The sequence below is a fragment of the Streptomyces sp. KMM 9044 genome (genome assembly GCF_024701375.2).
Classification (GTDB): domain Bacteria; phylum Actinomycetota; class Actinomycetes; order Streptomycetales; family Streptomycetaceae; genus Streptomyces.
In genome coordinates, this window is sequence record NZ_CP113910.1 from 3,333,315 (window position 1) to 3,448,657 (window position 115,343).

Sequence of the window (115,343 nt, forward strand, 5' to 3'; positions counted from 1 at the left end):
ATCCAGTAGTCGGGGAAGTCGCCGTTGCTGATGACGGCGCGGAGGGTGAGGACGGCTTCGGCGCCGGGGACGGTCCACCTGCTGCCGGTGATGTCGAGTCTGTCGGCGACCAGATGGCGGGCTGCTCCTTCGACGGCGCCGCTGGCGATCGGCCAGCCGGCGGCCAGGGCCTGGTCGTAGTGGACGAAGTCGGCGTTGTTGTCCAGGTATCGGCAGGCTTTGTCCGCGGCGGCGCGCTGGTCGTCGCTGAGGTGGTGGCGGTCGGCTTCGGCGCGGATGTCGTGGGCGGCGCCGGGGGCGTCGCCGGCCAGGATCCGGGCGGCCTTGCTGCCGACCCAGTCCTCGGTGGCGGGATCGGTGGCGGTGTGGAAACAGCGAGCGGCTGCCCACAGCTTCTCGATCACGTGGACGATGTCGAGGACGATGTGGATCGTGACATTGCGGCGGGCGGCCTCGGCCTGGATCAGCTCCCGCTGGTGGGTGGCGCCGTCGATCAGTACGACCCAGGTCCGCCTGTGCTCGGGGTCGCGGGCTTCGGCCTGGTCGAACGCGGCGGCGATGACGGTTTCGGCGTCCTCGCGGACGGAGGCGGTGAGCCATTTCGCCCGCGCGGTGGGTCCTTTGCGGACGGTGCGGTGGCCGGTGCGGCCGCCGGGCGGGGCGATGACGTCGTGCGGGCGGCGGACGGCAGGCTCGGCGTCGTGGACGACGGCGAGGGTGGCCATCCTTTTGCGGCAGGACTTCTCCCCGGCCGCGAGCCGGGTGCGGAAGGTGCGCCGGGCCCTGGCGGCGGCCTTCGCGGTGGCCTCGCGCAGGTGGCCCGGGCGCATCACGATTCCCTTCTGGTCGACACTGAGCACCAGCAGCGTCCCGGCCGGGGCCGGCGCGGGGGTGCGGGCCGTATAGAACGCGGCGACGTCCACGGCCGCGGCCCGCACCAGATCCTCCACCTGGCGTTTGCCCACCACCCGGCCCCCGCAGCCGCGGTCGATCGCTTCCAGCGCGGTGTCGTAGGAACTACGGACCGCTTCGAGGACCGCGAGGCGGCGCAGTCCCAGACTGTGCCGGCCGTGGGGCAGGCCCAGCATGGCGTCGGCGGGGTAGAGGTTGGTCATGCCCGCGCCGCGCAGGGCGCACCGGGTCACGGTCACCGGCCCCAGCACGGTGGCCAGTTGCCGCCGGTGGCCCTTCTCCAGCCGGCTCCGGCCGCCGGCGAGCGCAGCCCGCTCCCGCGGACCGAGGGCGGACAGGTGGTCCTCTTCGTGGCGGGCCCGCCACTGGAGATGGGCCTGCAGGAGCAGTCGCCCCAGCTCCCGGGAGCCCGCTTCGACGTCGGCCTCCACCTGTTCATGCGTCGCGGTGAGTGCTTCAGGGCCGGAGAGGCGGGTGGTCAGCAAAGTGAGGGAAGAAAACACGCGGGCAAAGGGGTCAGCCGCCGCGGCCGTTTCATACGCTGCGTTCATCGGGCTCTCGTCCTCGGACAGTGGCGAATTCGGTTGGCACCATCGACGCTAGGGACGAGAGCCCGGCCCCACACCGGCGCGACGCCGCCCGTCGGCCGCGGCTTCCCGCTCCGGCGCACCCGCTCCCGCCCTCCGCGCGCCGCCCCACGCGAACAGGCCCGGCTCGTCCTCGGCCAGCCAGCCCCGCTCCACCAGCCGTTTCAGCTTCGAACGGAACCCCTCCACCTTGTTCTTGTCCGTCGACAACCCCAGCGCGGCGCACAGATGATGCGCCCGCATCGGATGCACCGCGTCCTGCAACACCTCGACGACGTCCCGGTACGAGCGCGGCAGCACATCCGCCTCAAGCCCCGGCTCCCACTGCGGCACCAGCCGCACCCCGACCGGCGATCCCGCCCCGCTCCCCTCCACCGGCACTTCCCCCGCGGCCTCGTCCACGGACACCCTCACCGCCCCGTCGCCGGACAGGATCTCCGTCATCGTCTCCCGGGTGATCTCCAGCCGGGACAGCCTCTCCTCCCGGTCAGCAACTCGCCTGGTCAACTCTGCGATCTGGGAGCGCAGTTCGGCGATTTCCTCCCGCGCGGCAGCCTCCCGCCGATCGAGCTCCTCCAGCCACGACACCATCGCCGCCTCCAAGACCACGTCTCAGGACACGACGATCCGCCATCCGCGCACGAACGGCAACGGCGCACGGCATCACCAGCTCACTGAAGAAGAGCCGCACCCATTTCCGGATCGGACACTCCCGCCGCCACCTCGGCGACGGACCAGCGTGTGACGCAGTGAATGCGTCCCACGCTGTCCGGCACGGCCGCGAGCGCTGCCTGGAAGGTTTCCTGCTTGATGAAGGGGGCCACCAGGAGAACTTCGCGAGTCGCGCCGAGGAGGAGCTGCTCAACCTGTCGCCAGACGTGATCTCGGGTCACTCATCGTCCTCGTCGTCGGCCTCGTCCGCGCCGAGGAAGTCGCTGGCGATGCGGCCCCAGTCCTGGCGCATCTTCTTGGCTCGCTCCCGAGGCTTGTCCGGAAGCTCGTCCTCAAACCTGGCCCAAGACATGAGCAGGAGCTTGAAGGCTCCAGCCGCGCCCCGCAGCCGCTCTGCGAGTTCTTCTTTGGTGGCGCCGTCGATGTCGCCGTCGAGCACGGCGATGAGGTCGGCATAGACCGGGTGGTCCTGGTTGAGGGTGACCTGCAGCAGGTTGGGAATGTAGTCGATGTTGAAGAAGGCCGGCGAGTCGGGGTTGCGGCTTGTCAGCAGACGGACGTGCTTGCCCTGTTGGATCGACTCCTCAATGATCCGCTGCGCGTCAGCAGGCGTGTACTTATGAGTCTCCACGAGGTTTTCGAGCTGAATCTCCTTGCTCTCTTCCTCGGTGACCTGCTCGGCGAGCGTGTCGGTGAAGCTGGGTTTCGTCTCCACACGGCGCCGCTTGACCGCCTCCTCGGCCTTAGTTTCCACGTCCTCGTGCCGCTTCCGGTTGGCGCGCGTGCCCCTGGTCTGGTCAGCAAGGTCGGAGCGCAGCTTGCCGAGCAGCTTCTCACGGATGTGATAGACGATCTCGATGAGTGGGAGCCGCCGATCCCCCTCCTCGCGGAGCTGCTCCCGAAACTCGTCCCAGGTAAGGCCAGCGGCCTCTTCCCGCCAGTTGAAGTGGGCAAGGTCAGAGAAGATCGTCGCGGCTTGCTTGTTGTTGGTGACCCCGAAGACTTCGTCCAACGCGGGTGGGAAATCGATCTCTACGCCCCACCAGCGTTCCACAGGGTCATAGGAGTTCGTCCAGCCCGTGTCGAGGTCGAGTTCGCGGTTGGCACGGATCAGCGAGATACCGAGGTTCTTGGCGGCGTGCTTGCCCCACGGAGCTTCACCGGGGTTGAGACTCGGAGATACGGCTTTGGGCCACTCCTCGCCTCCGATGTCCGGACGTCGCGCTGCATCGACAGCGATCGAGGAGCGGACGAAGACGGGGTACTCGTTGCCGTCGGCTCCATGGACCATGAACCGCTCGACGCCGATCTCGCCGACGTTGCCGGCACCGAATGGGCGGAACATCGGCTTGGTGTCGAACGGGGCCGGCGTCGCGCTGGGGGCCATCAGGTAGAGCGGATCGTTGGGGCGTGCATCACGAACGCCGGGCAAGGGAGCCCACCCGCGAGCAGGTACCAGCTTGATCCGCGTTCCCTCGGCGATCAGCCGACGGTAGATACGTCCGATCAAGCTCTCGGTATTGGCCAGAGTCGCCTCCGCGCCACGCCACTGGACCCGTTCCAACTGTGTCCACTGCACCAAGGTGCCACTGGTTCCGAGCCCTTCGGCCAGCGCTTGCCATTCGTCCGGGACGCCGTCGAGCTTCGGCTCGGGGACCTCTTCGAGCCCGCCGCGCACCTCCGTCAGATCAAGGTACGTGTGCAGTGCATTGTCGGGTCCGTTGGTCCAGGACCAGACGTCGACGCGGTCACACTGGGAGATGCTGGAGTTGGGCAGGCCGACTCCGAAGCGTCCTATCCCCTTCCGCTGTTGCCGCGTTCCCGCACCGAAGCGGAGGGATTGCCGGAGCGTCTCGGGGTCCATGCCACTACCGTTGTCGAGTACGGCGATCTTCTCGACTCGATGGCGCGAGCGCTGCGACGGACGGTCAGTCGACTCAACAACGAACAGCTCGACGATGTCGGCCCCGGCTTCAATGCCGTTGTCGATCAGTTCGGCGATGGCGTGTGCCGTCGACTTGTATCCACTGTCCTGCAAGGCTTTGACCGTCAGGTCGGAGGTGACGATCGAGTACTTGGATGTCATCGAGCCTTCCATACGTCTTCCCAGTTGGTGAATGCCTCTGCCACGTCTCCGAAGCCCGGGAGCGCGGGGTCGACGACGGTCACGACGTCGCATGTGGAGGTGCCGCCGGCCTTGGGCCCGCGGATCACGCGGCCCACCATCTGGCTGTACAGCACGAGTGAGCGAGTAGGGCGGGCAATCACGGCGGCGCTCGCCGCGGGGGCATCGAAGCCAGTGGTGAGCACGCCGTAATTCGAGAGGACCATCGGTCGGGTTCCAGGGCCCTTGAAGCGGTTGATCACTCGATCGCGATGACGCGTTGAGGATTCACCGGTGACCTGCTCGGCATCGATTCCGAACATGCTCAGGATGGCGACGATCAGGCGGCTGTGCTCGATCGAGGCGGCGAACAGAAGGATGCGCCTGTGCTGCTCGCTGAGATCGAGCACGGTTCGGACGACCTGAAGGTTCCACTGCACGTTGTCGGCAAGACCTGCGATCAGTTCATCGGGGATGTCAAAGGACGCAGCGAGAGCCTGCTTGTCCCGTGCGCTGAGCTTCATCCCGGAGTCAGCCGCAACCGTGCGAAAGTCTGGGCGGGCGAGGTACCCCTGCTCGATGAGAGCGGTGACGGGGTTGTCGTACCCGTCGATCTCCAGCATCACCTTCTGGCGTGCGAAGAAGTCCGCGAGCTTCTCGTCCTCCGAGATGTCAGCCCACGTCCTTCCCGGCGTGGCGGTCAGCCCCAAGAGGCTCGAATCGCTACGGAGCGTGAGGGCTTCGACCACCCGGCGGTAAGTGGGCGCGATGGCCTGATGAGCCTCGTCGAAGACTGTGAGCGTCGTGCGGAGCGCAAGTTGGTCGAGAAGGCCCGGCGTACTCTTTGCCGCGGCACCCGCCTTCTCCAGTCCGAGTACGACAATCCCGTCGGTGATGTCATCAAGATCGGTGGGAGCGTCCCCCCACATCCGGGCTACGGTGACCTCCCGATTACCGAGAGAGGCCCATGCGCGCTCGAACTCGAGCGCGGCCTGTTCGAGGAGCTCGCGGCCCCGGGCCAGCCACACGACCAGAGTGGGCTCATGCTGCCGAAGGTGGTCACAGATCAGGTCCATGCCGGTGCGCGTCTTGCCGACCCCGGTCGGCAGGTGCAATACCGTGCGACGTTCACTGGAGTAGAGCAGACGCCGCACTTTGCCGGCCGCACGCCGCTGATGCGGGAAGAGGCCATAGCTCGGTTCGGACGGTCTCCGTGAGGACACGGGAGCCTCGGGCGCTCGATCAACGACGAGCCCAAGGAAGCCAAGGAATGCTCGGCGCTCTTCAAGCGTCCAAGGCAGAGCAGACAGGAATACCGCCGGCGACGAAGACGTGTCCCAGCCAAGGCGTTCTGCCAGTTCCGCCTTCTTGCCCTCGGGAAGTAGCTCCAGCAGCTGCGCGCGCTCCTCGGGATCGCCGATCAACTGCTCCGGAGAGACGGCCGAGGCTGCGACCTTCCGGATGGCATCCTCAACGGACCCCTCCCGCAGCAATGCGAGGAGTTCGCAGGCGTGCTCGCCAAGCAGGCGCCGTATGTAGGTCAGGGGGGCCGCATCAAGGACGGCCTGAAACGCGATGCCCGGGGACCCGATCACAGGACCCCCCAGTTCGTCTGCGTCGCATCTACTTGCCGCGCCCCTACCGCGTGCAACCCCATCCCCCTACCAGATCGTTTACCCCTCATCCGCCACACCCCATTCAGTGGGGGTTCAGCGCGTGATCAACCCTAGTCCTGACCACTGACAGCCGAAGCCGGCTCGGCGCAATCCACGTGGATTGGCAGTCGAAGCTGCCGGGCGGACCGAGGCCGTGTGACTCAACTCCCCGGCCTCTCATGGCTTTTACCGGTGGTCACGAAGCAGCCATGATGCGAACATATGTTCAATCAGCGATGGTCGCATGCGCTCACCAAACGCGCGAAAACCGCGCCTGCGTCTCACCCGCATCCACCGGCAGCTAGGATCTCCGTTGACAACTGGTGGAAGCTGCCGCACCGCCGCGAGCAGCCACCAGTTGCACAGACGGATCACAGAGAAGCGGGGTGGATAGTGACAGAACGGACGCTTAGTTCAGGTCTGGCCTATCTCGATTACAACGCCACGGCACCCATGCGACCCGAAGCGCGAGAGGCCGCGCTCGCCTCGATGCAGACGGTGGGTAATGCGTCAAGCACGCACCGTTCCGGCCGTGACGCCGCGCAACGGGTAGACGAGGCTCGCCGCCAAGTCGCTGATCTGTTGAACTGCTCCCCTGGCGAGATCATCTTCACCTCTGGAGCCACCGAAGCCAACAACCTCGCGCTGCGAGCTGCCCACAGCGTCGGCGGGACTGTGATTACGAGCACAGTCGAGCACCCCGCAGTGCTGGAAACCGCCAAGAACCTTACGGCAACCGCGCCCGACGCGCTCAGACTGCTGGCGGTGGATGCGGACGGCCTGGTGGATCTAGACGGCCTCCATGTCGCCCTGTCTGCGGGTGACGTGGCGATCGTCTCCCTGATGGCCGCGAACAACGAGACGGGCGTCCTGACCGACCTCGCACCGCTTGCGGAAGCGGCACATGCGGCGGGGGCCCTTTTCCACACCGACGCCACGCAAATGGTTGGCCGACTGCCGATCGACCTCGCCGAGGTCGACGTGGATTTACTGTCTCTGTCAGCTCACAAATTCGGCGGCCCGCAAGGAGTGGGGGCCCTCTTTGTCCGCCGTGGCATCTCGCTCCCGTACCACCCGCTGATCTTCGGCGGAGGGCAAGAACGCGGCTGGCGAGCCGGGACACTCAACGTCGCTGGCATCACGGGGGCGGGAGCAGCAGCGGCAGCAGCACACCGCGGCCTGACGGAAGAGATCGCACGGGTCACACACCTCCGTGACTTGCTGGAGAGTGCTCTCGTTGAGCAGCTCGGCGACTGCCGGATCAACGGTGCGCTCGACTACCGGCTACCTGGTGTTACCAGCATCACATTCCACGGCGCCCTTGCCGACGCCGTCCTCACCGCGATGCCAGATGTCGCTGCCTCCGAAGGAAGTGCGTGCTCATCCGGTGCACCGAGCCCGAGCCACGTGCTCCTGGCCATGGGGCGTAGCCGGGAAGAGGCAGACTCCACTGTCCGGTTCTCTCTTGGGTACGCGTCAACACGCGCCGATGTCGATCAGGCAATCGCCTCCACGATCCGCGCAGTCCGGCAGGTGCGCGCCACCTTGGCGATCCCGATCTGACCCGAAGCATTCAGTCCTGACGCCCACCAAAATCTGAACGTACACGGAGATTCCTCGCATGTCAGACAGTCGGCTCGCCGAAGCCGCCCATTCCTCCTTCGCGCGCCACGAGACCTTCGCGCCGCGCTTCGGGTGGCTCCACAAGGCGTACATGCAGGTGCAAAGCAACCCCGAGGCATTCCTCGCGGATGATGCCCCCGTGCAGCTCGGCGTTGGCAAAAACATGGTCTACGCCATGCGCTACTGGTCCCGTGCCTTCAAGCTCACCCGGGAGCACTACGGCGACGACACCAACTCCAGGGCCATGCTGTCCTACCCAACCTGGGAGGCGCGGTGGCTGCTTGACGAGGATGGAGCCGACCCCTACCTGGAAGAGCTCGGCAGCCTGTGGCTTCTTCACTGGTGGCTTCTGTCTTCCCGGCCGGGGGCGAAGAGTTGGGCACCTTCGTGGTATGTCGCGTTCCACCTAGCTCCCTTCTCCCGGTTCACGCTGGCGGACCTGACCCAGGTCATCGTGCGGCATGTCAACCTCTCCTTCCCTGAAGGCCCGGTGGAAGCCTCCATCGCCAAGGACGTCGACTGCATCACCAAGATGTACGTCCCTGCTCAGCGACTGAGGGGCGGGGCGCCGGGGGCATTCGAGGATCTTCTCTCCTGCCCGTTCCGTGAGCTCGGGCTGATGGAGCAGGTGGGCCAACGTGGCAGCAGCGAATGGGAATTCACGAGCGGTTCCCGCCCCTCCCTGCCGGCCCGCATCATCGCCTACGCATGCCTGGACTACGCAGCCCGCACGACGCGCAATGCAGGCTCGATCTCCTTGGCGCGCTTGGCAAACGAGCCCGGCGCTCCTGGACGAGCCTTCCGCATCCGCGAGGCCGACATCGCGGCGGCCCTGGGGAAGGTGGCCGCTAGCCACCAGGAACTGCAGCTCGTAGAGGCAGTGGGCCAACGGAGCCTGACGTTCACCTCTAACCCATTCGATCTTGCCTGGGACGTGCTGGACGAGCAGTACGACAACGTCCGCGACAGGCCAAATTTCCCCACCCGTGAGGACTGGGCTCGCAGATACCCCAAGCTCGCCGAGGCTGAAAAGCGCGAGCTCAAGCAGCTGGACATCATCGACCCGCAGCTCGCCCTGACCGAGGAGACCGTGTGACCACCGCAACCCCCACGCGGCCTGGCTCTGTTCAGAAGGCCCCCGCCGCTCCGCAGTTCCCGTACGGCATCAGCCTCGTTGGCTCCCAGATGCGCTCCACCAACCTGGAGCGCGACGTCGAGGACGGGCTGCACACCCCCTACGTCGGAGCGCGGGCCGTCGATGTCGTCGATCGCGTCACCAACGCGCTCGGTGACCTTCGCCGCCCCCGATCGTGGTCGTTCACTGGACCCTACGGATCCGGTAAGTCCACCTTGGCAAACTTCATCGAGGCCCTCCTGGGTCCTGACAGTGCCCGCCGTACCGAGGCTGAGTCGGTGCTCGGTGCGACCAGCATCGGCCTCGTTCAGCGACTCACGGCCAGTCGCGGGGAACTCGCCCCTACGGGCTTCCTTGGTGCCGTTGCCACCGCGCGTCGTGAACCTCTAGTCGCCACCCTTTCCCGGGCCCTTCACACCGCGGCACGGCGCCGCTGGAAGACCCGCACGCCCAAGGCAGTCACAGCTGCCCTCGCCGCTTGCGCGGATCCCGCCACCGCCACGTCACAGGACATCCTGGACGCTGTGGTCGCCCTCTGCGAACAGCAGCCACTCCTGCTGATCATCGACGAGTTCGGCAAGACGCTGGAGCACCTCTCCGGAAACAGCGATCTGACCAGCGCCAAAGACGACCTGTTCCTGCTGCAGGAACTGGCTGAGAAGAGCGCCGGCCCCCAGGGACTCCCGCTGTTCATGATGACGCTGCAGCACATGTCGTTCATGGACTACGCCGCCCATTCCAGCCAGCTCCAGACTCGCGAGTGGGCCAAAATCCAGGGCCGGTTCGAGGACATCACCTTCACGCCGCATCTCGGCGACGCGGTCCAGCTGATGCGCCGCCGGCTCGACCGGTCCGGTGTATCCGATGCCGGGCGCACGCTCATCCGGGCGCAGGCCGCAGCTGCAGAAGCTGCATGGCTCGACCACGGACTCAACGCCTTCGTCGACCTCAAGGCACAAGACTTCGAGGACCTCTATCCCCTGCACCCGCTGACCGCCGTCGCGGCCCCCCTGCTCGCTGCCCAGATCGGCCAGCACGACCGCAGCCTGTCGGGTTTCCTGAACAGCGACGAACCCGACACGGTGCGCCGCGCTCTGGAGCAGTTCTCAAGTCGCGAGCCCAGCCGGGCTGACACCATTCAGCTCCCGCAGCTGTACGACTTCTTCCTCAACTCCGGCCGTACCTCGCTGCTGGCCTCCAGCAACGCCAGCCGCTGGATCGAGATCGAATCGCGCATCAACGAAGCCGCCGGCATGTCCCCCGCGGACCAGAAGCTTCTGCGCACCGTTGGCATGCTCAACCTCATCGACGCCGACGGCGCTCTGCGTGCCACTGCGGCGATGATCTATTTCGCCCTGCACGAGCCCACCGAGAGCGCAGACCCCAAGGCATTCGCAGCCCTGGAGAAGCAGCTGCAGAACTTGGTGACACGAGGGTTCCTCGTTCATCGACAATTCAGCGGCGAGTACCGGGTGTGGCGAGGCACGGACTTCGACATCGACGGCCGTGTCAAGGAGATCATCAACCACCTCGACACGCCCTCGGTCATCAAGAGACTGGGCGACTATCTCCCGCTTGCCGTCGCCGCTGGCCGCCACAACCAGGTCACAGGCATGCTGCGGGCGTTCTTCGTCCGCGTCTCCAGCCCTGAGACGAAGAACATCCAAGGTCCGGACGAGCTCAACGACCAGGCCGACGGTCTGCTTCTCTTCCACCTGGGCAAAGTCAGCAACCGACCGGTGGTGAACTCCACGCTTCCCGTGATCCTAGGAGTCACGGAAGAGCCGGAGATCATCCTGAACGCCGCGAGCTACCTAGTCGCGCTGCAAGAACTGCTGCTGGACTCATCGTTGGACCCCGTCGCTACACGCGAGGTCAAGGGACGCGCGGCAGCCGCTCAACGCGAGCTGACAGAACTGCTTGATGCAGCGTTCTTCCCGCTGTCCGCGAGCGCCACCTGGCGGCTGTGGCGCACCGGCATGCCGGCCGACTCCTCTGAGGGCGAGACGATTCGAGGTCGAAGCCTCAGCGGTCTCGTGTCGTTTGCCTGCGACCAGGTGTTCTCCGCCGCCCCACACATCCGCAACGAGATGCTCGGCCGACACGAGCTCACGAGCCAGGGCGCAAAGTCTCGCCGCGAGCTGCTGACCGCAATGCTCCTCAAGTCTGGAGAACGGCACCTCGGGATCGAGAAGTACCCCGCCGAGCGGGCCATGTACAGCGGTGCGCTGGAGTACATGGGCCTGCACAGGGAAAACCGCAGTGCACCCGACGACGCGTCGACCTCCTTCCTCCCTTACGGGTTCTCGCGGCCCAGCGAAGCGCACCCTCACACCCTCCCTGTCTGGAATGCCCTGGAGACCGCGCTCACAGAGGCGCACCAGCGCACCGGGCTCGATGAGATCATCCGTGTCGTCATGGTGCCGCCTTACGGGGTCAAGGCAGGCGTAGTGCCCCTGCTCGTCGTCACGGCACTCATCGTGCGCAGCGAGGATGTGGCGCTCTTCGAAGACGGCTCTTACCTGCCACGGCTGACGCCGGACATCGTTGAGCGCATGGTCAAGGCTCCCCAGCGATTCGCCGTGAAATCCACCCCTCTCGGGGACGGCCTGCGCCAGAGCGTCGTGAAGAGCTTGTCTGTTGCCCTCAAGGTCGAATCGCCTCGTTCCCAAGCCCTGCGCAACCCGGCCCTGCTCGCGGTCACCAGGGCCTTGCTGGAAAGGGTGATGGTGCTTACCCCGTACGCCAGGCGTACTCGGCGCATCAGCGCGGATGCAGTCGCCGTGCGTTCAGCACTGCTCGTGGCGCAGGACCCCGACGACCTGCTGTTCAATGCGCTGCCCAGGGCTCTCGGCATGGACCCGATCACCACAGAGGCACGCCGGGCCACCCCGGGGAACAAGGGCTATGCGGACCGGCTCGCGGCTGCAGTCGACGAGATCTCTGGTGCCGAACAAGCGCTGCGAGCAGAAGTTATTGAGACCATCAGCAGGGAATTCCGCCTGCCGGCTTCGCTGCCAGCGCTACGGCGTGCACTCGCCACCCGCTTGGAGGGCTTCGCCGACGTCTCCCTGAGCCTGGAGCTCAAGGGATTCGTTGCCATCGCCCTCAACTCAGGGTTGGCTGACGAGGACTGGCTCGACCCGGTGATTGTACGGCTGTCGAACTCCGCTCTCGGCGACTGGTCCGACACAGACGCGGCCATCTTCCCCCGCCGGGTGAAGGAGATGGCCGCGGCCCTCGACCGAGTGAGCCACCTGTACCAAAGCCCGACGGATGGCGACAGAGGCGAGGCGCTCGAAGCGCGGCTCCTCACCCTGACCGACAAGGACGGCGCCGAACAGCGGACGCTGATCTACGTTCCGGAGCAATCCCGGCAGGAGGCCGAGGACCTCGCTGTCAGTGTCCTGGAGCAAGCTGAGAAGATGCTCGGCCCCGACGGCGCCCGCATCCTGCTCGCGGCCCTCGCCCAGCGCGTCACCGAGCCCGCGACAACGACTGCAGCAGAAAGGACTGAGTGACCATGCCTGACGGTACAAACCCCAAGAAGGTCCGCCACGTCCTAGGCATTTCCGGGGGCAAGGACTCCTCGGCCCTCGCGATCCACATGCGCGACCGGGTTCCGGAGATGGAGTACTTCTTCTGTGACACGGGAGCAGAGCTCCCGGAGACCTACGAGTACCTCAACCGCCTCGAAGCAGCCCTCGGCAAGCCCATCGTGCGGCTTAACGCCGATCGCGACTTCGATCACTGGATGGAGGTGTACCAGGGCACCCTGCCGAGTCCGCAGATGCGCTGGTGCACCAAGAATCTGAAGATCAAGCCGCTGGAGGAGTGGGTCGGCGACGACGAGGTGATCTCCTACGTCGCCATCCGCGCGGATGAGAACCGGCTCGGCTACGTCAGTACCAAGCCCAACATCGAGGCCGTGTTCCCCTTCCGCGAGGACGGCATCGACAAGGATGGCGTCATGCGCATCCTCGACGAGGCTGGCATCGGGCTGCCCGGCTACTACGAGTGGCGCACCCGCTCGGGCTGCTACTTCTGCTTCTTCCAGCGCAAGCACGAGTGGGTCGGCCTCAAGGACCGGCACCCAGAGCTGTACGACAAGGCCGTCGCCTACGAAGACAAGGTCCGGTATCGGCACACGGCGATGCAGGGCCGTGACTACACCTGGTCACAGGGGGAGTCTCTCCCCGAGTTGATAGCGCGCCGCGAGGAGATCCAGGCGAAGCACGAGGCCGCCATGGAGCGAGCGGCCAAGCGAGTCAAGCCGAACCGGCCGCTTCTGGATGTCCTGTCAGACGCTCTCGACAGCGACGACGACGAGGCGGGCTGCTCGGTCTGCCACCTCTGAGCAAGTTCCGCAAGGGCCCTGGGTGGTGACTAACCATCACCAACCAGGGCCTTTTCGTCTAATCTCACCGGCTGTCAGTGGGGCGTGCAAGGATGGTCACCCTCGTATCTACCGTCACTGCAGTGGAGGCTGGCTGAGGCATGGCGACCGCTCACAACCTCGGTCACTCCGTGATCCGACATCGGCTCGAGCCCAGCCCGGCCGTTGAGATCAAACTCGGCATCGTCCCCATGCTCGACAAGCCGGCCCACAAGGTCCTCGAGGACGACCTGAACGTCCACGCTTCGCCATGGGAGCGGCTTTTAGCCGTTGAGAACCTCGCAGACTCCCTGCCCCAGGAAGCCGGGCTCTACATGTTCGTCTGGCGGCCCACCTTCAAACTCGCCATGGCGGACAACTCGCCAAGCAGCTTTCACCAGATCCTGTACATCGGCCAGGCCGGCGGAGCCGGACAGCAGGGGAACACACTTCGCAACAGGTACCGGGAGTACAAGAAGTACCTCAACGGCAACCCTGAGGCGCTGTGGGCCACCCAGCCTCCCGACACACGGCGCGGTCGCCTCACGCACTACCTCACGCTGAGGCCCTTGGAGTACTGGTTCACAACCATCGCCGATCGGTCTCAGATAGAGAATCTGGAAACCCGGCTGATTGACCTCTACAACCCGCCGGCCAACGTACAGAAGCGCCCCAAGCTGCACGCCCGGGTAGTCGGCCCCCGCAAGCCGGCGCTCCGAAGCTAGTCGCCATCCCGAAATCGAGGTACCGCCATGGCATCAAAAACGTTCGTTCCCGCCTTCGAGGCAAAGGTGGGCAATTGGACCTACTACTCTTGCCTCATGAGCTATGCCCAAGTGACACGCGAGATCAGCTTCGCTCACGAACTTGGCGGAAACCGTGATCTGGGCACGATGATTCAACGAGGCGTGGGAAATCGCACCGAGGACATTACCGAATACCTCCTGACCAACGAGAATCGATTCCTTGGCGCGCTGATCGTGGCGGTGTGGGGCGGGCACCCTGACTACCTCCCTCTGACCATGGACGAGGATGCGGCGAACCAGGCTGTACTGGAGGGTATCGATCGGAATTTCGGGGTCCTCACCTTTGACGGAACGCACCAGTTCTTCGCTCTCGATGGCCAACACCGACTCAAAGCCATCAAAGACGCGGTCAAGCGAGACCCTGAACTTGGCAGCGAAGACATCACCGTCATTGTCGTCCCTCATTTCAATACTCCCGAGGGGCGCCAGCGGACGAGGCGACTGTTCACCAACATCAACCGAAATGCCAAGACGACCAGTGCGGGCGAGAATATCGCGCTCGACGAGGATGACAGCTTTGCCATCTTGACCCGCCGGCTGCTCGATGAAGATTCCTTCCTCAGCCAGACCAACGTGGTCATCGTGTTCACCAAGGTTGGCAAGGACGACGGTGAACTCAGACTCGCTTCACGCCAGGTGTCGGCTACGAGCCCCGCATGGACCAGCATCCCAGTCCTGTACGACATCGTGAAGGAGATTGGATTCGACCTTCCTTGCGCCGCCGGAAGGTCGGCTCAGCGTGCAGCAGACGAAATCCTGGACCAGAGCTACGAGATCCTGGCCACACGTATGCAGGAACTTCTCGACGCGTGCGGAAACCTGCGGCGCCGCTACACGGATGCTGTAGCGCCAAAGGATGTACGAGCTCCAAAGGGCCGCGATGGGGCAGGACACCCCTTCATGCGTCCGATCGTCCAGGTGCAGGTGGCAAGGGCAGTACGTCACTTCCTGGAGCAAGAAACGCTGGAGTGGCCCGAGCTGATGAAGCGGCTTGCAGACCTCGACTGGCGCATGTCAGCGGCTCCGTTCTCATCCTGTTGGATTGAGACCCCCGATGGCCCTAAGCAGGGAAAAATGGCCACGGCGAAGGAGAACGGGCAGCTTCTGTACGACTTGCTGCTCGTTCACATGGCGCCTAGGTCAAAGGCCCAGATCACGCGGGCCGTTCGCTCTTACTCCGACCTGATGAAGACGAAGTACCCGGTCCCAGTGGACGAATTGCTTGAAGCCCTCCCTGCAGAGGACGTCTGACCCGAGGATCTGCCGGACCTATCTGGGCCCTGGACCGTCGCCATCGGTGCGCGGGAGAAGAGACTTCCGGTCTCACTGCTCCCAAGATCGGGGTCCTCACATGCCGGGAATAGCCCCCTCCACATTTGGATTGCGACTGGTGAGTCAGCACGAATGTGGAGGAGGGAGGCAGGTGAGCAACCTGAAGGTGTTCAGGGTGAGAGGCGGGCAGGCGACGGAGGTGCCGGGGGCGGCCGTGGGGGTGGAGGTCGAGCTGCAGCGGCTGATCGAGGCCAACATGGAGGCGATGCTCGGCATCCGCTTCCTGGCTACCGAGTACCGCACCGGCCATCACGGCGGCCGAATCGACTCCCTCGGGCTGGACGAGAACGGCACGCCGGTCGTCGTCGAATACAAGCGGAACCGCGACCAGAACGCCATCAGCCAGGGGCTTTCATACCTGTGGTGGCTCCACGATCACCATCACGAGTTCGAGAGCCTGGTCCGGGAGCAGCTCGGAGACCAGGCTGCCGGGGCGATCGACTGGAGCGCTCCTCGGATCGTCTGCGTCGCCGGGGCGTTCACGCGCCACGACACGGTGGCGGTGGAGATGATCGGCCACCGGATCGACCTCGTGACGTACCGGGTCTTCGAGGACGTACTCACGCTGCAGCTCATCGCGTCGGCCGGCGGAACGCGCACCTCACCGCAGGGTGGAACGTCGGGATCGGTCCGCGTCGCGTCGGCGGCGCCGAAGTCGGTCCAGCAGTACCTGGACGAGGCGCCCAAGGAGCTGAAGGAGCTGTACGCGGACCTCGACGAGCTGCTGCTGGCACACCGGGACGTACTCAAGGAGCCCCAGCTCCACTACATCGCCTACCGGCGGATCAACAACGTCGCCACGGTGCGCCTGCAGCCGCGCAACCGGCGGCTCGTGGTCAACCTGAAGCTCGACCCGGACACGGTGAAGCTGTACGACGGATTCTCCCGGGACATGCGCGGCGTAGGAGTCCTTGGAATCCGCGGCGGCGTCGAAGTCCGGATCGGCTCGCGCGAGGACCTCGCGCGAGCCACCGATCTCATCCAGCGGAGCATCGACGCTGGGTGACTCCTCCGGCACATGGGAAGGGCGGTTGTTCCACCTGAGTGGTGGAACAACCGCCCTTCTGTGCGTTCTGCGCCCCCTATCTCGGGTTCTCACTCTCACTCCTCGGGCCCTGCGAGTTCGAAGTCGTCCTGGTTCAGCGCGCCTCGCAGCCGCTGCTCGGCGATGTCCGCGTAGTGCTCGGAGAGCTCGACGCCGATGAACTTGCGGCCCTCGCGCAGGGCGGCGACGCCGGTCGTTCCGGAGCCAGTGAAGGGGTCGAGGACGGTTCCGCCCGGCGGGCAGATCCTCACCAGCTCCTGCATCACCTCCACGGGCTTCTGCGTGATGTGCACGCGGTCCTTCCGGGGCTGGCTCGCGGTGTAGAGGCCGGGCAGGTAGACGGGGTTCCGGTCAGGGTCGACCGGGCCCTTGGTGCCCCAGACGATGTATTCGCAGGACTGCTTGAGCCGGCCCTTCTGCGGTCGGGAGACCGGCTTGTGCCACGAGGCGATGCCGCGCCAGGTCCAGCCGGCGGCCTGGAGCGCGTCGGTGGTGGTGGGCAGTTGCCTCCAGTCGGTGAAGACGAGCGCGGCGCCCGACTCGGCGGTGGCCCGGTAGGACTCGGTGAGCAGGAGGGTGAGCCAGAAGTCGTACGAGCGCTGGTCGCGGTTCTCGCCGGGAAAGTTGGCGAGGTCGTGCTCGGCGTCGCCCGAGGTGTACTTCGCGCGGGCACTGCGGCCGGTTCGTTCACCGCTGGTTCGGCCACCGCTGTTGTAGGGCGGGTCCGTGATCACGGCATCGACGCTGTTGTCGGGGATGCCGGCGAGGGCGGTCAGCGCATCGCCTCGATGCAGGGTGTACGACATTGTGCGGTTCTCTCTTTCCGCGGGGACGGTCGTGCGGGATTCTGCGTTCCCGGAATACCGCGCACGTCGGCTTGATTCGCTCCCGGAAGCCACAGAAGCAGCCGCCTGAGGAGAGCGATGGGCTGGAGAGTAACCACCTTTCCCGGCCGCACCTAATGACGCTCTGCCGCCACATCACGGGCCCCGACTGTCAGACGAGGCATCGTTTGGCGCGGCCGGAATTCGTCTCTACAGTCTCGCCGTGTTCGACGGACGGGGCTCAGCTCCCGCCCTGTTGAGCTGTGCTGATGCGTGTCGCCTCGTCCAAGCGGCGACCCGGAGGCACTCACGAAACGGCCTGGTATTTCGGCGAGGGGGTTTCTCCGTGTGGCGTGTGAGATTAAGAGCGCGGCTGGCTGCCGCTCTCCAGTGACGGTTCCCAGGAGTCGGGATTTAGCCGCTCCCGACCCTTGGAATCGCTATCCCCTGATCTCAGGTGTTGTGAATTTCCGACCGGTGCGGTGCCGGTGACCTTTTCGACGAGAACGCTGGTGCCGCGCTGCCTACGAGTAAGGAGCTGCTGATGCAGCATGCCCAGGCACGTCCTTCCCCAACGTCCGACTCCTGCGACCTCCGCTCGGCGGACGGCCCGCGGCCGTGAAGGCGGGCGCGGCAATAGTCGGGTCCGTGGCTCTTGGCCCACTGCTGCTGATCGCCCCGCTCGCGATGGCTCTGGCCGGCGCGAGCAGTGCCCAGGCCGCCTGTGCGAGCGGCGATGCACAGGCTGTGGATACCGCGGCGGTCGCCAAGCAGGTGGAGTCGATCCTCAAAGGCGGCGGCAAGGCCACGGTGTCGGTCCCGGGGCTGGACGATCCCGCAGAGCAGATCCCGAACGCCAAGACGATCCAGGCCACCGGCGTCGCCATGAAGGTGCCGGCGCGAGGACAGGTCGTGGCCCTCGCCACGGCCCTGCAGGAGTCAGGGCTGCGGAATCTGGACTACGGCGACCGGGATTCGCTCGGCCTCTTCCAGCAGCGCCCAAGCCAGGGCTGGGGAACGGCCCAGCAGGTCCGCGATCCGGTGCACGCCTCGACGAGGTTCTACGAGGCTCTACTCAAGGTCCCAGGCTGGCAGTCCATGACCGTCACGCAGGCGGCACAGGCGGTCCAGAGGAGCGGCTTTCCTGACGCCTACGCCAAGTGGGAGCCGCTGGGCACGGCTCTACAGAAGGCCATCGCCACGTCGCTGTCGGAGGGGTCGAGTTCCGACGGAGGCGACGAGGGCGAGCAGACGGATGCGGCTCCCGGCGAGTGCGGCACCGGCGAGGACGGGGCCAAATTCGGCCCGATCCCCGCAGGCTCCGTCCCCAAGGACTACAAGATCCCGGCCGATGCGCCCAAGTCGATCCGCACCGCCATCCGCTGGGGTCTCGGTCAGCTCGGCACTCCGTATCAGTGGGGTGGCGCGTGTACCGATCCGCGCGGCCAGGACCCGCTGGGCCGCTGCGACTGCTCATCCCTGATGCAGATGTCGTACAAGGCCGGGGGCGTCTCGATCTCCCGGACCACGTACACGCAGGTCAAGGAGGGCAAGGCGGTCAGCGTCGACGCCCTCAAGCCGGGCGATCTCCTCCTCACTCGCGGCACGGCCCAAGTCCCGGAACACGTAGGGATGTTCATCGGTGACGGCCTGATCCTGCATGCGCCGCGCACTGGTGACGTGGTCAAGATCTCGACCCTCGCCGACTGGCGGCCGGACGTGCTCGCCGCCCGCCGGATCGTCTGACCGGCCCCTCTCCCCCTCTCACTCCTCCCCTTCCGGGCCTTCGCGCGCCCATGTTCGTACTGGAGTTCCAATGAAGCTCATTCAGCACGCCCAGATGCTGGCGTACAACCCTGGCGTCACACCGAGCGAGGGCGGCCTGCCTGGCCTCGATGTCCTCAAGAAGGTCATGGGCAGCATCAACCTCTTCGGCATCATCGCCACGGTCGGCGCCCTCGCCATCTCCGCCATCGTCTGGGCCTGGGGCCACCACAGCGGAGGCCACCAGGCCGAGGCCAACGGCAAGAAGGGCACGGTCGTCGCCGCCGGCTGCGCCCTCCTGCTCGGCGCGGCCAACGGCGTCGTCGCGTTCTTCTCGGCGATGGGGACGCAGGTTCACTGATGCCGAAGAATCGTTTCCCTTCCGCCAGGGGGCGCAGGTACGGAGCCCCGTCCTCGGTTCTGCGCCGCGCCTCGATCGGCGGCATCGTCCTCGCTGTCCTGCTGGCCGTCGCCGGTCTGGCCGCGTACGTCACCCGTGCGGAGAGCCCGGCCGCGCCGAAGGCCACCCCCGCGCCGGCGTCCTCTTCGACGTCGCCCTCCCCTGCCGCCACCACGCACGCCGGGGTGGCGGTGGGCGCGCCGCCCAGGACGACGGATCCGATCGAGTTCGCCAAGGGCGCCACCAAGGTCCTGTGGACGTACGACACCCGGTCGTTCTCACAGACCGAGCACCTGGCCGGTCTGAAGCAGTGGATGACCAGCGAGAAGAAGTACGCGGACTGGAAGTCGGTCTCGGACCAGGTGCCCAGCCCGGTGTTGTGGTCGCGGATGCACGACAACGGGCAGCACGCCGGTGCCACGGTCGGCGAGGGCCACTTCCCGCAGGCGTTCAAGACCGCCCTGGCCCAGGACCCCGGCGCGATCACCTAGACGAGTAAGTCCGAAGTCTCGTTGAGCGCAAAGGGTGAGGGTCCCGTTGGTCGATGTGTGACGAACGACCTCGAGACCCTCATCACCGCACTGTACGTGAAGATCGACGACGAGTTGGGAGGGCCGCGTTGGCTGGGCAGGCCGCCGTTGCTGACCGACTCCGAGCTGGTGTGCGCCGCGGTCGCCCAGGCGATGCTCGGATTCACCTCCGAAGCCCACTGGCTGCGCTACGCCCGCAAGCACCTGGCCGGGATGTTTCCGTACCTGCCCCAGCAGTCCGGCTACAACAAACGCCTGCGCGCGGCGCTCGGCCTGGTCAAGCGGGTCGTCCGGATGCTCGCGAAGGCGTCCGACTTCTGGCTGGACGACTGCTGGATCGTGGACTCCACCCCGGTGCCGTGCGGCATGTCGCGGCCCACCGTGAAACGCTCCGACCTGGCCGGATGGGCCGGATACGGCTACTGCGCCAGCCACTCGCGGTTCTTCTGGGGGCTGCGGCTGTACCTCGTGTGCACCCCGGCCGGGATGCCGATCCTGTGGGCCCTGGCGGACCCCAAGATCGGCGAACGCGAGGTGCTGGCCGCGATGCTGGAGGTCGAAGCAGGCGTCGTCGCCGAGCACGACGGCATCCTGCTCATCTCCGACAAGGGCTTCGCCGACCGAGCTTTCGAGCAGTTGCTGGCCGACCACGGCATCACCTTGCTGCGGCCCTCCCGCAAGCGCGAGAAGGCCCGGTACGGCGAGCCGATGCTGAAGAAGGTCCGCCAGCTGATCGAGTCGGTCAACGACACCCTCAAAGGCCAGCTCGACCTGGAGGGCCACGGAGGGCGCAGCTGCGCGGGCGTCGCGGTCCGCGTCGCCCAGCGCATTCTGGCCATGGCCGCCGCGATCTGGCTGAACAACCTGACCGGCGCACCGATCACTCGATCGTTGATCGCCTACGACCACTGAAGACATACGACTTACTCGTCTAGGCGTACGTCTACGCCGTCACAGTCACCGGCAAGCAGTCCATCGCCTGGAAGGGCTCCGGTGCCGGAGCCGAGTCCCGCTCGACGACCCTCGCCGTCCAGTGCCGACCGGACCGCGGCTGCGCCCTCGTCGGCGTCCTGCCGAACGTCGCGCCGTGATCGCCCTCAACCTGTGTAAGGAGGTGCCCTCATGGGGGCTTGCGACCTTCCTCTGATGAGTACGGTCTGCGACACCGTCGGCGGTGTGGTCGGCGCGACCGGCGAAGCCGTCACGGACGGCATCGGTGCCTGGATCGCCAAGTCGATGGGCGAGATGGCCCAGGCCGCAGCTGCCCTGGCCTCGAAGGCCGTCGACAAGACCACCGCCATCGATCTCAACGCCGAGTGGTTCAGGAGCAACTACGAGCTGATCCTGCCCATCGGCCTCATCCTCACCGTCGGCACGTTCTGCCTCCAGCTCACCCGCGCCGCCTGGCGCCGGGACGAACGCGCCCTCGCTCAGGCGGTGTACGGAACAGTGACCGGCGTCCTGTTCGCGTTCGCCGCGATCGCCTGCACCACCGTCGCGATCACTGTGGTCGACGCGCTCAGCGCCGGCCTGTTCAAGGCGGCCAACAGCTCCGTGGACGACGCGGTACGCCGCATCATCAAGGTCAACGAGTTGGGGGCGATGTACGGCCTGGGCTGGGGCGTCCCCACCATCGTCGCGCTCGGCTGCGCGGTGGGCGCCTTCCTCTACTGGGCAGTGATGGTCGCCCGCAAGGTCGGCATCCTGGTCCTGGTCACCCTAGCCGTGTTCGCCGGGGCCGGCGGCGGCTGGGAGGTCGCGCGACGCTGGCGGCGCGGCTGGATCGAGGCGACCAGCACCCTGATCGTCTCCAAGCTCCTGATGACGATCGTGTTCCTGCTGGGTGTCTCCGCCATGGGCAAGACGGACGCGAGCGACGGGCTGAGCGCCCTGTCGGACGCGATCGCGGGCATCATCGTGATGGTCCTGGTGCTGCTGTGCCCCTACGCCACGTACAAGTTCGTGCATTGGGCGGCCGACGGCGGCGGCCACGACGATCTGCACCGCACCGGTGTCGCCGGCATGGCGGTCGCCGCGGGTGCGGCGAAGACCGCGGGGCAGCTCGCGGTCCAGGCCGGCACGGGAATGCGGGCTCCGCAGGGGCCGGCGAAGGTGCCAGGCCAGGGCTCCGGTGGCGTCGCCTCCGGGATCGATCCGACGGGCGGATCCGGTGGTGAGGCCAAACCGAAGCAGACCCACTTCCGCTTCGGTGAGGATCCGAGTGCGACCGGCGACAAGGGCCGGGCGCTGATCCGCCGTCCTCCCACGGACGGCGACCGCGGAGTCCCGCTCATCCAGCGCCCCGGTGGGGGCCAGGCAGCTGACTCGGCGCCAGCGGTCTCCGGACCTACGCCACAGGGCGCCTCGGTCGCAGCGCCGCAGGTCACGCACCTGGACCCGCCAGCACCGCGGCGCAGCGGTCCTCCTCCGCAGGGTGGCGCCACCCCGCAGCGGTGGATCTATCCCGGGCCAGCGGACCGCTCGGGCTCGTAGCCCGGAGCTGACGGGGTGGGCCGAGGCCCGCCCGGCCCACCCCGTCTTCCTCTTCTTCTTTCTCCTCATGTTCCAAGGACGGCTTCGCCATGCTCTCTGACGCTGCTCACCCCGACGGTCCGGCCACCGTCAAGTTCCCTCACCGCTCGCGGCGGGGCGTGCTGCTCGGCCTGTCGGCCCCTCAGCTGATCGTCGTCGCGGTCTGCGGTCTGCTCCTGCTCGGGGTGCTGCTCACCTCCGGTGTGACCGGAGCGCTCCAGCTCGTACCGCTGTGGGCCGTCGTCCTCGCGGCGGTCTTCACCCGCCACCGCGGTCGGGCGCTCGCCGACTGGGCGCCGATCGCGATCCGATACGCGCTCCGGCGCTTCCGGGGGCAGCTGGTCTGGCTCGCCCGGCCGTCCACCCGGCCACGGCGAGAGGGTCTGCTCCACCTGCCCGGCACGGCCGCGTCCCTGTGGGTGGTGTCCTCGCCGGACGGCTGCCTCGGCGCGGTGCACGATCCGCACCACGGCACCCTCACGGCCGTGGTGAAGGTCTCCTCCCGCGCCTTCGCCCTGCTCGACCCGGCCGCGCAGGCAGGCAACGTCTCCGGCTGGGGCCGCACGCTGGCCGCGCTCTCGCGCAGCGGGCACATCGCCCGCGTCCAGGTGCTGGAGCGCACGGTCCCCGACTCCGGCGACGCGCTCAACCGCTACTGGCAGGAGCACGGCAACGTCCAGACCCCGCTCGCCGGTCCGATCTACGGCGACCTGCTGGCCGCCGCAGGCCCCGCCGCCGCCCCGCACGAGGCGTACGTCGCCCTCGCCCTCGACCTCAAGGCCGCCCGCCGCCTGATCAACCAGGCCGGCGGCGGACTCACCGGAGCCTTCGCCGTACTGGCCCAGCTCGCCTCCACCTTCGACCAGTCCGCCCGTACCTCCGGGCTCACACCGAATGGCTGGCTGCCCGCGCGCGAGATCGCCGCCGTGATCCGTACGGCGTACGACCCCAAGGCGTCGGCCGCCCTCGACCGGTGGTCCGACTCGGGCCGTCCGCAGGCCGACCCCGCTGCCGCCGGGCCGGTCGTCCTGGTCGAGAAGGCCGACCGTATCCAGACCGACTCGGCCCACCACGCCACGTTCTGGATCGAGAACTGGCCGCGCATCGAAACCAGCCCCGGGTTCCTCCACCAGCTCCTGTTCACCACCGGCGTGCGCCGCACCCTCTCGCTGACATACGAGCCCAAGGGACTGGACGCCGCTCTGAAGGACGTACAGCGTAAGAAGGCCACCGTGATCGCAGACGCCGCCGAGCGGGCACGCAAGGGCCAAGTCGACTCCGAGGAAGACTCGGTCGAGTACGCCGACATCAAGCAGCGCGAGCGCCAGCTCATCGCCGGACACGCCGACGTCGCCCTCACCGGCCTGCTCACCGTGAGCGCGGACACCCGCGAGGAGCTCAACGCCGCCTGCGCCGCCGTCGAGACCGCGGCCGTCGCCGCCCTCGTCGACCTGCGCCTGCTGACCTGGCAGCAGGCCGAAGCCTTCACCAACGCCGCCCTGCCGCTCGCCCGCCCGTAGCCCGGCCCCGCACCACCGACCGCGCTCTACCGAAGGGCACCCCCATGCCGACCGAGCCACTGCCCGAACTGGCTCCGGACTTCGTCCCGTTCGCGACCGCCGCACTCGACTTCCACCGGGCCATCAACATGCCCGTCGCCCCAGTCGCCGCCGGCCGCACCGAACTGGACTCCCTGCACGCCCACCTGGTCGCCCTGTACGGGCTGCTGGACGCACACACCGCGCGGACCTCTCCCGTCGCCTCCGTCGAAGGCGACCACCTGAGGGCCTGCCGCATCCGGCTGTGGCAGGCAGCCGAGCACCTCCACGCCGCCTACCACGCGGCGCCGCAGCCGGTCACCGGCCGCCTCCCGACGCGGGAGGCGTGCCGGGCCCGTCTGCCCGAGGGCACCCCTGACCTCACCGTGTGCCAGCGCCACCTGGCCGCCGCCGCCCGGGTCCGCCGTGACCACACGCCGGCCGACCTGCGCGACCCCTTCACCGGCCTCACCCGCCACTGACCACCGGAGCACCACCGCCATGCCCACCCGGACCACCCGCGCCAGCGCCAGCCCGCTGTTCGTCCCCCGCAAGACCGACCGCCGTACGGCCCGCGCCGCCCGCGACCAGTTCGCCGCCGCCCGCGACAAGGCCCGCCACGCCGCCCGGCCCGAAGCGCGCCGCGCCGAGACCGGTATCGATCCCGAGCTGCGCGCCACCTACCCGGCCGCCGGCCGCCCCGGTCCCGCCTCCGCACGCGGCGGCCGTCTCAAACTCCCCGCCCACCGGATGACCACTGCCACAGCGTCCGGCGCCTACCCCTTCCTCGCCGAGGGCGGCCTGGGCGCCCAGGGCATCTACGTCGGCCGCGACGTGCACGCCGAAGCCGCCTTCACCTACGACCCGTTCGCGCTCTACGGGCGGCTCGATGGCTTCACGAATCCGAACATCCTGCTCGCCGGTGTCATCGGCATGGGCAAGTCCGCCCTGGCCAAGTCCCTCGCCGTACGCGCCGTGGCCTTCGGCTACCGCATCTACGTGCCCTGCGACCCCAAGGGCGAATGGACCGTGGTCGCGCAGGCCCTGGGCGGGCAGACCATCGCACTGGGCCCCGGCCTTCCCGGCCGGCTGAATCCGCTGGACGCTCCCGCCCAGCCATACGGCGTCAGCCAGGAAGACTGGGCGGGCGAGGTCCGCAAGCGGCGCCTGCTTCTCCTCGGCTCGCTCGCGAAGACGGTCCTGCGGCGCGACCTGCACCCCATGGAGCACACCGCCCTGGACGTGGCACTCGACCACGCCGTCGCACGCGCCGAAGCAGCCGGGACCACCCCGCTGCTCGGTGACGTGGCGTACGTACTCGGATCGCCCGAGCGGCTCGGCATCGCGCTCGGTGACCTGTCCGGACGCCTCGGGCGGGCGGCCGAGGACCTGGCCCACGCGCTTCGACGCCTCGTGCACGGCGACCTGGCCGGCATGTTCGACGCGCCGAGCACCGTCGCTTTCGATCCGGCCGCGCCGATGCTCTCCATCGACCTGTCCCGCCTCGGAGGCACCGGCGACGACACCGCACTCGTCCTCGCGATGACCTGTGCCTCCGCGTGGATGGAGTCCGCGCTCGCCGACCCCACCGGTGGACGGCGCTGGGTGATCTACGACGAGGCATGGCGTGTGATGCGGCACGTCGCCCTGCTGGAACGCATGCAGAGCCAGTGGAAGCTCAGCCGGGGCCTCGGCATCGCCAACATGATGGTCATCCACCGCCTCAGCGATCTGCTCACCGCGGGCGACGCCGGCTCCCGGGGGCGTGCCCTCGCCGAGGGGCTGCTCACCGACTGCTCCACCCGGATCATCTACCGCCAGGAAGCCGACCAACTCGGCTCCGCCGCAGCCCTGCTGGGACTCACCGGCGTGGAGACCCAGGCCGTCTCCGCCCTCACCAAGGGGCGCGGCCTGTGGAAGGTCGCGGGCCGGTCGTTCATCACTCAACATCTGCTCCACCTGCACGAACGCGAGCTGTTCGACACGGACGCCCGGATGCATACCTGAGCCGTCCGCTCCCGTTCACGCCCCGGGGGAGCCGGCCCGCGCCGCCCCGGCTCCCCCTCGCCCGTCGTCACATCACGCCCTCCGCACAGGAAGTCGCCCCGCCATGCACCTGAAGCGCACGATCCGTCGCGGCCTGCGCCGCCTCGTCCAGCTCTACGCCGACGCCGCCCGCGCCCACACCGCACACGGCCATGCCTCCGTAACCCCCACAGCCCGTGCGATCCCGTGGACGCGACACGGCGAGGGGCCGACCGGCGCCCTGACGCGCACGACGAGGGCGAGACCCGCCATGGCTGAGCTGGCATGGATCACGCTGGGCAAGCACCCGCAGCTCGGCCTCACCGCCGCCACCCTCCACGACGACTTCGGCTCCGCGAACCGGCTGCTGCTCGATGCCGGATTCTCCACCGGGCATCCCGACTTCGCCTATGTCCTCGGCGACAGCCGTCCGGACGAGGTCCGGGCGACGCTTCAGCAGCTCTACAGCGCTGTGGCCAGCCACTACGTCGCCATCGACGACGCCTCGCTCGACGGCCCCATGCCCATCAGCCTGGCGCCGCCACGTGGTTCAGAGCCCGCGCACCCGCCGACCCCGTCACCGCGCCAGCCGGACTTGCGGGCCGATCTCGCGGAGTTCGCCGAGGAACTGTCGGGCCGGCTCCCCGGCTCCTGGACTGCCGCCGTCCACGAGCACGCGGGGGAGGAAGGCCAGCTCCCGCTCAGCGAACGAGTCTGGGATTACGGCCACGTGAGCTGGGCCCTCTCCGAATTCACCCCACATCGAAGCGCCGTGCTCACCAGTGACTCAGGGATCGAGATCCTGGTCACCGACCGCCCCCTGCGCAAGCACGAATTCCTCATCGCCGTGTTCGAGCCACGAGGCAGCGGGTTCGACACGACCACCAAGACACCCAACGGCATCGTCGTGAGCAACGACCCGGTGCGAGCAGCCTCCCGAGTGACAACCCGCCTGCTGCCCCGGTACCAGGAGGCCGTCCGCGAGACCCAGCTCAGCCAAGTCGCCAAGTCGGTGGCTGCCGGCCAGCGCGTTCTGGCCGGATGGGACGCGGTCTCGGACAGCCTGTGCGACGCCGATCACTGGCCGCTCGACGAGCGGTACGGTCTGCGCCAGCAGGTGCGGGACGCGGAGATGTGGGCGCAGTTCGCACCATTCCTCGAGCACGGTCAGGCGCTGGTCGCGCACGCCGAGGAAACACTTCCTCTCCTTGACCCCGCAGAGCGTGTGGCCGGGCGCTGGGCGTACCGGCTCAGTGCCTTGCGCGAGGCACTGGACGGCGGCGCCCGGGTGCAGGCCGAGTTCCAGGTGGTCGCCGAGGCGCTCCTGCCCGACCATCCTCGCTCGAAGGCGGTGTTCGCGGACGCCGTGGCCATGCGCAACGCCGAGGGCTGGCACTACTCCCTGACCTGGATGGACAACGCCGGCGTCCTCGTCGACATCGCGCGCGCCGACAAGGCGCCGCCCGCGCCACCGACCCGATCGCTCCGTGCGCAGCAGGTCCGGTCGACACGCGCCGAGGCTGCCCGTTCCTGGTCACCATACGCCGCTCGCCAGATCACCGCGGCGATCGAGAAGAACGCCGGTCCGCCGGCTATCCGCTTCTTCAACTCCAGCAGGCCGCCACGCTCACGCTGACTAGCGCGAATCCACGGCCACACCAAAATCCGCCTTTGGGTGTGGCTCTGTCTGAGTGAGATCCCGAGTCAGGCTTGAAGTGCGTATATGTGCTGGTCGGGTAAGGGATGGAGTCGTTCGTGCTCCTTCCGCGTGTGGAAGATCCAGTAGTCGGGGAAGTCGCCGTTGCTGATGACGGCGCGGAGGGTGAGGACGGCTTCGGCGCCGGGGACGGTCCACCTGCTGCCGGTGATGTCGAGTCTGTCGGCGACCAGATGGCGGGCTGCTCCTTCGACGGCGCCGCTGGCGATCGGCCAGCCGGCGGCCAGGGCCTGGTCGTAGTGGACGAAGTCGGCGTTGTTGTCCAGGTATCGGCAGGCTTTGTCCGCGGCGGCGCGCTGGTCGTCGCTGAGGTGGTGGCGGTCGGCTTCGGCGCGGATGTCGTGGGCGGCGCCGGGGGCGTCGCCGGCCAGGATCCGGGCGGCCTTGCTGCCGACCCAGTCCTCGGTGGCGGGATCGGTGGCGGTGTGGAAACAGCGAGCGGCTGCCCACAGCTTCTCGATCACGTGGACGATGTCGAGGACGATGTGGATCGTGACATTGCGGCGGGCGGCCTCGGCCTGGATCAGCTCCCGCTGGTGGGTGGCGCCGTCGATCAGTACGACCCAGGTCCGCCTGTGCTCGGGGTCGCGGGCTTCGGCCTGGTCGAACGCGGCGGCGATGACGGTTTCGGCGTCCTCGCGGACGGAGGCGGTGAGCCATTTCGCCCGCGCGGTGGGTCCTTTGCGGACGGTGCGGTGGCCGGTGCGGCCGCCGGGCGGGGCGATGACGTCGTGCGGGCGGCGGACGGCAGGCTCGGCGTCGTGGACGACGGCGAGGGTGGCCATCCTTTTGCGGCAGGACTTCTCCCCGGCCGCGAGCCGGGTGCGGAAGGTGCGCCGGGCCCTGGCGGCGGCCTTCGCGGTGGCCTCGCGCAGGTGGCCCGGGCGCATCACGATTCCCTTCTGGTCGACACTGAGCACCAGCAGCGTCCCGGCCGGGGCCGGCGCGGGGGTGCGGGCCGTATAGAACGCGGCGACGTCCACGGCCGCGGCCCGCACCAGATCCTCCACCTGGCGTTTGCCCACCACCCGGCCCCCGCAGCCGCGGTCGATCGCTTCCAGCGCGGTGTCGTAGGAACTACGGACCGCTTCGAGGACCGCGAGGCGGCGCAGTCCCAGACTGTGCCGGCCGTGGGGCAGGCCCAGCATGGCGTCGGCGGGGTAGAGGTTGGTCATGCCCGCGCCGCGCAGGGCGCACCGGGTCACGGTCACCGGCCCCAGCACGGTGGCCAGTTGCCGCCGGTGGCCCTTCTCCAGCCGGCTCCGGCCGCCGGCGAGCGCAGCCCGCTCCCGCGGACCGAGGGCGGACAGGTGGTCCTCTTCGTGGCGGGCCCGCCACTGGAGATGGGCCTGCAGGAGCAGTCGCCCCAGCTCCCGGGAGCCCGCTTCGACGTCGGCCTCCACCTGTTCATGCGTCGCGGTGAGTGCTTCAGGGCCGGAGAGGCGGGTGGTCAGCAAAGTGAGGGAAGAAAACACGCGGGCAAAGGGGTCAGCCGCCGCGGCCGTTTCATACGCTGCGTTCATCGGGCTCTCGTCCTCGGACAGTGGCGAATTCGGTTGGCACCATCGACGCTAGGTCCTGTCTGGGATTCGGATCATGAGTGCGGTGTGATGCTGCGGATCCAGAGCATCGCGCCGCAGAGATGGAGTCCGGCTTCGTAGCTCTGCGGGGTTTTGTCATAGCGGGTGGCGATGCCACGCCAGTTGCGGAGCCGGTTGATACAGCGCTCCACGGTGTTGCGGTCCTTGTACAGCTCGGCGTCGTGGGAGATGGGTCGGCCGCCGGCGCTGCCGCGCTTCTTGCGGTTCGCGGCTTGGTCGGCCTTCTCCGGAATGACCGCCTTGATCCCGCGTATGCGTAGGTAGCGGCGGTTCTTCCGGGAGGAGTACGCCTTGTCCCCGGCCACGGCGTCCGGCCGGGTCCGGGGGCGTCCGACGGGGCCGCGGACCTTAATCCGCTTGAGGACCGCGGTGAACTGCGGGCTGTCACCCGCCTGTCCAGGGGTGAGGACGAACACCAGCGGCCGGCACCGGCGATCGGCCGCAACATGGATCTTGCTGGTCAGCCCGCCTCGGGAACGTCCCAGTTCAGCGGCTTTCAACCGGGCCCGGCGCCGTCTGCGGATCCGTCGTCGCTCGGTACGTGCCTCGTCTTCGCCTTGGGCATCACCTTGTCCGTCCTGCGGCTGTTGCCCCTCCTTGCCGCCCCTTTTCCGCTTCGGCGGCGGCCTCAAGGGCCGCCGGCTGCTCGGGATCGAGGACCATCCCGGCGGCATGGTGGTGAGCGCGGGAGGTTGCCGAGTCCACGCTGACCAGACCCATGTCAACCTGGTCACGGGCGGCAGCCTCGGCGATCATCGCTTCCATCACCTGCTGGAAGATGCCCCGCTTCGCCCAGATCCGGAAGCGGTCGTACGCACTCTGCCAGGGCCCAAACTCGGTCGGCAGATCACGCCAGGGAGCCCCGGTGCGGAACCGCCACATCGCCGCGTTGAAGTACTTTCGCAGATCAGGGATGGGCCCGACCGCGGCATACGGGAGATGGGGTTCAACCAGGGACCACTGCTCATCGGTGAGATCGCCTCGCGCCATGACTCATGACCTATCAAGACCGAGCCTCCGCGCGCAGGCGATCCACCTAACTCATGATCTGAATCTCAGACAGGACCTAGGGACGAGAGCCCGGCCCCACACCGGCGCGACGCCGCCCGTCGGCCGCGGCTTCCCGCTCCGGCGCACCCGCTCCCGCCCTCCGCGCGCCGCCCCACGCGAACAGGCCCGGCTCGTCCTCGGCCAGCCAGCCCCGCTCCACCAGCCGTTTCAGCTTCGAACGGAACCCCTCCACCTTGTTCTTGTCCGTCGACAACCCCAGCGCGGCGCACAGATGATGCGCCCGCATCGGATGCACCGCGTCCTGCAACACCTCGACGACGTCCCGGTACGAGCGCGGCAGCACATCCGCCTCAAGCCCCGGCTCCCACTGCGGCACCAGCCGCACCCCGACCGGCGATCCCGCCCCGCTCCCCTCCACCGGCACTTCCCCCGCGGCCTCGTCCACGGACACCCTCACCGCCCCGTCGCCGGACAGGATCTCCGTCATCGTCTCCCGGGTGATCTCCAGCCGGGACAGCCTCTCCTCCCGGTCAGCAACTCGCCTGGTCAACTCTGCGATCTGGGAGCGCAGTTCGGCGATTTCCTCCCGCGCGGCAGCCTCCCGCCGATCGAGCTCCTCCAGCCACGACACCATCGCCGCCTCCAAGACCACGTCTCAGGACACGACGATCCGCCGTCCGCGCACGAACGGCAACGGCGCACGGCATCACCAGCTCACTGAAGAAGAGCCGCACCCATCCCCAACTACAACCCGGCCGAGCACGTCGAGCTGGAACCCGGCACCAAGCCGAAGGCCCTCGTGTGGACCGATGAGCGCGTCGCCCGCTGGCGGGCCACCGGCGAGAAGCCCAGCCCCGTGATGGTCTGGACGCCGGAGCAGACCGGCACGTTCCTCGACCACGTCTTCGGGGACCGCCTGGAGGGTATGTGGCGAATGATCGCCTTCCGTGGCCTACGCCGAGGGGAGGGGTGCGGACCTCGCTGGGTCGACTACTCGAAGAAGAGCCGGTCGCTGGAGATCGCCACCCAGCTCGTCCAGGACGGCTGGCAGGTCCTCGAAGGGCTGCCCAAGACCAACAGCGGTATCCGCTCCGTCGCGTTGGACGACGAGACGGTCGAACTCATCGAGCTTCGCCGGATCGCTCAGGAGGAGGAGAAGCGCAAATGGGGTGACGCCTGGAAGGACACCGGCCGCATCTTCACCGAAGAGGACGGCTCCCTGCTCCACCCTGGCAGGATCTCCGACCTGTTCGACCGCCTGGTAGCCGAGGCCGATCTGCCGCCCATCCGACTCCACGACCTGCGTCACGGTGCCGCGACGCTCATGCTCGCCGCCGGCGTCGACATCAAGGTCGTCTCGGAGACCCTCGGGCACAGCGATTCCCGCATCACCCGGGACATCTACCAGTCTGTCCTCGACGACCTCGCCCACGCCGCAGCGGCGGCGGTCGTCAAGCTCGTGCCCCGCGCCCCGCGTGCGGTTCGCTCGGCGATCGAACAGCACGCAGCTCGGCCTACGGCTCCCATCAAGGCCACGAGCGGGTGCACCTGCTCGTGCACGTGCGGCGCCGCCGACCGTCAGACGCTCACGGCGTAGCGCGCACGCCACCCCTCCGACCGCTCCGGCCGGGCTCAGCCACAGCGCGGTTGAGCCCGGCCTTCGTCTGCGTCCGGGGTGTGCGTTCCGCGCTCAGTTGGTTCCGGCGTTGTACAGGTGGTCACCGAAGAACCCGATGGCGACCGTCCCGCTTCTGTCGGTGTCATCGAGATAGTGCAGTCGCGGCGCCGGAGGAGCGCCGTCGCGGATGCGGATGTGTTCCAGCATCACAGCCTTCCCCGAGGGGTCGATGTACTCAGGGACGCGGAGGGTTCGTTGGGCCTTGCCTCGCGGGCTGCTGCTGGCGGTCTGCCCCTCGCTGACGACCACCTTGCCCTCCGCCAACAGAGGGAACGGCTGGCTCGCGCAGTACGCCTTGAGATTGGCCAGCTCAGGGCCGGCCTTGCCGCCGCGTGCCCGCGCGAGGTCCTTGGTCTCGGCGTACGCCTGCATGGTGGCCAGCGTGGCGGCCAGACGGTTCCGCCAGTGCGGAGCCTTCTGGTGATGCTCCAGCTTCTTTCTCCCGTCCAGGTCCGCCGTAATGACGAGCGACGAGCAGTGCCACTGAGCTTGTTCAAGCACGCCACGGAGAGTGGGGGCGTACAGACGCGCTCTCAACGCCTCCGCCTCCCCTGGGGGTTGCTCGTCGTTCTGGCGGGTCTGCAGCCGGGCAATAGCGGCGTCACGGGCGCGCAGTGCCGCGTCCCGTTCCTTCGTCGCGGTGTCGAGCAACTCGGCGAACGTGTCTCGGTCCTTCTCCGTTGCCTCAAGCTGCGCCTGAACTTCGGACACCTCAGGCGGCGGCGGAAGGCTCGCTGATGCTCGTACCAGATCGGGGATCATGGAGTTGAGCTTCGCCTCAAGGTCCGGCCCTTCGTCGAGCAGCTTGGTGCAGGCCCGCAATTGGGCCTCGACCTCGCGGCGCCGGTCTCGCTCCATCTCAGCAAGCCGCTTGTACTTGGCTGCTTCCTTCTTGTAGAGCTCGACGAGCTGCTTGCCCTGCTTGCCCGATTCGTCGATCGCTTTCAATAGACGATCCAACTCGGCGCGAGCTCCTTCAGAGCGGGCCTTGTCTGCCGCAGGGCCGAACGGACTGATGGACATCGACCTGACGCCCCCCTCATCTCATAAGTGAAGACGAGGATAGGGGTGGTGCGAGCCGGCGCTATCCCTCTACCTGGTGGCCAAGACCGCGGGCCAGCGCGGCATGCTGACGCATGACCGGCAGGGTGCCGACGTCGACCTTCCCCTGGTCGTGGTCCTCTCCGCAGGGGCAGATGCTCCAGCCGTCGTCCTCGATGCGGTCGGCCACGGCGTCCACCAGTTCGGCCAGCTCGTCGAGCACCCCCACCGCGACGTCGGCGGCTCCCTCGTCGTGCTCCTTCACCAAGGCGGCGCCGATCTCGGTGGCGAGGTCCAGAAGGTGGGCCGCCGCTGACCCGTCGTCGTTGATGCTGGCGTACTTGCCGGCCTGCGATGCGGCCATGACCAGGTGGCCCAGCGCCTCGACGGAGACGCTGACCGTACGGTCGTCGATCCGCACCGGCCGCAACGCGTGCGGGCCGACAGACGCTCCCCGGTTGTCTTCGGTCGCCGCCTTCATGATGATCTCGGCGACGGCTTCGGGGGTCACCAGGTGGACGGCTTCCTCGTGGTCCACGCCGACCCGCTCAGCCATGACCTCAACGAGGTGGTCCGCGACGCCCCGCACCGATGTCGCCTCTACCTCGACCCCATGGGTCAGCAGCACGGCGCTCGACTGCGTTACGAGCGTCTTGAACGCGAGGGTGTCCTTTGGGTCTGCCACAGGGACCAGCGTAGAAGCAGCGGTTGGAGCGTTTCCACAAAACCGGCGTGATCTCCGAGGAGCCGCGCCGATCCGATCAGCAGCGCCGCCGCGCTGCCCGCCGCGCACCCCTCCGCACACGCGCTGCGCTCATGCGCTCCCCTCGCGCACCCCTTGGATTCGGTGGCACGAAGCGAGGAGGAGTAACGACCTCTGCGGCACACCGAAAAAAGCAAAAGCCCCAGGTCACGGCGAGTGAGTCCTGGGGCTTCTACAGAGCCGCCTTCGGGATTCGAACCCGAGACCTACGCATTACGAGTGCGTTGCTCTGGCCATCTGAGCTAAGGCGGCGTGCTGCTGGCACGATGGTGCGATCAGCGACGACGGTAAGTCTACACAGTTTCGGATGGTGCTCCGTACCTGCCCCGGAGGCGGGCCGACAGGCCTGCCTCCGGGGTGGGTGTACCGGCTATGAGCAGCGCTTTCCGTCCACGGGCGGGGTGCCGTCGACGAGGTAGGTGTTGATCGCGGAGTCGATGCAGTCGCTGCCCCGGCCGTAGGCGGTGTGGCCGTCGCCCTCGTACGTGAGGAGGCGGGCCGAGGTGAGCTGGTCGGCCATGGCCTCCGCCCAGCGGTAGGGGGTCGCGGGGTCGCGCGTGGTACCGACGACGACGATCGGGGCCGCACCCCTGGCCTCGATGCGCTGGGGCTCGCCTGTGGCGCCGACCGGCCAGTACGTGCAGTTCAGGGCGGCCCAGGCGAAGCTCTCGCCGAAGACCGGGGAAGCCTTCTCGAAGTCCGGGAGCGCATCGCGCACCTGTTGCGGGGAGTCGAAGGCGGCCGGGAGGTCCAGGCAGTTCACAGCGGCGTTGGCGAACATCAGGTTGGCGTACTCGCCGTCGGCGTCGCGTTCGTAGTAGCTGTCGGCCAGGGCGAGGAGTCCGGCGCCGTCGTTCTCCTTCGTCGCCGCCGTCAGGGCCTTGCGCAGGAGCGGCCAGGCACCCTCGTCGTACATCGCGGCGATCACGCCGATGGTGGCCAGCGACTCGGTGAGCTCACGGCCGTCGGCGTCACCGGTGGGGAGAGGCTGGGCGTCGGTCTTGCCGAAGAACTCCTTCAGGTGTGCGCCGGCCTCTTCGGGGCTGGTGCCACGGCCTCCGAGCGGGCAGGCGCTCTGCCGTACGCAGTCCTTCGCGAAGGCCGTGAACGCTGTGTCGAAGCCCGCCGTCTGCTCGATGTTGAGCTGCCGCGCCGGCAGGGACGGATCCAGGGCGCCGTCCAGCACCAAACGGCCCGTCCGGTCCGGGAAGAGCCCCGCGTACGTCGCCCCGAGGAAGGTCCCGTAGGAGGCGCCGACGAAGTTCAGCCTCTCGTCGCCCAGTGCCGCCCGCACGATGTCCATGTCCCGGGCCGCTTCGACGGTGGACACGTGGCGCAGCAGCTTCGGCGCGTCCACCGCGCAGCCCTCGGCGAACTTCCGGTACGCGGCGACCAGCGCGTCCGTCTCCCTCTCGTCGTCCGGTGTGAGGTCCGTCCGCGTGTGCGCGTCCATCTCGGGACCGTCCAGGCATTCGACGGGCTCGCTGCGGGCCACACCGCGCGGGTCCACGGCCACCATGTCGTAGCGGGCGCGCACCTCCTCCGGGTAGCCGACGCCTGCGTACGCCTGAAGGTAGCCGATCGCCGAGCCGCCCGGTCCGCCCGGGTTGACCAGCAGGGATCCCAGCCGCTCCCCCGGACCCGTGGCCTTCTTGCGGGACACGGCGAGGCGAATGTCGCCGGCGGACGGCTCGGCGTAGTCGAGCGGCGCCTCCAGTGTGGCGCACTGGAAGCCGGGCGCTCCGCAGTCACGCCAGGCCGGCTTCTGCTCGTAGTACGGCGTGAGTGCCTCGGGCGTGGAGCGGGGCAGGGCGGCCAGCACCGCGGTCGCCTTCGCCGCCGAGCTCGCGGAACTCATGGTGCTCGTCGTGCTCCCGGAGGAGCAGCCGGAGACCAGGAGCGCGGCGGCGGCGAACATCGTGGCTCCGGTACGGGTCCTGTGGAGGGTGCGCCATGTGTGCATACACCGAGCGTAACTCTGCGCGACAGTGCGGGTGCCCTGTGTGCATGTCGCGCCTCGTGCGAGTTGCGGGTTCCGGTCTGGTGATCAGCCTGCTCTGAGGGCCATCGTCATCGCCTCCACCGCCAGGAGCGGGGCCACGTTGCGGTCGAGGGCGCCGCGGCAGGCGCCGACGGCCTCGATGCGGCGGAGTGTGGACTCGGGCGAGCTGCCCCGGGCCATGCGCTCCAGGATGTCCTCGACGTCCGTGTTGGCGAGGGCGACGCGGGAACCGAGCTGCAGGGCGAGGACGTCGCGGTAGAAGCTGGTGAGGTCGGTCAGGGCCACGTCGAGGCTGTCCCGCTGGGTACGCGTTCTGCGGCGCTTCTGCATGTCCTCCAGATCCTTGACCACACCCGCGGTGCCGCGCGGCAGCCGGCCGCCCTGCGTCGCGCCGAGTGCCGCCTTCAGCTCGTCGGTCTCCTTGGTGTCCGTCCGCTCGGCCAGCTGCTTGGCGTCCTCGGCGGCGGCGTCCACGAGTTCCTGGGCCGCCTTGAGCGCGCCACCGATGTCCTCGACACGCAGCGGCAGCTTCAGTACGGCGGCGCGGCGCTCCCGGGCCGCCGGGTCGGTCGCCAGCCGGCGGGCCCGGTCGACGTGTCCCTGGGTGGCGCGGGCCACGGCCGCGGCGACGTCCGGCTCGATGCCCTCGCGTCGTACGAGCAGGTCGGCGACGGCGTCCACGGAGGGCGTGGTCAGGTTGAGGTGGCGGCAGCGGGAGCGGATCGTCGGCAGGACATCCTCGACGGAGGGGGCGCAGAGCAGCCAGACCGTGCGGGACGCGGGCTCCTCGACGGCTTTGAGGACGGCGTTGGCGGAGCTCTCGTTCAGCCGCTCGGCGTCCTCGACGAGGATCACCTGCCAGCGGCCGTTCGCCGGTGCGGTGAACGACTTGCGGACGGTGTCCCGCATGTCCGACACCCGGATCACCGCACCGACGGCGGCGATGGTGCTCACGTCGGCGTGGGTGCCGACCAGGGCGGTGTGGCAGCCGTCACAGAATCCGCAGCCGGGGGAGCCGCCGAGCGCGCGGTCGGGGCTCACGCACTGCAGCGCGGCGGCGAAGGCGCGCGCCGCCTGGTTGCGCCCCGCGCCGGGCGGGCCGGTGAACAGCCACGCGTGCGTCATCCTCGACGCCTCCGGTGATGGGGCGTCGGCCGCCGCGGCCGTGACGAGGGCGTCGGCGTCCCGCGCAGCGGCGGCGAGCTGGCCGCTCACCCGCTGCTGCCCGACGAGGTCGTCCCACACGGTCATGGGTCACTCCGCCCTTCCGTCACGTCCACCATTACGCACTGAATCCATCGGCCGGGTTCAGTGACCGAATCCATTGTGGGGGTGACCACCGACGGTCCCGGACCAGCGCCGGGCCGGCCCGGGGGGAACAGCGCTGGGCGGGGCCGTCGTTCCGCCCCGCCCAGTCCGCATCGGCACGCCCCGGTGGACCACCGCTCGTGTCAGCGGCGCCGTCCCCAACCCTCGTCCTTGCCCCGGCCGCCCTCGTCGGGTCCGCCGTACTCGCCCGGTTCGCCGCGCTCGTCGTCGCGCTCGTCGTCGCGCTCGTCGTCGCGCGAGCCCAGCAGTTCGTCCGCCAGGGTCGGCAGGTCGTCCAGCGGAGTCTCCTCGGCCCAGTCCGAGCGCTGCCTGCGCCGGTCCGGCATGTTCTCGAGGCCGACCTGGGGCAGCTCGCGCGTGCTGGTCACCTCGTCGTCCTGGGTGATCGCGGGGAGCGCCGCCGTCTCCTCCGTGGCGCTCGGCGGCGGCACGGCCGGCAGTACCTCGGTCTCGTCGTCGGCCGCCTTCGGCGGAACCGGCACCTGCGGCAGCTCGGTCGTCACCTCGGCCTCGGACGGCTGGGAGGACCTGGCCCAGCCGGGCTGTCCCCCGCTCTCGCCCCGCGCGGCGTCACGCCGGTCCTTGCGGAACCGGTCCGAGGACTCACCGGAACCCGGCCCGTCCTCTCCGGCTCCGGCCGTGTCGCCCGGCACCCTGGGCAGCACCGCCGTCTCGTCCGCCGACGCGGACCCGCGGGACGCATCCGACCCGCTCGGCGCGTCCGACCCGCTCGGCGCGTCCGACCCGCTCGGCGCGTCCGGCGTGATCGGCGCGATCCTCCAGGAAGGGCCCGTCGCCGCCGCGGCCGCGGCCTGTTCCGCGAGGAGCCGGGCCTCCTCGGCCCGCCGCAGTGCCTCCTCGGCCTTGCGCTGCTTCTCCAGGCGCAGCGCCTCGGCCTCGGCGCGCAGCCGCGCCTCCTCCTCGGCCTCCTTGCGGCGGCGCTCCTCCTCCGCCTTGCGGCGGGTCTCCGCCTCCGCGCGTGCCTTCTCCTCGGCGAGGAGCCGCTGCCGCTCCTCCTCCGCCCGGCGGGCGGCCTCCTCGGCGCGCAGCCGCGCCTCCTCCGCCTGCCGTTCGGCCTCGCGCCGCTGCGCCTCCTCCAGCTCGCGCCGCTTGCGCTCCTCCTCCTCGGCACGCAGCCTGGCCAGCTGCTCCTCGCGCTCGCGCTCCAGGCGCTCCTCCTCCGCCTTGCGCGCCGCTTCCTCCTCCGCCTTGCGGCGGGCCTCCTCCTCGGCCTTGCGCCGCGCTTCCTCCAAGGCCTCGATCTCGGCCTCGGACAGCGGCAGCACCTGGTCGAGCCGGTGCCGGATGACCGTACCGACCGCGTCCGGCTCCTGGCCGGCGTCGACGACCAGGTACCGGCCGGGGTCGGCCGCGGCCAGTGTGAGGAAACCGGCCCGCACGCGCGCGTGGAACTCGGCGGGCTCCGACTCCAGCCGGTCCGGTGCCTCGGTGAACCGCTCGCGCGCGGTCTCCGGCGCCACGTCGAGCAGCACGGTGAGGTGGGGTACAAGGCCGTCGGTCGCCCAGCGGTTGATGCGGGCGATCTCGGTCGGCGACAGGTCGCGCCCGGCGCCCTGGTAGGCGACCGAGGAGTCGATGTACCGGTCGGAGATGACGACCGCGCCGCGCTCCAGGGCGGGCCGCACGACCGTGTCGATGTGCTCGGCGCGGTCCGCCGCGTACAGCAGGGCCTCCGCGCGGTGGGACAGTCCGGCACTGGAGACGTCCAGCAGGATCGACCGCAGCCGCTTGCCGACCGGCGTCGCCCCCGGCTCACGCGTGAGCACTACTTCGTGGCCCTTGCCCCGGATCCACTCGGCGAGCACTTCGGCCTGGGTGGATTTCCCGGCCCCGTCGCCACCCTCCAGGGCGACGAAGAATCCGGTGCCCGCAGGCGCGGGCCCGGGATCGTCGCCGCCGAGCAGCGCGTCCCGCAGGTCGTGGCGCAGCGGCACCCCGGAACGGTCGTCGACCTTGGCCAGCACGAGTGCGGCCACCGGCAGCAGCAGCGCGCCCACCAGCATCAGCGTGAACGCGGCACCGCCGTGCGCGAAGACGAACCGGCCGCTCTCCAGCCGGTGCGGTCCGATGCCCGCGGCCACCAGCGGGGCGGTCACCGCGCCGAGTGCCACGAAGAGGCGGACGACCGCGTGCAGGTGCTCCGTCGTACGGGCCCGCCGCTGCTCCTCGGTCTCCTGGCCGAGCAGGGTGTGCCCGGTGTTGGCCGCCGTGCCCGCGCCGACACCGGCCAGCACGGCGATCAGCAGCACGCTGGTGACGTCCGGCACGAGTCCGGCGGCGAGCAGCGCGACGCCGGTGAAGGCGAGCGCCAGCGCGAGCAGCCGGCGCCGCGACAGGGACGGCAGCAGGGCCGGCGCCGTCCGTATGCCGACGACGACACCGCCGGTCAGCGCGGCCACCAGCAGGCCGTACAGCACGGGCCCGCCACCCAGGTCCTTGGCGTGCAGCACGAACACGGCGACGGCGGCCGACACCGCGGCGGCCACGGACGCGGACGCGAGTACCAGCAGCGGCATGGCGCCGGTGCGGCCCTTGTCCGAACCGGCACCGGAACCGGTGCCGCTCTTGGGGCGGCGCAGTCCCTCCAGCGGCGACCGCGCGCGGGGGGTGCGCGTGCCGGGCAGCTCGAGGAACGTCACCATGGACAGCGACGCGGCGAACAGTCCGGCCGCGACGTACGAGGCGAGCGCCGCCTGGTGCTGCCCGAACCAGGCGATGCCCGTGCCCAGCAGGTTGTTGAGGAGTCCCGCGACGACGAGGACGAGGGCCGCAGCGGGCACCGCCACGAAGCCCGTACGCAGCGACAGGCGGCGCAGTGCGTCCATGTGGTCCGGCAGCGGCCGCACCGTCGCGCCCTCCAGGGGCGGGGCGGGCAGCAGCGCGGGCGCCGCGCTCTCGCGGCACACCGTCCAGAACCGCTCGGCGACCGACGTCACGAAGGTGGTGACGAGGAGCAGGGCGAGCGCGTCGTCGGGCGTCCAGTCGATCCACAGCGGCGCGACGATGAGCAGGGCCGCCCGCAGTCCGTCCGCGCCGACCATGGTCCAGCGACGGTCCAGCGGGCCGCCCGGCGAGGTGAGCGACGTGAGCGGGCCGAGGAGGACGGCGCCGAACAACAGCGTCGCGAGGATCCGCACCACGAAAACGGTCGCCACTGCGAACGCGGCGCCCCGGTGGCCGCCGCCGAACGAACCTCCGACGACCGCAGCCTGGAGGGCGAGGAGCACCAGCACGAGGAGGGCGAGGATGTCCCCGACACCGCCCACGAACTGCGCACTCCAGAGGCGTTTCTGCTGTGGGCTGCGCAGCAGGGCCCGGACGGCGCGCTCGCGGGAGTCCGCGACCAGGGCGTCGTCGGGGGCCGTTTGAGGGTCCGTTGGCGGCTCGGCTCGCGTCATGCGTTCAGCCTATCGGCCCGCACCGACACCCCGGACTCCCGCCCTGACATGCGCACGTCCCGGCATCGAAGTGTTGCCGGGACGTTCGCGTTCCGAACCTCCGGCGAAGATCCACACCTGGGAACGGGCCGTCCCCGAAGACTCCTCACTCCTCGGCGGCGGCACCGCTCGAGGCGGCCGTCGCCTTCTTCGCCGCGGCCGTGGTCTTCTTCGCCGCGGTCTTCTTGGCGGCCGCCGTCTTCTTCGCCGGAGCCTTCTTGGCCGCCGCCGACTTGGCCGGGGCCTTCTTGGCCGGGGCCTTCTTGGCCGGGGCCTTCTTGGCCGTCTTCTTCGCCGTCTTCTTGGCGGGCCCCTTGGCACGCTTCTCGGCGAGCAGCTCGAACCCGCGCTCCTGGGTGATCGTCTCGACACTGTCGCCGGAGCGCAGGGTCGCGTTGGTCTCGCCGTCGGTGACGTACGGGCCGAAGCGGCCGTCCTTGACGACGACCGGCTTCTCGCTGACGGGATCGGTGCCCAGCTCCTTCAGCGGCGGCTTGGCCGCGGCCCGCCCACGCTGCTTGGGCTGGGCGTAGATCGCCAGCGCCTCCTCCAGCGTGATCGTGAAGAGCTGATCCTCGGACTGCAGCGACCGTGAGTCGGTGCCCTTCTTCAGATACGGCCCGTACCGGCCGTTCTGTGCGGTGATCTCCACGCCCTCCGCGTCGGCGCCCACCACGCGCGGCAGCGACATCAGCTTCAGCGCGTCCTCGAGCGTCACCGTGTCCAGGGACATCGACTTGAAGAGGGAGGCCGTGCGCGGCTTGACCGCGTTCTTGCCGGTCTTCGGGGTGCCCTCGGGGAGGACCTCCGTGACGTACGGGCCGTAACGGCCGTCCTTGGCGACGATCGGGTGACCCGTCGACGGGTCGGTGCCCAGCTCGAAGTCACCGCTCGGCTTGGCGAGCAGTTCCTCGGCGTACTCCACCGTCAGCTCGTCGGGCGCCAGGTCCTCGGGGACATCGGCGCGCTGGTGGTTCTCGGAGTCCTTCTCGCCGCGCTCGATGTACGGGCCGTAACGGCCGACCCGCAGCACTATGCCGTCGCCCACCGGGAAAGACGACACCTCGCGTGCGTCGATCGCGCCCAGGTCGGTCACCAGCTCCTTGAGACCGCCGAGGTGGTCCCCGTCGCCGTTGCCCGCCTCGGCCGCGCCGCTGCTGCTGCCGCCCGCGGGGAAGTCGCTGTCGGGGGCGCTCTCGCCGAAGTAGAACCGCTTGAGCCACGGCACGGACCGCGCCTCGCCGCGCGCGATGCGGTCGAGGTCGTCCTCCATGCGCGCGGTGAAGTCGTAGTCGACGAGTCGGCCGAAGTGCTTCTCCAGCAGGTTGACGACGGCGAAGGAGAGGAAGGACGGCACCAGGGCCGTGCCCTTCTTGAACACGTAGCCGCGGTCGAGGATCGTGCCGATGATCGACGCGTACGTCGACGGGCGGCCGATCTCCCGCTCCTCCAGTTCCTTGACCAGCGACGCCTCGGTGTAGCGGGCCGGGGGCTTGGTGGCGTGGCCGTCGGCCGTGATCTCCTCGGCGCTGAGGGGGTCGCCCTCGGTGACCTGCGGCAGCCGGCGCTCGCGGTCGTCGAGTTCGGCGTTCGGGTCGTCCGCGCCCTCGACGTAGGCCTTCAGGAAGCCGTGGAAGGTGATGGTCTTGCCGGACGCGGTGAACTCGACGTCGCGTCCGTCGACCGCCGCGCCACCGATCTTCACGGTGACGGAGTTGCCGGTGGCGTCCTTCATCTGGGAGGCGACGGTCCGCTTCCAGATCAGCTCGTAGAGCCGGAACTGGTCGCCGGTCAGGCCGGTCTCGGCAGGGGTGCGGAAGCGGTCGCCGGAGGGGCGGATCGCCTCGTGCGCCTCCTGCGCGTTCTTCACCTTGCCGGCGTAGGTGCGCGGCTGCGGCGGCAGGTAGTCGGCACCGTACAGCTGTGTGACCTGGGCGCGGGCGGCGGAGACCGCCGTCCCGCTCAGCGTCGTCGAGTCCGTACGCATGTAGGTGATGTAGCCGTTCTCGTACAGCTTCTGCGCGACCTGCATGGTGGACTTCGCACCGAAGCCGAGCTTGCGGCTCGCCTCCTGCTGCAGCGTCGTCGTACGGAACGGGGCGTACGGCGAGCGGCGGTACGGCTTGGACTCGACGGACCGCACGGAGAACCGGGTGTTCTCCAGGGCGGCGGCCAGGGCGCGGGCGTTCGCCTCGTCGAGCTGGAGGGTGTTCGCGCTCTTCAGCTGCCCCAGGGAGTCGAAGTCGCGACCCTGCGCGACGCGCCTGCCGTCGACGGACTGCAGACGGGCGACGAGCGTCGACGGGTCCGACGGGTCCCCGGCGCGGCCGGTCGCGAAGGTGCCGGTCAGGTCCCAGTACTCGGCGGAACGGAACGCGATGCGCTCACGCTCCCGCTCGACCACGAGCCGGGTGGCGACGGACTGGACACGGCCGGCGGACAGCCGGGGCATGACCTTCTTCCACAGGACCGGCGAGACCTCGTAGCCGTAGAGGCGGTCGAGGATGCGGCGGGTCTCCTGGGCGTCGACCAGCTTCTGGTTGAGCTGGCGCGGGTTGGCCACGGCCGCGCGGATCGCTTCCTTGGTGATCTCGTGGAAGACCATCCGCTTGACCGGGATCTTCGGCTTGAGCACTTCCTGCAGGTGCCAGGCGATGGCCTCGCCCTCGCGGTCCTCATCGGTGGCGAGGAAGAGTTCGTCGGATTCCTTCAGCAGGTCCTTGAGCTTCTTGACCTGGGCCCGCTTGTCGGCGTTGACCACATAGATCGGCTGGAAGTCATGGTCGACGTCCACACCGAGACGGCGGACCTCACCGGTGTACTTCTCGGGCACCTCCGCGGCGCCGTTGGGAAGGTCGCGGATATGCCCGACGCTCGCCTCGACGATATAGCCAGGGCCGAGATAGCCCTTGATCGTCTTCGCCTTGGCAGGCGACTCGACGATGACGAGTCGGCGGCCGCCCTTCGCGGTCTCGCTGGTCGGGGACAACTTCGCTCTTCTCTCCGGTCGACGCTGGGGCCTCTCCGGGCTCTCGTCCCGGGGTCGGGTCTGCATTCACGGCTCGTGACGCTGCGGAGTGTGACGGTACATCCCGCCCCCGTGTCAAACGGGAAAAGCCCGCAACGGCCACTCGAACGGTAACCCGACTTTCACCGTTCCTGCCGCCCGGACTGCCCAGACCCTGTCCGCCCCTATGCGGAGCGCGCCCTCTCGATTACCGGAACCCCCTGTTCGTCCACGCTCCTCGGCCGGACCTCAGAAGCGGGTGAGGCACCACACCCCGACGAGGAGGGAGGTCAGCGAGACGAGACTCGCGACGGTGACCGAGGCGACCGGGCTCACGCCCTGGGCCACGGGGCGGCGCCGGCGGACGCTGATCGCGATCCAGGCCAGCAGCCCGCCCCCGAACAGGCAGAACACCATCCCCGCGAAGATCGCCGGTCCGCTTTCCATGTCCCCCGAGCCCTTCTTCCCGGCCGCTGGCGCCGGCCCAGGGGTGAGGCTGGCACGCGCGAGCGGCGGGAAGGCGAACCGGAAGTGAACGCGGGGGCGGCGGCAGGTGTGACGGCGGCAGGTCTCGGTGAGGGTGTCCGAAACAACTCGGAAGTTGGCGGACCCACCACCCTCCCGAGCCTCTCCTCCCTCCCGGCTCCACGTCCGCTCTCCCGGGTCCCGGATCCGCCTCACGACCTCCCGATCCGCCCCCACCGTCATCAGGACCGGAGGTCCCGCACCGTCACCTCACCGGCTCCAGGAAGCCCTGCTCGACCAGCAGCCGGATCTGGGCGGGGGTGCGGTCGCGCAGCACGACCGGGTCCTCGCCGAGGAGCTGGGCGATGGCGTCGAGGATGCGGCCCGCGCTCATCGTGCCGTCGCTCACACCCGCGAAGCCTGCGCCGATGGTGTCCACCCGGGTGGCCCGGCGCATGCCGCGGTTCTGGCGCAGCACCACGTGCTCCGGGTCCTCCGCGCCGGGCAGCCCGACCTGCTCCTGCACCACCTCGGCGGCCAGTTTGAAGCGTGCTGCGAGCAGCGCCGCGTCGTCGTGCGTGCGGAGGTGGTCGAGCCGCTCGAAGTGGGCCCGCACCGTGTCCCCGAGCGGCTGCTCGACCGGATGCGGCCATTCCTCCGCCGTGACCGACGGCAGGTCGGCACCCGACTTGCGCAGCGTGATCCAGCCGAGGCCGACCGCCCTCACGCCGCGCGCCTCGAACTCGTCCAGCCAGGCGTCGTACCGCGCCCGGTACTCGGCCGTGTCACCGCGGTGGTCGCCGGCGTCCCGCAGCCACAGCTCGGTGTACTGACTGACGTCCTGCACCTCGCGCTGCACGATCCAGGCGTCGCACCCACGAGGCACCCACGACCTGAGCCTGTCCTGCCAGTCCTCCCCTTCGACGTGCTGCCAGTTGGCGAGGAACTGCGCGAACCCTCCGTCCCCGAGCCGTTCTCCCGCTTCCTGAACGAGCGTGCGGCACAGATCGTCCCCGCCCATACCGCCGTCGCGGTAGGTGAGCCGCGCGCCCGGCGAGATCACGAAGGGCGGGTTGGACACGATCAGGTCGTACTTCTCGTCCGCGCGGACCGGTGCGAACAGCGACCCTTCGCGCAGGTCGGTGGCCGGGGCCCCGGAGAGGGCCAGGGTGAGCGCGGTGATGTGCAGCGCGCGCGGGTTGACGTCGGTGGCCGTCACGCGCGTGGCGTGCCGGGTGGCGTGCAGTGCCTGGATGCCGGAGCCGGTACCGAGGTCGAGCGCGGAGGCCACGGGCGTGCGGACGGTGATGCCGGCCAGGGTCGTGGACGCCCCGCCGACGCCGAGGACGACGCCCGCGTGCGCACTGCCGATGCCGCCCGCGCCGCCGACCGCGCACCCGAGGTCGGACACGATGAACCAGTCCTCGTCCGCGGGCCCTCCGTACGGCCGTACGTCCACGGTCGCGGTGACGTCGCCCGCGCCGGCGCGGGCCAGCCACCCGTCCTCCAGGCAGGCGTCGACGGGCAGCACCTCCGCCGCGCGCGCGTGCGGAACGGGTTGCTGCAACAGGAACAGACGTACGAGCGTCTCCAGCGGGGTGTCTCCGCGCGTGGCCCGGAAGGCGGGCACGGTCTCGCTGCGGGCCAGCGCCGCGTACGCGGGGGCGCCGAGCAGTTCGAGCAGTCCGTCGGCGGTGAAGGAGGCCCCGAGCAGCGCGTCCCGGAGGCGGGCGGCGGTGTCGGGACGGTCGGACGAGGGCAGGGGTGACAGGCCGGTGTTACTCACACCCTCCATTGTGGCCGCCGCCCTCACCCCGCGCGTTCCGTGACCGCGACGACCGCCGCGGCGGTGGCCGCCGTGGTCACGAAGTGAGGGCGGCTGTGCGCCGGCGTGCGGTCAGCCCGTCGTGGACTGCGCCGAACCGGTGGCCGTCTTGCAGCTGGGCTGCCGGGCCATCGCCTCGCCGACCTCGCCCTCCTCCAGCGTCTTGAGGGCGTCGTTGCCGCTCTTGCTGAGCTTGTCCAGCTCGGCGGCGATGTCCTTCAGACCGTCGGCGAACTTCGCCTGGTCGTCGGTGTCGAGCCCGTCGACCTGCTTCTTCAGGGAGGCGTACGAGGTGGAGATGCTGTTGAGTTCCTTGACCGCGTCCGTCTGCTTCTTCTCGCCGTTCTCGACGTCCGGCGCCCCCGCCTTGGTCACGGCCGCGCCGATCGCCTTGTAGGCGTCGGACATGTCCTGGAAGGCTTTCGAGTCGGTCTTCCGGACCTCTTCCGGGGTGCTGTTGTCCGAGGTCTCCTTCTGGATCGCGGCGTTGGCGGCCTGGATCTTCTTCGCCTGCGGCTGTACCGCGCCGCAGACCTGGTCCGCCCAGGAGTCCAGCTTCTCGTTGTCGTCGTCGCCGCATCCCGTCAGCGTCAGTACCAGTACCGCACCGCTGGACAGCGCGGCCGCGAGCTTCTTGTTCACCGGATCGGCCCCTTCCATGACTCTCGGCCCCGGAACATACACGCCAGATGCGCGACATCTCCTCGAGAAGTGTCCGACAAGAACACCATTGAAGCCATTTACACCAGCGAGAGAAGGCTCACGACGAGAGGCGCGCAGCACACCGCACGGGCGGGCGGCGCGTCGTCAGAACGCGCCACCCGCCCGCACCTTGAACTGGGGCTCGGTGGCGTGCCTAGGAAACCACCGCCGGGTCGGCCGTCTTGGATCCCGGCTCGGCATCGTCTTCGTCTTCGTCTTCGTCTTCGTCACCCATGGCGATCCCGCGCCGTTTGGACACGTACACCGAGCCGACGATCACGGCCAGGGCGAGGACCGCGATCAGCACCCGTACGCCGACGTTCTTGTCCGCGCCGTAGGAGAACTGGATGACCGCGGGCGCGATGAGCAGCGCGACCAGGTTCATCACCTTCAGCAGCGGGTTGATGGCCGGTCCCGCGGTGTCCTTGAAGGGGTCGCCGACGGTGTCGCCGATGACGGTCGCCTCGTGGGCCTCGCTGCCCTTGCCGCCGTGATGGCCGTCCTCGACGAGTTTCTTCGCGTTGTCCCACGCTCCACCGGAGTTGGCGAGGAACACCGCCATGAGGGTGCCCGAGCCGATCGCGCCCGCGAGGAAGGCACCGAGCGCCCCGACACCGAGCGTGAACCCGATGAAGACGGGCGCCATCACAGCGAGCAGACCGGGCGTGGCAAGTTCGCGCAGGGCGTCCTTGGTGCAGATGTCGACGACCTTTCCGTACTCCGGTTTCTCGCTGTAGTCCATGATCCCGGGTTTCTCGCGGAACTGCCGCCGCACCTCGAAGACCACCGAACCCGCCGACCGCGACACCGCGTTGATCGCCAGTCCCGAGAAGAGGAAGACGACCGCCGCGCCCGCGATGAGCCCGACGAGGTTGTTGGGCTGCGAGATGTCCATCATCAGGCTCATCGGGGCGCCCTCCCCGCTGAGCCGTTCGCCCACGTCCCGTGCGCCGGTGGTGATGGCGTCGCGGTAGGAGCCGAACAGCGCCGCCGCCGCGAGAACCGCCGTGGCGATGGCGATGCCCTTGGTGATGGCCTTGGTGGTGTTGCCGACGGCGTCCAGGTCGGTGAGCACCTGGGCTCCGGCGCCCTCGACGTCGCCGGACATCTCTGCGATGCCCTGCGCGTTGTCGGAGACCGGCCCGAAGGTGTCCATCGCGACGATCACGCCGACCGTGGTGAGCAGGCCGGTACCCGCGAGCGCCACCGCGAACAGCGCCAGCATGATCGACGTACCGCCGAGCAGGAACGCCCCGTACACGCCGAGGCCGATCAGCAAAGCGGTGTAGACGGCCGATTCGAGCCCGAGGGAGATACCGGCGAGGACGACGGTGGCCGGGCCGGTGAGCGAGGTCTTCCCGATGTCCTTGACGGGGCGCCGGGTGGTCTCGGTGAAGTAGCCGGTGAGCTGCTGGATGAGGGCGGCGAGGACGATGCCGATGGCGACCGCGACGAGCGCGAGGATCCGCGGGTCGCCGTCCTTGCCCTGGACCGCCGCGTCGGTGACACCGTCGAGTTCGGCGTACGACGACGGCAGATAGACGAACACGGCGATCGCGACCAGGACGAGTGAGATCACCGCGGAGACGAAGAACCCGCGGTTGATCGCGCTCATACCGCTGCGGTCGGCGCGTCTGGGGGCCACCGCGAAGATACCGATCATCGCGGTGAGGACGCCGATCGCCGGCACGAGCAGCGGGAAGGCCAGTCCGGCGTCGCCGAAGGCGGCCGAGCCCAGGATCAGCGCGGCCACCAGCGTCACGGCGTACGACTCGAACAGGTCGGCCGCCATGCCCGCGCAGTCGCCGACGTTGTCACCCACGTTGTCGGCGATGGTCGCGGCATTGCGCGGATCGTCCTCCGGGATACCCTTCTCGACCTTGCCGACCAGGTCGGCCCCGACGTCGGCGGCCTTGGTGAAGATGCCGCCGCCGACCCGCATGAACATCGCGATGAGCGCGGCCCCGAGTCCGAAGCCCTCGAGCACCTTCGGCGCGTCGGCCGCGTACACGAGCACCACGCAGGCGGCACCCAGCAGGCCGAGCCCGACGGTGAACATGCCGACCACACCACCCGTACGAAAAGCGATCCTCATCGCTTTGTGCGAGACCGCGGTGAGATCCTTTTCCGGCTCGCCCGGAGCCGGTGTCGCCTCGCGGGCCGCCGCGGCGACTCGCACATTGGCGCGGACGGCGAGCCACATGCCGATATACCCGGTGGCCGCCGAGAACGCCGCTCCGATCAAGAAGAAACCCGATCGTCCGGCACGCTGGTTCCAGTCGTCCGCGGGCAGCAGCAGGAGCAGGAAGAACACGACTACGGCGAATACGCCGAGCGTGCGAAGCTGGCGGGCCAGATAGGCGTTCGCGCCTTCCTGGACCGCCGCGGCGATCTCCTTCATTTTGTCGGTGCCTTCGCCGGCCGCGAGCACCTGGCGCACCAGGACCCCCGCCACGGCCAGCGCTGCCAGTGCTACGAGCCCGATGACCACCACGAGCACACGGTTGCCGTCGGTCAGCACGGCAGCTGCGAGGGAGAGAGGTTGGCCCGGCTGATGTGAGAGCGAAAGCTCCGCCATTCGTCCTCCTTGACGCTTGGGCTGAGCTCAAGATGTGGACGGGATTGTAGATACCCGGGACCTGATCAAAACAGAGTGCGTTGAATGTGAACGGCCGTACATGTTCTTCACGCAATGATCGCCGGACAGCCCGGGAACCACAATCCGTCATGCCACTGAGGCATTCACCTGATCATTCACCTGATCAGGTGAATGATCAGGTGAATGATCCTTTCGGTGATCACACAAAAGCCTCTTCGATCACCTGGCTGATCGTGCATAAGTTCAAGCGGTGAACGACGCTGCGGACAGCCCGCCCAGGACCGCTCGTACGGTCCTGGGCACACAGGAGCGTGCACCCGAGAGGGGACCGCCCGGAGGAGACGGGGGGGCGGGACGGCCGGCACCAGAGGCCACTGTAGGCACGGGTGATCACACCCGCACGTGCCGAAGGGCCCCACGGATGGGGCCCTTCGGCACGAGTGAGTCGGATACGTCCGATCAGAGGGGTCAGACGGGGAAGGTGGCCGGCGGCGTGGTGGACCACCTCATGCGGATCGATCCGCCGTGCTCCCCGGCACTGACCTCGACATCGTCGACGAGTCCGCTGATGACCGCGAGGCCCATCTCGTCCTCCTCGATCTCGGCCTCGGTGCCCCCGGGCCCGTCGCCGGGCGCGCGCCCGCCGGGAACCGCGTGGGGCGCCTCGTCACCGACCTCGATGGAGAACTGCTTCTCCTCCTCGATCAGCAGCACCTTCACAGGGGCCGAGATACCGCCGTTCTGATGCAGTCCGACGGCACGCGTGCACGCCTCACCGACGGCCAGGCGGACCTCGTCGAGGACGGCCTCGTCCACTCCGGCCCTGCGCGCCACCGCTGCCGCCACCAGACGGGCGGTCCTGACATGCTCGGGCAGCGCGCTGAAGCGGAGCTCAACGGTGGCCATGCATCCCCCTCGCGATACTTCGGGCGTGCTGTGGGGAGGGACCGGGCCGCCGAAGCACCCGATCCTCCTCGTACTTCACTGCTGCTCCCGGGCGCGGACGCCCGGGACCGGTGATCAGTCGGTGGCCGCCACCGCTTCCTCGACCGAGGTGTGGATCGGGAACACCTTGGTGAGGCCGGTGATACGGAAGATCTTGAGAATGCGCTCCTGGTTGCAGACCAGGCGCAGCGAGCCCTCGTGGGCACGCACACGCTTCAGGCCGCCGACCAGCACGCCGAGTCCGGTTGAATCCAGGAAGTCCACACCCTCCATGTCGACGACAAGGTGGAAACTGCCGTCATTCACCAGCTCGACCAGCTGCTCGCGCAACTTGGGCGCGGTATATACGTCGATTTCGCCACCGACCCTGACGATCGTGCGATCGCCCATGGTCTCGGTCGACAGGGACAGGTCCACGGATCCTCCAGCACCTAGCTTTCGAGCGGTCGCCCTTGGGGCATCTCGGCTCAGCCCCCGGGACGGTTCGCCAGCCGCGATGGCATTCAATCACTTACCGGCAGGCATGCACGACGCCTTGGCCCCATTGTCCGTCATGCCGGTGACAGACTCGGTGCCGATGGCCAAGAATCTCCGACCCGATCGGCCCCCGGCGGACAGTGCACTCCAGCCCTCGCCGGGGGCGCTCCTCGACCGGCTTGCGGCCGGGCCGAGCAGGGCTTCGCGCATTACTCATACGGAGCACTTGCCCCCGCGCGCGGGTCGCCATGCCGTCTGGCCCGACCGGATCCGGGCTGAGGTGCTTGCCGCCGTGCAGGTCACGGGCATCGACCATCCGTGGGCCCACCAGGCACGCACCGCCGAACACGCTCTCGACGGCGAGTCCGTCGTGGTCGCCACCGGTACCGCCTCCGGCAAGTCCCTGGCGTATCTCACACCCGTCCTGTCGTCGCTCCTGGACGGCTCCGAGGCCCCGAACGGCCGCGGCGCGACCGCGCTGTACCTGGCCCCCACGAAGGCCCTGGCGGCCGACCAGTGCCGTGCTGTGAAGGAACTTTCACAACCTTTGGGCCATTCGGTGCGCGCGGCGGTCCACGACGGTGACACCCCGTTCGAGGAACGCGAGTGGACCCGCCAGTACGCCAACTACGTCCTGACCAACCCGGACATGTTGCACCGGAGCATCCTCCCGTCCCACACCCGCTGGTCCTCCTTCCTGAAATCTCTGAAGTACGTCGTCGTCGACGAGTGCCACACCTACCGGGGCGTCTTCGGCTCGCACGTCGCCCAGGTGCTGCGCCGACTACGCCGACTCTGCGCCCGCTACGGCGCCTCGCCCGTGTTCCTGCTCGCCTCCGCGACCGCCGCCGAGCCCGCGGTCTCCGCCCGCCGCCTCACCGGCCTGCCGGTGGTCGAGGTCACCGACGACGCCTCACCTCGCGGTGAACTGGTGTTCGCCCTCTGGGAACCTCCGCTGACCGGGCTGCACGGCGAGAAGGGCACCCCCGTCCGGCGTACGGCCACCGCCGAGGCCGCCGACCTGATGACCGACCTCACCGTCCAGGGCGTCCGCTCGGTCACCTTCGTGCGCTCCCGGCGCGGCGCCGAGCTGATCTCGGTGATCGCCCAGGAACGTCTCGCCGAGGTCGACCGCTCGCTTGCCCGGCGGGTGGCGGCCTACCGGGGCGGCTATCTCCCCGAGGAGCGCCGCGCCCTCGAACGTGCCCTGCACTCCGGTGAACTCCTCGGACTCGCCGCGACGAACGCCCTGGAGCTCGGTGTGGACGTCTCCGGCCTGGACGCCGTGGTGATCGCCGGCTATCCGGGAACCCGGGCTTCCCTGTGGCAGCAGGCGGGCCGCGCCGGCCGGTCGGGGCAGGGTTCCCTCGCCGTCATGGTCGCCCGCGACGACCCCCTGGACACCTTCCTCGTCCATCACCCCGAGGCCCTGTTCGACCGGCCCGTGGAATCCACCGTCCTCGACCCCGACAACCCCTACGTGCTCGCCCCGCACCTGTGCGCGGCGGCCGAGGAACTGCCGCTGACCGACGAGGACCTGGCACTTTTCGGACCGGCCACCGAGGAGTTGCTGCCACAGCTGGAGGCCGCGAAGCTGCTCCGCCGCCGGACGAAGGCCTGGCACTGGACCCGCAGGGAACGGGCCGCCGACCTGACCGACATCCGCGGGGAGGGCGGCCGTCCCGTCCAGGTCGTCGAGGACGGGACGGGACGGCTGCTCGGCACGGTGGACGCCGGCGCCGCGCACACGACCGTCCACGAGGGCGCGGTCCACCTGCACCAGGGCCGCACGTATCTCGTCCGCTCCCTCGATCTGGAGGATTCCGTCGCCCTGGTCGAGCAGGCCGCTCCGGCCTACACGACGGTCGCCCGCGATACGACGTCGATCTCCGTACTGGAGACGGACACCGAGATCCCGTGGGGTGAGGGCCGCCTGTGCTTCGGCTCCGTCGAGGTCACCAACCAGGTGGTCTCCTTCCTGCGTCGACGTGTCATCACCGGCGAGGTGCTGGGCGAGACGAAACTCGACCTGCCGCCCCGCACGCTGCGCACCCGCGCGGTGTGGTGGACGGTCACCGAGGACCAGTTGGACCGGGCCCGGATCCACCCGGAGATCCTCGGCGGCGCCCTGCACGCCGCCGAGCACGCGTCGATCGGCATGCTGCCCCTCTTCGCGACCTGCGACCGCTGGGACATCGGCGGGGTCTCCGTCCCCCTGCACCCCGACACCCTGCTGCCCACCGTCTTCGTCCACGACGGTCATCCGGGCGGGGCCGGCTTCGCCGAGCGCGCCTTCCACACCGCCGGCGACTGGCTCACCGCCACCCGGCAGGCGATCGCCTCCTGCGAGTGCGAGGCCGGGTGTCCGTCCTGCATCCAGTCCCCCAAGTGCGGCAACGGCAACGAGCCCCTGCACAAGCGGGGTGCGGTACGGCTCCTCACGGTGCTGCTGGAGGGGGCACCGGCGAAGGAGGGCGGGGTGGGGAAGAGCGAGGCGGGGCGGGCGGGCCCGACGGGCGGTATGGCGACGGGGGCCGGCCAGGGGTGAGCGGCAGCGGGGGCCAGCGGACCGGCCGGTCCCGCCCGCGCCCTGACCTCCGCCTCGAACAGTGCTCGTCCCGCGGCCACCGACACGTCCGAGACCTCGCCCTCAAGGGTGCACCGCACCAGACGCGTGCCCTGCGCCCCGGCCACCCGGTCGGCCCGCGCGCAGGCCGTCGCCGTACCGTCCATCCACCGGTCCGCCGCCGCCAGGGCGGCGAGGTCCGCGCCGCCGGCAGCCCGGTGCCGGATCACGACGGCCTGCCCCAGGGCGAGGACGACGCCGAAGACGACACACAGCACGGCGATCGCCCCGACGCTCCAGACGGTCGCGGAGCCCCGGTCGGAGCCCTGTCCTGAGTGCCGGTGCCGGCCTGGGAACCGGGCCGGGTGCCGGCGGCTCCCCGGAGGCCGGCCGCCGTCCCGGTGACGGGCGGACTCCCAGCAGCAGCCGGTGCCCCGGTACCGGTCGGGCTCCCGGTGACGGTCGCCGTCCGGGCCGAAGCCCCGCCCGGACCCGGCTGCCTCCCGCCCTGCCTGTGCCGCGCGCCCTCCGACACACTCCCCACCCCCACGGCGCTCGGCCCTCCGGTCCGACGGACCGGCTCCACGCCCCCGCTCACGCTCGCGGCCACGAATCCGGCCGCTCCGCCGTCGCCGCCTGCCGCGGATCTCGTGCTTCACGTGCCCGCCCCCACCGTCTCCTCCACGGCCGCCACCGCCTCCTCCCGTACGTCGAAGGGCAGCCCGTGCAGCAGCGGGAACCTGGCCACGACGATCACGCGAACGTGCGTCGCCTCCCGACGCACGGTGACCTCCGCGCCGGACGGCGCCGCCCGGCGGGCCACCTCGACGACCGCACCGGGGGAATCCTGCCGGGCCGCCGCGCGGGCACCGGTGCGGGCCGCATCCACGCACTGGATCTGCGCCGCCACCACCAACAGCCCCCACACCAGCGCCATCGCGAACAGCACCAGCACGGGCAGCACCATCGCCGACTCCGCCGTCACGAAGCCACGGTCCGAGCGCTGTTCACATGTCGCCATCGAGCGCCTGCTCCACGATCTTCGTCAGCGCCTCGTCGACCGGGCCGCTCGTGACCACCTTGTAGAGCACGACGGCGAACGCCACCGCCGCCACGATGCCCATGGCGTACTCGGAAGTGACCATTCCGGCGTCCTTCCGTGCCGCGCGCCCCCTGCACAACAGGGCATACAACCGCGCCCGTACCACCTGTACCACCTGCACCACCTGATACATCTCAACTCCCCTACGTAAATGTTCTGTTGAAACACCATTTGGTTGTCTGACGGTTCGTCCCGCCGCCGTTTCGCTTCCCTCCCGTCATCGACCGCCCCCTCCCAGCACCCCGCCGGCGAGTCCGATCACCACGGGCAGCACGCCCACCGCGACGAAGGCGGGAAGGAAGCACAGCCCGACCGGCGCGGTGACCATGACGGCGGCCCGCCGTGCCCGTGCCGTCGCCTCGCGGGCCCACTGCGCCCGGGACTCCACGGCGAGCCGTGCGACGGGCGCGGCCATGGGGAGTCCGGACACGTCGGCCCGTTCCAGCAGCCGGGCCAGGGCCGTGGCTCCCCGCACGGCGGCCAGCCGGCTCCATGCCGCGCCCGGTTCCCCACCGAGCCGTACCTCCGCCGCGCCTCTGGCCAACGCGTCCCCGACCGGCCCGCCCAGGGCCTCGCCGACGGCCTGCGCGGCGGTTACGGGCCCGGCTCCGGCCGCGATGCAGGCGGCCAGCAGATCTGCGGCAAGGGGCAGTTGCCGTGCCGCACGGGCCTGCGCGCGTTCCCGCTCGTCCGCGGCGGCCGCCGTCTGCCGCAGGCGCCATCGCCACAGCCCGGCGGCGCAGGCCAGCCCGACCAGTACTCCGGTGGGACCGCCCACCAGCAACCAGCCCGCGCAGGCCACGCCCGCCGAGGGCAGCCAACCGCGCGCGCCTCCCGGCACGGTGAGGCGTGGCCGGGCGGCCTCCTGTTCCACGGCCAGCGTCTCGGCCAGCCGTCGTCGCAGCCGGTGCTCGCACCGCGCGTGGCGCAGCCACCAGGCCGGCCAGCCGAACGCCAGCGCCGTCCCCACGACAACCCCCAGTCTGTGGACAGCCTCGACGCTCATACCGACGCCTCCTCGGCACCCCGCATGATCCGCAGCACCCACCACAACCCCAGGCCCTCCAGGACCCCGCCGGCCACGAGACAGCCGAGCCCCGACGGGGTGTGCAGGAGGATGCGCAGGGGGTCGGCCCCGAGTGCGGCACCGAGCCCGAGCCCCAGGGCGGGGAGCCCGGCGAGCATCACCGCTGTGGCGCGGGCACCGGCCAACTGGGCGCGCAGGTCGGCACGCTGGTCCCGTTCGGCACACAGCGCCGCTTCCAGCCTGTCCAGTCCGGCCGCGAGCCCCGCCCCCTGGTCCACGGCGACCCGCCAGCACGCGGCGAGTCCCCGGAGCCCTTCGGCGCCCGGCTGCCGTGCCGCCACCGCGAGCCCCTCCGGGACGTCCCCGCCGAACCGTGCCGCCGCCAGCACCGCCGCCCGGGCGTCACCGAGCCCGCCGGAGTCCCGCACGGCCGGTGACAGTGCCTCACCCGGCTGCCGCCCTGCGCGCACCTCCCCGGCGAGTGCTCCGCACAGTGCGATCACCGCGTCGCCCCGGCGCGCATGGGCCCGGCGCTCCCCAGCGGCCAGCCGCAGCCGCCGCAGCAACGGCACCCCGGCCGCGCCCGCGACGAGCGGCAGCGCCGACGCGCCCAGCAGCGCGAACGCCGCCCCGGCGGCCAGAGCCCACCATTCGGCCCGCAGCCTTCCCCGGATGCGTCCCCACGCGCGGATCACCCGGGGCCATCCCGGCGGCCCGCTCCCGACCGCTCCCCCGCCGGCCAGCAGCAGCCGCGCCCGCCTGGCTCCGGCCCGCCGGCCGCCCAGCAGCCACACGGCGGCCCCGAGGCACGCCACGGCCGTCCCCATCGACATCCCGGCGGTCCCGTTCACCCTCGGTCCCCTCTCGCCATCTGCTGCCTCCACCCGTTCGACGGCCGCTCGTTCAAGGCCCTTTCACCCAGAGGACGACCTCCCGCGAGCCGCCCGCTCACAGTCCGCCGCCGTCGGCGCCGCCGCTGCGGAGCAGGTCCCGCAGCCGCTCCCATCCCCTCTCGGGGACGAAGGCGTCGGAACCCCAGCGCAGGGCGGGCACGGTCCGCACCAGCCCCGACGAGTCCCGTTCCAGCACGTGCACCTCAGCGATCCGCCGCCGGCCGGTCCGGTCGCGGATGAGGTGCAGCACCACGGACAGGGCGGCCGCCAGCTGGCTGTGCAGTCCGAAACGGTCGAGCCCGGCCGCCGTGCCGAGTGCCTCAAGCCGGGCGGGGACGTCCGCGGCGGCATTGGCATGGACGGTCCCGGCACCCTCGTGTCCGGTGTTGAGGGCTGCCAGCAGATGGACCACCTCGGGGCCGCGCACCTCACCCACGACCAGTAGATCCGGCCGCATCCGCAGCGCCTGGCGCACCAGGTCCTCGAGCGTGACGAGCCCGGCGCCCTCCTGGTTAGCGGGCCGGGTTTCCAGGCGTACGACGTGCGGATGGTCGGGCCTCAGTTCGGCCGAGTCCTCGGCGAGGACGATCCGCTCGTCCGGACCGACCAGCCCCAGCAGTGCGCTGAGCAAGGTCGTCTTACCGGTCCCCGTGCCGCCGCTGACCAGGAAGGACAGCCGTGCGTCGAGCAGTGCGCGCAGAATCCGGTCGCCGCCCGGCGGCACCGTGCCGGCCGCCGTCAGTTCGTCCAGGGAGAAGGCGCGGGGCCGTACGACGCGCAGCGACAGGCAGGTGCAGCCGACGGCCACCGGGGGCAGCACGGCGTGGAGCCGCGTCCCGTCGGGCAGTCGCGCGTCGACCCAGGGCCGGGCGTCGTCCAGACGCCGGCCGGCCACGGCGGCGAGCCGCTGGGCGAGCCTGCGTACGGTCATCGCGTCCGGGAAGGAGACGCCCGTCAGCTCCAGTCCGCCGCCCCGGTCCACCCAGACCCGGTCGGGTGCCGACACGAGCACGTCGGTGACCGACCGGTCGGCGAGGAGCGGGTCCAGCGGTCCGCTGCCGATCAGTTCGGACCGCAGGTGTTCCGCGGCGCCCAGCACTTCGGCGGCACCGAGCACCCGCCCCTGCTCCCGCAGGGCCTGAGCCACCCGCGCGGGCGTCGGTTCGGACCCGCTCTCCGCCAGCCACCGCCGTACCCCGTCGAGCAGTCCTGGGGGCATTCCCGGCCCACTCCCGGCGACGCTCACCGGCGTACCGGACGTGCCTCCCGCCGCCGGCGCCCCGGTCCTGTGCCCCGCCGCCCCGGCGCTGCGGAAGCCCGCGGAAGTCACACCGCCGCTGCCGCCGACCGGAGCCACATCCCCGAACCCGGTCGGCGGCGCACCACACCTCTCCGCGGGCAGCGTGCCCTCCCGGCCGCCCACCGGCGTCCCGTGCGGCCTCTCCGGCCTCTGACGTCCTCCGGTGTTCATGCGGCCCTCGCCTCCACCAGCGCCCGCTCCCAGAACTCCTTGCAGAACCGGGCCAACGGGCTCCGGCTCGACGCCCCTGGCGGCCGCCCCGAGCCGGGCGGTCGCTGCAGGCCGGGCTCGACGGGTACGTCGCCGACGAGAGGCAGTCCGAGCAGCCGGGCCACCTCGCGGTCGTCGAGGCCGGGCGCGTACGGACCGCGCACCGCCACCCGCAGGTCGCGCAGGACCATGCCGACGGCGGAGACGACGCGCCCGGCCGCCGCGACGGCGCGCAGTTCGGCGGGGACCACCAGGAGCCCGAGGTCGAGTTGCGCGAGGATCTCGGCCACCCCGCCGTCGACGCGCCGCGGCAGGTCGACCACGACCGTGCCGCCCCCGCGCCGGGCCGCGGCGAGCACCGCCCGTACGGCCTGCGGCGGCACGGTGACGCAGTCGCCGCGGTCCCAGCTGAGCACGCGCAGGGAGTGCAGTTCGGGCAGCGACTCCTCCAGCGCGCCGCAACCGACCCGCCCCCGTGAGGCGGCGAAGGCGGGCCAGCGCAGCCCTTCCGCCGTTTCGCCGCCGAGGACCACGTCGAGTCCGCCGCCCAGCGGATCCGCGTCCACCAGGAGGGTGCGCAGTCCCTCACGCGCCGAAGTGACGGCGAGCGCGCACGCGAGCGTGGAGGCGCCGGCCCCGCCCCGGCCGCCGAGGACGCCGACGGTCAGGGCCGGCCGGCCCACGCCCTCGGCCACGTCGGCGATGCGGTCGACCAGCCACTGCTCGCCGTCGGGCAGCATCAGCACATGGTCGGCGCCGATCTCGACGGCCCGGCGCCAGACCCCGGAGTCGTCCTGGTCGCGGCCGACCAGCACCACTCCGCGCCGCCGCGCGGCATCGCGCACGCGCCGCGCGGCGTCGTCCCCGACGAGGACGAGCGGGGCGGCCTCCCATCTGCCTCGCTGCTCGGGCACCCCGTGGTGGACCTCCGGGGTGGCACCGGCCGCCGCGCACAGGCGCAGCAGGTCGTCGAGAAGCCCGGTGTCCTCGGTGACGATCAGCGGTCCGCCCTGCCTGCTTCCTCCGGCGGCGGGCGGTGGATCGTGTGTGACGGTTCCTGCCATTTTCTTCCCTCTTCGCTGCATCACGCGACGCCTCTGCGGCCCCGCGATTCCCATATGTGTGAAGAACCGGCAAGCGGTCTCCATATGAACGGCCGACAGAAACCGGCCGTACGTGACTCGACAAACGGAACGGGCGGTGAACTCGCCACGAGCGGGGCGCGCTGGAATCACGGTGCAGCGATCCGGAAAATCGTGTGGATCTTGGTCAAAAACTGTGGACGGTCCGACGCTTGTGAATATCGCCGTCACCCATACCGGTGAGCCCCGAGCGACCCTCAGGGAATCCCGCAGAGCACCACTTCGGCTACACAGAGGTACATATCGTGACCATGACAACTTGTGAGGGCGTGACCGCCCGGCGACGTCTCAGCCGTGACGAGAAGGAGGAAAACCCACCCGGACATGCGACGACCCCCGCCGGGGGGGGAGAGCGGGGGTCGTCCCCACGGCCGACTCGGGGGGGGGAGGAGCCGGACCGGGTTAGCACGGTCGCGAACGATCCGTGACTCCCATGGTGTACCCGAGAGCCTTCTCAGGCAAGCCCACGCGCCACACCTTACGCCGAATGGACTGCGCCTATGCTCAGGGACGTGGAAAACCACTCACTGCCCCGTACAGCCGCCTTCTTCGATCTGGACAAGACGGTCATCGCGAAGTCGAGCACGCTCACGTTCAGCAAGTCGTTCTACCAAGGCGGCCTGATCAACCGCAGGGCAGTCCTGCGTACCGCATACGCCCAGTTCGTCTTCCTGGCCGGCGGTGCCGACCACGACCAGATGGAGCGGATGCGCAAGTACCTGTCCGCACTGTGCCGCGGCTGGAACGTCCAACAGGTCAAGGAGATCGTCGCCGAGACCCTGCACGACCTGATCGACCCCATCATCTACGACGAGGCCGCCACCCTCATCGAGCAGCACCACACCGCCGGCCGCGACGTGGTGATCGTGTCCACCTCGGGCACCGAGGTCGTCGAGCCGATCGGCGAACTGCTGGGCGCGGACCGGGTCGTCGCCACCCGCATGGTCGTGGGCGACGACGGATGCTTCACCGGAGAGGTGGAGTACTACGCGTACGGGCCGACGAAGGCCGAGGCGGTCAGGGAGCTGGCCGAGTCGGAGGGCTACGACCTCGCCCGCTGCTACGCCTACAGCGACTCGGCGACCGATGTGCCGATGCTGGAGTCCGTGGGGCACCCGCACGCCGTGAACCCGGACCGGGCCCTGCGCCGCGAAGCCGTCGCGCGCGAGTGGCCGATCCTGGACTTCCACCGGCCCGTCCGGCTCAAGCAGCGCATCCCCGCGCTCTCCGTCCCGCACCGTCCGGCTCTCGTGGCGGTGGCCGCCATAGGAGCCGCCGCGGCCACCGCGGGCCTGGTCTGGTACACCAGCCGACGCCGCGCACCGGTGGCCTGACCGGGCACAGTGAAGGCGCCCGCGGGTGCCGGTCTCCGTCCGGCACATCGGCTCCCGACCGGCGCGCCTCGAACCCAAAGGCAAAGAAGCGGGTCCCCCACTTCCGCTTGCTTGGAACCTGGAGTACAAAGGACTTAACGGCCCGCGAGACCAAGGACATCCGAGAGGATCACCTTCACCACGCATCTGGCCCCACGGACCGAGCATGGCCACAGGGCACCCACGCGACGTCGACCCGTCGATTACGGGCCAGCCGCACCAGGGACGGGCAGAGTTCCCGACCTGATGGGCACATATCGAGGACGCCTGGTAACCAGGTGGACATGCCAGCGGCGGTACGAGAATTCGTACCGCCGCATTTCTGCGCAGGCCTCCGCGCCCGGGCCCCCGGGCGCGCGTTACGCCGCCCCGCGCTGCAGCGCCTCGCACACTGCCATGGACTCGCGCGCCCCCAGCTCGACCGCCCGTCCGCAGTGGGCGATCCAGGCGGCAACGCCCTCGGAGGTGCCGGAGACATAGCCCTCCAACGCCGTCAGGTAAGCGTCCCGGCCCAGTTCGGCGTGGCCGACCTCGGCCGGGCAGACCGACTTCGGGTCCAGTCCGCTGCCCACCAGCACGATGCGCTCGGCCGTACGCGCGAGAAGGCCGTTGTGGGAGGTGAAGGGGCGCAGCGCGAGCAGTTCGCCGTGTACGACGGCGGCCGTGACCAGCGCCGGGGCGGGGCCGCCCGCAATGATCAGCTCGGCCAGGCCCTCCAGCCGGCCGTGCGCCTCCACCGCGCCGGGCAGCGGAAGCCCGATCAAGGCCTCGTCGACCCGCTCACCGTCCTTCCGGGGCCGTCCGACCTGGTCGGCGTGGTCCGCTGCCGCCACCAGGTGCAGCCGGGCGAGCACCCTCAGCGGCGACTGCCGCCAGACGGTCAGCAACTGGCCCGCCTCGGCGGACAGCCGCAGCGCGGCGCCCATCGTGCGTGCCTCGTCGTCGGTGCCGAAGTCGCTGCGCCGACGCACCTCCTCCAGCGCCCAGTCCGCGCCGGACACCGCGGCCGAGCCGCGGGCGCCGCGCAGTGCCGCCTCGGAAGTGATCTCGTTGCTGCGTCGCCGCATGACCCGGTGCCCGTAGACGCGGTCCACGGCCTTGCGTACGGATTCCACGGATTCGGCCACACCGGGCAGCGAGCCCAGAGCCGCGAGCGGATCGGCGGTCGCCCCTGTCGTACTCATGAGTACGACATTACGCACCTCCGGCGCCCGCCCCTCCGAAGAGTGGCCTTCTTCACGCCGGATCGACGCCCGCGGCCACGGCGGAGGCCGCCGTTCACCCCTTCGCCGCGGGCGCCCCGGGAACGCCCTTGGGAGCCGGGGCGGGACCGGCGGACAGGAAGGACTTCCAGCCCCGCTTCGGGGCCTCGCCCACATTCAGGGTGCGCAGCTTCTCCAGGGTCCGCGGGGCCTGGGCGTCCAGCCAGTCCGCGAGCTGCCGGAAGGAGACGCAGCGCACCTCCGGCTTGGTGCACACCGCCTCGACGGTCTCCTCGACGGCGCGCATGTAGGTGCCGCCGTTCCAGGACTCGAAGTGGTTGCCGATGATCAGAGGCGCCCGGTTGCCGTCATAGGCCCGCTGGAAGCCCGCGATGAGGCCGTCCCGCATCTGGTCGCCCCACAGTTCGTGCTTCGCGGGGTCGCCCTGGGTGGTGGTGCCGGACTGGTTGACCATGAAGTTGTAGTCCATGGTGAGCTGCTCGAAGGAGTGCCCGGGGAACGGGACGAGCTGCAGCGACAGATCCCACAGACCCCGCTTCTTCTTCGGCCACACCTGATTGTTGACGCCGCTGGTGTCGTAACGGAAGCCCAGCTCACTCGCGGCCCTCGTGAAGTTCTCCTGGCCCTCCAGGCAGGGGGTGCGGGCGCCGATGAGCTCCTTGTCGTAGTCGAAGGGCAGGGGGGCCGCGTTCTTCATGCCGGTGTGTGTCTTCCAGGACTTCACGAACTCCTTGGCCTGGGCGATCTCGTCCTTCCACTCCTCCACCGACCACTCGCCGACCCCGCCGTCGGCACCGCAGAAGTGGCCGTTGAAGTGGGTGCCGATCTCGTTGCCCTCCAGCCACGCGAGGCGCAGCTGCTCCGCGGTGGCTGCGATGCCCTCCGCATCGTTGAAGCCGATGTCCGAACGGCCCGGCGAGTGCTGCGGCGGGCGGTACAGGTCACGCTTCTCCTCCGGGAGCATGTACACGCCACTCAGGAAGTACGTCATGGTCGTGTCGTTCTCCTTGGCGACCTCGCGGAAGTGCGAGAAGAGCTTCTGGCTGTCCTCACCCGCGCCGTCCCACGAGAAGACGACGAACTGCGGGGGCCTCTCGCCCGGCTTCAGCCGCTCGGGCCCGGTCAGGTGCGGCTGCTGCCCGGTGTACGCGGTGGAGCCGTCGCCGATCAGACGGACCACCTTTTCCGGTGCGGGCGCCGGCTCCGCCTTCTTCGGGCCGTGCGATTCCTTCCCGGAGTCCTCGGCGCCGGTTCCGCAGCCGGCGAGCGAGACGGCGCAGACCGCGGTGATCACGGCGCCCACGGCGATCCTTCGGGTGGCGGCCATGTCCGCCCACCTTCTTCCTTCTCTCGGGCCAACCCTGGCGGGGGCGATGTCTGGTGCTGTGCCGACCCGGGCCGGCAGCGCCGCCAAAGTCGCACGCAACCGAGAAGGAATTAGTACGACAAGCCGATGGAATGCCCACTTCACCCGCGCGAATGATTAATTGCCCCATTTGCCGGGAAAACCTATGCCCGCCCTTTACTCTGAATTACAATTCGTTTACTGATAGTTGGGATCCCCTCGTTCCGACGCCGTGCCCCCGGCCGCGTCCATCCCCGCCGTCGAGCGGGTCACCACCCCTTTCCGTGACCGCGCAGCCCCGGAGGAGACGGGAAGCATGCCAGCCTGTGTTCCCACCCACACCGCCGATCCGAACCGGCCCGAACGCGCTCATCCGCCGCACAGTCCGCCACCGGTCCGGCCACCCCACCCCCGCCGCCTGCGCATCGCGGGCGCCGATCTGTCGGCCGCCGTGGCGGTCTTCCTGATCGCCCTGCCCCTGTCGCTCGGCATCGCCCTCGCCACCGGCGCGCCGCTCCAGGCCGGCCTGGTGGCCGCGGCCGTGGGCGGGATCGTCGCCGGCCGGATCGGCGGCTCCCCGCTCCAGGTCAGCGGTCCGGCCGCCGGACTCACCGTCGTCACCGCCGACCTCATCCAGCAGTACGGGTGGCGGACGACCTGTGCCATCACCGTCCTCGCCGGACTCGCCCAGATCGGCCTGGGCTTCCTGCGGGTGGCACGCGGCGCGCTCGCCGTCAGCCCCGCGATCGTGCACGGCATGCTCGCCGGCATCGGCGTCACCATCGCCGTCGCCCAGGTGCACATCGTCCTCGGCGGCACCCCGCAGAGCTCCGTCCCCGACAATCTCCGGGCGCTGCCCGCCCAGTTGGCGAACGTGGACCCCGCGGCTGTCGCAGTGAGCGTGCTCACCCTCGCCCTGCTCCTGCTGTGGCCGAGACTGCCCGGACAGGCCGGACGCCTTCTGCGCAGGGTCCCCGCCGCTCTCGTCGCCGTCACAGGGGCCACCGCGACGGCCGCAGCGGCCGGACTCGTCCTGGCCGAGGTCGACCTGCCGTCCTGGCGCAGCCACGCACTGGCCGGGCTCCCCGAAGGGCCCGTGCTCGGGCTCGTCGCCGCCGTGCTCACCACCACGCTGGTGTGCAGCGTGCAGTCACTGCTGGGCGCGGTCGCCGTGGACAAACTGGTGTCCCGTCGCCCCGGTCCGGGCCATGTCCCACGCTCCGACCTGGACCGCGAACTGCTCGGCCAGGGCACCGCGAACATCGCCTCCGGCTGCCTCGGCGGCCTGCCCGTGGCCGGGGTGGCCGTGCGCAGTTCCGCGAACGTGCACGCGGGCGCCGTGAGCCGGAACTCCACGATGCTGCACGGCGTTCTCGTAGTGGTCGCCGCGCTGCTGATGGTTCCCCTCCTGGAGCTCATCCCGCTGGCCTCGCTCGCCGCCCTGGTGATGGCCGTCGGCATCCAGATGGTGTCCCTGCACCACATTCGCACGGTGACCCGCCACCGTGAAGCCCTGGTCTACGCCGTGACCGCCGTCGGCGTGGTCTTCGCGGGAGTTCTGGAGGGCGTGACCCTGGGGGTCGCCGTCGCCGTGGGCGTGGCCCTGCACCGCCTCACTCGGACCCGGATCACGCATGAGGAGAAGGACGGAGTCCATCACGTACATGTCCGAGGGCAGTTGACGTTCCTCGCGGTGCCCAGACTCAGCCGGGCCCTGCATCTCGTGCCCCAGGGGGCCACCGGTGTCGTGGCGTTGGACGGCTCGTTCATGGACCACGCGGCGTACGAGGCCCTGCACGACTGGCAGAACACACACACCGCCCGGGGCGGAGCGGTGGAGATCACCGGCCGTCGGCCCGGAGTGGGCGTGCGGATCGCCGAGCCCGCGACGCTCGTCTCTTCCCCCGCGGCGGACGAGACCGGCATGCCGTCCAGCGCCGGATGCCGCTGCCGGCCCTGGACCGCCTGGCGCAACCACCAGTGCGAGCCAGCGCTCTCCGCACCGGACGACGACCTGCGCGACCACGACAGCCGTGACACCGGAGACGCCGGCGACGGACAGGACGGTCCCGGCGGGCGCCCGAACCCGTCGGGCACGGGCACGGGCGTGAGCACGGGGTCGGACACCGGCACCGGCAGCCTGTTGGGTGCCAACGGCCCGGAGACGTCCCGGACCGGGACCGACCTGGTGCGCGGGCTCAGCACGTTCCAGCGGAACACCGCTCCTCTGGTGCGCGGTGAGCTGGCCCGGCTGGCGCGCGAGGGACAGCGGCCGACTCAGTTGTTCCTCGCCTGCGCCGACTCCCGGCTGGTCACCTCGATGATCACCTCCAGCGGTCCGGGCGACCTGTTCGTGGTCCGCAATGTCGGCAACCTCGTGCCGCCGCCCGGCGAGGAGAGCGGTGACGACTCGGTGGCGGCCGCCCTCGAGTACGCCGTGGAGGTGCTGGAGGTGCGGTCCATCGCGGTGTGCGGGCATTCGGGCTGCGGTGCGATGCAGGCACTGCTCGACCCCCAGCCGGACGGCGCCCTCACTCCGCTGAGACGGTGGCTGCGGCACGGGCTGCCGAGCCTGGAGCGCGTGCGGGACAGGAGTGGGCCCCAGGTTCGGCTGGCCGGGCGGGCACCGGCGGACACCGCCGAGCAGCTCTGCCTGGCCAACGTCGTCCAGCAGCTGGAGCACCTGCGCGCCCACGAATCGGTGGCCCGCGCCCTGAAGGACGGGCTCCTGACGCTCCATGGCCTCTATTTCCACGTGGGTGAGGCACGGGCGTATCTCCTCAGCGAGGCGGCCGGAGAGCGGGTGTTCGACCGGGTCCGGGCCAAGGATCCTACGCAGTGAAGGACCGGCGACCGGACTCCGAAGACATATGAGGCAGTGCCGAGGCTGAACCGCACCTCACCGGTCTCCGTGGATAGGGGTGGCCCCTGGCCGTGGAAGCCGGCGGTAGACCCCTAAAGGTCTAAACCACTTTGCCGTCGACCCTTGTCAGCGCACCCCTGGTTCTGATGAGCTGTGGCCTGGGACACAACGGACACTCCGGGAAAGGCAGATGCCGTGAGCAACGAAAGCCTGGCCAACCTGCTCAAGGAAGAACGCAGGTTCGCACCCCCCGTCGACCTGGCCGCACACGCCAACGTCACCGCGGAGGCGTACGAACAGGCCAAGGCTGACAGGCTCGGCTTCTGGGCCGAGCAGGCCCGCCGGCTGACCTGGGCCAAGGAGCCCACCGAAACCCTCGACTGGTCGAACCCTCCGTTCGCCAAGTGGTTCAAGGACGGCGAACTCAACGTCGCCTACAACTGCGTGGACCGCCATGTCGAGGCCGGGAACGGCGACCGCGTCGCCATCCACTTCGAGGGCGAGCCCGGCGACGGCCGCGCGATCACCTACGCCCAGCTCAAGGACGAGGTCTCCCAGGCCGCCAACGCCCTGCTGGAGCTGGGTGTACGGAAGGGCGACCGGGTCGCCGTCTACCTGCCGATGATCCCCGAGGCCGCGATCGCGATGCTGGCCTGTGCCCGTATCGGCGCCGCGCACTCCGTCGTCTTCGGCGGCTTCTCGGCGGACGCGCTCGCGACCCGTATCCAGGACGCCGACGCCAAGGTCGTCATCACCGCCGACGGCGGCTACCGGCGCGGCAAGCCGTCCGCGCTCAAGCCCGCCGTGGACGAGGCGGCCGGCCGCGTCGACAACGTGCAGCACGTCCTCGTCGTCCGCCGTACCGGCCAGGACGTCGCCTGGACCGAGGGCCGCGACGTGTGGTGGCACGACCTGGTGGGGCGCCAGTCCACCGAGCACACCCCCGAGGCGTTCGAGGCCGAGCACCCGCTGTTCATCCTCTACACCTCCGGCACCACGGGTAAGCCGAAGGGCATCCTGCACACCTCCGGTGGCTACCTCACCCAGACGGCTTACACTCACTGGTCGGTCTTCGACCTCAAGCCGGAGACGGACGTGTTCTGGTGCACGGCCGACGTCGGCTGGGTGACCGGGCACTCGTACATCGTCTACGGACCGCTCGCCAACGGCGCGACCCAGGTCATGTACGAGGGCACGCCCGACACCCCGCACCAGGGCCGCTTCTGGGAGGTCGTGCAGAAGTACGGCGTGACGATCCTCTACACGGCGCCGACCGCGATCCGGACGTTCATGAAGTGGGGCGACGACATCCCCGCGAAGTTCGACCTGTCCTCGCTGCGGGTCCTCGGCTCCGTCGGCGAGCCGATCAACCCCGAGGCCTGGATCTGGTACCGGAAGAACATCGGCGCGGACCGCACCCCCGTGGTGGACACCTGGTGGCAGACCGAGACAGGCGGAATCATGATCTCGCCGTTGCCGGGCGTGACCACCGCCAAGCCGGGCTCCGCCCAGACCCCGCTGCCCGGCATCGCCGCGACCGTCGTCGACGACGAGGCGAACGAGGTACCGAACGGCGGCGGTGGCTACCTGGTCCTCACCGAGCCGTGGCCGTCGATGCTGCGCACCATCTGGGGCGACGACCAGCGCTTCCTCGACACGTACTGGTCCCGCTTCGAGGGCAAGTACTTCGCCGGTGACGGCGCCAAGAAAGACGACGACGGCGACATCTGGCTGCTCGGCCGGGTCGACGACGTGATGCTGGTCTCCGGGCACAACATCTCCACCACCGAGGTGGAGTCGGCGCTCGTCTCCCACCCGTCGGTCGCCGAGGCGGCCGTGGTCGGCGCGACCGACGAGACGACCGGGCAGGCCATCGTCGCCTTCGTGATCCTGCGCGGCACGGCCTCCGAGACCGAGGGCCTGGTCGCCGAGCTGCGCGCGCACGTGGGTTCAGCGCTGGGCCCGATCGCCAAGCCCCAGCGGATCCTGCCGGTGAACGAGCTGCCGAAGACCCGTTCCGGCAAGATCATGCGCCGCCTGCTGCGGGACGTCGCCGAAAACCGTGAGCTCGGGGACGTGACGACGCTGACCGACGCCACGGTCATGAATCTGATCCAGGCGAAGCTGCCCCGGTCGTCCAGCGAGGACTGACACCGGGGCGGGTCCCCCTCGGGCCCGTCGGTCACGGCCCGCCCGCCCTCGGGCCACGGAGGCACCCGGCACCGCGCGCCGGGCACCGCGCGCCAGGTGCCGCGCGCCAGGTGCCGCGCGCCGGGTGCCGCGCGCCTTCGTGACATCCGTGACATCCGTCACCGAAAGCTGTCGGTGCAGCGCCCAAGCACGTTGGTTAGAGTGACCATGAAAGGTGGCCACAACAGGCCACCCGAGCAAACGCTGTCTCATGGAGCGCCGGGAAGTCTGGTCGGCACGCGATTCGTGCTACCCGTCTACCAGAGGATCACCCTGTGCCCACACCCCGCACCCCCACCCCACGCAAGGCCTTCGGCCACCTCTCCCTGCCCGAGCGGAACTACGTCACGGACGCGCTGCGCACCGAGACCGTCGGCGGTGTGCTGCTGCTCGTCGCCGCGGTCACCGCGCTGATATGGGCGAACGTACCCGCCCTGCAGGACAGCTACGAGAGTGTCAGCGACTTCCACTTCGGGCCCGCAGCCCTCGGCCTGGACCTGTCCGTCTCGCACTGGGCCGCCGACGGACTGCTCGCGATCTTTTTCTTCGTGGCCGGAATCGAGCTCAAACGCGAACTCGTCGCCGGTGATCTGCGCGACCCCCGGGCCGCCGCGCTCCCTGTGGTCGCCGCCTTGTGCGGCATGGCCGTACCGGCCCTCGTCTACACGTTCACCAGCGGCATCGGCGGTGGTTCGCTGGCCGGCTGGGCCGTGCCCACCGCCACCGACATCGCTTTCGCGCTCGCCGTGCTCGCCGTCATCGGCACGTCCCTGCCGAGCGCGCTGCGCGCCTTCCTGCTGACCCTCGCGGTCGTCGACGACCTCTTCGCGATCCTGATCATCGCGGTCTTCTTCACCAGCGACCTCGACTTCCTCGCGCTCGCCGGTGCCGTGGTGGGCCTGGCCGCCTTCTGGCTGCTGCTGCGCAAGGGCATACGCGGCTGGTACGTGTACGTGCCGCTCGCCCTGGTCATCTGGGGCCTGATGTACAACAGCGGGATCCACGCCACCATCGCCGGTGTCGCGATGGGCCTGATGCTGCGCTGCCACCGTCACGAGGACGAGAAGCAGTCCCCCGGCGAGCACATAGAACACCTGGTCCGACCTCTCTCCTCGGGCCTCGCGGTTCCACTGTTCGCCCTGTTCAGCGCGGGGGTGACGGTCTCCGGCGGCGCACTCGGGGAGGTGTTCACCACGCCCGAGACGCTCGGTGTGGTCCTCGGCCTCGTCGTCGGCAAGACGCTCGGCATCTTCGGCGGCACGTGGCTGACCACCCGCTTCACCAGGGCCTCGCTCAGCGACGACCTCGCCTGGGCGGACATCCTGGCGGTGTCGGCCCTCGCCGGAATCGGGTTCACCGTCTCCCTGCTCATCGGCGAGCTCGCTTTCGAGGGCGACGCCTTGATGTCGGACAGCGTCAAGGCCTCCGTACTGGTCGGTTCGCTGGTCGCGACAGTCGTCGCGACCGTGCTGCTGAAGATCCAGAACGCCAAGTACCGCAAGCTGACCGAGGACGAGGAACGCGACGACGACCTCAGCGGCGTCCCGGACATCTACGAGGAGGACGACCCGGCGTACCACCTGCGCATGGCGGGGATATACGAGAACAAGGCCGCCGAGCACCGGCGGATCGCGCGGGAGAAGGCCGAGGGGCACGAGGGGCTTGCCGACGTACCGGGCGGGGCAGGCGAGGAGCACGACGGTCCGGCATGATCTGACGGGACAGTACACAGTCAGGACGGTCGAAGGCCCCCGCCGGACGCCCGCAGCCACCCCAGCACCCGCGCTCGCCGCACCCGCAGTCCTCGCAACGGCCACCACCACAGGACACACCCGGTCGGGCGCGGGTGCTGGGGCGGGTGGGGGCCGTCAGGCGGCAGACTGAGCCTTACTCAGAGGTACGCAGAGGCACGCAGGACGAAAGAAGAGGGAGACCGCGATGAGCGCACCCGACGGCAGCCCGGTCGGCGCCGAACGCAGCATCGGCCAGTTGTTCGCCTCGGCGACGGAGAACATGTCCGCGCTGGTGCACGACGAGATCGCGCTGGCGAAGGCACAGCTCAAACGAGATGTACAGCGGGGCGCGACGAGCGGCGGGCTGTTCACCCTGGCCGGCCTCGTGCTGCTCTTCTCCCTGCCGATGCTGAGCTTCGCCCTGGCCTACGGCATCCGTACCTGGAGCGACTGGAACCTCGCCGTCTGCTTCCTGCTGTCCTTCGCGGCGAACGTACTGCTCGCGTTCCTCCTCGCCCTGATCGGGGTGGTCTTCGCGAAGAAGGCCAAGAAGGGCCGCGGCCCGCGGAAGGTCGCCGCCTCGATGAAGGAGACGGCGGTCGTGCTGCAGAAGGCCAAGCCGCACCCGCGTCCCGAACTCCCCAAGGACCGGGTCCCCGAGGCGATCGAAGCTGTGGCACGCTCATCCTCATGACGGATCCCGCCACTCCTTCGGCGCACCCCCTCTCAGCCGTACGCCTCGTCATCCCGGGCGGTGCCGAGGTGACCCACCGGGACGTCGCCGCCAACGGCGCGCGCTTCCACATCGCCGAGCTCGGCGACGGGCCGCTGGTGCTGCTGTTGCACGGCTTCCCGCAGTTCTGGTGGACCTGGCGGCACCAGCTGACGGCGCTGGCCGACGCCGGGTTCCGCGCGGTCGCCATGGACCTGCGGGGCGTCGGCGGCAGCGACCGCACACCGCGCGGTTACGACCCGGCCAACCTCGCGCTGGACGTCACCGGTGTGATCCGTTCCCTCGGCGAGCCGGACGCCGCGCTGGTCGGGCACGACCTGGGCGGGTACCTGGCCTGGACGGCGGCGGCGATGCGCCCCAAGCTCGTACGGCGGCTCGCGGTGTCGTCCATGCCGCATCCGCGGCGCTGGCGGGCGGCCATGATCGCCGACGTGCGGCAGTCGTCCGCCATGTCGCACATCTGGGGTTTCCAGCGGCCCTGGATCCCGGAGCGGCAGCTCACCGCCGACGAGGGGGCGCTGGTGGCCGAGCTGATCCAGGACTGGTCCGGGCCCCGCCCGCCAGAGGAAAAGGCACTGGAGAACTACCGGCGAGCCATGTGCATCCCCTCCACCGCGCACTGCTCGATCGAGCCGTACCGCTGGATGGTGCGGTCTCTGGCCCGGCCGGACGGCATCCAGTTCAACCGCCGGATGAAGCGGCCGGTGCGGGTGCCGACACTGCACCTGCACGGCTCGCTCGACCCCGTGGTGGGCGCCCGCAACGCCGCCGGGTCCGGGGAGTACGTCGAAGCGCCGTACCGCTGGCGGCTGTTCGACGGGCTCGGGCACTTCCCGCACGAGGAGGATCCGGCCGCGTTCTCCTCCGAGCTGATCAACTGGCTGAAGGACCCGGAACCCGACCGCTGACAACCGGCCGAGCGGCGGCTTCCGGTACCTCCTCCACCCTCCGTTCCGCCCTTCCCGGCCTTTCTCGGTACTGCCCCGCCCCCTTCCGGTATGCAGATCCGATCACCGAAACTGAACACCTTTCCTATGAACGGCCATTTGCCTGGCGCATAGGCCAATTGGCTCTCCGCGAGGCGGTTATGGACCATGTGGTGGGGGCAGGGGTCGGAGTATGGGCTGGACGCACGATCACAGTGACGCAGGCCGCAACCGCCGTGCGGCGGGCGGCAGGGGACCCCACCAGCAAGGCGGTGCACCGCAGATGGCAGGTACGGATCTCCGGGTCGGGATTCCGCGTATCCTCCGCCGCCGGGCGCGCTGGGTCTCGGTACGACTGCGCCACCATCACCCTCGCGGCTGACGGAAGGCGTACGGCCGAACATACCGTCGGCCGTACGCCCGTCCGCGGCAGCCCTCCCGCCGCTCAGAGAGCGCAGCTGTCGCTGTCCACCTGCTGGGTCGCGGAACGGCCCTTGACGATGTCCTCCTGGATCTCGTCCACGGTGAGCGCGTACCCCGTCTCGGCGTCGTCCAGGGACTTGGCGAACACCACGCCGGAGACCTGGCCCCCGGGAGTCAGCAGCGGGCCGCCGGAGTTGCCCTGACGGACCGTCGCGTACAGGGAGTAGACGTCACGGCGGACGGTGCCCCGGTGGTAGATGTCCGGGCCGTTGGCCGTGATGCGCCCGCGCAGCCGCGCGGACCGGACGTCGTACGCGCCGTTCTCCGGGAAGCCGGCGACGATCGCGCTGTCGCCGCTGCTCGCGTCCTCGGTGGCGAACCGTAGCGCGGGCGCCTCCAGGTCCGGGACGTCGAGGACCGCGATGTCGCGTTTCCAGTCGTAGAGGACGACCGTCGCGTCGTACTTCCTGCCCTCGCCGCCTATCTGCACGGTCGGCTCGTCGACGCCGCCCACGACATGCGCGTTGGTCATCACGCGGCGCTCGGAGAACACGAAGCCGGTGCCTTCGAGGACCTTGCCGCACTGCGGGGCGGTGCCCATGACCTTGACGATGGACCGCTGCGCCCGCCCGGCCACGGGGCTGCCGGCCAGGGCGGGGTCGGGGGGCTGGACGTCGGTGATCGGCTCGTTCGCGAACGGGCTGAAGACCTGGGGGAAACCGTTCTGCGCGAGGACGGAGGAGAAGTCGGCGAACCAGGTGTCGGCCCGGTCGGGCAGCGCCCGGGAGACACCGGTCAGCACCTTGGACTGTCGGACCTTCTTGCCGAGCGTCGGCAGGGTCGTGCCCGCGAGGGCGGAGCCGATCAGCCAGGCGACCAGGAGCATCGCGACGACGTTGACCAGGGCACCGCCGGTGGCGTCGAGCGCGCGGGCCGGGGACCAGGTGATGTGACGGCGCAGCTTGTTGCCGAGGTGTGTGGTCAGGGCCTGGCCCACGGAGGCGCAGACTATGACGACGACGACCGCGACGACAGCGGCGGCCGTGCCGACCTCCGCGTTGTGCGTCATCAGGTCCCAGATGACGGGGAGGATGTAGACGGCGACGAGACCGCCGCCCAGGAACCCGATCACCGACAGGATGCCGACGACGAACCCCTGGCGGTAGCCGACGACCGCGAACCACACGGCGGCGACCAGCAACAGGATGTCCAGCACGTTCACCGCGTTCTGCCTCGCCTCGTCATTCCGGTCGTCCTTACCGGGCCGGAGCCCGGGGGGATACGGCGTGAACCGCCGTCGTCACGAGCCCCCGTACCGCACGGCACCGCGCCCACCCTGTCATGACCGCCGGTCCAGCGGGACCTGCCTCTCCCGGTCCCAGGGGCGCTCCCACCCCGTGTAATGGAGCAGCCGGTCGATGATCCCGGCCGTGAAACCCCACACCACGGCCGATTCGACCAGGAATGCCGGACCCCGGTGGCCGCTGGGATGGACCGTGGTCGTCCGGTTGTCGGGATTGGTGAGATCCGCCACGGGAACGGTGAAGACGCGCGCGGTCTCGTTCGGATCGACGACACCGACCGGGCTGGGGTTCCGCCACCAGCCCAGGACCGGCGTGACGACGAAGTCGCTGACGGGGATGTAGAGCTTCGGCAGGACTCCGAAGAGCTGGACGCCGTCGGGATCGAGCCCCGTCTCCTCCTCGGCCTCACGCAGCGCGGCCCACAGCGGACCGTCGGCCAGCGGGTCGCCGTCCTCGGGGTCGAGGGTGCCGCCGGGGAAGGCCGGCTGTCCGGCATGCAAGCGCAGCGCGGCCGACCGCTCCATGAGCAGCAACTCCGGGCCCCGCTCGCCGTCGCCGAACAGGACGAGGACGGCGGCCTGGCGGCCCGCGCCGTCCGCCGGGGGCAGGAAGCGGCTCAGGTCGTCCGGCGCGACCGTCTTCGCGACCCGGACCACGGGGTCCAGCCAGGAGGGCAGACCCTCCGTGCTGAGCGTCATCCGGCCACCCCGGGGATCGGTCACCCACGTCATCGCCACCCCTGCCGTCCTCGCCCCACCGCTCCCCCTGCTCCGTTCAACGCCCGCCAGTGCCTGGATCGTTCCACCGACGCCCGCCGTGTATGCCCCCGTCATGCGGCCCGTGCGACCCCTGCGGTTCATCCGGCGCCCAGCGGCGGGGCCGGCCGGCCGCCCGCGTCGAGGTAGGCCTGCGGAGGGTTCAGGCGCTGGCCCGGGAGGCCGCCCTTCTCGTACTTCAGCAGCTTCTGCGCCTTGTCCGGGTCGGTCTCGCCCTCGCCGTACGCCGGGCAGAGCGGGGCGATGGGGCAGGCGCCGCACGCGGGTTTACGGGCGTGACAGATGCGGCGGCCGTGCCAGATCACGTGGTGCGAGAGGTCGGTCCAGTCGCTCTTCGGGAAGAGCGCGCCGACAGCCGCCTCGATCTTGTCGGGGTCGGTCTCCCCGGTCCACTTCCAGCGTCGCACCAGACGCTGGAAATGCGTGTCCACGGTGATGCCGGGCCGGCCGAAGGCATTGCCGAGCACGACGAAGGCCGTCTTGCGGCCCACACCGGGAAGCTTGACGAGATCCTCGAGCCGGCCCGGCACCTCGCCGCCGAAATCCTCCGCCAGCGCCTTCGAAAGGCCTATCACCGACTTGGTCTTGGCCCGGAAGAAGCCGGTGGGACGCAGGATCTCCTCCACCTCCTCCGGGTTGGCGGCGGCCAGGTCCTCGGGGGTGGGGTACTTCGCGAAGAGGGCGGGGGTCGTCTGGTTGACGCGCAGGTCGGTGGTCTGGGCCGACAGGACCGTGGCGACCACGAGCTGGAAGGGGTTCTCGAAGTCCAGCTCGGGGTGGGCGTACGGGAACACCTCGGCGAGCTCCCGGTTGATCCGCCGGGCGCGGCGGACGAGGGCGAGGCGCGACTCCGCCTCGGGCGGCTTGGCCGCCCTGCCCGTGGCCGCGGGCTTCGCAGGCCTCACCGGCTTGGCCGAATCCGTCGGCTTCGCCCCGGTCGCCTTGCTCGCACCCGCGCTTGAGGCCGTGTCCGAGGTGTTGTTCGAGCTGCCGTTCGAGATCGAGGGCGACCTCGGATCCGAGGTCGCCCTCCCGGTCGCACTCGCGGTCGATTTCTTCTTCACCGGCGCCTTCTTTGTCGGTTTCGCCGTTTCCCTGCCGCCATCCGAGCCCTGTTCGCCCACGGCGGAATCCCGGTGCGCCGCCACCCGAACAGCCCCTCGGGCCTGCTCTCCCACCGGCGATTTGGACACCCGGCCAGCCTACGGCTCGGCACCGACATCCGCCCCGACCCCTGAGGACCGGCCCCCAATTGGACCCCTGCCGCTTACCCCGGCAGGCCTGTGCGGCATCCTTGTGACAGATCACACTGTTTGGACTGTCCGGCAAACTGGGCACTTCGGTCCCCTGGTACGCGGGGATCAGGATCCCCTGAGCAGGTCGACAAGGAGAGAACACGTGGACGACGTTCTGCGGCGGAACCCGCTCTTCGCGGCGCTCGACGACGAGCAGGCCGCGGAGCTTCGCGCCTCGCTGAGCGAGGTGACCCTCGCACGGGGCGACTCCCTGTTCCACGAGGGCGACCCCGGAGACCGGCTCTACGTGGTCACCGAGGGCAAGGTCAAGCTCCACCGCACCTCCCCCGACGGCCGCGAGAACATGCTGGCCGTCGTCGGGCCCAGCGAGCTCATCGGTGAGCTGTCACTCTTCGACCCGGGCCCGCGCACCGCGACCGCCACAGCCCTGACCGAGGTCAAACTGCTCGCCCTCGGCCACGGAGATCTCCAGCCCTGGCTGAACGCCCGCCCCGAGGTCGCCACCGCGCTGCTGCGGGCCGTCGCGCGCAGGCTGCGCAAGACCAACGACGCCATGTCGGACCTCGTCTTCTCCGACGTTCCGGGCCGGGTCGCCCGTGCCCTGCTGGACCTCTCCCGCCGCTTCGGCGTGCAGTCCGAGGAGGGCATCCACGTCGTCCACGACCTCACGCAGGAGGAGCTGGCCCAGCTGGTCGGCGCGTCCCGCGAGACGGTCAACAAGGCCCTGGCGGACTTCGCCCAGCGCGGCTGGCTCCGCCTGGAGGCCCGCGCGGTGATCCTCCTGGACGTCGAACGCCTTGCGAAGCGGTCCCGCTGACCCGATCCCGCTGACCTGACCCGGCCCTCCGGGGCCACTGACCCCGGGGACCAGAGCTGCAGGCCCCAGGGTTCCCGGGGCCTGCCCGGCCCTACCTGCCCGGCCCCAGGTCCTGTCCGGAGTTTCCCGTCGTCGCCCGAAGGGCGGCCCTGCTGCGTCTGGTGCGGTGCCTCGGTGTGCGGCCGGACCGCCCTCGTACCGGACGTACCCGGGTGATCCGGCCGTGCGGCCAGGTGCCGTGCCGGACCCCGCACGGCAGACGGGACACTCCGGACAGGGCCTAGATGAGCCCGTGTTCCCGCAGGTACTCCAGCTGCGCGCGGACCGACAGCTCCGCGGCCGGCCACAGGGAGCGGTCCACGTCGGCGTAGACGTGGGCGACGACCTCGGACGGGCTGTGGTGGCCGTTCTCCACGGCCGTCTCCACCTGGGCCAGGCGGTGCGCGCGGTGCGCCAGGTAGTACTCGACGGCCCCCTGGGCGTCCTCCAGTACGGGGCCGTGGCCCGGCAGGACCGTGTGGACGCCGTCGTCGACCGTGAGCGAGCGCAGGCGGCGCAGCGTGTCCAGATAGTCGCCGAGGCGGCCGTCGGGGTGGGCCACGACGGTCGTACCGCGCCCCAGGACCGTGTCACCGGTGAGGACGGCCCCGTCGGCCGGCAGGTGGAAGGCCAGCGAGTCGGCGGTGTGACCGGGGGCGGGGACGATCCGCAGTTCCAGGCCGTCCACGGTGACCACGTCCCCGCCGGACAGTCCCTCGTCCCCCAGGCGCAGCTCCGGGTCCAGTGCCCGTACGTTCGTACCGGTCAGCTCGGCGAAGCGGGCGGCGCCCTCGGAATGGTCCGGGTGACCGTGCGTCAGCAGGGTGAGGGCGACGCGCTTTCCGGCCCGCTCGGCGCTGTCGACGACGCTGCGCAGATGCCCCTCTTCCAGCGGGCCCGGGTCGATCACGACCGCCCGCGCGGAACCGGGTTCCGACAGAATCCAGGTGTTGGTGCCGTCCAGGGTCATCGCCGAGGCGTTCGGCGCCAGGACGTTGACCGCCCGCGCGGTGGCGGGTCCGGAGAGGACCCCTCCGCGCGGTTGGCCGGGAAGGGCTGCCGCATCCGTCATGCGGGGGCTCCACCGTGGGGGTTGTGCTGAGTGTGCCGGGTGGGCTGGGCATGCTGCGGGACGTGCCGGGTGAACTCGTCGTGCCCCGGCCAGGACAGCACGACCTCGCCCTCCTCCAGCCGCGCGGTGGCCAGCACCGGCGTGAGGTCACGCGCGGGTGCCGCCTCGAGCGCCTGTGCCGCCGTCGTGTACGCCGTCAGCTGGCGCAGGGTCGCGATGGTCGGCGGCATCATCAGCAGCTCGCCCCGGTCGTACGCGGCGGCTGCCTCGCCCGGGGCGATCCACACCGTACGGTCGGCCTCCGTGGAGGCGTTCCGGGTGCGCTGTCCCTCGGGAAGGGCGGCGACGAAGAACCAGGTGTCGTAGCGGCGGGGCTCGAACTCCGGGGTGATCCACCGCGTCCACCCGCCGAGCAGGTCCGAGCGCAGGACCAGTCCCCGGCGGTCGAGGAACTCCGCGAAGGACATCTCCCGCGCGACGAGGGCCGCGCGATCCGCCTCCCAGTCCGGGCCCGTGGTGTCGCCGACCACGGAGTCGGGCGTCGGGCCCGCAAGCAGCACGCCGGCCTCCTCGTACGTCTCGCGCACCGCGGCGCAGACGACCGCCTGGGCCGCCGTTTCGCCGGCGCCGAGTCGGTCCGCCCACCACGCACGCGTGGGGCCCGCCCAGCGGACGCGGAGATCGTCGTCGCGCGGGTCGACCCCACCGCCGGGATAGGCGTACGCACCTCCGGCGAAGGCCATGGAGGTGCGTCGGCGCAGCATGTGGACGACGTAGCCGTCGCCGGTGTCCTTCAGGAGCATGACGGTGGCCGCGCGCTTCGGTGCGACCGGGACGAGGGTCCCGTCCGCGAGCGCGCGGATACGCTCCGGCCATTCCGGCGGATACCACTGCCCGCCGGTTCGAACACCCGGCCGGCCCCCGGCCTGCCCATCAGCCTGCGCATTCGCCATGGCCGGAGGCTATCTCTCGACGGGCCGATGTTCGAGGGGCAACCCGGGGAGCAGGGGAGAAGCACCCGCCCGCCCCCGCAAGCCCGCCCCCCTCAGTCCGTCCCCCTCAGTCCGTCCCCCTCAGTCCGTCCCGGTCAGTTCCACCTGGATCTCGACCTCCACGGGCGCGTCCAGCGGCAGTACCGCGACGCCCACCGCGCTGCGGGCGTGGACGCCCTTGTCGCCGAGGACGTCGACCAGCAGCTCGCTCGCGCCGTTGAGGACGCCCGGCTGGCCCGTGAAGTCCGCGGCCGAGGCCACGAACCCGGTGACCTTCACCACGCGCGCCACGCGGTCCAGGTCACCGGCGACGGACTTCACTGCGGCGAGGGCGTTCAGCGCACAGGTGCGCGCCAGCTCCTTCGCTTCCTCCGCCGTGACCTCGGCGCCGACCTTGCCGGTCAGCGAGAGCGCGCCGTCCACCATGGGAAGCTGGCCGGCGGTGTGGACGTACCGGCCGGACAGCACGGCCGGACGGTACGCGGCCAGCGGCGGAACCACCTCGGGCAGCCTCAGGCCGAGCTCGGCCAGCTTCGCCTCGACCTCGCTCACGCCTGCTTCTCCCGCTTCAGGTAGGCCACCAGCTGCTCGGGGTTGTTCGGGCCGGGAACGACCTGTACAAGCTCCCAGCCGTCCTCGCCCCAGGTGTCCAGAATCTGCTTCGTGGCGTGGACCAGCAGCGGAACCGTCGAGTACTCCCATTTCGTCATGCGGCGACTCTAGCGGCTGCATTCCGGGGAGATCCCACCCGGAGCCGACGGGACGCGCGGGGAGGAATTAGGCTCAAAGGCGTGAGCAGGCTTCAGGTCGTCAGTGGCAAAGGCGGAACCGGCAAGACCACGGTGGCCGCGGCCCTCGCGCTGGCTCTGGCCACGGAGGGGAAGCGGACGCTTCTCGTCGAGGTCGAGGGCCGCCAGGGCATCGCACAGGTCTTCGAGACGGAGGCGTTGCCGTACGAGGAACGAAAGATCGCCGTCGCCCCCGGGGGCGGGGAGGTGCACGCCCTCGCCATCGACGCGGAGCGTGCCCTTCTGGACTACCTCCAGATGTTCTACAAGCTGGGCGGTGCCGGACGGGCCTTGAAGAAGCTCGGCGCGATCGACTTCGCGACCACCATCGCGCCGGGTGTACGGGACGTGCTGCTGACCGGCAAGGCGTGCGAGGCGGTACGGCGCAAGGACAGGAGCGGACGGTTCGTCTACGACTACGTCGTGATGGACGCCCCGCCGACCGGGCGCATCACCCGCTTCCTCAACGTCAACGACGAGGTCGCGGGACTCGCCAGGATCGGCCCGATACACCATCAGGCACAGGCCGTGATGCGGGTGCTGAAATCGCCGGAGACGTCGGTGCACCTGGTCACGCTGCTGGAGGAGATGCCGGTCCAGGAGACCGTGGACGGCATCGCCGAGCTGCGGGCGGCCCGGCTGCCGGTGGGGCGGATCATCGTCAACATGGTGCGCCCGGAGCTGCTGGACGCGGCCGATCTGGAACGCGTGGGGACGGTCACGCGTTCTTCTCTCGCGCGGTCGTTGTCCTCGGCCGGTCTCGGCGGCGCGCGGCGCGGCGGGCACGCCGAGCGGCTGGTGGACCCTCTGCTCACGCAGGCGGAGGAGTACGCCGAGCGGTACGCGCTGGAGGCCGAGCAGCGCGCCGCGCTGGCCGAGGTGGAGCTGCCCCGGCACGAGCTGCCGCTGCTCGCGGAGGGCATGGACCTGGCGGGCCTGTACGAGCTGGCCGAGGAACTCCGCGCCCAGGGGGTGTCATGACCGGCAAGAACCCGCCCGCCGAAGCCGCACCCCGTACGGGCGTGCCCGTCACCGACCGGCAACCGAACCGGAAGCATCGGAAGCAGGGAATGTCATGAGTCGTCGTCCGGAACCGGCGCAGGCGCACGACCCGGCCCACGCGGGCGGCTCGGCCCGCCACCACCTCTCCTCCGTACCCACGCTCGATGTCGACCCGCTGATCGAGGACCGCGGCACCCGGATCGTGGTGTGCTGCGGTTCGGGCGGGGTGGGCAAGACGACCACCGCGGCGGCGCTGGGTCTGCGCGCGGCCGAGCGGGGGCGCAAGGTGGTCGTCCTGACCATCGATCCGGCCCGCAGGCTGGCCCAGTCCATGGGCATCGACTCCCTCGACAACATCCCCCGCCGGGTGAAGGGCATCGACGGCTCCGCGGGGGGCGAACTGCACGCGATGATGCTCGACATGAAGCGCACGTTCGACGAGATCGTCGAGGCGCACGCGGACCCCGAGCGGGCCTCGGCGATCCTGGGGAACCCCTTCTACCAGTCGCTCTCGGCGGGCTTCGCGGGCACGCAGGAGTACATGGCGATGGAGAAGCTGGGGCAGCTGCGGGCCCGTGACGAGTGGGACCTCATCGTCGTCGACACCCCGCCGTCCCGGTCCGCGCTGGACTTCCTGGACGCGCCGAAGCGGCTCGGTTCCTTCCTCGACGGCAAGCTCATCCGCGTCCTGCTGGCCCCGGCGAAGGTCGGCGGCCGGGCGGGGATGAAGTTCCTGAACGTCGGGATGTCCATGATGACCGGCGTCCTGGGAAAGGTGCTCGGAGGCCAACTGCTGGGCGACGTGCAGACGTTCGTGGCAGCGATGGACTCCATGTTCGGCGGGTTCCGTACCCGCGCGGACGCCACGTTCAAGCTGCTCCAGGCGCCCGGGACCGCGTTCCTGGTGGTCGCGGCCCCGGAGCGGGACGCGCTGCGCGAGGCCGCGTACTTCGTGGAACGGCTGGCCGCCGAGGACATGCCGCTGGCCGGCCTGGTCCTCAACCGGGTGCACGGCAGCGACGCCGACCGGCTGTCGGCCGAGCGGGCACTCGCCGCCGCAGAAAATCTTGAGGACTCCCGCATTGTGGATCAGGAGGGCGGGAAAGCTGGACTTCGTAACTCACCCGACCCATACAAGAGTTCGGCCGACCCCGCTGCGGAGACTCCCACTCCGGAGGCACCCGGGGCCCCCGACACATCCAAGTCACCCACAACCGTCTCTCCCGGCACCCCGGCACAGGACGACGTCCCCGACGGAGGCTCCCCCGCCACCGTGGACGACACCGGCGCCGGGGTCGGCGCCGACAGAGCGGGCGAGGTGGACGCGGAGCGGTCCGTCGACCAGCTCACCGTGGGCCTGTTGAGGCTGCACGCCGAGCGGATGCAACTGCTCTCACGCGAGCAGCGCACACGGGACCGCTTCACCGCGCTCCACCCCGAGGTGGCGGTGACGGAGGTGGCCGCGCTGCCCGGCGACGTGCACGACCTCGCGGGGCTGCGGGACATCGGCGACCGGCTCGCGGCCAACCGGCCGGAGCTGCCCGGGGCGAGCGCCTGACACACGTCGGCACGCCCTGACGGCGGCGCCGTGCCCCGTCACCGGACCAGCCGTCACTGACGCCCACGTGCCCCGAGGCGCGCCGACATCCCCTGACGGACCGGTCCGCAAGTCCCCACGGATCCACGGGCCCACGGGTCCGCACCGACGGCCCCGTCGCCACGCGCGGCCGAGCACCGACCAGCGGCCGAACACCGACCACCCGCGGAACACCGACCGTCCGCCGAACGCCGCCCGCACGCGGAGTCCTGCCCGCACGGAGTCTGCTCGCCCGGAGTCCTGCCCGCCGTGCTCCCCCGCAGAGGCCAAGAACCCCCCGAGAGCCCTCAGCCCACCGCCACGAGGTTCGCGTACACCTCGTCGTCGAGGGGGACGCCCCCTGTCCCCTGCTCGTACTCCGTGCGCGCGGTCTCCAGCAGCCGGCGCCAGGACGTCACCGTGGGCCGCCGACGCAGCAGCGCGCGACGTTCACGTTCCGTCATCCCTCCCCATACGCCGAACTCGACGCGGTTGTCGAGCGCGTCGGCCAGGCACTCCGTGCGTACCGGACATCCGGTGCACACCGCCTTGGCCCTGTTCTGCGCTGCTCCTTGAACGAACAGCTCATCCGGATCAGTAGTGCGACAGGCAGCCTGCGCACTCCAGTCGGTAACCCAGCCCATACCGGCGCCGTCCTCTCCCGAATCGAGGCTCCCCCACGGCGGCAGCGGCATATTCACCGCCGCCAGTTGAGGACGTTACGGAAGGTGGGCACAGCGCAACACCCCCAGCAGGCCCAATCTTGAATGGCCCGAACGGACTATGGGTAAGCGGCAGATCACCCGGGGGAGTGAGGTGGCGACATCCGCGACAATCCCGAGGTTTCAGGTCGTTTCACTTGCGCCACAACGGACACCATGTGACACGGGAGGTGGTTCCGGACACGCACCCAACACGCGCCGACAAAAAAGTCGGAGGGATCCGGAACGATTCGGGGTCGCCGGACGTATTGATACGTGACCTCACTGCTGTGACAGTTGCGAGCAGCTTAGGCCAAGGCCTGTACGCCTGTCCGGCGAACGAGAACGTAGGCTGCTCCCATGCCAAAGAAGCGCTCGGGCGGTGGTCTGTCGCCAACGCAGCAGGCCGCCAAGTTCCTCGGTGTCAGTGTCCTGTCAGGAGCGGTACTGGCCGGTATCGCGATCCCCGCCGTGGGTGCGCTGGGCCTCGCCGCCAAGGGGTCGGTGGAGAGCTTCGAGGAGCTCCCCGCCAACCTCAAGACGCCTCCGCTGAGCCAGCGCACCACCATCCTCGACGCGGAGGGCGGCAAGATCGCGACCGTCTACTCGCGTGACCGCACGGTGGTCGACCTCAAGGACATCTCGCCGCACCTGCAGAAGGCGATCGTCGCGATCGAGGACTCGCGCTTCTACGAGCACGGTGCGGTCGACCTCAAGGGCGTACTGCGCGCGCTCAACCGCAACGCGCAGACCGGCGGCGTCTCCGAGGGCGCGTCCACCCTGACGCAGCAGTACGTGAAGAACGTCTTCGTGGAGGAGGCCGGCGACGACCCGACGAAGGTCGCGCAGGCCACCCAGCAGACCATCGGCCGCAAGATCCGCGAGCTGAAGTTCGCGATCCAGGTCGAGGAGGAGCTGGGCAAGAAGAAAATCCTCGAGAACTACCTGAACATCACGTACTTCGGCCAGCAGGCCTACGGCGTGGAGGCCGCCGCCCAGCGCTACTTCTCCAAGCCCGCCAAGGATCTCACCCTCCAGGAGTCGGCCCTCATCGCCGGCCTCGTCCAGTCGCCGAGCCGGTACGACCCGGTCAACGACGAGGCGGAGGCCACCAAGCGGCGCAACGTGGTCCTGGCACGGATGGCCGAGGTGGGTGACATCTCCCGGGAGGAGGCCGCCGAGGCGTCGGGGACACCGCTCGGGCTGAAGGTCAGCAAGCCGAAGAACGGCTGCATCACGGCGGTCGACGATGCGGCCTTCTTCTGCGACTACGTGCGCGAGGTGTTCCTGAACGACCCGGTCTTCGGGAAGAAGCAGGAGGACCGGGCCAAGGTCTGGAACCAGGGCGGCCTGACCATCCGTACGACGCTCGCCCCGCAGGCGCAGAAGTCGGTGCGGGAATCGCTGAAGACGCACGTCTACAAGTCGGACAAGGTCGCCGCGGCGACCACCCTGGTCGAGCCCGGCAGCGGCAAGATCCTCGCGATGGGACAGTCCAAGCCGTTCGGCTACGGCAAGGACGAGACCGAGTACAACTACTCGGTCGACGCCGCCATGGGCGGTTCCAACTTCGGGTTCCCGACCGGTTCGACGTTCAAGCCGTTCGTGGCCGCGGCGGCGCTGGAGCAGGGCCGTCCGGCGACGCAGACGTACCCCGCGCCCTATGAGATGCCGTACCCGGACCGGGTCCAGACGTGCAGCGGCAACCCCTGGGTCAACAGCCGCAACGAGGAACTCGAGAACGAAGCGGAGTCCGAGGTCGGGCCGTACGACCTGAAGGGGGCGATGGCCCTGTCGGTCAACACCTTCTTCGTGGAGATGCTCGCCGACATCGGGATGTGCCCGGTGGTGAAGATGACCGACGCCCTGGGAGTGGTCCAGGGCAACGGCGACAAGGTCCCCGAGGTGCCGTCGTCGATGACGCTCGGCTCGACCGGCCTCTCGCCGCTGACCATGGCGAGCGCCTACGCGGCCTTCGCCAACCGGGGCATGTACTGCACGCCGATCGCGATCGAGTCGATCACGCAGAAGATCAGCGGGAAGCAGCAGTCACTCGAGGTTCCGAAGTCCACGTGCAAGCGGGCGATGTCCGAGGGGACCGCGGACACCATCAACACCCTGCTGCAGGGCGTGGTCGACTCCGGTACGGGACGTGAGGCCGGCCTGACCGACCGCCAGAACGCGGGCAAGACAGGCACGACGGATGAGCGGCGGAACGCCTGGTTCGTCGGCTACACGCCGAACCTGTCGGGTGCCGTCTGGGTCGGCAGCCCTCAGCAGGACGTCAAGATGCAGAACATCACGATCGGCGGGGTCTCCCACGCGCTCGTCTTCGGTGGCGCGGTCCCTGGTCCGATCTGGAAGGACGCCATGACCGGCGCCCTGTCGGGCAAGGAAGCGCCCAGCTTCAACCTCGTCAACATCCCGGACCGCGAGGACGAGGACGAGGACGAGGACGAGGACGAGAACCGCGACCGCGGCCGGGACCGGGACCGGGACCGGGGGAACAACGGCAACGGCGACAGCAACGACGGCCGCAACAACAACGCCGGCGGGATCATCGGAGGCCTTTTCGGCGGCGGCAACGGCGGCAACAGCAGCGGCGGGACCGATACCAACGGCGGAGCCGAACCGCTCCCGACCATCTCCATCCCGGAGAACTTCATCCAGGGCCCCGGCAACGGGCCCGGCGGACGACGCTGACGGCACACAGACGACACAGACGAAGGGCCCCTCTTCTCCGTGCTTGGGCTCGAGAGGGAGGGGTCCTCCGCTGTCCACCGGCTCAGCTGCCGGCGAGGGACTTCTTCACCGCGGCGGCCACGCGACCGCCCTCCGCCTGCCCGGCCACCTTCGGGTTGACGATCTTCATGACCTCGCCCATGGCCCGCGGGCCCTGGGCACCGGCCGCCTTCGCCTCCTCGACGGCCTGGGCGACGATCGCGTTCAGCTCGTCGTCGGACAGTTGCTGGGGCAGGTAGCGCGCGAGGAACTCACCCTCCGCCTTCTCCCGCTCGGCCTGCTCGGGACGCCCGCCCCGGGCGAAGGCGTCCGCCGCCTCACGGCGCTTCTTCGCCTCGCGGGTGATCACCTCGAAGACCTCGTCGTCGGAGAGCTCGCGCTTCTCCGTCCCCGCGACCTCCTCCTTGGTGATCGCGGTGAGCGTCAGCCGGAGCGTCGAGGAGCTGAGCTCGTCGCGCTCTCTGATCGCAACGTTGAGGTCGTCGTGCAGCTTCGACTTGAGCGTGGTCATGCCTTGATTGTCGCAGGAACGGAGGGAGGGACGCCCACGCATTCACGGCGTGCTCCCGAACCCCGGTGTCACAGGGCCCGTTCGGGCGGACGGTCACCAGCCCGCTCCGGACCGACCGCCCGGAGGGTGACCGCGGAACATCCGCTCCTCCCGGATCTGACACGATGGGCATATGCGCGCGCGATACGGAATCCCCCTGGGAATCACGGCGGCCGGTGCCGCCGGACTGGTGTACGCGGCGGGCTTCGAGGCCCGCTCCTTCCGACTGCGGCGGGTGACGATCCCGGTCCTGCCCGCCGGAGTGCGCCCGCTGCGCGTGCTGCAGGTATCCGACATCCACATGGTGAGCGGCCAGCGCAAGAAGCAGCGCTGGCTGCGCTCACTGGCGGGTCTGCGTCCGGACTTCGTGATCAACACGGGCGACAACCTGTCCGACCCGGAGGGCGTCCCGGAGGTACTGGACGCGCTGGGCCCGCTGATGGAGTTCCCGGGCGCGTACGTCTTCGGCTCCAACGACTACTACGGCCCGAAGCTGCGCAACCCCGCCCGCTACCTGATCGAGAAGGTCCAGGGCCGGCACGGCCTGAACGGTAACCCCCCAGTCGCCGACGTGGTCCACAACCCGTGGGAGGACCTGCGGGACGGCTTCGACGGCGCGGGCTGGCGGAACCTGACGAACACCAGGGACACCCTGAAGATCGAGGGCGCCACGATCGAGCTGACCGGCCTGGACGACCCGCACATCAAACGGGACCGCTACACGGAGGTGGCGGGCGGCCCGTCGGGCACGGCCGACTTCTCGATGGGTGTCGTCCACGCCCCCTACCTGCGCGTCCTGGACTCCTTCACGGCTGAGGGCTACCCCCTGGTCCTGGCCGGCCACACCCACGGCGGCCAGCTCTGCGTCCCGTTCTACGGCGCCCTGGTCACCAACTGCGACCTGGACACCGACCGCGTGAAGGGCCTGTCCTCGCACACCTCCGAGGGTCGGACGTCCTACCTCCACGTCTCCGCGGGCTGCGGAACCAGCCGCTACACCCCGTTCCGCGTCGCCTGCCCTCCGGAGGCGACGCTGATGACACTGGTGGGGCGGGAGTAACCCGGAGCCGGGGCGGTCCAGGCACCAGGACGGCCCGGGTACGGAGACGGCCCGGGTGGTGACCGGGTAGTGAGGGGCGGCCCGGACACGGGACGACAGGCCACCCGGCGCCGAGGTCCCCCGTCCGGCCCACCCGCATCGCCCCGACCAGGTCGTTCACCCACTCTGGGTTCATGACCGCCCCGATACCCAGGGACATCCCTGACCTTCCCGTCATCCCGGGGAGACGAACGAACCTCATGCCGTCGTCCGCCCCCGCGGGAGCCGTGGCACCGCCTGTGCACCGCCCCCTGACAGCGGCGTACCGCCTGCTCCTGGCGCTGGCAGCGATCGCGGCGGTGACCGTGGAGCTCCTGCTCGGCAGCCCGGCGCGCGTCCTGAGCCACTTCGCGATCCAGAGCACGCTCCTGCTGGCCGCGGTCATGCTCGCCTCGGCCGGCAGGGCCTGGGCGGCCCGCCGCCCCCTGCCGGGCGCCCTGACCGGAGCGACGCTGCTGTACGTGGTCGCGGCAGCCCTGGTCCACCACGTACTCCCGGCGGACGCGACACCGGCGTTCACGATGACGGATCCGACCACGACGGCAACCCTGACCGGAACAGCCGCCACGCTGGCCGCCCTCGCGCCGCCCGCCCTGCACACGGTGCTCCCCGTCGCCGCGGTCCTGGACTGGCTGCTCCTCTCCCCGCCGGCCCGCACACGCCTCACCCACGCCGCCGCATGGCTCCTGTACCCGACGGCGTACCTGACCTTCACCCTGACCCTCGGCGCCCTCCTCCCCGACGGCGCAGCCCGCTTCCCCCACCCCTTCCAGGACATCGGCCGGCACGGCTACCAGCACGTCCTGGGCGTCTCCCTCCTCCTGCTCCTCGCCCTCTACGCCCTGGCCCTCGTCCTCGTCACCGCGGACCGCACCCGCCCGGACCCCGTCCGCCTCGGCGCCAAAACCGGATTTCGTCTCCAGCCACCGGTGGGCTAAAGTGAACGTCGTCGCCGTGAGAGCAGCGACAATCGGGGTGTGGCGCAGCTTGGCAGCGCGCTTCGTTCGGGACGAAGAGGTCGTGGGTTCAAATCCCGCCACCCCGACAGAGAAACACCAGGTCCCCAGGCTATTCACGTGAGTAGGCTGGGGACCTGTTTTCGTTTGCGTGACTACCTGAGTGACTACCGCTCCGGGCCGCGCTTGAAGATGCCGTCCATGACCACCGCGCCAGTCTGGATCACGGGACGGATCTGCTTCCGGTAGACCTCCTCGGTCACGGCTGTCCCGGAGTGGCCGACGAGCCGGGAGATCTCCTCCAGCGGGACGCCACTGTCGGACAGCAGGACTCTGCTGCTCAATTCGGCGAGCGATCACGTGCCGTGCTTTCAGGGCTCGGCCGCGCCCGGCCTGCCTGCATCTGCGACGCGCTCTGAAGGCCGTATCGGCACGGCGTCATCACGCCGGGTAATTGCGCAGCAGAGTCCAGCAGGGACACAAAGCTGTGCCGAAGCTCCCGAGGCGTCCACTCCCCGGCGGTGATCCCTTCAGCCTCCTTGAGAGCCTGCCGGAAGGCCCGTCGCACGTTGGTCGCATCGAGAGGCTTGCCCACGGCCGACGAGAAGACCAAGCCGTGTTCTTCCCACCGGTCATCAGCAGCCAGTCGCTCCCAGCCCTGTTCTTCGAAGTGCTTCCAAAGAACCTCGACGCAGCCCCTCCCTGTCACCGTGAGGTGAAACATCCCGGTTCGCCGGGTTGGCCTGAGAGGGCACGACAGGAGCCTCACCCCCCATGACCAGCAAGAAGTCACACGCGCCCGCATCCGCCGACCCGGCGGCGAAGCCGAAGCGCCGCACATTCACCCCGGAGTACAAGCTGCGGATCGTCGCCGAGTACGACGCCGCCGCGCCCGGCGAGAAGGGCGCGATCCTGCGCCGGGAGGCGCTGTACTCCTCCCACGTCATCGAGTGGCGCCAGGCCCGCGACGCCGGCGCCCTGGAACACCTCGTCGACCGCCGCACCAGCCCGGCGAGGCCGAAGAAGCCACAGGCCGAGTTCGAGGTCGAGAAGCTGCGCAAGCGGATCGAGCGCCTGGAGAAAGAGCTGACCAAGAAGGCCGCCGTGCTGCGCGAGGCATTTCCGCGCGGACTGCGCGGCCCCACCGTGGCCCTGACCTACGCCCTCAAGCGCGGCGTCAAGCACGGCTGGTGGCCCGAGGGCACCGAAGCGCCGGTCACCGTCGTCTACGGCGGCGGCCCGCAGGACGGATGGCGGCAAGCCGCGGCCTACGAGATGTCCGGCGAGGATCTGGCCGTCTTCCGCACCGCCTTCGCCCACTCCAGCCCCGAGCCCCGGACCGCCTGGGATGAGGATGTGCCCTCCGCACTCGCCCCGCACCCGGGCTGGGCGCCCGATGCCGACGTGCCGAACGCGTTCGACATGGTCGCCGACGAGCCGCCGGCCAGCCCCAACTTCCCGAACGGCACGGCCAGATGAGTGGGGGTTGCGCGGCTAGCCCCCGTCTGCAGCAAAGTCGGCGCGGCCCGTCACAGCGGCGGGCCCTACCCGCCTCGCAGGAGTGATGCCGCCGTGTCCGCGCTCTTCGACAAGTTCCTGATCCCGGCCGCAGTCGGCCTGATCGTCACCGGTCTCACCGCCGCGGCCAGCTGGCTCTACCGGCGTCGCCGAAGCAGCCTGACGCCACCTCGCGTGCTGCGCCGCTTCAGTCTGCTGGGCACCACCGGCGCCGACGGCGGCCCCGTGCAGTACGAGACCACCCGGGCGCCCGGCAGCGTCATCACCCGCCGGATCGGCAGCCTCTCGCACCGCTTTGAGCTGACCGAAGCCCCGCTTGGCGACGGCACCTTCGCCGCCGAACCCCTCGACCACCTGTAGGACAGCCAGCGCTTGGTCTGTGACCGCGAGCGCCCCCAACCGGGGATGATCAATGACCGCCGTCGAACATAATGATCGGGCGTTCCACGAAAGAGGAGGAAGCACGCCAGACGACGACAGACCGCGTAAAGAGCGTTCCCAACCGCCACGGTGTACGTGACGTTCACGGAAGCGGCCACACGGCTCGCCGCCCGGCACACGCGCCCTCCGGCACGTTCACCCCACGCGATCAGGTTCACCATCAAGGCCAGCCGAAACGGCTGGGTTTGCCGCCAAACAACTCGATTGAATGACAGCAGACACTTGCCCAAAGTAGCGAGCCGTGTCCACGTAGCTCCGGCACGCGATCGCCAGGGGCTTTCGTGGTGCGCGCCGTGGCTCAGAGGCGCCCTTGACCAAGGTCGACGAGGGCTGTTGCGTTAGGGAAGTTGGGGCGTTCTACTCGGGGGTTGCTTTCGTGACCAGGTCGGTTGGCAGTGCGTGGTATCTCACCAGCGGCGCCAGGTGGGAATCGGCCGCTCCCCTGGCTGCTGCTGGGGCCTCCGTATGAGACTCCGGCGCGGGATCGCGATCGCCGTCGTCGCCGGAGGCGGCGCTGTGACCACCATGCTGGTCGGGCTCGTCACGAACGCCGTGTCCGACGAGTCGCGGTGGCCCGGCTGGCTGGGGTGGTTACAGGAGCACGCCTGGTTCTCGTTCGTCGTGTTGGGCGTGACGATGGCGGGGCTGACGGCCCTGCTCGCCGGGCTCTCCGAGACGCAGTCTCCCACCCCGCCAGGGCGACCGGAGGATGGAGCGGGGCCACCAGGGGCCGCCCAGGTGCTGCGTTCGCTGCCGCGCGACACAGCCGCGTTCACCGACCGTGCCGCGGAACTGGAGCGGCTGGTGGGCTCAGTGCGGGCCTCACAGGAGCGTGGTCAGGGGCTGCCCGTTCATGTGATCGACGGCATGCCAGGCGTCGGGAAGACCGCCTTCGCCGTGCACGTCGGCCACCTGCTTTCTGAGCGCTTCCCCGACGGACAACTCTTCGTGAACCTCAACGGGCACACGCCGGGGCGCACTCCGGTGCAGGCCAGCGAGGCGCTCGCCTCACTTCTCACGGCCGCCGGCGTGCCGACCCAGCAGATTCCCGTCGGTGACGACGTCGGAGCGGTCACGGAGGCCCGGGCGGCCATGTGGCGGAGCAGGCTCGCGGACAAGAAGGCGCTGCTGATTCTCGACAACGCGGCCAGCTACCGGCAACTGGAACCGCTGCTCCCCGGCGGGAGCGGGTGCCTGGTGTTGGTGACCAGCCGCAAGCGGCTGGTGGCGAACGAGGAGGTGGTTATGTCGGTGGAAGCACTGCCGCCGGATCACGCGGTCGACCTCTTCGTGCGACTCAGTGGGCGGCCGTCAGACGCTCTCGGTCGGGATGTGGTGGACGAGTTGGTGCGGCTGTGCGGGTGTCTGCCGCTGGGCGTGTCGCTTCTCGCGGCGAGGCTGCGACACCATCCGTCGTGGAGCGCCGAGGACCTGCGCGGGCGACTGGTGGCGGCACGGGACCGCCTGGGGGAGCTGCGCGCCGGGGAACGCGCCGTCACCGCGACGTTCGATCTCTCCTACCGAGATCTCGCGCCGGAGCGGCAGCGCTTCTTCCGACAGCTCGGGTTCTTCCCCGGCACCGATCTCGACCCGCACGTCGGTGCGGCTCTTGGTGAGGTCTCGGTCGTGATGGCCCGTCGGCATCTTGAGGCGCTCTACGACGACCACCTGATCGACGAGCAACCAGGGAGTCGCTACCGGCTGCACGATCTCTTGCGCGCCTACGCTCGCGGTCTCACCGCCGAGGGAGAGGGCATGGACCACGTACAGGCCGTCCAGCGTGTGTGCACCTACTACCTGGCCGCTCTCGCCCTCGCGAACGGGCACATCGTGCGCAGCGGAGCCGCGGTGCCACCGGTGCCGGACAACGCCTCGCGGGCGGAGACACCGGTCCTGGAGTCGCGGGCGGATGCCCTGAGCTGGCTGGAGACCGAGCGGGCCAACGTCCTGGCCTGCGTCCGGCGGGCGAATGGCCTCGCCCTGTACGACCTCGTGGTCCGGCTCGCCGCGGCCATGGCGCCCTTCCTGCGCCAGGCTGGCCCCTGGGACCAGGCCGTCGGGCTCCACCGGACCGCCGCCGAGGCCGCCCGCCACACCGGCGACCAGCGGGCGCAGGGTGATGCCCTCGCCGAGCTGGGTGTCGTACGCCGCTTCACGGCTTCCTACCCACAGGCGATCGAGGCCCTGAACGACGCCGTGACGGCGTACGACGCGGTCGACGACCGGCGCGGCAAGGCGGACGCGCTCAACCAGCTCGGCATCGTCTGGTACCTGACCGCGGACAACGAGGACGCGGCCCGCGCCCAGACCGAGGCCCTCGCCCTCTACCGTGAGCTGGGGGACCGGCTCGGACAGGCGAACGCGCTCGCGGATCTCGGCATGACACACCGACAGATGAGCCGGTTCGACGCGGCGGTGGAGGCGCAGAGCGAGGCCCTGGCGATCTATCGAGAACTCGGTGACCGGTACGGGGAGGCGAACTCCCTGCGGGACCTGGGTGTCGCGCACTGCCTCATGGGCGCGTACGACCTGGCCGCGCGGCATCACCAGGAAGCGTTCGACATCTACCTGGAGCTGGATGACCGGGTGCACCAGGCTTACGCGCTGAACGAATTGGGCGTCGTCCGACGGCTGACCGGGGACATCGAGGGAGCGCGGACGGCACACAACCAGGCCATGACGCACTTCACCGAGCTCGGTGAACGGTTCGGCCGCGCGACCAGCGTCCGCCACCTTGGCATCGTGGAGCGGGTGACCGGGGATGCGACACAGGCGATCCGGCTTCTGGAGGAGGCCCTGGACGCCTACCGCGAGCTCGGCAGCCGCGGGGGTGAGGCCGGCTCGCTGAGCGAGCTGGGCGTGGCGCGCGGCATCGTCGGTGAGCGGGACGGCGCGATCGAGGCGTTCCGACGCGGTTTGGAGATCCTGCGGGGCTTGGGCGACCGGTGCGGTGAGGCGGAGGCACTGAACCACTGGGGGATGCTGCTGCTCACCTCCGATGAACCGACAGCCGCCCGTCGGCACTTTGGTCAGGCGCTCACGCTCGCGCGGGACATCCGCTGCCCGCTGGAGGAGGCGCGGGCACTGGAGGGCATCGGCCGCTGCGACCGGACGGTAGACGGGCCTGGTCACGGCGTGGACTCGCTGAGAGCCGCAGTGACCGTGTACCGGCGGTTGGGAGTGAGCGCGTCCGTGGACGACATCGAACGGTTGCTGGTGTAGCAGTCCGGCTGACGCCGACCATGTGGCCGAATTTCCCATGCCAGGTGGGTGGTTGAGGATGCTACGTTTCCAGCTGATCTGTCGCTTCAACCCCGTCGCACCGTGCCACCTCCGGCACGTACCTCACGAGGAGCGTTGAATGCCGTCACCCACGTCCGCCACCGAGCCATGCACCATCACGCCTGTCGGCCCGGCATCCGCGGAGCCGATGGTGGCCGGCACCGCCGTCCTGGACCGCGTGGCCGCACGCGTCCGGCAGCGGCTGGAGGCCGAGGAGGGCGCGACGAGCCGGGTCGGTGACGGTGCCCACGCGGCCTCGCTCATCTGGCCCTGGCCGCTGTAAGCACATCCGCTCGATGACAGAACCCGAAGGCCCCGCTCCTTTCCAGACATTCATCCTCAAGGTCGCCAACCGCTGCAACATCGACTGCGACTACTGCTTCGTCTTCAACTCCAAGGACCAGGCGGCGCGGCGTCTGCCCGCCCGAATGGACCTCGCTGTGGCCCAGGCTGCGGCCCGGCGGATCGGTGAGCACGCCACCGTGCACGGCCTTCGGACCATCCACGTCGTACTGCACGGCGGGGAGCCGCTTCTCGTCGGCATCGGGCACATGGCCGGTCTGCTGGAGGCCGTCCGGGACGCCGCGCCGGCCGGGACCCGGGTCCTCTTCGAGCTCCAGACCAACGGGACTCTTCTGTCCGATGCGTGGCTGGACCTCTTCGAACGGTACGAGGTTGCGGTCGGCGTGAGCCTCGACGGACCGCCACCTGCGAATGACCGGCACCGGCTGACCCACGCCGGGCGGTCGAGCGCCGCCTCCGCCGTGCGCGGCATCGAACTCCTGCGGTCGCGGCCACACCTGTTCGCGGGGCTGCTCGCCGTCGTGGACCTGGCCAACGACCCCGTGGAGGTCCACGACTACCTGGCGGCGTTCGAACCGCCCGTGATCGACTTCGGCCTGCCGCACGCGACCCACGACGACCCGCCGCACCGCTCCGACCCGAGCGTGCCCGAGTACGGACTGTGGATGAGCAGGGTGTACGACGCCTGGCTCGCCCGGCTCGAGTACAGGCACAGCGTCCGGATGCTGGAGGACATCGTGGCCCTCAGCTCTGGCGTGCGCGGCTCGGTGGAGACACTTGGCCTGGCCCCGCCGACGAGCGTCGTGATCGAGTCCGACGGCTCCATCGAGGCCGTGGACACCCTGCGGTCGGTCGAGGAGGGCGCCTCCTGGCTCGGGCTCGACGTCCTCCGCCACTCCTTCGACGAAGCGCTGTCGCACCCGAAGCTGCTGCACCGGCAGCATGGCAAAGAGGCGCTCGCCGAGCAGTGCCGCGCCTGCCCACTCGTGGACGTGTGCGGCGGTGGCTACCTCCCGCACCGCTTCAGCGAAGCCCAGGGCTACCGGAACCCGTCTGTCTACTGCGCGGACCTGGAGTACCTCATCCGACACGTCCAGGGCTCCCTGCGGCAGCACGGCTGGGACCCGTATGCGCAGGCCGCCTCGTTGCCGTAGACGCGTATGCCGTACCGCCAGGAGGGGATCACGCGTTGGAGCGAATGAGTGCAGCAGTGACCGAAGCTACCGAGGAACGACAGGAGGCGCCGATGAGCGTGACGATCCGCCCTGCGGAGAAGCGGGACGTCCCGGCCATGGCCGAGCTGATCGAGGAGATCGAGCGGTTCTACGGTGCGACCGACACCGACATCCAGCCACTGGAGGAACGCCGAACCCAGGTCGAAGAGGCGCTGTTCGGCTCGCCGCCGCTGGCCTCCGCGCTGCTCGTCGAGGACGAGACCGGGGACATCGTCGGACTCGCCGCCTACTCATTCCTCTGGCCGGCTGCTGGCTCCTCACACTCTCTGTTCCTCAAGGAGCTGTACGTCCGCAACACGCTCCGACGGCAGGGCATTGGTGCCCGCCTCATGGACGAACTCCGTGCCATCGCCGCAGCGCGCCCCGGGTGCAGCCGCGCGGAATGGATGACTGATAGCGACAACCCGGGGGCACGGGCCTTCTACAAGTCGCTCGGGTTCGCCGAGTTCGACGGGAAGATCGTCTACCGGGTCGATTCCGGCACGGCGTGAGGGTGGTACGAGTCCAGTGGAAGTGGAGCGCTGCGACGAGTGCGGCGGCAAGACCGTCATCGGGCTCGGATGCGAGTGTCCGCCGGGCTCGTCCGCGTCGGCGTCGGCGACCCCGCGTTCGATGAGTACATTCGTGAGGACGGAGTGGCGTACTCACCCGGAGGACACGATCCTGATCTCCCCGAAGCAGGTCGCGCACAGGCCAGGATGGTGCGACCACATGACCGAGGACGACGTACGGCCGCCGCGCTGGGGATGGATCCCGAATCCTCCTCCCGGGCTCTGGGAGCGGTTGAGCAGTGTTTCTCCGGCGACCGCCACCGCGGGCAATCCGAGGCGGCGGGCCGTGCGACGGTGCACCCACTGTGAGGCGAACCTTGCGCAGGGCTGACCACCGTGCTGCGACAACGGCGGGCGCGGCCTCACCCGTCAACGGCCGCACCCACCTGCGTCAGGATCAGTAGCTGATGACGAGCCGCACGGAGGGCCGGTCGATCACGGCTCCGTCGGCGAGGTCACTGTCCGGTGTGTCCGCGGGGTAGGCCGTGACCACGGGTTCGGCGATCCGGGCCGTGCCCCAGGCGCGGATCTGCGCGCAGATCCGCTCGGCGAGATCGGCGCCGGCCGGGCCATAGCCGACGGCTCCCAGCCAGAACCGGGGTTCTGTCTCGGGGTCTTCGGCGGTCCGCTCCAGAGTGAGGTACGCGATGGAGTCCCCCTCGACGAGGGCGGGGCTCAGGGCGGGTGAGGCGGGGCGGTGGAGGCCGGCCTCCACCGCTGTGGGCTTCGCAGTGATGCGGCAGGTCGCTCGCTCGGTGGCGCTCAGCCGCAGCCAGACGCCGTCGAACGACTCGACGGGCCCGACCGTCACGCCGGTCCAGACAACCGCCTTCGGTCGGGTGAGCGCGTCGCGAAGGAGTTCCGGAGCGACGGACTGGTCCTCGTCCCAGTAGAGCCGGACGAGCCGGTCGTCGTCGATGTAATCGTTCCGCTCTCCGTCCTGGCCGATCACCGGGAGGAAGCCGCACATCTTGACGGAGTCGGACCGCATCCGCCCCTCCTCGTGTTGGAAGGCCACGGCCCTGGAGAGCCCGCGCCATCGCAGCGGGACCACGAGGCGTCCGCCGACGGCGAGCTGGCCCCACCAGGCACCGGGGAGGTCCCACATGCCAACCGTGGCGATCATTCGGTCGTACGGGCTGAACTCCGAAGCGCCGAGGGCACCGTCCCTCGTGGCCACGCGAACGTCTTCGTATCCGTTCGCGTCCAGCGTCCGGCGGGCGTAAGCGGTCACGTCAGCGTCGATGTCGCACGTGGTGACCTGCCCGGACTTCCCGGTGAGGTGCTTGAGCAGGGCGGCGTTGTAGCCCGTGCCGGCCCCGATCTCGAAGACGTTGTCGCCTTCGCGGACGGCGAGCTGGACCAGCATGAAGTGCACGACGTCGGGCTGGGAGGCGCAGCTCAGCGGGAGTGCGTCCTCGTCGGGGTTCTCCTTGATCGTCACGCTCTTGTTGGCGTACGCCTCCTCGATGGGCGCGTCAGGAAGGAAGGCGTGGCGGGCTACGGTCCGCATGGCGGTCTCGACGCGTGCGTCGTGGAGGCCGGAGAGGTCCTCTTTCAGGATGGCGTCGACCAGGCGGTTGCGCAGGTCCTCGGGGGAGGCGCCAGTGGTGGTGTTCATCGCGTCCTTTCGGAAGGTGCCCGTCTGTGCGTACGGCAGGGGCAGATCGTTCTCATTTGTTCTGGTGTGCGGATGCGGTTCGCGGCGTCACCCTGTCAGGAGCAGGCAGCGGTCCCAGGGGGCGGTGATCGCCGTGTTGACGGGGTCGGTGAGACGGACCAGGTGGATACCTGCCGTGCCGTCCATCAGGCCGGCGCCGACCGGCAGTCCGTGGTGGTCCAGGTGCTTGTTGAGCCGGACGTTCAGGCGGCGTAGATGCGACGCGAGTTCGTCGTCGAGGGCGTCGGCGGCGGCACGGGATACGGTCTGTATGAGCCCCGCCCAACCGTGGCAGGGCGATGCGTCGGTGAGCTGGGCGAGCTGCTGGTCGTCGGCCAGACATCCGGCCAGGGCCTGCTCAGCTTGCCGTTGCCGGTCACGGTCGCCGAGGGCGAGGCCGGCGAGTTGCTGGGCGCGGGCGATGCCGGGGGTGCCGTAGCACCAGGACGGGCGTCTCGGTCCTGGACGCTGGAGCTCGGAGCTCCGGTGTTCGGCTCGGGTGATCAGGTCCGGCCACCAGGCGCGCGAGCCGGTGCCGTTGCGCCACCGGTCGAGCCAGTCGCAGATCCGGGTGATGGCTTGCGTCTGTCCAGGCACCGTGTGGCCGTGTCGCAGGGCCGTGGCCAGCAGCGCCAGCGGCCCGGCGATGCCGTGGGCGAGGCCGAAGTTGCCGTGTCCGCCGGGCCATCGCGGCGTCGGTCGCAGATCGGGGCTGTCTCCCGTCCACCAGCCGGGCAGACGTTGCGCTTCGAAGGTGATCGGTTCCGTCAGCCGCGCCAGGTAGACGAGGACGTCCCGAAGCTCCGTCTTGTGGCCGCGGTGCAGGTGGTACACGCCCAGCCCGGTCAGTCCGCTGATGAGGTCGTACTCGCCCAGGGTGGGCAACGCGCCGCGATCCATGCGGGCGTGTGCACGCTGGAGTCGTTGGCGTGTGACGTCGGCGAGGTGTGTGTCCAGGGTCGCCAGGGCGCGAGCGGCGGTGTTCGTGTGCGTGAAGCTGAGCACGTACGCGACGGCCGGAGCGCCCTCGTACAAACCGCATGCTTCGGCGGCGGCCTGGATAGGGCCCTTGAGCATGGCGGCGGCCCATGGCCGGAGCGCGTCCCTGTCGTCTTCACCGGTGTGGGCCCTGACGGCGTGCAGCAGGGCGACTCCCGCCGCGCCGGAGTACAGCGACTGCCCCCAGCCGGGCCCGGTGGGTGTGGGCGGCGCGTCTTGTTTCATCAGCGGCTCTCCCCCGGCCAGGCGGCCCATGCGACGGCGGACTGACGGGCAAGGCGGCGGCAGATCCTCTCGTCCTCCCGGTCCAGGCCACGCAGGCGGTTGTGGTGCATGTGCAGCAGGGACTCCAGGACGGAGTCGAGGTCCATGCCCGCGGCGAGGCGCTCGCGATACAGCGCCAAGGCCGCGGCGCGACGGTGCCACGCCTGGGCCAGCCCTTCGCCCCAGCCGCGGGCCCGAGGCGTTGTGCGGCGAACGAGTTCGATGGCCTGGTCGCTGACGCCTCGCTCGACGCGGGCTGGAGGTGCGGGGCGGTTCGCCAGCCACTGCATGCCCTCGTCGGGGCCGAGCAAGCCGCAGGCGATGTCCACCATGCCGACCGCGGCGAGCGCGCGTCCGTCGATGCCGTCGGCTGCGGGGCCCTGCAGGGCGGCGAGGGCGTAGGCCGAGTCGGCCGTGAAGACCGCCTCGGCGCTGCGCAGGGCTGCACCTGGTCCGTAGCGGCCGATCTCCGGGGTGTACGTGTCGAACACGAGCCCGCTGCTGAGCCCCTGGCGGCGCAGCCCGGCGGCCCATTGGCCGACCAGCTCGGTGGAGGCGGCGTACTGCCCGGGACTGCGGGTGCGGATGCGCAGACGCAGGTGGTCGAAGTCGTTCGGGGTGCGGTAGCGGACGAACCACCACTCGGGTGTGCCCGGGAGTTGGGCCACGAGCCGCGCGAGGTGAGTGCCGATCAGCTCCTCGAACTGTTCGGGGTGGCTGTAGATCTTGGCGTTCAGCCAGGGTGCCTGTACCGCCCCCGGTACGGGCCCGAGGGTGCTGTTGGTGAGCACGGGGAGGAAGCCGGAGAGCGGGTCGGGTATCGGCCGGCGGGTGCCGGTCATCGGCAGGGCGATCTCGTGGACGTGGCCGCCGATCCAGCCGTAGGTCTCCTCGGCCGGCGCCTCCGTCAGCACGGCATGGCCTTCCCGGTCCAGGTGGGCGCGTAGGACGGTGGCGTGTGCGGGCACGTCGAGTTGGAGCCGACGTGTCCGGTCGTCCTCCCGCAGCTCGACGGCACCGTGGCAGTGCCACCGCTTCCGCCACCGGCCGAGGGCGTCGGTCCACTCCCGCATGTCCGCGCCGCGGCTTGGAAGGTCGTCGGCGGTCAGGTTCCAGCGACTGGGAGAGAGGATTACGCGCCCGTAGCGGACGCGCGGCAGGAACGGCAGCCGTGCACCGTGCGGCCCCCAGTCGAAGCTGGTCCAGGCAGGGCCGAAGGAGCGGGTCAGGTGCGCCAGGAACCTGGCCAGGGGCGGGGGTTGCTTGTCCAGGGCCATGGCGTGGAAGACCTGCGGGTCCACCAAGCGACGGCGGGAGATACTGACCAGGTACAGCCGGGTGTGCGTGGCCGTGACCGCGAGGTCGTCGACGTCGATGACCGTCGGCGCGGTGTCATCCGGGCTGCGGTGCTCGCCCAACGGGATCACGTGTGGAAGATAAGCGGGGATGCGGGCGACGTTCTCTGTGTGCGGGTACAGCGGCGGGAAGGACAGCTGCGCGGTCAGCGCGTTCTCGACGCCCGTGGGAACTTGGCGGTAGACCTCGTCGAGTCCCGTGCCGGTGGCGACCGGAGTGAACCGGGAGGTGAGCGTTCCCGCAGCGCGTGCCGGTGTCACCGTGAGCGTGAAGTCCCCGTCCTCTAGGGCGGACAAGCTGTCGGCGTGCAGGCGCGCGCACATCTCCACGTGGGGTGGTGCCTCCTGCCCGGTCGGCGCATCGCCGGCCAAGCGGTCGATCAGGTCGTCGGTTAGAACGATCTCTCTGCTGCCGCCGACCAGTGCCTGCCAGGCCACGGCCAGCAGCCGCTCGTCCCGCTCGGAGACTGTCGGGGGCGGTGCGGTCATCCGGCTGCCGGGGTACTCGGCTGGATAGCCGAGCCCGGACGCCGGGTCGACGACCTCCTTCACCGGCACGAGCGTGCCGGTGCCATACCGCTCCCAGAACGCGACCTGGTACTCCTTCCACACGCCCTGACCCGCCGGTCGGCGCGTGAGCCGCAGTAGAGCATCGGCAGCCCTCTCCATCTCCTGCGCGATCCTCTCGGGGATCCGTACCTCGGCGTCCAGCCTCAGGTCGACAGCCAAGGAACTTCGACCCGCGTCGGAGAGCCCACGCAGTCGACCCGTGAGTTCCTCCCGAGCTGGCCCTTGCGCGCTCGCCGGGCGCCGATTGTGCTCGTGTACGGCGCGTTGCACCGCTTCCAGCTCGTCCAGAACCGTCGCGACCTCCGGCACCGTGCCCGCGTCCGCGCCGTGCAGTCGGTCAATCAGGTGGGACAGCGGATCGGTGTTGGTCAGCGGCGCGCGCAAACTGGTGATCAGAAATTTTTCGCGCACCAGCGCCCCGAGCAGTGTGCGGATGTTCTGCGGCTCGGTTCGGGGGAAGGAGGCGGCCAACTGCTCGGCGAGGGCGGCGAAGCGGACCGGTCGGCGTGCCACGTCCTCGATCACGCGGACCGCGCTGGTGCGCCGGATGGTGGCGCCCATCGGTCCGCCGTGCGGGACATGCAGCCGCCCGCCGCGGCGCGCCGCCAGGTTGTTCAGGACGACATCCAGGCGCTCCAGCAAGATCGGGCACGCCTCCAGACGAACGATGACGTCGTCCAGCCACTCGGTATCCACCCGCGCCACGGCCTGGTGTGCATCTCCCCACCTCACGTGTGGCGTCGAACCCACGCTGGCCGCGGTGACTCCCGCGAAGAGGCCGAACGGGGTCGGTCGCCCGGTGGCGCGCAACAAGTAGCGGACGGTGGCCATGGCGGCGCGCCGGACCTGCTTGGAGCGTGTCGGCTGTCCTGCGCAGATCGCGTCGACCCGCGTGGCGAGATCACCGCTCGCCTGCCGGACGGCATCGGCGAACCGCGCATCGGCCCACACCTGCCTCAGCCACCTGCCGCACGCCTCCGTGTCGGACGGGTCAGGCCACCATGTCGGCAGACCCGTCAGCGGCATCGCGGCGGCTCGGAGCAGCGCCGCGCCTGTGTGCTGGTAGAGCTTTCCGTCGCTTCCCATCCCCATGCCTCCGCCGTCAGTGCTGTGAACGAGCGGGGTCGGGGGCGGCAGCGCCCCCGACCCCGTGCACGGGCCGTCGTCAGACGGCGCTGGCGCAGGACGAGGCGCAGGAGGCCGCGCACCCGTCACCCGTGCCGCACGCCTTGGGGAGCAGGTCGGCGCCGATCTCCGTGACGATGGTCAGGTCGACGTCGAACGGGTCGGCGGGCGCCTCGGGGGCGGCCGTCGCAGCGGGCGCCCCGATGGTGGCCGTCATGATCGGGCTGAGCATGGTTGCGGTCATCGCACTTCCTCTTCTGTCGGAAGGTTCCGAACGGTTCGTCGTGCCGCCCGGCCTGCGTATGGATTGCCGCAGGGCCGGGTTTCTGCGTTCGCACCTTGGGTGCGGCCCCTCTCCGGTTGATCGGATTCCGTGGGGGACATGGATTCGGAGCATCCGGAGAGGGGGGTCGAGGACACGGGCCGGGCTACCGGGACTGGCCCGCGTAGAGCGTGGTCAAGGTTGTGCCGGTCACCAGGACGGGCAGGAACAGCACCTGAAAGGTGCCGAAGCCGAACCGACCGACGTACGTCGCCGGATGCCGCAGCACCCATCCGACCTGGTCGAGCAGCTGCAGGAGCGGCCGTTGCCGCATCCGGGCCATCACGCCGCCGACCTCCGTACGACTGTGGCACCTGCGGCATCGACGACCGCCCACGGCGTCGTGATCAGCGCTCCGGTCCGAGCCTGCCAGGCAGCGAGGTTCGCCCTATCCTCCTCCAGATGCCCCAGCATCACGAGCAGAGGGGTGACGATTCCGGCCGCCTTCCCCTGCTCGACCGCGGCCAAAGCGTTGTGCCAGCCCTCGCACGGGGCGCGGCTCTCGAACGGTGCCGCCCGGTCGACGTACGTCTCGACCACCTCCCAGCCGGCATCAGCCACGTACTGCCGTGCGCTGGCCACGCTGTGGTCGCCGGCCTCACCGAGTGACGCGGGCAGCCAGGCGTACAACACCAGGCGCGTGCCCGGGGGCACCTCGTGTGGTGCGGTCTGCCTCGCACTGCCGCTCATTCCGCGTTACCTCCAGCCAGGTGAGTCAAGACGCCAAGGGTTCGACGCCTCGACGAAGAGCCTCGCCGGGGGCAGTCGGCGGCGGTACGCCGTCAGCCCGCCGTTCGTCCGCCGTCCGGCGGCACGCGAAAGGGCGGGGGCGCGGCGTACCGCTGCGGCTCAGGCGCAGCGAGGCTGATCGGTCCAGTGCCAAGCGGAAACGAGAAGCGGCGATGGACGCGGTGGACGAAGAGCGCCTCTGCAGGCGGACGCCAATACGGCGTCATTGGGTGAAGCTGGCCGATTGCACCGAGCCTTCCGGCCTCGCGCGCAGACACGTACGAGAGTTCCTCGATGGACGAGCCGCGCCGGAGCGGATCGACGACGCCGTTCTGATCGCCTCGGAGCTCGTGGGCAACGCGCTCAGGCACACAGCCGGCGGACCGGACTGCATGTGTGTGGAGGTCTACCGAGACGTGGCGGTACTGCGCGTCCATGACGCGGGACGGGATGCCTCCAAGGTCCGGGCACGCTCCGCGGAGGAGTCGGTAGATCAGCTGACGGGCAGTGGTCTCGGGCTATTGCTCGTCGGGGAGTTGGCCTCCGCGTGGTCCGCCCGGCCGACCGCGATCGGCAAGGAAGTGGTCGTCATTCTCGCCCTGGGCTCCAACGGGCTACCCGAGCGCGACGTTCCTCCGCACATCCCAACGGTACGTCCGCCCCTCACGGCGGAGCTCCACCAACTGGACGGCGGACACGGAGAGTTCGACACCCGGTAGAGCGCGAAGCCCTGAGACCGTCTCCACAACGGGCGCGGCGGGGCGCCGACGGTTGTTGTACGCGAGGCTCAGGTGCGGCCGGAAAGCCGCCGTCGGCTTCTTCGGGGCCAAACCGACGCTGCTCCCCGCCTTGGCCAGCGCGTGGTGCAGCCGGAGCAGGGGTTCCCAAGGGCCGAGGGACAGGCGGACGGCGCCTCGGGAGCCGGCCAGCGGCATGGCGCGTACGGAGAACGCGGAGGGCAACAGCGCCTCGGCGTCCCGCGCCAGGCTGTCCAGCTCCCCCGGGGTGACGACGCCCGGCGTTCCGACTCGGGCGAGGGTGATGTGCAATCCGTCGGCCGGCACCGGGTCGAGGCCGAGGGGCGCTAGCTCCTCCTGGCAGTGCCCAGCGAGAGTCGCGAGTGGCTGATCATCCGGGAAGGTCAGCATCCAGTAGTACGCCCGGCTGCCGTCCGACCAGCCGGGGCGTGCCCAGTGGTCGGTCATCTCGTCGAGTGCGCTGAACGCCGCCCAGTCGTGGGCCGCGGTGACCGCCGGATCGTGCGTGTCGGCCGGGGGCTCGGCGGGGAACGCGGCGGGATCGGCGCTGAGCAGGGGCACCCGACGTACTCCTTCGGCTTCACACTGCCCCGGAGTACGACGACACCCACGGCGCCTACGACGCGGATGACGCCATGGCCAGGGCCGCTGGCTGCGAGCTCCAGGTCCGGAACTCATCGCCATAATCGCGTACCGCCGGGTGATCACGCCACGGCTCGGCCTGCTCGTGCAGGTCGCGGGAGCGTTGGTAGACGGAGCTGATCGGGGTGTCTCCGCACAGCCGCAGGGCCTCACGGCCCAATGCCATCGCGTGGTCGACGTCGGGCGTGCGCTGCTGCAGCAGCGCGGTGGCCACATCGAGGCGTACCAGCGAACGGCTCCAGGAGGAGGACGAGTGCTCCACCAGATCGTCGATGTGCTCGGCGTCGCGCAGTACCTGGGCCGTGTTGCGCAGCGCGACGTGTGACGTGACGGCGTTGGCCAGCGTCCTGGCCCGTCCGTACGGCTCGAAGGAGATGCAGGAGGTCAGCCCGACGGGTACCTCGTGGAGGCCGGAGAGGCGGAGTGCCTGTCCGATGGCTTGCTCGACGGCACGCCGGTCGCCGGTCTTGCCGAGGGCCCGGGCCCGGCCGTTGGCGAGCAGGCGGATGCACTGGGCGTGGCGCGGGGCTCGCTCGACGGCCGCGGCCGCGCAGGCGTCCGCCTCGTCGTACCGGCCGGCGTAGTAAAGGCTGAAGGAGAGCGTGCCGCACGCCCAGAGGTCGGTGTCCAGGTCGCCGATCTCACGGCTGAGTTCCCGGGCTTCGGTGCAGTACGCCTCCGAGAGCGCGAAGTCGCCCGTGTTCACCGCCATGTAGCCGAGCAGGCCGGAGGCACGGGCGGCGAGGCGGAAGAGCTCCCGGCGCGTGCGTGGGGGCTGACGGCCGTCAAGGAGGGTGTGGGCGAGCTGCCGCACCTGGCGGGCCTGGGGACGGAGGACGTACGGCCCGTCCTGTTCGTACCGGCTGGCGATGCCCTCCAGCGAGGAGTCGAGGAAGGCGAGCGTCGCGTCGTCGGCGTTGGTGGCCGTGAGCTGCCGGGTCCGGGTGACGATGTCCAGCGGGTTCTCGTCGTCCTCGCGTGGCAGAGGCGCACTCGTCGCCTGCTGGCCCGTGCCCGACTCCTCGTCGCGGTCGTGCGCGGAGTCGCCGTCGTACGCCGTGGAGAACAGCTCGGACACGGGTCTGCCCAGCATGTGCTCCAGCACCCGGCAGGCGTCAGGACGGGGCAGAGTCAGCAACTCCCCGCCGTACCAGCGGTCGAACTGACGTGGAGAGACCTGGAGGGACGCCAGTCGGGGGTCTCGGTCGAGCTCTGCCAGCCGGGCGGCGGCCCGCTCGTACTGGGCGGCGAAAGCCTCGTGCGTCGTCAGGTGCCGTTGCTGGAGCAGCTGCCGAAGCAGCGTTGTCCGTGGCATGGCCCACCCTCCTGGTGCGGCGTGCAGGACCGACGCGGAGGCGCGTGCCGGTAGCGCGGTCGTGGCCTGCTCGCCCATCGGTCGGCTGCGGTGCACGCCCATACGAACGTGCGACCGCGACTCCTGACAGCATGCCGACGCAACCACTAACTAGGCAATATGCCTGGTGAAGTTGACCCGTATGGGTTGTAGAGGTGTCTCCGGTACGGAGAGACTTCCACCATGGCCTTGAAGAGAAGCCTGGTCCCGCAGTCGGTGTACCGGCGACAGCTCGCGGCACGGCTGAAGGAACTGCGTGACGCGACCGGGCTCACCCTCACCGAGGTCGCCGACCAACTGGAGGTCAACCAGGGGTCACTGAGCCGGATCGAGAACGGCGAACGCGGCACGACGCCGGTCCTCGTCCGGGCACTGCTGGACCTGTACGGCGTCACGGACGACGACCGGCGCGCCGACGTGCTCGACCTCGTGCGAGCGGACAAGGAACAGCAAAAGCCCTGGTGGCGGAAGTACTCGACGGTGCTCACCCCGACGCGCTACGACGGGTACCTCGCGCTGGAGGCCGGCGCGACGCACCTCGCCAGCTACCAGCCGATGCTCGTGCCGGGGCTGCTCCAGACCGAGGACTACGCGCGTGCCGTGATCTCCCAGATGAGGAAGGACCTGTCCCCGCCGCAGGTCGAGTCCCTGGTCAGGGTCCGCATGGAGCGGCAGAACAGCCGCCTGGGTGGTGAGGCCCCCGCCAGACTCTGGGCGATCCTCGACGAAGCCGTGCTGCGCAGGACAGTCGGCTCCGATGAGGTGATGCGCGACCAGATGCGGAAGCTGGTGGAGGCGAGCGAGCGGCCGAACGTCACCGTGCAGCTCCTGCCGTTCTCGCTCGGCGCGCATCCGGGGCTTTACGGCCCGTTCGTCATCCTGACGTTCCCGCACCCCACGCCGGACCTGGTGTGGCTGGAGAATCCCAAGAACTCCGTGTATCTCGAGTCTCCACAGGACGTGGAGAACTACACGGACATCTTCGACCAGTTGAGGAGCACCGCCCTCGACCCGTCGGAGACCCGCACCCGCATCGCATGCATCAGCAAGGAGCTCGAAGAGTGAGCACGCCCAGCATGGCCGCCCCGCACGACGTCGATCTCGCGCAAGCGCGGTGGCGGAAGAGCTCGTACAGCGGGGGTGCGAACGACTGCGTGGAAGTCGCGGAAATGGGCGGACACGCCGCAGTGCGCGACTCCAAGAACATCAGCCGTGGGCCGTTGCTCTTCTCGAAGGCGGCGATGCGCGCGCTGGTCGGCGGGATCGCCAGCGGGGCAATCGGTGGGCATCGGAGCTGAGTAGAGAGCTGGGGTGTGAGGAGAAAGTCGTGACGGTCGTCGTGGGCGCAGGTATCTCGGGTCTCATGACCGGCGTGGCGCTGTCAGAAGCCGGGCTCTCCGCGCGTGCCGTGGCCGAGGGGGTTCCCGTGCGCACGTCGCTCGCGGTCGGCGCGATGTGAAGGCCGTATGTTGTCGAGCCTTGGGCGAAGGTCCGGGAGGGGAGCCTTGCGTCGCTTGGCGTCTTCAGGAGGCTCGCAGGGACGACGCGCCCGGTGTTTCTGTCACCCGGTGCTGACAACCGAGATGCCGCAGAAGATCATCAAAAAATGATGGAGGGTTCACGCACCGCTTGGAAGGGGCCGGGCCATCGGGGCCGCGAACACGTCGACGGCGCAATGACATTGAGGAAGCTAAGGTGGGATCCGTCGCCGAACTAGGGAGTTCCAGCATGGACCCGATCACCGCAGCGGCCCTCGCCGCGCTGGCCGGCGGTCTCGGCGGCGAAGCCGGACGTCAGGCATGGCAAGGACTCACCGCGCTGGTGCGGCGCCCGTTCGGGCGAGCCGCGACACAGGGAACACAAGACGACGGGACACCCCAGGTCAGCTCCGGCGAACTCGAAGTCGCCGCGCTGGCGGGTGACCCTGCCGACCCGATGCGTGCCCAGGCACTGGCCACCGCCCTCGGCGTACGAGCGGCCCTGGATGGAGAGTTCCGCGTACTGCTCGATGAGTGGTGGCAGCAGGCACAAGCCAGCTCCTCGGGCGGCGACGTGCACAACAGCATCAGCGGCGGCACCCAGAATGGCCCAGTGCTCCAAGGCCGGGACTTCTCAAGTCTCACCTTCAACATGACGCGCAACACAGCCTCCTCCGAAGGAGACTGATCGGAAGGAGGCTGGGCAGAGCTCGCAGCGGCGCGTCACCAGGTCGGGCGACTGGGCGAGTCAGCCGCCGCATGCCGCCCGGAACGCCATGAGCGTGTCAGTCAGCTGCTGCCTGAAACTCGGCCCCTTCCTTGTCCGGGTGGCTGCCACGGCGGCCCGATCACACGCCTGACTTGCTGCACAGATGTCGCCGGAAGCACGAGGGCGCCCTTCTTGAAGCCGGTGTCGATGCCGTGTCGGCTCTCCTCAGATCCCGGAATCCGAACGTCACAGCAGGGGGTTCCTGATCGATCTACCGGGGGAATCACTCAGACTGCGCGTTCAGCCAAGCCTCCATAATCATCGACGCCTCCTTTTGCTCGGCCGCGGACTGTTCTAGATCTTCTTCCCATTCCACACAGCTAAACAGCCCTATCTGCCGCCATTCATCCAACGGAGCTTCGAGGCCCTCACCATTGGCCTCGTCGAGAGCGCGCCTTGCCGCGCTGTAGACCAACCGCAATTCGGCTCCGACGACATGGTATTCATCGTGTACCGGAAGAAGCCGCTCATGCAGGGGCAATTTCCTGTCTACCTCGACATATCCGAGGTAACTGGTAACCGCTTCACGCATCGCTTCGTGCAGGTCCACCGTCTGCCCTTCACTGAGCCCAGAAACGGTAGCGACGGCGAGGTTACTGGACCGAATCAGAGTAGTAAGCCCAGGCACTGTGAGGGACTTCAAGAGGGCGGGTTCCCGAGCAAGGAAATGAGCAGCGAGGTCAGCGGCCGCCACACCGTTACGGTCGAAGAGTAGACTCGCGACGGCCATACCCAGATCACGCCGATACTCGGGGACGACCCGTGAGACCTGGGTCAGCACATCTCGGTCGATCTGCCCGGGAAACACCTTATCTTCATCAAATAGTAGAGCGATACTCTTTCGGCTCACGGTTTCCCTTCCCTGCAGTTGATCACCGTAGAGCTGCGACAGCTCCGACCTTGACAGTTCGTTACGAAAGTCCGCCCAGGTCAAACCGGGCGGCTCCGGCAGAACAGATCTCTTTGCATAATCAAACTGAGCCTGCGCCAGGGTTTCCGGCTGCCCGAACACAAGCGCCGAGATTCGAATATTCCCCTCTTCCGATACCGACGCCACAGTTCCGATACCCGAGACGATAAGCGGCTCCCGAGCAGCTTCATGGAGCGTTGTATTCGCCGTCGCCGTCGTAAGCCAACGCGGGTCGAAGGTGATGATCACCTTCCTTGCCCCGAGAGGGAAGACGAGGTGGGGATCCTTGGTCAGGACTCCAGTCGGCTCCTTCAGCGGAACCTCGGGCGGGTTATTGCAGCGCATAGCGCTTTCGAAGGAGACCAAAAGGCCACGATGCACCTTCTCTGCCGTGCGCTCGCAGAGCGCAACCGCCTCCGCGTCCCATGTCTCGAACAAGGGGCGAACGATCCGGACGAACTCCCCTGGCGCCATCCCCTGCCCGCCAAACGGTCTCGTGCTGTCGAGTCCGGCTCTCCTTGCCGCAGCCGCCACCGCGTTGCCCTGCGTGAGCATCGCTACCCGTGGCAGGTTGACCAAGTCGACACTGGAAAACCGGGCTCGCCAAATCTGTGACGATCTGCGCAATTCCTCGGCGAGGGCCTCGTCGGTATGCTCGGCTACCGGCAGCGGGCCTGTCATTGTGATACTCACGTCGCCGTGGATCGCCCCTGCTTGGATGGCTGGGCCAGCCACCTGCCCAGAGAGGTCATTTCTGACATCAGACGGTTTCGGGGAGGCGCCCTCTCCGCCCCCTACTTGCTCCACTGCTGCCTCCCGCTCATTCTCACGCCACGTGACCAGCCCACCTGACAGGCAGTAAACACCATCTGCCGTACTCGCAAAGGGTGTTCAGGTCGACCGAAGGCTGCCGGCGTCCGGCCGCCGCGCGAGTGAACTCTGCTGGGCACGACAGTGCCGAAGCATCTGTGCTGAGCCGGTCTCGAGCACGTCTGTCTGTCAGTGCTGCTCCCTAGGATGCACAGTGAACACTCATCCAAGGATTACGGCACACGGGGGGCATGCTCAGTGAGCGCAACAGGCCGCAGGCGCCAGTCCGCTAGCCCGGAACCGACGATCGTGCCGGTCTCCCGGCTCGCCGACCGTGTGCTGACCGGCGAGATCGTGCTGCCGAAGTACCAGCGGGCGTTCGTGTGGGGGCCGCACCAGATCCTCCACCTCCTGGATTCGGTGCTGCGCAACTACCCCATCGGCAGCCTGCTGCTGTGGGACACCACGGAGCAACTCGCCAGCGAGGAGACCGTCGCGGGCTTGGACGTGGACCCGCCGCGTCCAGGTCGCCCGGTCAAGTACATTCTCGACGGCCAGCAGAGGCTCGCCAGCATCATCGGCGCACTGCACGGCGGCACCGGCTCCTGGGACATCGCCTACGACCTGGAAGAGGAGCGCTTCTTCCAGCGCACCCCGGAGAGCCCGGCCGGACCGCACATCATTCCCATGCGGAAGGTGAGCTCGGCGGGATCCCTCTTCGGGCAAGTGGCCGAGTTGTCCCCCGAGCTGCGCGAGCGTGCGACCGAGCTGTACGAGCAGTTCGCCAATTACCTGGTGCCAGTGGTGACCTTGGACCACATGTCGGCTGAGGAGTCGGCGGAGGTCTTCGTACGGATCAACAGCACGGGCACGACGATGAACATCGTCGACGTGGCGCGGGCCGGCACATGGAGCCCCGACTTCGACCTCAAGGAGGAGATCGAATCACTGCTCCAGGTCCTCGACGCGAAGCGCTACGGCCGGGTCGACACCAAGACCATGCTCCGCACGATCGCGGTTGCCTCCGGATTCGGGTTCTCCACCAAGGACATCAACCGTCTGAGAGAACTCGACAAGGAGCGGTTGCGGGAGGCTGTGGCCGAGGCAGCGAAGGCGGCCGAGCGGGCGGTGGACTTCCTCAGCACCCAGATCCGTACACCGAAGGCCGATGCACTGCCCTACTACAACCAGTTCGCGGTGCTCGTCGAAGTGTTCCGGCAGCTACCGAAGCCATCGTCCGCGCAGTACGACGCGTTGCGCCGCTGGTTCTGGCTGACCGCGAGCGGTGAGTACTTCAAGGGCTGGAGCGAGGCCCAGATGGGTCCCGATCTGCAGGCGATCACTTCCTTCGCCAAGGGCGAGGCCCAAGAGATCGAGACGGGAGCGGCACTCCCGCGGAGCGCCGTGTGGCGGCGGAGCGCTTTCTCCAAACGGAATGCACCGAGCAAGCTCCTCGCTCTCCTCCTTGCGTACGAGGACCCGCTGGATTTGCTCACCGGGCAACGGATCGACGTGGGCAGGGCCTTGTCGTGGCAGAACGACAAGGAGTTTCACCACTTCTTTCCCAAGGCGTTTCTGCGGTCGCGCGGGGTGAGCAGTGCCGGGGCGAACGTCTGCGGCAATCTGGTCATGCTGACCTCCCACAGCAACATCTGGGTGACCGACCGGCCGCCCTCGCAGTATCTGCGGGACCTGGCCGATATCGAGGGCGAGGGACCGCTACGTGAGCGGTTGAGCACCTGCCTGGTCGAGGAAGACGCCTACCAGGCGGCACTGCGGGACGACTACGACACATTTCTGCGCGTGAGGTCGGAGACGTTGCACCGGCGGTTGATGCAGTTGATCGGTGGAGCGGCGGGACCGGTGAGTTCTGCCGCGAGGGGTGAGGTGCAGTCATTGCCCGATGACGAGGGGCTGGAGGAGGAAGCGGACTCCGACTCCCTCCTGGACGAACCGATCGACCGCGATTCTGCGGACTGATGGATGAGGTGGGGACGGAATGCGGATGGCGGATGTACCGGTTGCTGACCGGCCCCGGGAGCGGCTGCTGGACCGAGGAGCGGAAGCGCTCTCCGACCGCGAACTCCTTGCCCTGCTGATTGGCTCAGGCACGGGCGGTTGCGATGCGGTGGAATTGGCGGGGCAGCTCATCGCCCAGCACGGCGGGCTGTACGAACTGTCCCGGACACCGGCACACGAGCTGATGGCGGGGCTACCGGGGATGGGGCCGGCGAAGGCGGCGCGCGTCGCGGCCGCCTTTCAGTTGGGGCGCCGGGCAGCACCAGCCGAGGCCCAGAGCCGGCAATACGTTCGCGGATCCGCCGACCTGGCCAGGATCGCAGCACCGCTGCTGAGGGGCTTGAGGCACGAGCGGGTCGTGGTCGTGGTGTGCGACGCGGCTGGCGCGGTACTGCGGAAGGCTACGCTGACCGAGGGCGCGGTTGACCGCTCTCTTCTTCCTGTCCGCGATGTGCTGGCCCTGGTCCTGGCCACGAGCGGCACGGCCTTCGGCGTAGCCCACAACCACCCCACAGGCAGCGTGGAGCCCAGCGAGCCCGACCGCCGCGCGACAGCCCGCCTGGCGGCGGGAGCGGAAGCGGTCGGGCTTCGGTTCCTGGACCATGTGGTGGTCACGGACCGGGAGTGGCGGCGGGTGGAGGCCACCCCCGGCTGAGAGTCAGCTCCGGGCTGGCTACAGCTGCCCGGAGAACGCGGCGTTGAGGAGGGCGGGGCGGACAGCAGTCAGAAGGTCGTCACGGTGGCGCTGGCGGTCATCAAGGGTCCGAACTTTCTGCATGAATGCATTGAGATCGGCGACCGCCTGCTTGTGGCGGTCGCGCGGAATTCTGGGAATCTCCATGGCCATGAGAAGACCAGAGCGAAGGCGCGGAAGCTGGAGATTATGAGTGGCATTTAGGACCTTATCCAGAGTGGATTTGCTCCGCAGGCCGGCTGCAAGAAGCTCGCCAGGCATGATGCCGTTAGGGCGCAGTACATACTGCTCCACACTGCACAGCCCAGCACGGTCGGCAAGCCACACCTTGTTTAGATAGGGGCGCAGGTAACCATAGAGAACATCCCCCGATGCGAACCTGAACTTACGCCCCTTCTCATCACCGAGCGGGCGTGATCCGATTCGCGTACCGAAGTGTGGCGCAATGTGTTCCAGGCCCACGAACTCTCTGGCCGGGCTTGGGTCGTCACCAGGATGGACAGTGTCGCTTACCAGTGCGCAGGCATCGTCCACTCTGACGGTGCCGGTTGCCCAGCGGCCGAGTACCTGATCGAGCCCAGCTACTGCGAGGCGGCGACTATTTTCCGAGCCAGGAGATAGCGCAACCGTTGTGTCAAATTTTGACATGAGGATGTCGAGCTTGTCGGCGACGCGGCGTTGCTCGCTCAAGCCGGGCAGGGGGACTTCGATACTCAGGAGCCTCTGCGCGCTAACCCGCTCTCTGCGGGCCCCGATACCCTTCGACTCGCCCTGTAGCATCTGCCAGAACGTCGGCCACGAGCAAAGATGCTTGAGATATCGGGGTTCAGCTTCACTCTTCACCACCTCGAACGTCGGGAACTCAGCTGACGCGCAATACCCATCAAGCTCTTCCGGTACGAACGCGATTGCACCCTCAAATGCCTTAAGTCTACTCATCACAAGATTCCCCGCTCGCAGACGATTGAGGGTCTTGTAAGAGGTTTCATTTCCGCTAATGGCGTCACGAGGAAATGCGCCATTCCCGAATCCCCGAACTCCGGCGATTCGGTATTGAGTATCTGCCTCAACGTCCACCTGCTCCAATGCGGGCGACAGCCCGCACCCGAGCGGACGCAATGGGTACTTACTCAACGCTTCCCCCCAGCTCATCACGCAGCTCCCCCAGCAGCCCCAGAATCTCGCTCTCCGTCTTGATGAGCTCGTTCACAAGCTCCTCCGGAGAGCGGTGAGTCAGACCCTCTCCGACGTGTGGGTTAGGGATGTCGAGGTTGAACCCAGCTTTCGCAATCTCAGTCGCCGATACCTTCCATGCATTTTCTCCCTCTTCGCGGCCCTCACGCATCGCGCCGCCCCACCACTCCACGCACGGGGCGAACTCCTCGAACCGCATCGGCTTCGTCTTGGTATAGCCGCGGCGTCCTTCCGGCAGCGGGACCTCGTAGAACCAGACCTCCTTCGTCGGTTGCCCTTTCTCGAAGAACAGCAGATTCGATGGGATCTGGGTGTACGGCGCGAACGCGCCCTGGGGCAAGCGGACGATGGTGTGCAGGTTGCACTCCTGCATCAGCTTCTGCTTGATACGAGCTCCGATACTGTTCTCGCCAGTGGCGAAGAGACTGCTGTTCGGCAGGACGATCGCGCAGCGCCCACCCTTCTTCAGCTGGTCAAGGATGGCGTGCAGGAAGAGCCACGAAGTCTCCTGGGTCTGGTAGCCCTTCGGGAACTTCTCGACAACCGACCGTTCTTCCTCACCGCCGAACGGCGGGTTCGTCAACACCACGTCCACCCGGTCCGCTGCGGTCGCGTCCCGCATCTGCAGCAGGGCGTTTTCTCGCACCAACCGCGGCGCGCCGATACCGTGCAGCAGCAGGTTCATGCTGGCCAGGAGGTACGGGAGAGACTTCTTCTCGATTCCGCGGATGTCGTCGTGCAGCTGCCTGCGCTGGGTGTCGGTCTCCACCCGCTGCACCAGGTCCTCGTACGCCTGGACCAGAAAGCCACCTGTACCACAGGCCGGGTCGAGGATCGACTCCCCGAGTTCGAGGAAGGACTGCTGCACCATGAAGCGGTTGACGGGGCGAGGGGTGTAGAACTCGCCGGAATCGCCGGCTGCGTCTCGCATCTCCTTGAGGATCGACTCGTAGAGGAACGCCATCGTGTGGATGTCGTCCGAGGAGTCGAAGTGGATCTCGTCCACCAGGTTCACCAGGTCCCGTAGGAGGGTCCCGGACTGCATGCGGTTGTTGACGTCCTTGAAGATGGTCGACAGAACGTTCCGTGGGTCCTCGGCGTCGCCGTCGGCGCCCTTCAGTCCGGCAAGATGCGGGATGAGTTCGTCGTTGACGAAGGTCTTCAGTTCGTTGCCGCTGAAGTCCGGCTTCGTCGCCCAGTCCTCCCACCGGTACGGCTTCTCGATCGCCGGACGATAGTCGGGGTCGAGTAGCGGTCCCACCTGTTCGACACGCTGGTCGAACGCCTTGAGGAACAGCAGCCAGGAGAGCTGGGGAAGGCGGTCGAGGTCACCGTTGAGGCCGGCGTCCTTGCGCATTGTGTCGCGCGCCGACTTGATGACGGACGCGAGCCGCGCCCGTGACGTGGTGGCCGCAGCCGCCTTCTTCTTGGTGGACGCCATCTCAGTCTTTCTGCTTCGGTTCGGCTTCGCCGTTGTCATATGCCTCGCGCCAGAATCCGCGCACCAGGTCGAGCGCGGCGTCGAGTCGAGGGGGAGTATCGGTGAGGTCCTCGGCCAGTTCGGGGTAGATCTGGGCCCAGCTCGGCGGTGGTTCGGGGAGCACCGCCGGCACCTCATGCGTCGCCCGTACGGCGAATACATGCCGTACGGCACCAACCACGGATGTGTCTGGGGCTAGGCCGCTCTCGATGAGTAGTACCAGGTCCACCAGGTCCTTGACTCTGGTATTGGGTCGGTCGCCGTAGTCGCGGGTGAAGGCGTGCAGCTTCTCGGCGAAGTGCTGGCGACGGTCCACAGCCTCGATGTCTCGGGGCGGAGTTCCGGCGAAACCCAGGGTGTTGGGCAGCGGAAGCCTCTCTGTCAGGGCGATCTCCTCTCCCCGTGCGACGACATCGATGCGTACGGTCGCGAAGATCCTGCCCGCCAGTCGGGACTCGACGGAGAAACGCCAGCCGCCCCTGCCTGCCGTGTCGGCCTTGAGCTCGATGGGAGGGGACACCTGGAACAGGAAGCCATCCCTGTCCGCGTCCACTGCGAGCACGTCGATGAGGAGTTCACGCACTGCTGGGCCGTCAAGTCCTGGTTCTCCGTCCGGGCGGGCAGCGAGGTCCATGTCCTTGGTTGTGCGCGCTCTGCCACGCAGACGGAACTCCATCACCGCCCCGCCCTTGAGGACCCAGCCAGCTGCCGGGTCAGCGGAGAGCCGGGCTGCAACTCGATCAAAGACAACGAGACGGCGCCGCCTAGCCAGGTCTGTACCGGTATCGGCTGCCTGCTGCTTAAGCCGGACCTCAAGGGCCCGCCGGAGCGCGGTGGCGTCACGATAGCGATCGGTCACTGCGCCTCCTGAAGCGCCCGCTCGATACCGAGTTCCGCTCGCGCGCCCAGCCGCTGGGCCGTGTGCAGGAGGCGTCGCCGGGTGGCCAGCCCACGCTCCAGAGCCTCGGCGACGGCGGAGTCCACTACGTCCTGGTCCACCTGCGCGGCCGCGCACTCGATGATCGCCCGTACCGGTGTCGTCACTCGGTAGCCGTCGCGCTCCTCGATCTCGTCCTGGGCGAGTTCGGTCCGGTGAAGGATCACGGCATCGTCTTTCTGCCGAAAGCCGGGAGGGACTGTGAAGTGGATCTGTGAGGGGTTGGCGGTCCCCAGGTCGTGGACAGACAGGGCGGTGGTGTGGGAAACGATCGCGCGCCCCTTGCTCCACAGGGACCAGCGGACGAGATGGTCGTCCTCACCGCCTGGCAGAACGTCGAACTCGCGGAAGCGGTAGATGCCACGGTCGACCGCCGTCCAGTTGCCGCGCTGGGCGTGATACCGCTGGGCTTGATACGAGTACCCAGCCTCAAGCGCCTGAGCTGCTGTGAAGTAACCACGCTGCCCGCCAGCGATACGCCAGAGGGCAGCCCTGGTGTCCGTACGGTCCCTGAGCACCTATCCAGCCTATCAGGGGCGAATACCTAACAGTCGTCTTTAGTTTAGCGTGAGCTACCAACATCAAACTAAAGTTTTATTTTACTTACGAAGCTTCCAGTAGCCGCTTACTCAGCTCGTCAATGGCCGCGTGCAGAGGCTTGGCGCCGCCGAAGCGGTTCGCCAGCTCGACCACCGAACCCATCTCGGTGAAGGGGCGCACCCCGAGGGTTTCCGGCTTGAGCTGGG

Annotated in this window: 94 protein-coding genes, 2 tRNA genes and 5 pseudogenes (2 of these 101 cut by a window edge); 45 read left to right on the plus strand and 56 right to left on the minus strand. The window is 69.5% G+C overall.

Annotation, left to right across the window (positions count from 1 at the left end):
* The 5 genes from HUV60_RS14955 to HUV60_RS14975 all read right to left on the minus strand — a co-directional run.
* Nucleotides 1–1,463, minus strand: partial view of an ISKra4 family transposase gene (locus tag HUV60_RS14955; protein ID WP_257848170.1) — the 5' portion only. Its footprint begins 73 nt before the window's first position; 1,463 of the gene's 1,536 nt are visible here — the first part of the coding sequence; its start codon is at nucleotides 1,461–1,463; its stop codon lies beyond the left edge, outside the window.
* A 48-nt stretch (nucleotides 1,464–1,511) separates the two neighbouring features.
* Nucleotides 1,512–2,090, minus strand: coding sequence for a hypothetical protein (locus HUV60_RS14960; RefSeq protein ID WP_257848171.1), 579 nt, complete (start codon nucleotides 2,088–2,090; stop codon nucleotides 1,512–1,514).
* A gap of 80 nt (nucleotides 2,091–2,170) precedes the next feature.
* The gene (locus HUV60_RS14965) at nucleotides 2,171–2,392 is read right to left on the minus strand and encodes a hypothetical protein (RefSeq protein ID WP_257850779.1); all 222 of its coding nucleotides are present in this window, start codon (nucleotides 2,390–2,392) and stop codon (nucleotides 2,171–2,173) included.
* Nucleotides 2,389–4,257, minus strand: a complete 1,869-nt coding sequence (locus HUV60_RS14970) for an ATP-binding protein (protein WP_257850778.1) — start codon at nucleotides 4,255–4,257, stop codon at nucleotides 2,389–2,391. The genes HUV60_RS14965 and HUV60_RS14970 overlap by 4 nt, the downstream gene beginning before the upstream one ends.
* Nucleotides 4,254–5,870 (minus strand): DEAD/DEAH box helicase, encoded by a 1,617-nt coding sequence (locus tag HUV60_RS14975; RefSeq protein WP_257850777.1) that lies wholly within the window; start codon nucleotides 5,868–5,870, stop codon nucleotides 4,254–4,256. Before HUV60_RS14975 ends, HUV60_RS14970 begins: the two co-directional genes overlap by 4 nt.
* 453 nt (nucleotides 5,871–6,323) lie before the next feature.
* Between HUV60_RS14975 and HUV60_RS14980 the strand changes: the two genes are divergently transcribed.
* From HUV60_RS14980 to HUV60_RS15010, 7 genes are all read left to right on the plus strand, one after another.
* Nucleotides 6,324–7,493 (plus strand): cysteine desulfurase family protein, encoded by a 1,170-nt coding sequence (locus tag HUV60_RS14980; protein WP_257850776.1) that lies wholly within the window; start codon nucleotides 6,324–6,326, stop codon nucleotides 7,491–7,493.
* A 58-nt stretch (nucleotides 7,494–7,551) separates the two neighbouring features.
* A complete protein-coding gene (locus HUV60_RS14985; RefSeq protein ID WP_097972878.1) occupies nucleotides 7,552–8,649 on the plus strand; it encodes a DUF4007 family protein in 1,098 nt (365 codons plus the stop codon).
* Nucleotides 8,646–12,209: an ATP-binding protein gene (locus HUV60_RS14990; protein ID WP_257850775.1), complete on the plus strand. Its 3,564-nt coding sequence runs from the start codon at nucleotides 8,646–8,648 to the stop codon at nucleotides 12,207–12,209. The genes HUV60_RS14985 and HUV60_RS14990 overlap by 4 nt, the downstream gene beginning before the upstream one ends.
* A 2-nt stretch (nucleotides 12,210–12,211) precedes the next feature.
* Nucleotides 12,212–13,045, plus strand: coding sequence for a phosphoadenosine phosphosulfate reductase family protein (locus HUV60_RS14995; RefSeq protein WP_257850774.1), 834 nt, complete (start codon nucleotides 12,212–12,214; stop codon nucleotides 13,043–13,045).
* A 140-nt stretch (nucleotides 13,046–13,185) separates the two neighbouring features.
* Nucleotides 13,186–13,788: a hypothetical protein gene (locus tag HUV60_RS15000; RefSeq protein WP_257850773.1), complete on the plus strand. Its 603-nt coding sequence runs from the start codon at nucleotides 13,186–13,188 to the stop codon at nucleotides 13,786–13,788.
* A 27-nt stretch (nucleotides 13,789–13,815) separates the two neighbouring features.
* On the plus strand, nucleotides 13,816–15,120 hold the full coding sequence (locus HUV60_RS15005) for a DNA sulfur modification protein DndB (RefSeq protein ID WP_257850772.1): 1,305 nt from the start codon (nucleotides 13,816–13,818) through the stop codon (nucleotides 15,118–15,120).
* 172 nt (nucleotides 15,121–15,292) lie between these two features.
* The gene (locus HUV60_RS15010; protein WP_257850771.1) at nucleotides 15,293–16,207 is read left to right on the plus strand and encodes a DUF5655 domain-containing protein; all 915 of its coding nucleotides are present in this window, start codon (nucleotides 15,293–15,295) and stop codon (nucleotides 16,205–16,207) included.
* 95 nt (nucleotides 16,208–16,302) lie between these two features.
* Here the strand turns inward: HUV60_RS15010 and HUV60_RS15015 are convergent, their stop codons facing one another.
* Complete coding sequence (locus tag HUV60_RS15015; protein WP_257850770.1) at nucleotides 16,303–17,052, minus strand: DNA-methyltransferase; 750 nt, start codon at nucleotides 17,050–17,052, stop codon at nucleotides 16,303–16,305.
* 636 nt (nucleotides 17,053–17,688) lie between these two features.
* Here HUV60_RS15015 and HUV60_RS15020 point away from each other — a divergent pair.
* The 9 genes from HUV60_RS15020 to HUV60_RS15060 all read left to right on the plus strand — a co-directional run bounded on the left by HUV60_RS15020 (nucleotide 17,689) and on the right by HUV60_RS15060 (nucleotide 27,495).
* Nucleotides 17,689–18,816: a C40 family peptidase gene (locus tag HUV60_RS15020; protein ID WP_257850769.1), complete on the plus strand. Its 1,128-nt coding sequence runs from the start codon at nucleotides 17,689–17,691 to the stop codon at nucleotides 18,814–18,816.
* Nucleotides 18,817–18,886: 70 nt separating this feature from the next.
* Entirely contained in the window at nucleotides 18,887–19,195 is a 309-nt protein-coding gene (locus tag HUV60_RS15025; RefSeq protein ID WP_039649441.1) for a DUF6112 family protein, read from the plus strand.
* A complete protein-coding gene (locus HUV60_RS15030) occupies nucleotides 19,195–19,725 on the plus strand; it encodes a hypothetical protein (protein WP_257850768.1) in 531 nt (176 codons plus the stop codon). The genes HUV60_RS15025 and HUV60_RS15030 overlap by 1 nt, the downstream gene beginning before the upstream one ends.
* 57 nt (nucleotides 19,726–19,782) lie before the next feature.
* Nucleotides 19,783–20,676, plus strand: a complete 894-nt coding sequence (locus HUV60_RS15035; protein ID WP_269441188.1) for an IS982 family transposase — start codon at nucleotides 19,783–19,785, stop codon at nucleotides 20,674–20,676.
* Nucleotides 20,677–20,886: 210 nt separating this feature from the next.
* Complete coding sequence (locus HUV60_RS15040) at nucleotides 20,887–22,257, plus strand: SCO6881 family protein (protein WP_257850767.1); 1,371 nt, start codon at nucleotides 20,887–20,889, stop codon at nucleotides 22,255–22,257.
* Nucleotides 22,258–22,346: 89 nt separating this feature from the next.
* Nucleotides 22,347–23,816, plus strand: coding sequence for an SCO6880 family protein (locus tag HUV60_RS15045; RefSeq protein WP_257850766.1), 1,470 nt, complete (start codon nucleotides 22,347–22,349; stop codon nucleotides 23,814–23,816).
* Nucleotides 23,817–23,860: 44 nt separating this feature from the next.
* A complete protein-coding gene (locus HUV60_RS15050; protein WP_257850765.1) occupies nucleotides 23,861–24,316 on the plus strand; it encodes a DUF6238 family protein in 456 nt (151 codons plus the stop codon).
* A gap of 19 nt (nucleotides 24,317–24,335) precedes the next feature.
* A complete protein-coding gene (locus HUV60_RS15055; RefSeq protein ID WP_257850764.1) occupies nucleotides 24,336–25,841 on the plus strand; it encodes an ATP-binding protein in 1,506 nt (501 codons plus the stop codon).
* A gap of 103 nt (nucleotides 25,842–25,944) precedes the next feature.
* Nucleotides 25,945–27,495, plus strand: coding sequence for a hypothetical protein (locus HUV60_RS15060; RefSeq protein WP_257850763.1), 1,551 nt, complete (start codon nucleotides 25,945–25,947; stop codon nucleotides 27,493–27,495).
* 68 nt (nucleotides 27,496–27,563) lie between these two features.
* Here HUV60_RS15060 and HUV60_RS15065 read toward each other — a convergent pair whose 3' ends face one another.
* From HUV60_RS15065 to HUV60_RS15075, 3 genes and pseudogenes are all read right to left on the minus strand, one after another.
* Nucleotides 27,564–29,099 (minus strand): ISKra4 family transposase, encoded by a 1,536-nt coding sequence (locus HUV60_RS15065; protein WP_257848170.1) that lies wholly within the window; start codon nucleotides 29,097–29,099, stop codon nucleotides 27,564–27,566.
* Nucleotides 29,100–29,170: 71 nt separating this feature from the next.
* A pseudogene (locus HUV60_RS15070) lies at nucleotides 29,171–30,167 on the minus strand (IS5 family transposase).
* A 76-nt stretch (nucleotides 30,168–30,243) separates the two neighbouring features.
* Nucleotides 30,244–30,822, minus strand: a complete 579-nt coding sequence (locus HUV60_RS15075) for a hypothetical protein (protein ID WP_257848171.1) — start codon at nucleotides 30,820–30,822, stop codon at nucleotides 30,244–30,246.
* 102 nt (nucleotides 30,823–30,924) lie between these two features.
* Here HUV60_RS15075 and HUV60_RS15080 point away from each other — a divergent pair.
* Nucleotides 30,925–31,785: pseudogene (locus tag HUV60_RS15080) on the plus strand (site-specific integrase); the annotation flags it as partial.
* 93 nt (nucleotides 31,786–31,878) lie between these two features.
* Here HUV60_RS15080 and HUV60_RS15085 read toward each other — a convergent pair.
* The 13 genes from HUV60_RS15085 to bldG all read right to left on the minus strand — a co-directional run bounded on the left by HUV60_RS15085 (nucleotide 31,879) and on the right by bldG (nucleotide 50,419).
* On the minus strand, nucleotides 31,879–32,889 hold the full coding sequence (locus HUV60_RS15085) for a hypothetical protein (protein WP_257850762.1): 1,011 nt from the start codon (nucleotides 32,887–32,889) through the stop codon (nucleotides 31,879–31,881).
* Between the two features lie 61 nt (nucleotides 32,890–32,950).
* On the minus strand, nucleotides 32,951–33,592 hold the full coding sequence (locus HUV60_RS15090) for a hypothetical protein (protein WP_257850761.1): 642 nt from the start codon (nucleotides 33,590–33,592) through the stop codon (nucleotides 32,951–32,953).
* A gap of 256 nt (nucleotides 33,593–33,848) precedes the next feature.
* Nucleotides 33,849–33,922, minus strand: a tRNA-Thr gene (locus HUV60_RS15095).
* A 118-nt stretch (nucleotides 33,923–34,040) separates the two neighbouring features.
* A complete protein-coding gene (locus HUV60_RS15100) occupies nucleotides 34,041–35,633 on the minus strand; it encodes an alpha/beta hydrolase (protein WP_257850760.1) in 1,593 nt (530 codons plus the stop codon).
* Between the two features lie 84 nt (nucleotides 35,634–35,717).
* Entirely contained in the window at nucleotides 35,718–36,923 is a 1,206-nt protein-coding gene (locus HUV60_RS15105) for a DNA polymerase III subunit delta' (protein WP_257850758.1), read from the minus strand.
* A gap of 200 nt (nucleotides 36,924–37,123) precedes the next feature.
* Nucleotides 37,124–40,420, minus strand: a complete 3,297-nt coding sequence (tmk, locus tag HUV60_RS15110; protein WP_257850757.1) for a dTMP kinase — start codon at nucleotides 40,418–40,420, stop codon at nucleotides 37,124–37,126.
* Between the two features lie 145 nt (nucleotides 40,421–40,565).
* Entirely contained in the window at nucleotides 40,566–43,448 is a 2,883-nt protein-coding gene (gene topA / locus HUV60_RS15115) for a type I DNA topoisomerase (RefSeq protein ID WP_257850756.1), read from the minus strand.
* Between the two features lie 267 nt (nucleotides 43,449–43,715).
* Nucleotides 43,716–43,913 carry a hypothetical protein gene (locus HUV60_RS15120; protein WP_257850755.1) on the minus strand — a complete coding sequence of 66 codons (198 nt, stop codon included), beginning with the start codon at nucleotides 43,911–43,913 and terminating at the stop codon, nucleotides 43,716–43,718.
* A gap of 283 nt (nucleotides 43,914–44,196) precedes the next feature.
* Complete coding sequence (locus HUV60_RS15125; protein WP_257850754.1) at nucleotides 44,197–45,726, minus strand: N5-glutamine methyltransferase family protein; 1,530 nt, start codon at nucleotides 45,724–45,726, stop codon at nucleotides 44,197–44,199.
* A gap of 102 nt (nucleotides 45,727–45,828) precedes the next feature.
* Nucleotides 45,829–46,416: a small secreted protein gene (locus HUV60_RS15130; RefSeq protein ID WP_257850752.1), complete on the minus strand. Its 588-nt coding sequence runs from the start codon at nucleotides 46,414–46,416 to the stop codon at nucleotides 45,829–45,831.
* 196 nt (nucleotides 46,417–46,612) lie between these two features.
* The gene (locus HUV60_RS15135; protein WP_257850751.1) at nucleotides 46,613–49,036 is read right to left on the minus strand and encodes a sodium-translocating pyrophosphatase; all 2,424 of its coding nucleotides are present in this window, start codon (nucleotides 49,034–49,036) and stop codon (nucleotides 46,613–46,615) included.
* A 489-nt stretch (nucleotides 49,037–49,525) separates the two neighbouring features.
* The gene (locus HUV60_RS15140; RefSeq protein WP_257850750.1) at nucleotides 49,526–49,963 is read right to left on the minus strand and encodes an ATP-binding protein; all 438 of its coding nucleotides are present in this window, start codon (nucleotides 49,961–49,963) and stop codon (nucleotides 49,526–49,528) included.
* Between the two features lie 114 nt (nucleotides 49,964–50,077).
* The gene (bldG, locus tag HUV60_RS15145; protein ID WP_003991900.1) at nucleotides 50,078–50,419 is read right to left on the minus strand and encodes an anti-sigma factor antagonist BldG; all 342 of its coding nucleotides are present in this window, start codon (nucleotides 50,417–50,419) and stop codon (nucleotides 50,078–50,080) included.
* Nucleotides 50,420–50,498: 79 nt separating this feature from the next.
* On the opposite strand from bldG, the gene HUV60_RS15150 reads away from it, so the two are divergent.
* Nucleotides 50,499–53,027 (plus strand): DEAD/DEAH box helicase, encoded by a 2,529-nt coding sequence (locus HUV60_RS15150; protein WP_257850749.1) that lies wholly within the window; start codon nucleotides 50,499–50,501, stop codon nucleotides 53,025–53,027.
* Between the two features lie 86 nt (nucleotides 53,028–53,113).
* On the opposite strand, the pseudogene HUV60_RS33920 reads toward HUV60_RS15150, so the two are convergent.
* From HUV60_RS33920 to ssd, 7 genes and pseudogenes are all read right to left on the minus strand, one after another.
* Nucleotides 53,114–53,704, minus strand: a pseudogene (locus tag HUV60_RS33920) (Rv3654c family TadE-like protein); the annotation flags it as partial.
* Nucleotides 53,701–54,066: a TadE family type IV pilus minor pilin gene (locus HUV60_RS15160; RefSeq protein ID WP_257850748.1), complete on the minus strand. Its 366-nt coding sequence runs from the start codon at nucleotides 54,064–54,066 to the stop codon at nucleotides 53,701–53,703. The gene HUV60_RS15160 and the pseudogene HUV60_RS33920, both read right to left, overlap by 4 nt.
* Nucleotides 54,053–54,262 carry a DUF4244 domain-containing protein gene (locus HUV60_RS15165; RefSeq protein WP_257851718.1) on the minus strand — a complete coding sequence of 70 codons (210 nt, stop codon included), beginning with the start codon at nucleotides 54,260–54,262 and terminating at the stop codon, nucleotides 54,053–54,055. Before HUV60_RS15165 ends, HUV60_RS15160 begins: the two co-directional genes overlap by 14 nt.
* A gap of 102 nt (nucleotides 54,263–54,364) precedes the next feature.
* Nucleotides 54,365–55,153, minus strand: coding sequence for a type II secretion system F family protein (locus HUV60_RS15170; protein ID WP_257850747.1), 789 nt, complete (start codon nucleotides 55,151–55,153; stop codon nucleotides 54,365–54,367).
* Nucleotides 55,150–56,001, minus strand: a complete 852-nt coding sequence (locus HUV60_RS15175; protein WP_257851716.1) for a type II secretion system F family protein — start codon at nucleotides 55,999–56,001, stop codon at nucleotides 55,150–55,152. Before HUV60_RS15175 ends, HUV60_RS15170 begins: the two co-directional genes overlap by 4 nt.
* A gap of 121 nt (nucleotides 56,002–56,122) precedes the next feature.
* A complete protein-coding gene (locus HUV60_RS15180; protein WP_257850746.1) occupies nucleotides 56,123–57,286 on the minus strand; it encodes a TadA family conjugal transfer-associated ATPase in 1,164 nt (387 codons plus the stop codon).
* A gap of 248 nt (nucleotides 57,287–57,534) precedes the next feature.
* The gene (gene ssd, locus HUV60_RS15185; RefSeq protein WP_257850745.1) at nucleotides 57,535–58,641 is read right to left on the minus strand and encodes a septum site-determining protein Ssd; all 1,107 of its coding nucleotides are present in this window, start codon (nucleotides 58,639–58,641) and stop codon (nucleotides 57,535–57,537) included.
* A gap of 578 nt (nucleotides 58,642–59,219) precedes the next feature.
* Here ssd and HUV60_RS15190 point away from each other — a divergent pair.
* Nucleotides 59,220–60,053 (plus strand): HAD family hydrolase, encoded by an 834-nt coding sequence (locus HUV60_RS15190; RefSeq protein ID WP_257850744.1) that lies wholly within the window; start codon nucleotides 59,220–59,222, stop codon nucleotides 60,051–60,053.
* A gap of 398 nt (nucleotides 60,054–60,451) precedes the next feature.
* Here HUV60_RS15190 and HUV60_RS15195 read toward each other — a convergent pair whose 3' ends face one another.
* Both HUV60_RS15195 and HUV60_RS15200 read right to left on the minus strand, forming a co-directional pair.
* On the minus strand, nucleotides 60,452–61,276 hold the full coding sequence (locus HUV60_RS15195; protein ID WP_257850743.1) for an oxidoreductase: 825 nt from the start codon (nucleotides 61,274–61,276) through the stop codon (nucleotides 60,452–60,454).
* 94 nt (nucleotides 61,277–61,370) lie between these two features.
* Nucleotides 61,371–62,642, minus strand: a complete 1,272-nt coding sequence (locus HUV60_RS15200; protein ID WP_257850742.1) for a hypothetical protein — start codon at nucleotides 62,640–62,642, stop codon at nucleotides 61,371–61,373.
* 334 nt (nucleotides 62,643–62,976) lie between these two features.
* On the opposite strand from HUV60_RS15200, the gene HUV60_RS15205 reads away from it, so the two are divergent.
* The 6 genes from HUV60_RS15205 (at nucleotide 62,977) to HUV60_RS15230 (ending at nucleotide 71,487) form a co-directional block, all read left to right on the plus strand.
* Complete coding sequence (locus tag HUV60_RS15205; protein ID WP_257850741.1) at nucleotides 62,977–65,502, plus strand: SulP family inorganic anion transporter; 2,526 nt, start codon at nucleotides 62,977–62,979, stop codon at nucleotides 65,500–65,502.
* A gap of 216 nt (nucleotides 65,503–65,718) precedes the next feature.
* Complete coding sequence (acs, locus tag HUV60_RS15210; RefSeq protein WP_257850740.1) at nucleotides 65,719–67,674, plus strand: acetate--CoA ligase; 1,956 nt, start codon at nucleotides 65,719–65,721, stop codon at nucleotides 67,672–67,674.
* Between the two features lie 314 nt (nucleotides 67,675–67,988).
* Entirely contained in the window at nucleotides 67,989–69,425 is a 1,437-nt protein-coding gene (nhaA, locus tag HUV60_RS15215) for a Na+/H+ antiporter NhaA (RefSeq protein ID WP_257850739.1), read from the plus strand.
* 226 nt (nucleotides 69,426–69,651) lie between these two features.
* Complete coding sequence (locus HUV60_RS15220; protein WP_257850738.1) at nucleotides 69,652–70,140, plus strand: phage holin family protein; 489 nt, start codon at nucleotides 69,652–69,654, stop codon at nucleotides 70,138–70,140.
* Nucleotides 70,137–71,087, plus strand: coding sequence for an alpha/beta fold hydrolase (locus HUV60_RS15225; RefSeq protein ID WP_257850737.1), 951 nt, complete (start codon nucleotides 70,137–70,139; stop codon nucleotides 71,085–71,087). The genes HUV60_RS15220 and HUV60_RS15225 overlap by 4 nt, the downstream gene beginning before the upstream one ends.
* A 211-nt stretch (nucleotides 71,088–71,298) precedes the next feature.
* Entirely contained in the window at nucleotides 71,299–71,487 is a 189-nt protein-coding gene (locus HUV60_RS15230; protein ID WP_257850736.1) for a hypothetical protein, read from the plus strand.
* 63 nt (nucleotides 71,488–71,550) lie between these two features.
* On the opposite strand, the gene HUV60_RS15235 is transcribed toward HUV60_RS15230, so the two are convergent.
* From HUV60_RS15235 to nth, 3 genes are all read right to left on the minus strand, one after another.
* Nucleotides 71,551–72,750, minus strand: a complete 1,200-nt coding sequence (locus tag HUV60_RS15235) for a MarP family serine protease (RefSeq protein WP_257850735.1) — start codon at nucleotides 72,748–72,750, stop codon at nucleotides 71,551–71,553.
* A 117-nt stretch (nucleotides 72,751–72,867) separates the two neighbouring features.
* Nucleotides 72,868–73,530 carry an NUDIX hydrolase gene (locus tag HUV60_RS15240; protein ID WP_257850734.1) on the minus strand — a complete coding sequence of 221 codons (663 nt, stop codon included), beginning with the start codon at nucleotides 73,528–73,530 and terminating at the stop codon, nucleotides 72,868–72,870.
* Between the two features lie 158 nt (nucleotides 73,531–73,688).
* Nucleotides 73,689–74,513 carry an endonuclease III gene (nth, locus tag HUV60_RS15245; RefSeq protein WP_257850733.1) on the minus strand — a complete coding sequence of 275 codons (825 nt, stop codon included), beginning with the start codon at nucleotides 74,511–74,513 and terminating at the stop codon, nucleotides 73,689–73,691.
* A gap of 493 nt (nucleotides 74,514–75,006) precedes the next feature.
* On the opposite strand from nth, the gene HUV60_RS15250 reads away from it, so the two are divergent.
* Complete coding sequence (locus HUV60_RS15250) at nucleotides 75,007–75,681, plus strand: Crp/Fnr family transcriptional regulator (protein ID WP_042163713.1); 675 nt, start codon at nucleotides 75,007–75,009, stop codon at nucleotides 75,679–75,681.
* Between the two features lie 280 nt (nucleotides 75,682–75,961).
* On the opposite strand, the gene HUV60_RS15255 is transcribed toward HUV60_RS15250, so the two are convergent.
* The 4 genes from HUV60_RS15255 to HUV60_RS15270 form a co-directional block, all read right to left on the minus strand.
* On the minus strand, nucleotides 75,962–76,792 hold the full coding sequence (locus HUV60_RS15255; RefSeq protein ID WP_257850732.1) for an MBL fold metallo-hydrolase: 831 nt from the start codon (nucleotides 76,790–76,792) through the stop codon (nucleotides 75,962–75,964).
* A complete protein-coding gene (locus HUV60_RS15260; RefSeq protein WP_257850731.1) occupies nucleotides 76,789–77,745 on the minus strand; it encodes an NUDIX hydrolase in 957 nt (318 codons plus the stop codon). Before HUV60_RS15260 ends, HUV60_RS15255 begins: the two co-directional genes overlap by 4 nt.
* A gap of 120 nt (nucleotides 77,746–77,865) precedes the next feature.
* Nucleotides 77,866–78,336, minus strand: a complete 471-nt coding sequence (locus tag HUV60_RS15265; protein ID WP_257850730.1) for a RidA family protein — start codon at nucleotides 78,334–78,336, stop codon at nucleotides 77,866–77,868.
* On the minus strand, nucleotides 78,333–78,494 hold the full coding sequence (locus tag HUV60_RS15270; protein WP_019355547.1) for a DUF4177 domain-containing protein: 162 nt from the start codon (nucleotides 78,492–78,494) through the stop codon (nucleotides 78,333–78,335). The genes HUV60_RS15265 and HUV60_RS15270 overlap by 4 nt, the downstream gene beginning before the upstream one ends.
* Nucleotides 78,495–78,575: 81 nt before the next feature.
* Here HUV60_RS15270 and HUV60_RS15275 point away from each other — a divergent pair, with 81 nt between their 5' ends.
* Nucleotides 78,576–79,553, plus strand: a complete 978-nt coding sequence (locus HUV60_RS15275; protein ID WP_257850729.1) for an ArsA family ATPase — start codon at nucleotides 78,576–78,578, stop codon at nucleotides 79,551–79,553.
* A gap of 94 nt (nucleotides 79,554–79,647) precedes the next feature.
* Nucleotides 79,648–81,132: an ArsA family ATPase gene (locus HUV60_RS15280; protein WP_257850728.1), complete on the plus strand. Its 1,485-nt coding sequence runs from the start codon at nucleotides 79,648–79,650 to the stop codon at nucleotides 81,130–81,132.
* A gap of 326 nt (nucleotides 81,133–81,458) precedes the next feature.
* Here HUV60_RS15280 and HUV60_RS15285 read toward each other — a convergent pair whose 3' ends face one another.
* On the minus strand, nucleotides 81,459–81,794 hold the full coding sequence (locus HUV60_RS15285) for a WhiB family transcriptional regulator (protein ID WP_257850727.1): 336 nt from the start codon (nucleotides 81,792–81,794) through the stop codon (nucleotides 81,459–81,461).
* A 417-nt stretch (nucleotides 81,795–82,211) separates the two neighbouring features.
* Here HUV60_RS15285 and HUV60_RS15290 point away from each other — a divergent pair, with 417 nt between their 5' ends.
* Nucleotides 82,212–84,554, plus strand: a complete 2,343-nt coding sequence (locus tag HUV60_RS15290; RefSeq protein ID WP_257850726.1) for a transglycosylase domain-containing protein — start codon at nucleotides 82,212–82,214, stop codon at nucleotides 84,552–84,554.
* Between the two features lie 82 nt (nucleotides 84,555–84,636).
* Here the strand turns inward: HUV60_RS15290 and HUV60_RS15295 are convergent, their stop codons facing one another.
* Entirely contained in the window at nucleotides 84,637–85,104 is a 468-nt protein-coding gene (locus HUV60_RS15295; protein WP_257850725.1) for a GatB/YqeY domain-containing protein, read from the minus strand.
* A gap of 172 nt (nucleotides 85,105–85,276) precedes the next feature.
* On the opposite strand from HUV60_RS15295, the gene HUV60_RS15300 reads away from it, so the two are divergent.
* The 3 genes from HUV60_RS15300 (at nucleotide 85,277) to HUV60_RS15310 (ending at nucleotide 87,287) form a co-directional block, all read left to right on the plus strand.
* Nucleotides 85,277–86,203 (plus strand): metallophosphoesterase, encoded by a 927-nt coding sequence (locus tag HUV60_RS15300; RefSeq protein WP_257850724.1) that lies wholly within the window; start codon nucleotides 85,277–85,279, stop codon nucleotides 86,201–86,203.
* Between the two features lie 266 nt (nucleotides 86,204–86,469).
* On the plus strand, nucleotides 86,470–87,180 hold the full coding sequence (locus tag HUV60_RS15305) for a Pr6Pr family membrane protein (RefSeq protein ID WP_331461989.1): 711 nt from the start codon (nucleotides 86,470–86,472) through the stop codon (nucleotides 87,178–87,180).
* 33 nt (nucleotides 87,181–87,213) lie between these two features.
* Nucleotides 87,214–87,287, plus strand: a tRNA-Pro gene (locus HUV60_RS15310).
* A gap of 78 nt (nucleotides 87,288–87,365) precedes the next feature.
* Here the strand turns inward: HUV60_RS15310 and HUV60_RS15315 are convergent.
* Nucleotides 87,366–87,512: pseudogene (locus HUV60_RS15315) on the minus strand (site-specific integrase); the annotation flags it as partial.
* A 152-nt stretch (nucleotides 87,513–87,664) separates the two neighbouring features.
* A pseudogene (locus HUV60_RS15320) lies at nucleotides 87,665–87,943 on the minus strand (site-specific integrase); the annotation flags it as partial.
* Between the two features lie 29 nt (nucleotides 87,944–87,972).
* Between HUV60_RS15320 and HUV60_RS15325 the strand changes: the two are divergent.
* The 6 genes from HUV60_RS15325 to haaN all read left to right on the plus strand — a co-directional run bounded on the left by HUV60_RS15325 (nucleotide 87,973) and on the right by haaN (nucleotide 94,468).
* Nucleotides 87,973–88,677, plus strand: a complete 705-nt coding sequence (locus HUV60_RS15325) for a hypothetical protein (protein WP_257850721.1) — start codon at nucleotides 87,973–87,975, stop codon at nucleotides 88,675–88,677.
* Nucleotides 88,678–88,770: 93 nt separating this feature from the next.
* A complete protein-coding gene (locus tag HUV60_RS15330; protein ID WP_257850720.1) occupies nucleotides 88,771–89,076 on the plus strand; it encodes a hypothetical protein in 306 nt (101 codons plus the stop codon).
* Nucleotides 89,077–89,622: 546 nt separating this feature from the next.
* Nucleotides 89,623–92,379 carry a cyclophane-containing RiPP biosynthesis TPR protein HaaT gene (haaT, locus tag HUV60_RS15335; RefSeq protein WP_257850719.1) on the plus strand — a complete coding sequence of 919 codons (2,757 nt, stop codon included), beginning with the start codon at nucleotides 89,623–89,625 and terminating at the stop codon, nucleotides 92,377–92,379.
* A 139-nt stretch (nucleotides 92,380–92,518) separates the two neighbouring features.
* Nucleotides 92,519–92,722, plus strand: coding sequence for a HaaA family cyclophane-containing RiPP peptide (haaA, locus tag HUV60_RS15340; protein WP_257850718.1), 204 nt, complete (start codon nucleotides 92,519–92,521; stop codon nucleotides 92,720–92,722).
* Nucleotides 92,723–92,735: 13 nt separating this feature from the next.
* Nucleotides 92,736–93,896 (plus strand): FxsB family cyclophane-forming radical SAM/SPASM peptide maturase, encoded by a 1,161-nt coding sequence (locus HUV60_RS15345; RefSeq protein WP_257850717.1) that lies wholly within the window; start codon nucleotides 92,736–92,738, stop codon nucleotides 93,894–93,896.
* A 92-nt stretch (nucleotides 93,897–93,988) separates the two neighbouring features.
* Nucleotides 93,989–94,468 (plus strand): cyclophane-containing RiPP N-acetyltransferase HaaN, encoded by a 480-nt coding sequence (gene haaN, locus HUV60_RS15350; protein ID WP_257850716.1) that lies wholly within the window; start codon nucleotides 93,989–93,991, stop codon nucleotides 94,466–94,468.
* A gap of 457 nt (nucleotides 94,469–94,925) precedes the next feature.
* Here the strand turns inward: haaN and fxlM are convergent, their stop codons facing one another.
* From fxlM to HUV60_RS15380, 6 genes are all read right to left on the minus strand, one after another.
* Nucleotides 94,926–96,149: a methyltransferase, FxLD system gene (gene fxlM, locus HUV60_RS15355; protein ID WP_269441189.1), complete on the minus strand. Its 1,224-nt coding sequence runs from the start codon at nucleotides 96,147–96,149 to the stop codon at nucleotides 94,926–94,928.
* Between the two features lie 87 nt (nucleotides 96,150–96,236).
* Nucleotides 96,237–97,412 (minus strand): lanthionine synthetase C family protein, encoded by a 1,176-nt coding sequence (locus HUV60_RS15360; protein ID WP_257850714.1) that lies wholly within the window; start codon nucleotides 97,410–97,412, stop codon nucleotides 96,237–96,239.
* Nucleotides 97,412–100,462: a lantibiotic dehydratase gene (locus HUV60_RS15365; protein ID WP_257850713.1), complete on the minus strand. Its 3,051-nt coding sequence runs from the start codon at nucleotides 100,460–100,462 to the stop codon at nucleotides 97,412–97,414. The genes HUV60_RS15360 and HUV60_RS15365 overlap by 1 nt, the downstream gene beginning before the upstream one ends.
* A 79-nt stretch (nucleotides 100,463–100,541) precedes the next feature.
* Nucleotides 100,542–100,745 (minus strand): FxLD family lanthipeptide, encoded by a 204-nt coding sequence (gene fxlA / locus HUV60_RS15370; RefSeq protein WP_257850712.1) that lies wholly within the window; start codon nucleotides 100,743–100,745, stop codon nucleotides 100,542–100,544.
* A gap of 184 nt (nucleotides 100,746–100,929) precedes the next feature.
* Nucleotides 100,930–101,097, minus strand: a complete 168-nt coding sequence (locus tag HUV60_RS15375; RefSeq protein WP_257850710.1) for a hypothetical protein — start codon at nucleotides 101,095–101,097, stop codon at nucleotides 100,930–100,932.
* Between the two features lie 8 nt (nucleotides 101,098–101,105).
* Nucleotides 101,106–101,513, minus strand: coding sequence for a hypothetical protein (locus HUV60_RS15380; RefSeq protein WP_257850709.1), 408 nt, complete (start codon nucleotides 101,511–101,513; stop codon nucleotides 101,106–101,108).
* Between the two features lie 212 nt (nucleotides 101,514–101,725).
* On the opposite strand from HUV60_RS15380, the gene HUV60_RS33565 reads away from it, so the two are divergent.
* Nucleotides 101,726–102,271: an ATP-binding protein gene (locus HUV60_RS33565; RefSeq protein ID WP_331461990.1), complete on the plus strand. Its 546-nt coding sequence runs from the start codon at nucleotides 101,726–101,728 to the stop codon at nucleotides 102,269–102,271.
* On the opposite strand, the gene HUV60_RS15385 is transcribed toward HUV60_RS33565, so the two are convergent.
* Both HUV60_RS15385 and HUV60_RS15390 read right to left on the minus strand, forming a co-directional pair.
* The gene (locus HUV60_RS15385; protein ID WP_257850708.1) at nucleotides 102,167–102,871 is read right to left on the minus strand and encodes a 2'-5' RNA ligase family protein; all 705 of its coding nucleotides are present in this window, start codon (nucleotides 102,869–102,871) and stop codon (nucleotides 102,167–102,169) included. The genes HUV60_RS33565 and HUV60_RS15385 overlap by 105 nt on opposite strands.
* 55 nt (nucleotides 102,872–102,926) lie before the next feature.
* Entirely contained in the window at nucleotides 102,927–104,267 is a 1,341-nt protein-coding gene (locus HUV60_RS15390; RefSeq protein WP_257850707.1) for a hypothetical protein, read from the minus strand.
* Nucleotides 104,268–104,489: 222 nt separating this feature from the next.
* Between HUV60_RS15390 and HUV60_RS15395 the strand changes: the two genes are divergently transcribed.
* From HUV60_RS15395 to HUV60_RS15410, 4 genes are all read left to right on the plus strand, one after another.
* A complete protein-coding gene (locus tag HUV60_RS15395) occupies nucleotides 104,490–105,371 on the plus strand; it encodes a helix-turn-helix domain-containing protein (RefSeq protein WP_257850706.1) in 882 nt (293 codons plus the stop codon).
* Nucleotides 105,368–105,604 (plus strand): DUF397 domain-containing protein, encoded by a 237-nt coding sequence (locus HUV60_RS15400; RefSeq protein WP_331461991.1) that lies wholly within the window; start codon nucleotides 105,368–105,370, stop codon nucleotides 105,602–105,604. The genes HUV60_RS15395 and HUV60_RS15400 overlap by 4 nt, the downstream gene beginning before the upstream one ends.
* A 29-nt stretch (nucleotides 105,605–105,633) precedes the next feature.
* On the plus strand, nucleotides 105,634–105,765 hold the full coding sequence (locus tag HUV60_RS15405) for a hypothetical protein (RefSeq protein WP_257850705.1): 132 nt from the start codon (nucleotides 105,634–105,636) through the stop codon (nucleotides 105,763–105,765).
* Between the two features lie 269 nt (nucleotides 105,766–106,034).
* On the plus strand, nucleotides 106,035–106,472 hold the full coding sequence (locus HUV60_RS15410; RefSeq protein ID WP_257850704.1) for a hypothetical protein: 438 nt from the start codon (nucleotides 106,035–106,037) through the stop codon (nucleotides 106,470–106,472).
* A gap of 304 nt (nucleotides 106,473–106,776) precedes the next feature.
* Here HUV60_RS15410 and HUV60_RS15415 read toward each other — a convergent pair whose 3' ends face one another.
* The gene (locus HUV60_RS15415) at nucleotides 106,777–108,156 is read right to left on the minus strand and encodes a hypothetical protein (protein ID WP_257850703.1); all 1,380 of its coding nucleotides are present in this window, start codon (nucleotides 108,154–108,156) and stop codon (nucleotides 106,777–106,779) included.
* A gap of 375 nt (nucleotides 108,157–108,531) precedes the next feature.
* Between HUV60_RS15415 and HUV60_RS15420 the strand changes: the two genes are divergently transcribed.
* Together HUV60_RS15420 and HUV60_RS15425 are read left to right on the plus strand one after the other, a co-directional pair.
* Nucleotides 108,532–110,253: a DUF262 domain-containing protein gene (locus tag HUV60_RS15420; RefSeq protein ID WP_257850702.1), complete on the plus strand. Its 1,722-nt coding sequence runs from the start codon at nucleotides 108,532–108,534 to the stop codon at nucleotides 110,251–110,253.
* A gap of 25 nt (nucleotides 110,254–110,278) precedes the next feature.
* Nucleotides 110,279–110,947 (plus strand): JAB domain-containing protein, encoded by a 669-nt coding sequence (locus HUV60_RS15425; RefSeq protein ID WP_257850701.1) that lies wholly within the window; start codon nucleotides 110,279–110,281, stop codon nucleotides 110,945–110,947.
* A gap of 18 nt (nucleotides 110,948–110,965) precedes the next feature.
* Here the strand turns inward: HUV60_RS15425 and HUV60_RS15430 are convergent, their stop codons facing one another.
* The 5 genes from HUV60_RS15430 to hsdR form a co-directional block, all read right to left on the minus strand.
* Nucleotides 110,966–112,138, minus strand: coding sequence for a restriction endonuclease subunit S (locus tag HUV60_RS15430; protein WP_269441190.1), 1,173 nt, complete (start codon nucleotides 112,136–112,138; stop codon nucleotides 110,966–110,968).
* Nucleotides 112,113–113,621 carry a class I SAM-dependent DNA methyltransferase gene (locus tag HUV60_RS15435; RefSeq protein ID WP_257850699.1) on the minus strand — a complete coding sequence of 503 codons (1,509 nt, stop codon included), beginning with the start codon at nucleotides 113,619–113,621 and terminating at the stop codon, nucleotides 112,113–112,115. Before HUV60_RS15435 ends, HUV60_RS15430 begins: the two co-directional genes overlap by 26 nt.
* A gap of 1 nt (nucleotide 113,622) precedes the next feature.
* Nucleotides 113,623–114,519, minus strand: coding sequence for a nucleotidyl transferase AbiEii/AbiGii toxin family protein (locus tag HUV60_RS15440; protein ID WP_257850698.1), 897 nt, complete (start codon nucleotides 114,517–114,519; stop codon nucleotides 113,623–113,625).
* Nucleotides 114,516–115,115: a type IV toxin-antitoxin system AbiEi family antitoxin domain-containing protein gene (locus tag HUV60_RS15445; protein WP_257850697.1), complete on the minus strand. Its 600-nt coding sequence runs from the start codon at nucleotides 115,113–115,115 to the stop codon at nucleotides 114,516–114,518. Before HUV60_RS15445 ends, HUV60_RS15440 begins: the two co-directional genes overlap by 4 nt.
* An 85-nt stretch (nucleotides 115,116–115,200) precedes the next feature.
* Nucleotides 115,201–115,343: the 3' portion of an EcoAI/FtnUII family type I restriction enzme subunit R gene (gene hsdR, locus HUV60_RS15450; RefSeq protein ID WP_257850696.1), read on the minus strand. The gene runs 2,323 nt beyond the window's last position; only the last 143 of its 2,466 coding nucleotides appear in the window; the start codon falls outside the window, past its right edge; it ends in the stop codon at nucleotides 115,201–115,203.

Coding starts and splice junctions, on each gene's coding strand:
- HUV60_RS15430 (WP_269441190.1), bottom strand. CDS start 112,138: ATGAGCTGGGGGGAAGCGTTGAGTAAGTACCCATTGCGTCCGCTCGGG.
- HUV60_RS15135 (WP_257850751.1), bottom strand. CDS start 49,036: ATGGCGGAGCTTTCGCTCTCACATCAGCCGGGCCAACCTCTCTCCCTC.
- HUV60_RS15015 (WP_257850770.1), bottom strand. CDS start 17,052: ATGTCGTACACCCTGCATCGAGGCGATGCGCTGACCGCCCTCGCCGGC.
- tmk (WP_257850757.1), bottom strand. CDS start 40,420: ATGACGCGAGCCGAGCCGCCAACGGACCCTCAAACGGCCCCCGACGAC.
- HUV60_RS15105 (WP_257850758.1), bottom strand. CDS start 36,923: ATGACCGTGTGGGACGACCTCGTCGGGCAGCAGCGGGTGAGCGGCCAG.
- HUV60_RS15170 (WP_257850747.1), bottom strand. CDS start 55,153: ATGAGCGTCGAGGCTGTCCACAGACTGGGGGTTGTCGTGGGGACGGCG.
- HUV60_RS15365 (WP_257850713.1), bottom strand. CDS start 100,462: ATGGGAAGCGACGGAAAGCTCTACCAGCACACAGGCGCGGCGCTGCTC.
- HUV60_RS15000 (WP_257850773.1), top strand. CDS start 13,186: ATGGCGACCGCTCACAACCTCGGTCACTCCGTGATCCGACATCGGCTC.
- HUV60_RS15005 (WP_257850772.1), top strand. CDS start 13,816: ATGGCATCAAAAACGTTCGTTCCCGCCTTCGAGGCAAAGGTGGGCAAT.
- HUV60_RS15240 (WP_257850734.1), bottom strand. CDS start 73,530: ATGACGCTCAGCACGGAGGGTCTGCCCTCCTGGCTGGACCCCGTGGTC.
- HUV60_RS15390 (WP_257850707.1), bottom strand. CDS start 104,267: ATGCCACGGACAACGCTGCTTCGGCAGCTGCTCCAGCAACGGCACCTG.
- HUV60_RS15325 (WP_257850721.1), top strand. CDS start 87,973: ATGACCAGCAAGAAGTCACACGCGCCCGCATCCGCCGACCCGGCGGCG.
- HUV60_RS15300 (WP_257850724.1), top strand. CDS start 85,277: ATGCGCGCGCGATACGGAATCCCCCTGGGAATCACGGCGGCCGGTGCC.
- HUV60_RS15375 (WP_257850710.1), bottom strand. CDS start 101,097: ATGCGGCAACGGCCGCTCCTGCAGCTGCTCGACCAGGTCGGATGGGTG.
- HUV60_RS15285 (WP_257850727.1), bottom strand. CDS start 81,794: ATGGGCTGGGTTACCGACTGGAGTGCGCAGGCTGCCTGTCGCACTACT.
- HUV60_RS15050 (WP_257850765.1), top strand. CDS start 23,861: ATGCCGACCGAGCCACTGCCCGAACTGGCTCCGGACTTCGTCCCGTTC.
- HUV60_RS15270 (WP_019355547.1), bottom strand. CDS start 78,494: ATGACGAAATGGGAGTACTCGACGGTTCCGCTGCTGGTCCACGCCACG.
- ssd (WP_257850745.1), bottom strand. CDS start 58,641: ATGGCAGGAACCGTCACACACGATCCACCGCCCGCCGCCGGAGGAAGC.
- haaN (WP_257850716.1), top strand. CDS start 93,989: ATGAGCGTGACGATCCGCCCTGCGGAGAAGCGGGACGTCCCGGCCATG.
- HUV60_RS15180 (WP_257850746.1), bottom strand. CDS start 57,286: ATGCCCCCAGGACTGCTCGACGGGGTACGGCGGTGGCTGGCGGAGAGC.
- HUV60_RS15160 (WP_257850748.1), bottom strand. CDS start 54,066: ATGGCGACATGTGAACAGCGCTCGGACCGTGGCTTCGTGACGGCGGAG.
- HUV60_RS15085 (WP_257850762.1), bottom strand. CDS start 32,889: ATGTCCATCAGTCCGTTCGGCCCTGCGGCAGACAAGGCCCGCTCTGAA.
- HUV60_RS15395 (WP_257850706.1), top strand. CDS start 104,490: ATGGCCTTGAAGAGAAGCCTGGTCCCGCAGTCGGTGTACCGGCGACAG.
- HUV60_RS14995 (WP_257850774.1), top strand. CDS start 12,212: ATGCCTGACGGTACAAACCCCAAGAAGGTCCGCCACGTCCTAGGCATT.
- HUV60_RS15100 (WP_257850760.1), bottom strand. CDS start 35,633: ATGCACACATGGCGCACCCTCCACAGGACCCGTACCGGAGCCACGATG.
- HUV60_RS15255 (WP_257850732.1), bottom strand. CDS start 76,792: ATGACGGATGCGGCAGCCCTTCCCGGCCAACCGCGCGGAGGGGTCCTC.
- HUV60_RS15290 (WP_257850726.1), top strand. CDS start 82,212: ATGCCAAAGAAGCGCTCGGGCGGTGGTCTGTCGCCAACGCAGCAGGCC.
- HUV60_RS15295 (WP_257850725.1), bottom strand. CDS start 85,104: ATGACCACGCTCAAGTCGAAGCTGCACGACGACCTCAACGTTGCGATC.
- HUV60_RS15140 (WP_257850750.1), bottom strand. CDS start 49,963: ATGGCCACCGTTGAGCTCCGCTTCAGCGCGCTGCCCGAGCATGTCAGG.
- HUV60_RS15065 (WP_257848170.1), bottom strand. CDS start 29,099: ATGAACGCAGCGTATGAAACGGCCGCGGCGGCTGACCCCTTTGCCCGC.
- HUV60_RS15425 (WP_257850701.1), top strand. CDS start 110,279: ATGGCGGATGTACCGGTTGCTGACCGGCCCCGGGAGCGGCTGCTGGAC.
- HUV60_RS14960 (WP_257848171.1), bottom strand. CDS start 2,090: ATGGTGTCGTGGCTGGAGGAGCTCGATCGGCGGGAGGCTGCCGCGCGG.
- HUV60_RS15075 (WP_257848171.1), bottom strand. CDS start 30,822: ATGGTGTCGTGGCTGGAGGAGCTCGATCGGCGGGAGGCTGCCGCGCGG.
- HUV60_RS15200 (WP_257850742.1), bottom strand. CDS start 62,642: ATGGCCGCCACCCGAAGGATCGCCGTGGGCGCCGTGATCACCGCGGTC.
- HUV60_RS15225 (WP_257850737.1), top strand. CDS start 70,137: ATGACGGATCCCGCCACTCCTTCGGCGCACCCCCTCTCAGCCGTACGC.
- HUV60_RS15125 (WP_257850754.1), bottom strand. CDS start 45,726: ATGGAGGGTGTGAGTAACACCGGCCTGTCACCCCTGCCCTCGTCCGAC.
- HUV60_RS15195 (WP_257850743.1), bottom strand. CDS start 61,276: ATGAGTACGACAGGGGCGACCGCCGATCCGCTCGCGGCTCTGGGCTCG.
- HUV60_RS15260 (WP_257850731.1), bottom strand. CDS start 77,745: ATGGCGAATGCGCAGGCTGATGGGCAGGCCGGGGGCCGGCCGGGTGTT.
- HUV60_RS15150 (WP_257850749.1), top strand. CDS start 50,499: ATGGCATTCAATCACTTACCGGCAGGCATGCACGACGCCTTGGCCCCA.
- HUV60_RS15130 (WP_257850752.1), bottom strand. CDS start 46,416: ATGGAAGGGGCCGATCCGGTGAACAAGAAGCTCGCGGCCGCGCTGTCC.
- HUV60_RS15280 (WP_257850728.1), top strand. CDS start 79,648: ATGAGTCGTCGTCCGGAACCGGCGCAGGCGCACGACCCGGCCCACGCG.
- HUV60_RS15120 (WP_257850755.1), bottom strand. CDS start 43,913: ATGGAAAGCGGACCGGCGATCTTCGCGGGGATGGTGTTCTGCCTGTTC.
- HUV60_RS15060 (WP_257850763.1), top strand. CDS start 25,945: ATGCACCTGAAGCGCACGATCCGTCGCGGCCTGCGCCGCCTCGTCCAG.
- HUV60_RS15040 (WP_257850767.1), top strand. CDS start 20,887: ATGGGGGCTTGCGACCTTCCTCTGATGAGTACGGTCTGCGACACCGTC.
- HUV60_RS15410 (WP_257850704.1), top strand. CDS start 106,035: ATGGACCCGATCACCGCAGCGGCCCTCGCCGCGCTGGCCGGCGGTCTC.
- HUV60_RS15220 (WP_257850738.1), top strand. CDS start 69,652: ATGAGCGCACCCGACGGCAGCCCGGTCGGCGCCGAACGCAGCATCGGC.
- HUV60_RS14985 (WP_097972878.1), top strand. CDS start 7,552: ATGTCAGACAGTCGGCTCGCCGAAGCCGCCCATTCCTCCTTCGCGCGC.
- HUV60_RS15205 (WP_257850741.1), top strand. CDS start 62,977: ATGCCAGCCTGTGTTCCCACCCACACCGCCGATCCGAACCGGCCCGAA.
- HUV60_RS15360 (WP_257850714.1), bottom strand. CDS start 97,412: ATGAAACAAGACGCGCCGCCCACACCCACCGGGCCCGGCTGGGGGCAG.
- HUV60_RS15380 (WP_257850709.1), bottom strand. CDS start 101,513: ATGAGCGGCAGTGCGAGGCAGACCGCACCACACGAGGTGCCCCCGGGC.
- HUV60_RS15175 (WP_257851716.1), bottom strand. CDS start 56,001: ATGGGGACGGCCGTGGCGTGCCTCGGGGCCGCCGTGTGGCTGCTGGGC.
- HUV60_RS15025 (WP_039649441.1), top strand. CDS start 18,887: ATGAAGCTCATTCAGCACGCCCAGATGCTGGCGTACAACCCTGGCGTC.
- HUV60_RS14970 (WP_257850778.1), bottom strand. CDS start 4,257: ATGACATCCAAGTACTCGATCGTCACCTCCGACCTGACGGTCAAAGCC.
- HUV60_RS15345 (WP_257850717.1), top strand. CDS start 92,736: ATGACAGAACCCGAAGGCCCCGCTCCTTTCCAGACATTCATCCTCAAG.
- HUV60_RS33565 (WP_331461990.1), top strand. CDS start 101,726: ATGGACGCGGTGGACGAAGAGCGCCTCTGCAGGCGGACGCCAATACGG.
- haaA (WP_257850718.1), top strand. CDS start 92,519: ATGCCGTCACCCACGTCCGCCACCGAGCCATGCACCATCACGCCTGTC.
- HUV60_RS15030 (WP_257850768.1), top strand. CDS start 19,195: ATGCCGAAGAATCGTTTCCCTTCCGCCAGGGGGCGCAGGTACGGAGCC.
- haaT (WP_257850719.1), top strand. CDS start 89,623: ATGAGACTCCGGCGCGGGATCGCGATCGCCGTCGTCGCCGGAGGCGGC.
- fxlM (WP_269441189.1), bottom strand. CDS start 96,149: ATGAACACCACCACTGGCGCCTCCCCCGAGGACCTGCGCAACCGCCTG.
- HUV60_RS15045 (WP_257850766.1), top strand. CDS start 22,347: ATGCTCTCTGACGCTGCTCACCCCGACGGTCCGGCCACCGTCAAGTTC.
- HUV60_RS15190 (WP_257850744.1), top strand. CDS start 59,220: ATGCTCAGGGACGTGGAAAACCACTCACTGCCCCGTACAGCCGCCTTC.
- fxlA (WP_257850712.1), bottom strand. CDS start 100,745: ATGACCGCAACCATGCTCAGCCCGATCATGACGGCCACCATCGGGGCG.
- HUV60_RS15230 (WP_257850736.1), top strand. CDS start 71,299: ATGGGCTGGACGCACGATCACAGTGACGCAGGCCGCAACCGCCGTGCG.
- HUV60_RS15055 (WP_257850764.1), top strand. CDS start 24,336: ATGCCCACCCGGACCACCCGCGCCAGCGCCAGCCCGCTGTTCGTCCCC.
- HUV60_RS15435 (WP_257850699.1), bottom strand. CDS start 113,621: ATGGCGTCCACCAAGAAGAAGGCGGCTGCGGCCACCACGTCACGGGCG.